This window comes from Altericroceibacterium endophyticum (assembly GCF_009827595.1).
GTDB classification, from domain to species: domain Bacteria; phylum Pseudomonadota; class Alphaproteobacteria; order Sphingomonadales; family Sphingomonadaceae; genus Altericroceibacterium; species Altericroceibacterium endophyticum.
In genome coordinates this window covers 1-115,343 of the sequence record NZ_WTYT01000006.1, presented here as the reverse complement: position 1 = coordinate 115,343, position 115,343 = coordinate 1, and the positions used below count along the sequence as shown (strand labels likewise).

The window sequence follows — 115,343 nt, the reverse complement described above, 5'->3', positions numbered from 1 at the left end:
TCACGGACAATGGCGTGGTCTTGCTCGGTCAAGGTAACCATTACCAGCTCCCCCCGGCGCCGCCGCCATTGAAGCCGCCTCCGCCGCCGCCAAAGCCGCCGAAGCCGCCACCAAAACCTCCGCCGCTTCCCATGCCGCCGCCGAAGCCGCTATGGCCACCGGAATGGCGACCGAGTTCACTGGCGCCCCAGATCATGATCGGCAGTTCGGCACCGCCCAATCCGCCCCGTCTGCGATAGCGCCGACCGCGTCCGCCGCGTCCGAAGGCAAGCATGAACATGCCAATCATGAAGATCCAGAAGATCGCGCTGGCAATGGTCCCGCCATCTGCGTTGCCTGCCTTTTTCTTCGCAGCCGCTTCCGCTTCGGCAATGGCGGCAGCATCTGCCGGGTCCATGTTCAGCACCTGAATGATGCCGCTTACGCCGGCCATAATTCCGCCAGCCATGTCGCCCTGTTTGAAGCGGGGAACCACATCATTGCGGATGATGCGCCCGGCCATCACATCGGTCAGCGTGGTCTGTACGCCGCGCGCCGTGGTGATCCACAATTCGCGTTCCTTGGGGGCAATCAGGAACAGCACGCCCTGTTCAGTTTCTGCGCCGCCGATGCCCCAGTTTTCCGCCAATTGGCGGGTATAGGTATCGATGGGTTCACCGCCGAGGTCGGGCACGGTTGCGACAATAACAGCGCGGCCAGTCTGCGCATTATAGGCGCGCAATTGCTGGTCGAGTTGTTGCTCCTGCGCAGGCGCGAGGACATTGGCCGCATCCAGCACCGGCCCTTCAGGACGTGCCGGGAAGTCCTGAGCATGGGCCGGCAACGCGCTCAGCGCCAGCAGCAAAATTGCCAGCAGACAGAGGAGTGGTGCGGCAAAAGGCCGCGCGAAATGTTGGCGATCAATCACTATGCTGGCGATCAATTGGCTGCTGCGGGGGTATTCGCGGGCGCCGCTTCAGATCCGAAATCGAAATTCACATCCGGCGCGACCTGCGCCCCGGCTTCGGCAGCAAAAGGCTCCATCGGCTCTGCGCCATGGATCAGTTTGGCCCCGATGATTGAGGGGAATGTACGAATTTCAGTATTATAGTCTTGCACGGCTTCGTTATATTTCGTGCGGGCATTGTCGATCCGGTTTTCGCTGCCCTCGAGCTGGGTCATCAGATCGGCAAAGCGGGCCTGACTTTGCAGTTCGGGATAGTTTTCCACCACTGTACGCAGCTGGCCCAGAGCCTGGGTCAGCTGGTTCTGTGCGTCCTGAAAACGCTGAAATTCTGCGGGATCGGACAGATCATCCGTGGTGACATTGATGGATGTTGCGCGGGCGCGGGCATTGGTCACATTGGTGAGGATCTGCGTTTCGGACTTCGCTGCACCCTGCACTGTCGCCACAAGATTGGGCACCAGATCGGCCCGGCGCTGATAGGCGCTCTGTACATCGGCCCAGCGGGCCTTCGCTTCTTCCTGTGCGGTCGGGACCGAATTGATCCCGCAGGCTGCCAGCGACAGGCTGGCGAGCGCGAGGACGGCATAGCGCGCAAAGGTGGCAAAAGGTGATCGGGCCATGTTTACGGAAATCCTTCTGTCAGGACGGATGCCAAGGGGCATCTCCAAAGTGTGTTATTAAAATAGCACACATATCCCACCATTCAACCATTTGCGGCTGCTACTTGCGCTTGGCGGGAAGGGTGGCAAAGTGCTGTTTTACGGCAGGGTGAAGGCACGCATCAGGAATGTTTCAGGAATTCAAGAAATTCATCGCACGCGGCAATGTGCTCGACCTTGCCGTGGGTGTGATGATTGGCGCCGCATTCGGCAAAATCGTGACGTCGCTGACGCAGAGCATTCTGATGCCGCTGATCGGGTGGATTTTCGGCGATATCGATTTTTCCAACTGGTTTATCCTGCTGGGTGATGTGCCGGCTGATTATTCAGGTGATCCGACCAATTATGCGCAGCTGAAAGAAGCGGGCGCGACGATGATTGGCTATGGCGATTTTCTGACCCAGATGCTGGATTTCCTGATCATCGCCTTTGTCCTGTTCCTGCTCGTCAAAACCGTGAACCGCGTGCTGGATGAAATGCAGGAAAAGCAGAAGGAAACAGAGGACAGCTCGGCCTCCAATGAAGTGCCGACCGACCCGCAACTCGACGTGCTGAAGCAAATTCTGCATGAACTGAAAGAGGGCGGAAATACGCCAAAGGACTGAAGATCGCTGCAAACATCTTCACAATCACGGGATGCACCCCTATATGGGGATAGCCGGTTTAGGCCGGATATGGCGATAAAATGTGGTGTGCAATAGGCACAGCGGACCCGGGGGCAGTACCCGGCGGCTCCACCAGAATTCCCGGTTTTCCGGGTGTCCTGACGGGGCCGAACCAGGATCGACGTGTGTTGAAAGACATCGCTTTCGCCCGGGCTGAGTAACCCGTTCAAGGCTCAAAACACACAAGTGCCAACGATAACGAAGCACTCGCAATCGCTGCGTAATTTGACGTCCTAACGGACTGAATTTACAAAGCTAAAGCGCGGTTGGACCCACCGGGCAACAGAAGGGATACCAGGGGCCCGGGGTGAGCCTGGCAACAGAATCACCCCACTTTCCTCGCTAATGAGGAAGGACGATCGCACCGCGGTCATTCACCCCCAGACAAATATGCGTGAGCCTGGCAACAGGCGTGCCCCATTTTCCCCGCTATCGAGGAAGAGCCACCGCACTGCGGTCACTCACATCCGCTAAAACACACATGCGCGTGAGCTTTGCCAGCGCATGTGATGGCGCGGCAGAAGAGTAATTTGGGGCTGCGGAATATGCGGGTTGCCGGCGCGGGCGGCGGGTTACTCGTCCGCCGTCTCCGCGCGCTTTTCATGTCCGAGGCAGTCGAAAATCTTGGCGCCGGCCATGAAGACGGATCCCATGCAGGCGAGGAACAGCAATTTGCCACCCCAGCCGGGATACTGAGTCAAATAGTGACTACCCCGTTCAACCGCACCCAGGGCCAGCGCATAGATGATCATCATCGCTTCCCAGCGAGTCTTGATGATGAACAGGCGGCCCAGTTTGCGAACCATGCGTTTCCCTCATCTGGCGGGCCTGGCAGTTGATTACCCAGAGGCAAACAACGCAATTCCGATGATTCGAAAAGTTAACGGTTCGGTAACTATAGCGTGCTTGTTGCTTATGCCAATTCCGTTAGGCCGACTGTATCAATCAGGGATGATCTGGCTTGTTCGATCTGTGCGGCAATCTCCTTATCGCCAATCGCTGCCGGGGCAAGCGCCTCGGGCCAGCTTGTCGCGATGATTTCTGCCATCGCATCCGCCTTTTCGGACGTGAGAAGGAAGCGCGGATCAATGGTCGCGGGATCGGCTACGACCCTCAGCCGCAGACATGCAGGTCCGCCGCCATTGGCCATGCTTTGCCTCACATCCACCGGGATCACCTGACGAATGGGGCCATTGCCGGCCAGCATGGCTTCAAGCCATCCTCGGACCGGTGCACTGTCCCAGGCCTCGGTCGGGATGACCAAAGCCATTTCTCCGCCGGGTAGACTCAGCAATTGCGCATTGAAGAGATAGGACTTGATCGCCTCCGCAAGCGAGACGGCGCTGGCGGGGACTTCCACCAGTTCCAGCTCGGGAAACGCCTGACGGATTTCATCATAGGCAGCCTGTGGCTGGGCAAAGGCCTGCTCATGGCAGAACAGCACCTGTTCATTGGCCACGGCTACCACGTCATTATGAAAGGCACCGGCGGCAATGGCATCCGGGTTCTGTTCGATAAATACAGCGCGCTCGGCGCTCAAACCGTGGCGGCGGGCGATGATCCGGCTGGCCTGTTCATGTTGCCGCGCGGGGAAGGGGCCGCCGCTCCGGCCATAGACGAAGATTTCCACCCCGCTCGCGCCGTGTCTGGAACATAGCCGCATGTGATTGGCCGCGCCTTCATCCCCGAAGGAGGGCGGAACCGGCCCATGGACGGCGAAGTGGTCCTGATCGGCAAAAGCCAGTCGCAACTGGCGCAACGTATCGGGCCATTCATGCGCGCGGTGCGGCATCGTGACGAGATTCGCGACCGATAAATGGCACCGCCCATCGGTCGTGTCGGGCGCGGGGGATACAGTTGCCGCATTGGCCGTCCACATAGAAGAGGCGGACCATGCCCCGGCAATCAATCCGCGATCCGTACTCGCATCCGCTGACAGGGCATCGAGATAGGCGCGATTGGGACGCGGCAAGGGCAGGAAGAACCCCTGCACCAATCCGCGCTCCATATTGCCGCGCATTTTCTCCAGCCCCTGCAGCGCTGCAGCGCGCGGATGGGCGGTGTCACCCGCATGGCGCGTGGCGGCCAGATTGCCGAGGCTGAGACCGGCATAATTATGTGACGGACCGATCAGGCCATCGAAATTCACTTCCACAAGGCTCATCGCGCGATGCTCCATACCATGTCACCATCGGTGATATTCAGCGCTTTGGCGGTCATGGGGTCGACGCGGATGCTGTCATCTTCCAGCATCCGATTGCCATAGCAGCAGCGGAAAGAGGCCAGATGACCCGTGGCGATCAGGGCTTTCTCGCCCGTGCCTTCATCCAGAAGGCCGTCCAGCGACATCTCCACCGCATCGCGGATGGATCTGACCTGATCGGTTCGGGCGGTCATGCTCGGGCCGCCGTCGAAAATGTCGACATATTGATGATAGGCGAAGCCTTCATTCTCCAGCATCCGCATCGCCGCGCGGCCATTGGGGTGCGGCAGGCCGATCACCTTGCGCGCGCCATCCTCCAGCATGGAGATATAGACGGGATGCTTGGGCATCAGATCGGCAATGAACTGATTGCCATGAATGGCATTGAATTCGTCGGCTTCCTGAAAACTCATCCCGAAAAAGCGCCCGCCAATGGCATCCCAGAAGGGGGAACCGCCCTTTTCATCAATAATCCCGCGCAGTTCCGCCAGAATTTGGTCGCCAAAGCGCGGGCGATGCGCGGCGATGAACAAATAGCGGCTGCGTGCCAGCAACAGGCCAAGCCCGCCTGCCCGTTCGGAGGGGTGGAGAAACAGGCCGCCCACTTCGCTCGACCCTTCCAGATCATTGACGAGGCTGAGCATATCCGCGCGCATCGTGCGGTTCAGTTCCTTCGAATGCTGGGTCAGCGAGGTGATCCGATAGGAGTAAAACGGCCATTTCTGGCCCACCTGGGTGAATAGCTGTGATGTGCCGCGCACTTCCCCGGTTTCGGTATTCTCCAGAATCAGAACAAAGGTCTCATCTTCCAGCGTATCATCCGTGCGCTCAAAAGCCTTGGTCGAAAGGTCCAGCTTGGCCGTCAGGGAAGGGCGATCGGGCGGCAGATTGGTAAAACCGCCGCCAGTCAGTTTTGCCATTTCATACAGATGTTGCAGATCGTCGCGCGTGGCGGCGCGGATAATGAAGCTCATGCAAGGGCTCCTGAAGCCAGACGATGAAGAGTGATTGCGGACAGGGCCGCACGTTCGGAAAGCGAGGGAACGATCATGAATTCCTGCGGCGAGTGGATCTTGCCGCCGCGCACGCCCATTGTATCGATCACGGGCACACCGCAGGCGGCGACATTATTGCCGTCGCACACGCCGCCCGTATCCTGCCAGTCGATATTTTGTCCCAGCGCGGCGCCGACATCACGCACCAGTGCGAAGAGCTTTTCCGCCTGTGCATCCACGGGCTTGGGCGGGCGGCTGATCCCGCCATGGAGCGACAGGGACACGTCATGTTCGGTCTCTATCGCGGTGATCAGCTGCGCTAGTGTCTTTTCAAATTGCTCCGCTGCGGCGGTTGTCTTGGGGCGGATGTTGAAGCGTAAAACCGCGTGATCGGGCACGACATTATTGGCGCCGCCGCCATCGATCTTGGCAGGGTTGATGCTGATTGAGGCGTGCTGTGCCGCCTTCAGCCGCACGGCGAGGTCGGCTGCCGCGACAATGGCATTGCGCCCATCCTGCGGATTGCGTCCGGCATGTGCGGATTGGCCTGTAACGGTGACCGCGTAATTGCCGCTGCCGCCGCGGGCATGGGCCAGCGTGCCTTCCGGTCTGGCGGATGGTTCATAGGTCAGTGCGGCATATTTGCCCTGTGCCAGTTCGTGGATCAGCGCAGAGGAGGAAAGCGACCCGGTTTCCTCATCCGAATTGATCATCACGTCATAACCGATCTCGGCCGCGTGGGGGCTACGCTCGAAGGCTTTGAGGGCTTCGAGGATGACGGCGATGCCACCTTTCATATCTGCCGTACCGGGGCCGTTGATGGTGTCATCATCCAGCCAGGTGATCGATTGAAAGGGGTGATCGGGCGGATAGACCGTATCCATATGGCCAGTCAGCAAAAAGCGGCGCGGCGCATCGGGTCGCACGCGGCATACCAGATGCTGCCCATTCTCGCGCGGCACTTCCTGACCATCAGCGGCGATGGTGGTGACGGGGGCAGGATCGATCAGAGAGACTTCCCCCGGCAAGGCGGAAAATGCCGTGCTCAATTCCTCAGCCATGCGGGCAAGCCCCGGCAGATGGCCGGTGCCACTGTTGATATCAGCCCATAATTCCACTGCGGCCAGCATGCCCTGCTGGTCGATTTCGGTGATCAGGGCGCGTTCTTCATCGGTAAGCTGTTTCATCCGCAACGAGTCTAGCCCGGCTGCGCTCCGGCTCCAAGCCTGCTTTTGCGAAATGGGGCCGGGAACAGGGAGATAGCCCGGCAGAAACGCAGCGCGCGATCAGGACAGGCTTCGGGCAAGCGCGACGAATTCATCAATGCTGAGCGTTTCTGCGCGTCGCTGAGGATCAATGTCGAGAGCGGGCAGGGCCTCGACAGCGCCGGGCAGGGCTTTCAGGCTCTGGCGAAGCATCTTGCGGCGCTGCCCGAAGGCGGCCTCTGTCACACGTTCCAGCATCCGGGCCGAAACCCCTTCGGGCATGGTGGCCGGTTCTACATGGACCATGGCGCTCATCACCTTCGGCGGCGGGGTGAAGGCGCTGCGATGCACCTTCATCGCCAGTCTGGCGGAGCTGCGCCACTGCGCCAGCACGGCCAGCCGGCCAAATGTGCTACCGCCCGGCTGTGCGACAATGCGCTGTGCCACTTCCTGCTGAAACATCAGCGTCAGCGATGTCCAGCGCGGCGGCCATGCCTGACCGGAAAGCCATTGAGTGAATAGGGCTGTGCCGACATTATAGGGCAGATTGGCAACCACGGCATAAGGCTGATCAAACAGATCATCGCCACGGATTTTCAGCGCGTCACCTTCAATCACGCGCAGCTGGCCAGGGAATGCGTCGCTCAGATCGGCCAGAACGGGCAGGCAGCGGGCATCGCGTTCAATGGCGGTCACTTGCGCCCCGGCGCGCAGCAGTGCGCGCGTCAGCCCGCCGGGGCCGGGGCCGACCTCCAGAACATTGCGTCCGGTCAGATCGCCGGGGATGGCGGCAATCCGGTCCAGCAAGTGCTCGTCGAACAGGAAATTCTGCCCCAGAGCCTTGGATGCGCTCAGCCCGTGGGCGGCGATCACTTCGCGTAAAGGAGGGAGGCTCATACGCTGGCTGCCTGTTTGGCCGAAATCCGGCGCGCAGCTGCTTCGCCCGCCATGCGGATGGCGGCGATGGTTGCGCCCGGATCGGCTTCGCCCTTTCCGGCAATAGCAAAGGCGGTGCCGTGGTCCGGGGATGTGCGGATGATGGGCAGGCCAAGCGTCATATTCACGCCCTTGTCGAAATCCAGCGCTTTCAGCGGGACCAGTGCCTGATCATGATACATTGCGATGGCGACATCATAGGTGGTGCGGGCGCGTGGGGCGAAGAGCGAATCCGCCGGATGCGGCCCGGTCGCGTCGATACCTTCGCTGCGCAACTGCGCAATGGCCGGGCCAATGATGCGCTGTTCCTCATCACCCATGCGGCCATTTTCGCCAGCATGGGGATTGAGCGCGGCAATGGCGATGCGCGGCGCGTCCAGTCCGAAATCCTGCTGCAGAGCTTTCGCCGTGATGCGGGTGCGGGCGCAGATCAGATCAATAGTCAGAAGTTCCGGCACATCACGCAGCGCGCAATGCACGGTCATCGGCACGGTTCTTAAAGTCGGGCCTGCCAGCATCATCACCGCATCTGCCGCAGCAACGCCGCTTTTATGCGCAACGAATTCGGTCTGGCCGGGAAAGCTGAACCCTATTTCAGCCAGCAGCGACTTGGCAATCGGCCCCGTGACCACTCCAGCGGCCTGTCCGGCCACTGCCAGCTGCGCCGCTTGGTCCAAGGACCACAGTGCCAGCCGCGCGCCTTCGGCATCGGGCTCTCCCGGGCGATAGAGGCCATCTGGTCCCTTCAATACCGGCAGAGCGTGGGGGAAAGCGGCGGCGGCCTCCGCCGGATCGTCAATCTCGGCAATCGGAATATCCAGCCCGCGGCTGCGGGCGGCGGCCATCAGCAATTCGGCGCCGCCCACGGCAAAGAAGGGAGGTAGCCCTTCTGCCGATCGCGCGGCCCAGGCCGCCGCAATCAGTTCAGGGCCGATTCCCGCCGGATCACCCAGCGATAGCGCCAGCGGGGGAAAGGATGTGTCCGCCACCCGAATGCGCCCGTCGGTCTCAGTTATATTCGATCACGGCATCACGGCGAAGATCGCGCAAGTAACGCTGAGCGCGCTTATTGACGCGTTCATCCTCGATCTGAGCCATCAGCTGATCGTAATTTGGGCCAGCCTCCACGGCGGGATCATCGCGGCCGCACAGCATGAGAACCCGGATACCCTCTTCCAGCGATCCGAAGGGCGGCGTGGCCTGACCAACGCTGAGTTCCAGCAAGGGGGCCTGCAATGCCTCTGGCAGACTGCGCACGGCAATCTGATCATTATTCACCACCGTGGCACCAATTTTCGCAGCCTCTGCATCGGCCGTGCCGCAGCCTTTCATTTTCTGAACGGCTTTGGTGAACATGTCGACCTGCTGCTTGGCCTTGGCCTGCGATGTACCGGCCGGAAAATCCATGGAAATCTGTTTCAGGCTGAGCAAGGCATCACGCGGATCGGCCATGCCGACCTGTCGTTTGTCGATCATGTAAAGAATGGAATAACCGCCGGGGATTTCGATCGGCCCGACAAGCTGGCCAGGCGACATTTCACGCGCGACATTCTCCAGCGTGGAGTTTTGCAACTGAGCCAGACGGATCCAGCCCAGATCACCGCCGACCGCCGCCGTGGATGCTTCGGAATATTGCCGAGCATAGCCAACGAAGCTGCCGCCTTTTTGAAGCTGTTCGACGATCTGTTTCGCATTGGCTTGCACCTGTGCGCGGTTGGCAGGTGTCGCGGCCAGATAGATTTCGCCAAGGCGATATTCCGCTGTCCCGCGTGACGCCTCCAGACGATCATACAGATCGCGCACTTCCTCTGTCGACACATTGACGAAAGGCTGGACATTGCGCTGCAGCAGACGGTTCCATGAAAGCTCGCCCTTGATTTGCCGCTTCAGCGATGCGGGGGAGGAGCCGATGGAGGTGAGATAGGTCTTCATCTCATCGATCGTGCGGTTAAAGCGCTGCGTCGCCAGGCGGTTATACGTCTGGTCCACTTCCGCATCGGTCACTTCCATTTCAAGAGCATTGGCTTCTTGAATCTGGAGGGTTTCATCAATCAGGTTGCGCAGCACCTGCCGCCGCAGGCGTTGCTGTTCCTCGGGTGATATCTGCTGTTCATTGGCGGCCAGAATCAGGGCCAGACGCTGTTCCACATCGGTGCCGGTCAGGACCGCGCCATTCACCACGGCGGTTGCGCGGCGGACATTGGGGTTGGAGTCCCCCAGCATTTGAATATTTTCGGGCAGGTTCAGGATATTGCTGTCATTACCGCCCTGTTGCTGCGCCTGCGCTGCGCTGGCGCACAGGCCGGCTAGCATGGCAACACGCCCGAATTTCCAGATCCGCTTGGCCATCATCTACCTAGTATTCCCTGTCATCGGCGCAAACCCGTCGCGCCACTTATGCCGGCATCATTCGCAAAATCGGGCTTAACCGTTGCTGAGCAGCAGGCCGATAGCGCTTTTGCGCCAATCTGCCAACTGATGCACGTCAATCAGCGTTGTGGCCAGCTTAGCGGAAGCTGAGATTGCGCAAGGCGAAAAAGAACTGAAAAGTGTTGCCGCGCCGGGCATCGGCCACCTGCACATAATCGCGCCGCCAGGTCACACCGAGTTCCAGGCAGTCATCTGAATAGGCGACGCCAAGCCGTGTCCGCAAAGGTTCAAACCCGTCCGAAGTCAGCGTGGGGTCCTCATCCCGGTCGGTCAGATTGAGGACCGCTGCACCGAAGACAGACCAGTAATTCGCAAAAGAGATACGGGCGGCGGCGCGCAATTCTTCGCGATCCTGCAAATCTTCAAATTCGACATCGATATCGCGGTCGAGCCTGAGGTAGCCCAGTTCCAGATAGGTCTTGTCACTGCCCAGCGTCGCATCCACTTCGTTTCTGCGAACGGCGAGACTGTCCTTGTCCAGACGGAAGCGGTGGGTGAATTTCACGAAATCACGGTAACGAACCTGCACCCGGCCCGCAAAATCGGAGAAGCGATCCTGCAATCCGGTTCCTTCGGGGAAGGGGGCGCTTTCCTTGTTCAGCCGATAAGACTGGCCGATCGTGGCTTCCACTTGCCAGCCCGGACGGCGCAACTGCCAGTCCATGCCATATGTTACGCGCACACCGTCTTCAAACCGGTCATAACCGGGAAAACGATTGAGCGAGAACAGATTGGTGTCCTCCAGCTCGACTGCGCGCGAATCCTCATTCGGGATTTCGAAATTGCGAATATGTGGGCTGGCGACCAGCTGCACCCGCGGTGTCAGAATCTGAGTCCCGCCGAACGCTTCGCCGATCAGCGGCCATTTCATATCAAGTGCCGCCAAGGCGATAGCGCGCCCTTGCCAGCCCTCCAATCCGCGATACAGCGGGGTCGTGGTGCTCACATTCCCGGAAGAATGATAGACATCACCGCGGGCCATGCCGGTCAGGGTGATTTCCTGGCCCATGCTGGTGATGCGCCGCAAATCCCATTGCGCGCGCGCAAAGGCTCGCTGCGTATCCTGTCCGTCGCGGCGCACGATGTTCAGGCTGTTTGCCTGCAATTCCACCGTGCCGCCCGCGACCGGCTGCGCCAGTCTCTTGCGGTAATCGATCAAGGGGAGCGCGACCGGGACCAGTCCCTGATCCTGATCACGGAGCAGAACCTGCGTGGCCCAGCCGCTGATCGAGAAATAGGAATTGTCGTCAATTCGCTCCGCCGACAGGGTGGAGCGCAGGCGGTCATCATTGCTGATGTCATAGCGGCGCAGGAATGTGCGGTCGCTCGCCACGCGGACCGCCCCGGTTATGCTCCACTTTTCGTCCAGCTGGAACTTGCCATTGCCGAAGAAATAACCGCGCCAGTCCTTTTCCTCGGTTCTCGTGTCGGAGCCGAATTGAAGTCTGGTACTGCGGGTCAGATAACCAGTGGTCTGAAATGCGCCAGAGCCGGTCATGGCCCGGTATTGCACAGCCGCCATGGGCGGCGCATCGGCATAGACATAGCCGGTCGCGGTCAGATCCTGATTATCCGCTAGGCGAAGATAATAGCTGCCGCTGACTTCCAGACCATTGGAGGCGGTGATACCCACATTGGGAACCAGCAATCCCGAAACACTGCGATTATCGGTGGTGATGGCCAGGCCGGGCAGGGGCAGAAGACGCGCACCGAACAATTCCAGCATCGCGCCTTTGAAGCGAACCCGCTTTTCATCCTGATCATAGATCACCCGGTCGGCCGTCACCCGCCAGCTGGGCTTTCTGGGGCACCCCTTCGCCGTTTCCACCGCGCAGGCGGAATAGGCGGCATTGGTCAGGATGACATCGCCATTATCCGCGCGCTCACCCTGCTGCGCTGCCAGCCGGCCTCCTTCGCGCAAGGCGAGCAACAGGTTGCTCATCGCACCGGCTTTCAGCTCATCGGTCAGTTCGAGCCGGTCCGTGAACAGCTGATTGCCATGTTCATCGACGAAGCGGATGTTGCCTTCGGCCACGATCTGGCCGCTGTTGCGGTCCCAGCTGACATTGTCGGCGCGCACCGACTGATCGCCCGAACGCATCACCACATTGCCTGATGCGGAGACGATATCGGCCTCCGAATCGAAACTCAGCGAATCAGCTTCAAAGCCGATTTCCCGACCGTCGCCAGACCCGGTATCTCCGGGAATTTCGCCGATTGCCTGCGGCATTCCTTCGTTCTGCGCACCGTCAAATACAGGGTCGCGCGCATCGGGCACTTCCACCGGCGGGTTCGCGGGGGTAATTCCGGGCGCGGCACCGTCCTGCGCATGCAGGGCGGTAGGGCAGGCGGAAAGCGCCAAAATCAGCGGGCTTGCGCCCAGCGAGAGGGTGTGCAAGCGGCGTTTACGGGCTTGCTGCAAGGGCTGCGGCAGGGGGAGCATGGCTTGCCTATCGCACCGCTCGTACCTAACTGCAACGGCATAGCTTTTCCGCGCGGCAGAGACGAGGCGCGGCAGATAGGAATCATCCGGAGACATCATGCTTATAACCTTTACCGACCGCAGCGGACTTGAAAATGCTTCAATAGAGGCGCGGATCGTAAATTCCGGCGATTTCCCCGGCGATCTCGATCGCACCGTGACTGAAGGTGCCAAGGCTGCGCGTTTCGGTGGCAAGGCCGGGCAGACGTATGACACATTCATTGACCGCTCAGGCAAGGTCGTGCGGTTGGCGCTGGTCGGCACGGGTGAAGCCGGGGCAAGTGACCGCCAGGCGGCACTGGAAAAGGCCGGCGGCGCACTGGCGGCGAAATATCTCGCCTCGGGCGAAAAAAGCCTCGCGCTGGACCTTGGCAATTCCGGCCTTTCCGCAGCTGAGACTGTGTCCTTTCTCCTTGGCCTGCGTCTGCGCAGCTGGCGTTTCGATGTCTATCGCACCAAGCTGAAGGCCGAACAGAAGGTCAGCCTTGAAAAGGCGCTGATCGTGGATGCTCCCGCCGGGACAGAGGAATTGTGGGACAGCGAACTGGCGGTTGCCAAGGGCGTGGAGTTCACCCGCGAACTGGTCACCGAGCCGGGTAATATCATCTATCCTGAAAGTTTTGTTGAACGCTGCCGCGACCGGTTCAAGGATCTGGGCGCCGAGATAGGCGTGCTGACCGAGACCGAAATGGAAGCGCTTGGCATGGGGGCATTGCTGGGCGTGTCGCAAGGTTCGGCCAGGAAACCACGCATGTTGGCGATCCGCTGGAATGGCGGCGCCGAAGGCGATGCGCCGACTGTGTTCGTTGGCAAGGGCGTCACCTTCGATTCGGGCGGCATTTCCATCAAGCCGGGTGCCGGCATGCAGGACATGAAATGGGATATGGGCGGTGCCGGGGCCGTTGCCGGCGCGATGCTGGCCATTGCCGGGCGCAAGGCGAAGGCCAATGTCATCGGCGTCTGCGGGCTGGTTGAGAATATGCCTGACGGCAATGCTCAGCGCCCCGGCGACGTGGTCACCACCATGTCAGGTCAGACAGTCGAAATTATCAATACCGACGCCGAAGGGCGGCTGGTGCTGGGTGATGCGCTCACCTGGGCGCAGCGCGAATTCAAACCCGCCCGGATCGTCGATCTGGCGACATTGACCGGTGCGATGCTGGTGGCACTGGGCCATGAACAAGCGGGCATGTTCTCCAACAATGATGAGCTGGCGGGTCAGCTTGATGCGGCGGGTAAATCAAGTGGCGACAAATTGTGGCGGATGCCGCTGTCGCCGGAATATGACCGTCTGATGGACAGTGTCATTGCCGACATGAAGAATGCCGGGCCGCGCGTCGCCGGATCGATTACGGCAGGCCAGTATCTGCAGCGCTTTATCGAAAATGACACGCCCTGGGCGCATCTCGATATTGCCGGAATGGCCTGGATCGACAAGGATGGGCCGACCTGGAACAAGGGTGCAACCGGCTTCGGTGTCCGGTTGCTTGACCAGTTCATCCGCGACATCGCCGAAGGCTGAGCCACGAATAGCGCAGCAGGCGGCAGGGAGTTCTATGATGCGGGTCGATTTTTATCAGCTCAGCCGCGATCCGGCGGAGCTGGTTGTCCCGCTCATCGCCCGAGCCAGCAAGGGGGCGGGCGAAAAGCTGCTGGTGGTCGCGGCCGACGCCGCGCAGCTGGCAGCCATTGACCGCAGCTTGTGGGAAACGCTCCCCGAAGCATTCCTTGCCCATGGATATGCTGACGCTCCGCATGCGGAGCGTCAGCCGCTGCTGCTGTCGCATGATTGCGAGGCTGCAAATGGGGCGAAGTTCATCGCTCTGGCCGATGGGCAGTGGCGTGAAGAGGCGCAGAATTTCGAGCGGGTCTTCCTGATTTTCGGGGATGATCGTCTGGCTGACGCGCGGCAATGCTGGGTCATGCTGGGCAAGCTGGATGGGGTGGAGCGTCGATTCTGGAAACAGGATGGCGGCAAATGGCGCGAGGGGCCGTGACAGCCAAACCCGGTCAACACTCAGACTGAACCCAAATAGCGCCCAAGCCCGCCTAATCTGCCCCGGACAAGCTGAACCTTGGCTCTTCGGCCCGGACCAGCGATTTTGTGCGGCAGGGCTTATTGTTTCGTAACCCACATATGGCACACTCACCTCCATGATCTTCGCACACACTGCGCAGCAGGCGTCCGACGCACTGAGCGGCATTTTCAGCCCGAATAAGCGTGCCCTGCGGCAGGCTGCCCGAGTGATGATCGCCTGCGGCATGACCTATGCCCTCATCCATGTGCTGGCACTGGAGCAGGGGTTCTGGGCGATCGTAACCGTCCTGATCGTGATGCAGGGTGTCTCGGTCGGGGCGACGATTGGCGCGGCGACGGATCGCCTTATCGCCACAATAGCCGGTGCTGTGCTGGGCGGGGCGGCGCTTCTGGTCACGCCTCAGGGAATGGTGGCGACCGGTATTTCTCTGGTTGTGGTCACCGGCCTGTGTGCATTTGCCGCGATGCGAACGTCGCGCTTGCGGGTCGCGGGGATCACTGCCGCGATCGTCATGTTAACCCGTACTCCCGAAATTCCGGTCACGGTGTTTGTCGTCGACCGAATTCTCGAGATTGGGCTTGGCGGCGTGATCGGGGTTATTTGTAGCCGCCTGATCCTGCCAACACGGAGCCGCAAGGAGCTGATCACGCGGCTGAAATCGGTGATCGAGGCAACGCGCGATATGCTGGAAACGCATGCGAAGGCTCTGGAGAGCGGGCAGGCCGGGTCGGCAGTGGAAGCCGGGATCGCTCTGCGCAAATCATTGACGGCGGCAGAGGGGCTGCAGGCCGATGTGCGGCGGGAACGCTCCGCCTTCATGGCCAAGCACGGCGTGTCGGACGCCATTCCGCGTACCCTGTGGCGTATCCGAAACGATATCATGCATATCAACCGTTTGGATGAAACACCCTTCCGTCCCTTCGTCGCCGAAAAGGTTGGCAAGCCCGCCGCCGGGGTTCTGCGCGCCGAGGCGGAATTTATCCGCCGCTGCGGACAGGCGCTGGAGGAAGACCATGCGGTTGATCGCAGCGAAGATGATATCGCGATGAAGCAATTCGAACAGGCATTTGCCGATTTTTCGCAATCGGAGGATGTTCGCGAAATCCCCTTTGAACAAGTCGGGCGTTTGTTCGGCCTGGCATTCGCCTTGCGCAAAATGCGGCAGGACTTTCACGATCTGGCTGACCGTATTGATGAAAGCTACCGCGTCTGACTGTCCCGCCATGGGCATTTTGATCGCAACAGAACTTGCCCGATGGCACAGTCGACTGTATTGGCGCGCAAGATTTCCAAACAACAATTCAATCAAACTATCCCAAGGAACCTGACATGGCGGTTACCCGCACCTTTTCGATCATTAAGCCCGACGCTACCCGCCGCAACCTGACCGGCGCCGTCACTCAGAAGCTCGAAGACGCCGGCCTGCGCGTCGTTGCTTCCAAGCGCATTCAGATGACCAAGGAACAGGCTGAAGGCTTCTACGCCGTGCATAAGGAACGCCCCTTTTACGGCGAACTGGTCGACTTCATGATCAGCGGTCCGGTCGTGGTTCAGGTGCTCGAAGGCGAAGATGCCGTGAAGCGTAACCGCGACGTCATGGGCGCAACCAACCCGGCCGATGCCGATGCCGGCACGATCCGCAAGGAATTCGCTGAAAGCATCGAAGCCAACTCGGTTCACGGTTCGGACAGCGAAGAAAATGCCAAGACCGAAATCGCATTCTTCTTCAATGAAGACGAAATCGTCGGCTGATTTTCGCGTTCATTGCGAAACGATGAGGCCGCCCTTTGGGGCGGCCTTTTTCGTATCAGCGATGCTGACTGACGAATTGTGCCAGCATCCGGGGATAGAGCTGATATTCGGCCAGCAGGACGCGCGCGGCAAGACTGGCCGGCGTATCATCGGCCATGATGCGCACCGGAATCTGGCCCAGAATCGGACCATCATCCAGTTTCGGCGTCACTTCATGCACGGTGCAGCCGCCATGGCTCTCGCCCGCCTCCAGCGCGCGCTGATGCGTGTCGAGTCCCTTGAATTTCGGCAGCAAAGACGGATGCGTGTTGACCATGCGCCCCTGCCAAGGCGCCACGAATGCCTCCGATAAAATACGCATATAGCCGCAGAGGGCGATGTAATCTGGCGCAGCCTCGCGCAGAGCATCCAGCATGATTTCCTCATGCGCTTCGCGGCTCATCCCGCGGTGGCTATGCGCGAAAGTGGCTATGCCTTCCGCTTCGGCAATGGCCAGACCGCGTGCCTCCGGCTTGTTGCTGGCAACCAGCACGATTTCGTAAGGGCAGCCGGGGAGGCGCGAGGCATAAAGCAGCGACGACATGGTCGTGCCGCTGCCAGACAGCATCACGGCAATCCGGGCTTTACGCGCATCAGGCATCGTGGCGCGCTTCCCAATCTGTCATCGCGCTCCAGGAACCAGCGGTGCCTTTGACAGTGCAGCCGCGCGTGCCCTCTTCGATCCGGCCGATGGAGAAGACGGTTTCGCCAGCGGTTTCCAGTTCCGCCGTTACTGCCGCCACATCGTCCGCGTCCACGGCCAGAACCATGCCCAGACCGCAATTGAAGGTGCGGGCCATTTCCTCGGGCGCAATATTGCCCTGATCCTGCAAGAACGCCATCAGACCGGGCTGATCCCAGCTGCCAGCATCGACAACGGCATGCGCGCCATCGGGCAGCACGCGCGGAATATTTTCCAGCAGCCCGCCACCGGTAATATGTGCGAGCGCGGCAATTTTGCCGGAGCGAATCGTGGGCAGCAGGCTGCGCACATAGATCCGCGTCGGTTCCATCAACGTATCGAGCAAGCCGCGGCTGTTATCAAAGGGGGCGGGTTCGTTAAGAGCCCAGTTCTTGTCCGTTGCCAGACGGCGGACCAGAGAGAAGCCGTTGGAATGAACGCCAGAGCTGGCAATGCCGAGCAAGATCTGGCCGGGGGCCACCTTGTCACCGGTCAATTGTTCACCGCGTTCAACCGCACCCACGCAGAAGCCGGCCAGATCATAGTCACCTGCCGCATACATGCCCGGCATCTCGGCCGTTTCGCCGCCGATCAGGGCGCAATTGGCGGTTGAGCAGCCCGTGGCGATTCCGGCGATAACCTGCTCCGCCACACCATTGTCGAGCTTGCCGGTGGCGAAATAGTCGAGGAAGAAAAGGGGCTCTGCGCCCTGTACGATCAGATCGTTGACGCACATCGCGACCAGATCGATTCCCACCCCGTCATGCCGGTTATGGTCGATCGCCAGTTTCAGCTTGGTCCCCACGCCATCATTGCCAGCGACCAGCAGGGGATCTTTGTAGCCCGCCGCCTTGGGATCGAAAAAGCCACCAAAACCGCCAATTTCACCATCGGCGCCGGGCCTTCGGGTCGCTTTCACCAGCGGTCCGATCGCCTTGACGAGCGCATTGCCAGCATCGATCGAAACGCCGGCCTGGGCATAGGTATAGGGTGAGGAATTTGAATTATCAGAAGCCATGTCCACCGCCTTTAGTCTTTCGCGCTTGGATTTCCACTCGCCTTTGGGCAAAAGGCCATCGGTTTTCCCCGATGACAACATTCAACACACCTCTCCCCCCTCGCTCTCGTCACTGGTTGACGATCCTGTTCCTGCTGGGCGCACTGGCTTTCGCTCTGGTCGCTGTTCAGGCCTTGATCGCGCAGGTTTCCGGGGATCGCGGCATCGCTCCGGTCGCCAAAACCACCGATATTCAGGTGAACGGTGTGACTGTGGATGTGACCGCAGACTCACCCGAAGAAGCCCGTGAAAAAGGTTGGCGCGAGGCACAGCGCAAGGCGTGGGAAAAGGTCGATGGGCCGGATATTTCCGATTCGCGCATCGAATCGATGGTCGCCGCGATCATCGTCGAGAAAGAACAATTGGGGCCTAAACGCTATATCGCGACCTTGGGCGTCATTTTTGACCGGACCAAGGCAGGGGCGCTGCTGGGCGGCGGCGGTGAGCGCTCACGGTCGGCTCCCTTGCTGACTTTGCCGGTGCTGTTCGAAGGCGGTCATCCGATCATGTTCGAAACACGCAATCCATGGCAGCGCGCCTGGGCTGAATATCAGGCCGGTGCCAGTGCGGTGGATTATGTTCGCCCTTCCGGTGCGGGGGGCGAATCGTTGCTGCTTACCTATGGCCAGCTTGGACGCCGCAGCCGTCTGTGGTGGGGCAATATTCTCGATCAATTCGGCGCGGCCGATGTGATTTCGCCCATTGCCAAGCTTGAACGGCAATGGCCGGGCGGCCCGGTGAAGGGCACATTCACCGCGCGTTATGGCCCGGATAGTCAATATCTCGGTGAATTCACGCTGACCGCAGACAATGAAGAACAGATTCCGGCCATGCTGGGGCAGGCGGTGCGCCGCTTTGACGAGATGTTCACGCAGGCCGTGAATGCGGGCAAGCTTCGCCCGGACCCGACGCTGGAGAGCGAGCGGATTGAAATCAGTCCGTTGGTTCAGCGATTAATTGATGCGGCCAGAGCCGATGAAGCGGCCATGGAGGCGAATGCCGCACTGGAACCTGATGCAGCTGCGCAATCTGTGAACCCCAGCACGGACGGCCCCGATGACGCGGCTGAAGTGACGGTCAACAGCTATGTCATTCAGTTCGTGACGCCTGATGCCTCGGCAGTCGATGCCACGCTGGGGGCCATCCGGGGGACGCCGGGTGTTCGCAGCGCCTCGACCAGCTCGATTGCGATTGGCGGAACCTCGGTCATGCGGGTGAGCTATGCCGGGGAACTTGCCGCGCTGGCAGCCGCATTGGAAGGCCGCGGCTGGCAGGTTACCCAGGGCAGCAACGCATTATCCATATCGCGGTAAGGCGATGCAGCAAATTGCCCTGCCACTGCGCCGCAATAATGGTGACGGACCCGAACGTATCGTTATCGGCGATGCCAATGCGTCGACGGCCGAAGCCCTGTGCGAGCCCAAGGGTTGGCCCTATGGAACCGCGATTCTGAAAGGGCCGCCCCGATCAGGAAAATCGCTGTTTCTACGCTGGTTTTCCGAAAGCGGTCTCGGTGAAGTCATCGATAATGCACCCTTGATGGATGAAGACGCGCTGTTTCACCGCTGGAACCGCGCGCAGGAAAGCGGCACATTGCTGCTGCTGGCGGCATGGGATGGCGACTGGAAAATCCATCTGCCTGATTTGCGGTCGCGGCTCAGCGCCGCCATGCAATTGCATATCGGGCCGCCGGATGACCGCATGGCCGGTGAGTTGATCCTGTCGCTGGCGCAGCAACGCGGCCTGCCATTGCATCCCGAAGCGGCAGCCTATCTGGTACCACGCGTGGAGCGTTCCTATATCGCTCTGGAACGGCTGGTGGCGGCGATTGACCGGATCAGCATGGAACGGAAGGCCCCGCCGACGCTTGCGATCTGGCGGGCTGCGCTGGACTGGATGGCGGATAGGCAGCCCAGCCGCTTGCCATAAGGCGCCATTGGTGGAAGACTGTAAGAGCGATGTTCAACTCTCTGATCAGCTATCTCGACTCCATTAGGGAGCGCGATCCTGCACCGCGGTCCCGGTGGGAAATCTTGCTATATCCGGGTGTGTGGGCACTGTTCTTTCACCGGATCGCGCATTGGCTGTTCGGCGGAAGGCTGTTTTTTCTCGCCCGGCTGGTGAACCACATGTCTCGCTGGATTACCGCGATCGACATCCATCCCGGTGCGACGATCGGGCGAAATTTCTTTCTCGATCATGGCTTTACCGTCATTGGTGAAACGGCGCATATTGGTGATAATGTTACCATCTATCAATGTGTTACGCTGGGGGGCACCAATCCCACCAATGGTGTTGCCGGCAAACGGCATCCGACATTGGAAGACAATGTGATCATTGGTTCAGGCGCGCAGATTATCGGCCCGATCACGGTGGGTGAACGGGCGCGGGTGGGGGCCAATGCAGTGGTGACCGATGATGTGCCGGAAGGCGCAACCATGATCGGTCTGAAAGCACGCTCCACGCTCGTTCCGGCTGAAACCTGGCTGCGCGAATTCATCCCCTATGGCACGCCCTGTGATGAACCGTGCGAACCCAATAGCGGCGACAGGGCCGAATCACTGGAACGGCAAATTGCCGAATTGCGTGCGGAAGTAGAAGCGCTGAAGGCGGAACGTCGCGGTGATCAGCCCCACAAGATGAGCGGTACAAACTGCTGATGAGCCTGGGGCCAAATGCCGGCAATGTGTTGTCCTTCCCCGGGCGAAAGCCGGAGCAAGTGGGGTTTGAGCGGCAGGAATTGCAACGTATTCTCGATCTGTATGGGCGTATGGTCGCCGCGGGGGAATGGCGTGATTACGCGATGGATTTCACCCGTGACTGCGCGATCTTTGCCGCTTTTCGCCGCACGGCGGATGTGCCGCAGGCGCGGCTCGAAAAACGCCCCGCCTTGCGCAACCGACAGGGTATGTGGGCCTTGTTCGGTGAACAGGGGCAGGTGCTGAAACGTGGTCATGATCTCAGCAATGTGCTGGCCCCGATGGAGCGCAGGCTGATGAAGGCCGTTGACGAATAAGCGGAACCGCTGAGCAGCTTTCACCGTTGAAATGCCAAGAGTCACCCGATCAGGATGAATGGCATGACAGACAACACACAGCGCGATGAAAATGTAGCGGGCGATCTTGTCGCTGGCCTTGTTGCCGGTGTCGCCGCGACGGTGGCGATCACGCTGTTCATGCCTCTGGCGGCCAAAGTCGTAGGTTTCGATCCGTCTAAACGCGATGAGGAAGGCAAACCCCAGATCGGCACGCCGCGCGCCGCGACGCGAAGCGTCGATATTGCCGCGGTTGAAACCACTGGCGAAAAGGTGCCGCAAGGCAAAAAGGGGCTGGCGACATCGCTTCTCCAATTTGCTTTCGGCACTGCGCTTGGCACGGGCTATGGTGTGCTTGCGCGGAAAATGCCTGTGCTGAAGGCCGGGCAGGGCTCTGTCTTTGGCACGGCAGTTTTTGCGGTGGCGGATGAATTCATTGTCCCGGCGCTTGGCCTGTCAGGTCGCCCGCGCAACAGCGGTGCCAAGGCGCATGGTCTGGCGCTGGCCAATCACCTTGTTTACGGATTGGTGGCAGAGAGCGTGCGCCGTGCCGTCCGCCGGCGGATTACCTGACCCTAACTGCGGTTATTCCGAATGCTGCTTCAGCGCTTTGAGGATAAGTGCGCTTTGCTCCGGCCCGGATTCGGGAAAGCAGAGCGGTTCGCGCTGTGCAATTGAATCCCATTTTTCGGCGAAACCTTCCACGCTCATGGCATCGTCATCCAGCACGACCGGCTGGTTCATGGCAATCCATGCGGAATGGAATGCGCCCGCACCCGCGCCAATAATCGCCCCATTCGGTGCGTCATCACTCACCAGATAGAGCGCGGCGGGCACGACTTTTTCAGGCGCAAATTTGGCGAAACTGTCTTCGGGCAGAATATCTTCCGTCATGCGGGTCGCCGCGAGCGGCGCCAATGCATTGATACGGATGCGATATTTCGCCCCTTCCAGCTGGAGCGTCCGGGCCAGGCCGATAAGCCCCATCTTGGCGGCGCCATAATTGGCCTGTCCGAAATTGCCGAACAGGCCGCTGGTGCTGGAGGTGAAGAGGATGCGGCCATAATTCTGTTCCCGCATATGCGGCCAGACGGCGCGTGTTGCATTTGCCGAACCCATCAGATGGGTTTCCAGCACGCAGTCAAAATCCTCCGCGGGCATTTTGGCGAATGTCCGATCACGCAATATGCCCGCGCTGTTGATCAGAACGTCGATCCTGCCCCAGCGCTCGACCGCGTCCTGTGCCATGGCGTGCATGGCGTCCGTATCGGTCACGGAGGCATCGCAGGCCATTGCTTCGCCGCCGGCATCGCATATTTCCTGCACCACCGCAGCGGCGGCATTGGATGTGCCGGTGCCCTGCAGATCGCCGCCCAAATCGTTCACGACCAGCTTTGCGCCGCGGCGCGCCAGTTCGAGAGCATATGCGCGCCCCAGTCCGTTGCCGGCCCCGGTAATCACGGCCACGCGGTTGTGAAAGGAAATCGCCATAAGGACTACTTAGCCGCTCTGATCCCGCTGCGCACGGGCAAAGATCTGCTGTCATGACAAAGAAGTGACACAAAAGAGTCACGTTCTTGCCTTAGGGGCGCAATCAAATAGTAATATTTGAGCGTTTGAGGGGAAAATTGTGAAGAGTTTCAGGCGTTTTGCCAGTTCAACAGCCCTGGGGGCCAGTCTTTATCTTGCGAGCATGGCTCCGGCGCAGGCGCAGGATTCGGGCAATGATGCAATGCGGGCAGAGCTTGACCGGATGCGCGCGCAGATGAATGCGATGGCGGGCCGGATTGCAGAACTGGAAGAGCGGCTCGAGGACGAACAAGCGAGCGCTCCAGAACATTCGTTGCCTTCCAATGCGGTGCCAGCGAATGCGTCAGCTTCCACATCCGCCGCAGTTTCGGCTGAAAGCGCAGCTGCACGCACCTCCGCAGCGGCCCCGGTCGCGACGTTGCAACGCGATGATGGCTGGAGTTTCAAGCCATTCGGACGGTTGCAGGTTGATGCGGGTTCTGTGTCTGCCCCCAAGGGAATCGATGAGGAAGGGCTGGGCTTCTCCAGCGAAATTCGCCGTGTCCGGATGGGAATGAAGGGCGATGCGCCGGGCGGTTTTGGCTATAAGGTCGAGGTCGATTTTGCCGGGCTGGACGTGCAGCTGGCCGATGCTGTGCTGACTTATGAAGATGGTGATCTGACCGTGTCGGCCGGCCATCACAACACGTTTCAGGGGCTGGAGGAGCTTTCCAGCTCGCTGCATACCTCCTTTGTCGAAAGGGCCGCCTTCACCGATGCTTTCGGGTTTGAACGGCGGGTCGGCTTGTCGGCGCAATATACTCCCGGCCCGTTTGTGCTGCAGGCGGGTATATTTACCGATAATGTTGATGATCTGGCCGATGACGCCGATAATAGCTGGAGCGTGGATGGGCGGATGGTATTTTCGCCGCGTCTGGACAATATTCAGCTGCATCTGGGCGGTTCCTTTCACTACCGCGAATTCAACGATTCCGCGGCGACGATCCGCTATCGGCAGCGGCCTTTCATCCACACGACAGATGTTCGGTTTCTTGATACCGGTAGCTTCAGTGCCACGGGTGAAACGGGATACGGTCTGGAAGGCGCGGTCATCGCCGGTGCTTTCCACATGGCCGCCGAAACCTATTGGCAGCGGGTGGCACGCCCCGGTGCGTTGGCGGACCCGAATTTCTTTGGTGGCTATATTGAAACCGGCTTATTCCTGACGCCAGGAGACCATCGCGGATATAAGGGCGGACGGTTTGACCGGGTGAAGCCTGCCCATCCGGTGGGTGAGGGCGGTCTGGGCGCGGTGCAGATCAATCTGCGTTACGATTATCTGGATCTGGACGATAGCGGGATCAATGGCGGAATACAGAACGGCTACGAAGCTTCTCTGATCTGGGCGCTTACCGATTTTACACGCTTGATGGCCAATTATGGTCGCATGGAATATGACCGGGCCCCTCTCCCTGCCGCAGGCGATCAATCCTATGGGGTCGATACATTCGCGGTGCGGGCCCAGGTCGATTTCTGAAGGCTAATCCCCCTTTAATCAGCCTTCCAACAGTGTGAGCCCTTTCCCTCCGATCGGGGCGAGGGCTCACATCCGTTCGGCTTAGAGCTGTTCCAGCGCGGGGATAAGTTGATCATAATGGTCGATCAGCCGATCGGCGCCCAGCTCCTCCGCCGGACGGTCGCGATAGCCGAAGGTTACGGCGACGCAGGGCACGCCCGCGGCATGGGCGGCCTCCACATCAAAGCGCGAATCGCCCACCATCACGAAATTGCTGTGCCCGCCGCATCGCCCGATTGCTTCGCGCACCATATCGGGGGCCGGTTTTGCGCGGCCGGGACCCAGAGTGTCGCCGCCGATCACGCAATCGAAATAATGGATCATATCCAGAGCCTCGACCAATTTGCGGGCGAAGCGTTCGATCTTATTCGTCACCAGCGCCAGTCGGACACCGCGCTCTCGCAAATTATCAAGAGTGGCAAGCACACCGTCAAAGGGGACAGTATTGTCCGCCAGATGCGCTTCGTAATAGGTGAAGTGCTGCTCCAGCAAAGCATCCATCTCCGTCTCGGCAATCGGTCCGCCGGTGTGAAGCAGCGCGCGTTGCAACATCTCCCGCGTTCCGCCGCCGATAATCCGCTTTGATTGTTCGTAATCGAGCGGCGAGCGGCCCGCCAGCTCCAGCGTGTGATTCATGGCCGGCAGCAAGTCCAGGTTGCTGTCGACAAGCGTGCCGTCGAGATCGAAACCGATCGTGGCAAAGGGGAAATTTGTCATGTTTGCAGCTGATGGCGGAGAGATATGGAATCCTCAAGCGTTTGGTGGCATGTGCTTTAATCATGAGCGATCACAGCACCCCCATTGCCACCATCATCCTTGCCGCAGGCAAGGGCACCCGCATGAAGAGCAGCCGCCACAAGGTGCTGCATCCGGTGGCCGGGCGGCCGATGATCGAACATTTGCTGGCCTCGGTCGCGGATCTTGCTCCGCAAAAGCAGGTCGTGGTCGTGGGGGACGGGCGTGACCAGCTTGAGGCACAGCTCGGCGACCGTGCGCAAACCGTTTTGCAGGAACCGCAATTGGGCACCGGCCATGCGGTGCAACAGGCAGAAGATGCTCTGCGGGATTTCACTGGCCATGTGCTGATCCTCTATGGTGACGTGCCTTTCGTTTCCACCGATACGATGCGTGCGATGATTGAGCGGCTTAAGGAAGACGATGCGGCCGATGTGGCGGTGCTTGGCTTTCAGCCGGAGGACCCGCTGCAATATGGCCGGGTGATTGCCGAGAATGGCCGCGTGACGCGGATGGTCGAATATAAGGATGCAAGCGAAGCCGAGCGGGCCTGCAACTTGTGCAATTCGGGTATCATGGCTGTGCGCGGACCGGCCTTGTTCGATTTGCTGGGCAAGGTGGGCAAGGAGAATGCGCAGGGCGAATATTACCTGACTGACATCGTCAATATCGCCAATGACGAAGGGCGCAGCTGTGCGGTGCTGACCGCCGCCACGCCGGATGAGGTCGCGGGGATCAATTCACGCGCTGAACTGGCCGCGGCGGAAGCACGCTGGCAGCAGGCGCGCCGGACGCAGGCCATGGCTGATGGGGCCACGCTGGTGGCCCCGGACACTGTGTTTTTCGCGTGGGATACGGTTCTTGGCCGTGATGTGACGGTGGAGCCCAATGTCGTGTTTGGTCCCGGTGTTTCCCTGGCCGATAATGTGACGATCCGCGCCTTTTCCCACCTTGAAGGGGCCAGCCTTGCCGAAGGGGTGGAGATAGGGCCCTATGCCCGGCTTCGCCCGGGGGCTGTGCTGGAAGAAGGTGCCAAGGTTGGCAATTTCGTCGAAATCAAGAAGGCCACGCTTGGCAAGGGGGCCAAGGCCAACCATCTGAGCTATCTTGGTGATGCGACAATTGGTGCCGGTGCCAATATCGGCGCCGGGACTATTACCTGCAATTATGATGGCTATTTCAAACATCAGACAGTGATTGGTGAGCGGGCCTTCATTGGTTCCAACAGCGCCCTGATAGCGCCTATCAATATTGGTGCAGATGCGATTGTTGGCGCGGGCAGCGCTGTCAGCCGAGATGTTGCCGATGGTGAATTACGCATGGTGCGGGCAGAACAGCTGGTTAAGCCGGGCTGGGCCGATCGGTTTCACGATGCAATGAAGAAGAAAAAATCCATGGGTGACAAATGATGCGCAATATTCTGTTTGCAGCGACGGCAGTGCTGGCTCTGGCCGGGTGCTCCGGCAATGGCGAGAGCGCGCCGGCTGACGAAAATGGCGCGACCGTTTCCCCGGATAGGGCAGACAATCCGGCGGCGGATGGTGACACGGGATCAGGGAACGACACCGCAGCAAAAGATGCGCCGCAGGTTGCCGGTGTGCAGCCTGAATGCGGTGCGCAGGAAAAGACGTTTTTCTCTTGTTCGCTTGAGAACGGCAAAGCGATTGCCGTGTGCCTGACAGATGGCGCCGAAGGAAAGGATTTCGCCCAATATCGCTATGGCAGCAAGGGCAAAGCATCGGAAATGGTCTGGCCCAAGAAGGCAGGTGATCGATCGCTGACCTTTGCTTCTGTCCCCTATTCCGGTGGCGGCGAGGCGCAGCTTTCCTTCCGCAAGGGTGATTTCCGCTATGTGGTTTATAGCCGCGTCCGGCGCACCAACTTCACCGCTGGTGAGGGAAATGACCCCGAGTTTTCCGATGGTGTCCTGGTCATGAAAAATGACAAGATCATCGCGAACCACGCCTGTGAAGGAGGCGGCAGCACAGGAACATCGGTCAATTACGATCTGTCGAAAGAATATCTGCCGCGTGATGATGACGCGATGGTCTATGACGACCATTAATCGGCAATTGCCCAATTAAGAAGAGATAAGTGCATGTGCGGAATTATTGGCATTGTCGGCAGTGAACCCGTCGCGGAGCGTTTAACGGACGGTCTGCGCCGGATGGAATATCGCGGTTATGACAGTGCGGGTATCTGCACACTGCATGATGGCCAGCTGATCCGCAGACGGGCGGAAGGCAAGCTCAACCATCTGGTCAGCGAAGTTGCGGCCAATCCCGCTCCGGGCACATCGGGCATCGCCCATACGCGCTGGGCGACCCACGGGGCGCCGACGCATAATAATGCGCACCCGCATGCAACGGGCGAAGTCGCACTGGTGCATAATGGCATTATCGAAAATTTCCGCAGCCTGCGCAAAGAACTGTCGGCGCGGGGGCGGGTGTTTGAAAGCGACACCGACACGGAAGTGGTCGCACATCTGATCTCCGAACAGGTGGAGGCGGGTAAGTCACCCGAGGACGCAGTCAGTATCGTCTTGCCGCAATTGCGCGGGGCCTTCGCACTGGCCATAGCGTTCCGCCAGCATCCTGAACTGCTGATCGGCGCACGGCTCGGCTCGCCTCTGGTGCTGGGTTACGGTGATGGCGAAATGTATCTGGGGTCTGATGCACTGGCACTCGCGCCGCTGACGCAGCAGATATCCTATCTGGAGGAAGGCGACTGGGTCACCATCACACGGAACAGCGCCACCATCCGGGACAAGGACGGGGCTCAGGTCAGCCGAGAAATCACGGCCTCGGGCGCATCTGCCGCTGCAATTGAAAAGGGCAATTATCGCCATTTCATGCAGAAGGAGATTTTCGAACAGCCGACCGTGGTCGCCCAGACACTGCAATCCTATATCAGGCCGCTGGAACAGGCCGTGGCTTTGCCGCAGATCGACTTTGATATTTCTGCCGTAAACCGCGTCACCATCGTGGCCTGCGGAACCAGCTATTATGCCGGGATGGTCGCGAAATACTGGTTTGAACAATTCGCGCGCGTGCCGGTCGATATCGATTTTGCCAGCGAGTTTCGGTATCGGGAGCCGGTGCTGGAAAAAGGCGGGCTGGCGCTGTTCATCTCACAAAGCGGTGAAACGGCGGATACGCTCGCGGCGCTACGTCATTGCAAGGCCGAGGGGCAGACCATCGCGGCGGTGGTCAATGTCCCCACCAGCAGCATGGCGCGTGAGGCGGATCTGTTGTTGCCCACCCATGCGGGGCCGGAGATTGGCGTGGCGTCGACCAAGGCATTTACCTGCCAATTGGCGGTGCTGGCCGCGCTGGCCGCCCATTTCGCAGTGCGCAAGGGGCGGCTTAATTCTGCGGAAGAAGCGGAAATCGTGCGCCATCTGCTGGAGGCACCGGCCTGCCTTAACGCGGCGCTCGATCATGATGAGGAAATCGCCAATATGGCGCATCTGATCGCCCCGGCGCGCGATGTGCTTTATCTTGGGCGCGGGTCTGATTTTCCTCTCGCACTGGAAGGTGCGCTGAAGCTGAAGGAAATCAGCTACATTCACGCTGAAGGCTATGCGGCTGGCGAAATGAAACATGGCCCGATCGCGCTGATTGATGAAGCTGTGCCGGTTATCGTGCTGGCACCTTCCGGGCCGCTGTTTGAAAAAACCGTCTCCAATATGCAGGAAGTGCGCGCCAGAGGCGGGCAGATCGTGCTGATCTCCGATGCAGCTGGTCTGGAGGAAGCGGGTGAAGGTTGCATCGCAACCATTGAAATGCCGAAGGTCCACCCACTGATCGCACCGCTCGTCTATGCCGTGCCGGTCCAGTTGCTGGCCTATCACACCGCTTGTGTGAAAGGGACTGATGTGGATCAGCCACGCAACCTCGCCAAAAGTGTGACAGTGGAATAGCTGCAGTCTGATTGTTGGGCGATGTTCCTGCCAAATGCACTGCCAATTTCCGGGTTTAATATCACCACCTGCCGTGTAGCAGCTGATCAACAAGCAATGGCGTGCGCGTATCGCGAGCGCCCTTAGTAATGTGCACGTGGATCTGAATCGATAGGGTGGCATATGCCGATTCCGGCTGCAAACCGCCAAATATCGGCCGAAGCGGATTGTCTGGTCTGTCCTTTCGCCCTTGCGATGTATTGCGTCGATCGGGGTGAGCATTCTTTGTCTGGCACCACCCCTGTGGATTTCTCAGCAGCACCATATTCGGATGCTTCGTGCTGTGAATGGTGGTTTTTCTGTGTTGCCATTATACCACAAATTTTTCTTGCGTCCGGCGGCAAGCGGGGTTGGTGGTGGTTATCTGCGGATCCCTTCTCTAACGAGAGCTCACCCCGCGCTCGAAGCTGAACAGTTCGTGACCGATAGTCATGAGACATTCGCTTTTTTCTGAGCGCCGATGCCGCACTGGCATCATCTCCAAATGTGGACTGAAAAAACAAGGGAACGCAGAATGATTAAGCATATTACCGGTGCATCTATTGGTGCGCTGGCAGTGGCAATTGCTACGCCTGCCGCAGCCCAGACACAGGAAAGCGCACCCGCAGTCGCGCGCACTGGAATTCAGCCGATCATCGTGACGGCAACCAAGCGCAGCGAAGATCTGCAGGATGTGCCGCTCTCGGTGCAGGCAATCGGCGAAGAAGGCCTTAATCAGCTGGGCGTGGAAACGTTTGACGATTATCTGGACCAGCTTCCCAACGTAACCGCTGGCGGCAGCGGCCCCGGGCAGAGCACGATTTACATTCGCGGCCTGGCATCCACCACGCCGAACCTGACCACGGCCGGTGTGGCCGGTCTTGCCCCCAACGTTGCATTTTATCTCGACGAGCAGCCGCTGGCGCAGCCGGGCCGTAACCTCGACGTGTATGCCGCCGATATGGAACGTATCGAAGTTCTCGCAGGCCCGCAGGGCACGCTGTTTGGCGCCAGTTCGCAGGCCGGTGTTGTCCGTCTGATCACGAACAAGCCCAGCCTGGCCGGGTTCGATGCCAAGGCAAAGGCTGGCGTATCCTTCACCAAGGGCGGTGAAACCAGCTACAAGACCGAAGTCATGTTGAACGTGCCGGTGACGAATAATTTCGCACTGCGCGGCGTGGCCTTCCTTGATGATCAGGGCGGCTATATCGACAATGTCCATGGTCAGCGCACGATGCGTGGCAGCGCTCGCTTCCGTCCCGAAGGCACGGAACGCTACAATGGTGTACCGGTGAACAGTGATCGTGCCGGCTTCCAGTCCGACCCTGAATCACTGGCTTATATCGACAATGACGTCACCTTCCAGGCTGCGGATAATGCGCGTCTGGTTGAGGACAACTTCAATGACACGCAATATTCCGGCTTCCGGGCCAGCGCCTTGTGGGAAATGGGGCCGGACTGGCGCCTGACTGTCGCCCATGCGCGTCAAAGCGTTGAATCGGACGGCGTGTTCTTTGCCGATCCGGAACTTGATCTCGATAATCTCGAGATTCAGCGTTATTCCGACGATCGTCTGGAAGATGATTTCTCGAACACCAGCTGGACCCTTGAAGGTCGTCTGGCGATGCTCGATATCGTTTATACCGGCGCCTATACCGATCGTGAAACGCATCAGAATGTCGGTTATTCCGATTATCTCTTCGTTGGTCAGTACATTCCCTATTACATGTGCGATACGGCCGTTGTGTATCCCGGTGACGTGGCCAACGCTCCGGCTGACCCGACCTGCTATGCCCCGAATCTGGCGGTTACGTCGGATACGGACACCACTGTGTTCACGCAGGAACTGCGCGTGAATACGCCGCAGGAAGAACGCATTCGGGCAACTGTCGGCGGGTTCTATTCCAGCCTCGTTCTGAAGGAGCGTAACGATTATTATTACGCATCCGAACAGGTTCGCGGTTACGATGGCGTGACGCGCGGGTTCTCGGATATCTATCCCTTCACCAACACTGAAGTAACCGGCACGGTTGGTAATGCAGCGCCGGGCTATTTCAGCGATGCAGGCCCGCTGCCTGACAATGTCGGCTTCCGCAACGATGTGAAGCGTACTGACAAGCAGTTCGGTATTTTCGGCGAAGTAGCCTTTGATATCGTCCCTGACATGCTGACCATCACTGGTGGTGCACGGTATTATGACGTGGAAGTTGACCTTGAAGGCGCAGCAACCTCGGCATTCTGTAAGCTCAATTCGCCGATCTTCGGTGCCAATAAGGGCGTTCCGGTTGAAGACCAGGTCAACATTCCGGGCTGCGGCGGTACCAACCTGTCGGACAAATACGGTGCTGACAATCCTTACGGAAACCCGGACAAGGCGACGACCGACGGTGTTATCTTCAAGGGTACGCTGACCTTCACGCCGACCGAAGATCTGCTGTTCTACGGCACCTATTCGGAAGGTTTCCGTCCTGGCCTGCTTAACCGTCCCGGCGGTGCAGATGGCCCGGGCGATTACAAGGTTCCCTTCGCGCTCGACACGGATGAAGTGAAGAATTACGAATTTGGCTGGAAAACGAGCCTGTTTGATCGTCAGCTTCGCTTCAACGGCAGTGCCTTCTATGTCGATGTGAGCCGTTTGCAGACGACGATTTTCGATCCTTCGATCACCAATCTGTTCTTCTCGGACAATGCGGCGAATGCGGAAATCAAGGGCGTTGAAGGTGATCTGACCTTCCAGCCTTATGCCGTCCCGGGCCTCACCGTTGCTGGTGCGTTCTCTTTCCTTGATACGGAAATCACGGAAGTTCTGACGCCGACCGACGATGTGGTGAAGGGTTCGCCCCTCGCATATGCTCCTGAATTCCAGGGCAATCTGCGGGTGCGTTATGAATGGGATCTGTCGAATGATCTGCGTGCGCACATCATGCCGCAGGTCGTTCATTCGGGCTCCAAATACACCGACATTATCGAAATCAATAAGCTGAAGCTCGATAGCTACACCACGTTCAGCCTGACTGCAGGTGTTGAGAAGGATCAGTGGTCTTTCGAAGTCTATGGTGAAAACCTCACCGACAAGCGGGCCCAGGTGGCCGGCAGCTTCAACTTCGATGTTCCGCGCATCACCGTAAACCGTCCGCTGACGGTTGGTATGCGTGTTTCCTTCGATTATTGATCGAAACAGGGCCGGGGGCGGGCGAGTGGCTTGCCCCCGGCACTCTTTTCTTGGCAAAGGGCGCATATGAACAGCCCCGAAACCAACGTATCATTGCAAGACGCGCAGCAGGCCCTGAAAGAGGGCAAGTTCGAAACCGGATTGCACACCGCCGAAGCTATTATCGCTTCGCAGCCAGAAAACAGCGAAGCGCTGTATCTTGGTGCGGTCGCCGCGCGCTTTCTCAAAAATTACGACAAGGCTGAACAGCTCCTTGCGGAGCTGCATCATGCTGCGCCCGAATATGGCCGGGCATGGCAGGAAAGCGGCCATCTGGCGCGTGATCGCGGCCACCGGGATGCGGCGATCGCGGCCTATGCGCGTGCTTGTCAGTTCAACCCGGCCTTGCTGGCCAGTTGGAAAGGGCAGATCGACCTGCTGCGTCAGGCAGGCTTGCTGCCGCAGGCTGAAGCTGCTGCGGAACAGGCAAAGCGTGTTCAGCAACTCCCGCGGGAATTGCTCGCGGCGCTCAACCATCTGCATGAAGGGCGGCTGGCCAAGGCGGAGGATCTGTGCCGCTATTATTTGCAGCAGCATCCGCGCGATGTGGAAGGGATGCGGTTGCTGGCTGAAATCGGCTCCCGCTTTGGCGTGCTGGATGATGCCGAATTCCTGCTGGAAAGCGCCTTGACCTTCAAGCCGGACGATCTGCGTCTGCGGCTCGATTATATCCAGGTCCTGCGCAGCCGGCAGAAATTCGCTGAAGCCTATGATCAGGCCGCACAGCTTTATGAAGCGCAGCCCGATAATGTGACCTTTCAATCGCAATTGGCGATCGAGAGTATGCAGACGGGTAAATATGAGCGAGCCTTCGAATTGTTCGATGCCGTGCTGGAGCGTCTGCCCAATGATCCGGCAACGCTGACTTCGCGCGGACATGCGCTCAAAACATATGGCAAACAGGCGGACGCCGTGGCGTCCTATCAGGCTGCAATTGCGGCGCGCCCGGCGGCGGGTGAAGCTTATTATTCACTGGCCAATCTCAAGACCTATCGTTTCAGCGACGCCGAAATCGAGGCGATGCATGCCCAGCTCGATCACGGCGATTTGTCCTTCATGGACCGGGTTCATCTCAATTTTGCGTTGGGCAAAGCGCATGAAGACGCGGGGGAGTATGAGCGCAGCTTCCGCTATTATGACGAAGGGAACGCGCTGAAACGCCGCCAATCACGCTATGATGCGGATCAGATGCGGGCGGAATTCGACGCACAGATGCGGGTCTGCACCAGTGACCTGTTTGCCGCACAGGCGGGCAAGGGGCATGATGCCGCCGATCCGATTTTTGTGTTGGGCCTGCCGCGCGCGGGATCGACCCTGATCGAACAGATATTGGCATCTCACAGCCAGGTGGATGGTACGATGGAATTGCCGGATATTCTGGCAATGGCACACCGTTTGCGTGGGCGCAGCAAGGCATCCGCCAATTCCCGCTATCCCGGCGTGCTGGCTGGACTCTCTGCAGATCAGCTGCAGGCTATGGGCCGCCAATATATCGAAAACACCCGCATCCACCGGCAGGGCGCGCCCTTCTTCATCGACAAAATGCCCAACAATTTCCGGCATATCGGGCTGATCCAGCTGATCCTGCCCAATGCGAGGATTATCGATGCGCGGCGCGCGCCCATGGATTGTTGCTTCTCCGGGTTCAAACAGCTTTTCGCGCAAGGTCAGGAATTTACCTACGGTCTGACAGAAATAGGCCGTTATTACAGCGATTATGTGGATCTGATGGATCATTGGGACCGTGCTTTGCCGCAGGGGCGGATTCTGCGGGTTCAGCATGAGGATGTGCTGGATGATCTGGAGGGGCAGGTTCGCCGCATCCTGGATTATTGCGGGCTACCTTTTGAAGAAAGCTGCGTTGAATTTCACAAGACGGATCGCGCCGTACGTACAGCCAGTTCAGAGCAGGTACGGCAGCCGATTAATCGGTCAGGCGTTGCCGCATGGAAACCCTTTGATGCATGGCTGGCGCCGCTCAAGCAGGAATTGGGCGTAAATTTCCAGGAAACCGCGCCGAAATAAATATCAAGTCTAAGATTGTATAGTTACGAGATAATTGACTTGTGTTAGTGCTATATAATAAAGATGCTAAAGGTATCGGATGTCGTTTCATTTAAATCCCGCCGCCTGCCTTTTGGGGTTTCCTGATGACTGAAAAAAACCATGCCGACACGCAGCAGGCACTGCTTGATTCCTGTCGCGATGCGATAGTTCAGGAAGGTGTGGAGAATTTATCGCTTCGCCAATTGGCGCAGAATGCCGGAAAGAGCACCTCGCCGATCTTTCAGTATTTTGGCGGCAAAAATCAATTGCTGCTGGCTACTTTGAAAGATGCGGTCGAGACGGAGCGGGTACGGCATAAAGCGTTGCTTGAGTATTATTCCGGCATGGAAATGCGGCCGCATATTCTGTCCTGTGTTGCACAAGCCTATTTGATCCATCAGATCCGCCAGCCCACAATGCTTGTTTGTATGGAGGCGCTGTATAAACCGCGCGAATTCCCTGGTTCCGCGACTTTGCTGGCGGAATGGGTCGATCTGCAGCAGGCTTTCTGGGGGGAATTGCTCGGTTCGGAACGGTCCCATCTGACAGAACCTCTGGTGGCCTATATTCTGGCTGAACAGGCCTATGCCGGGGCCCTGCCCAAGGACCCCTTGTTCACTTTGCTGCTGAATGAAGGATTGAACGGGTTTTTCCTGCCGGAGGACGTGAAGTCCGATCCGGTCGGAGCTTGGGCCATTGAAAAGTTCTGGAAGCCGGAAGATCTGGGCGCGGAGGGGCAAGGCAGGCTCGACAGACTGCCGCCAGCGATGCGCGATTTTGTCGTGCAATTATCTGTGCGCATCATCGAAAAGGGCTTGTGTGGCCTGACCTTGCGTCAAGAAGCCCGCGAGGCGCAGATTTCCCCATCACAAGTGGTCTATCACTTTGGCGATACCTCGGCCTGTATACGCACGGCAATCTGGCATGCATTGCTGACTATCTTGCCACAAAAATTCGCCCGGTCTGACTATGCTGGCTTGTCAAGCTGGCAGGAAATGCTGGTTGGGATGATCAGCCGTGATCCGGTGGAGGCTGGCGGCGGCGGCTACGTTCAGTTCATGCGGATCATGGGCCAATTGGGCATAGCTGCACGGCATGACCCGGAATTTGTGCCGGTACTCAGGGCTTTGCGCATTTACGAAGGACAGGGGCTCCTCAACCGTCTGTCGCGGCATCCGGATTTTCAGGATGACAGCTTTTTCGGAGTGGCGCGGATGACATTGTGTCTAAAAGGTATGGCAATGATCAATGAAGCGCTGGAGCGCGGCGGAGATGGCGCACAGGAGCGGCAACGCGTTCAGAGCGTGATCGATCTGCTCTCTGGCACGAGCGGCCCATCAGCTCCCGCCTGAAATTTCACGCAAAGTGGTGAAAACGGGCCTTGCCCTGCTATCGCGGCGGACGTTAGGGCAGCGTTTTTTACAGCAGGAAACAGCATGCCCGCCAATAGCAGACTGACGGCGCCGTCCCACGCATCATCGCCGGCTGTGTTGATCGATATGGTGTTTCCCGGTGACACCAATCATCACGGAACTCTGTTTGGCGGAATCGCGCTGGCGCATATGGACAAGGTAGCCTTTCTGGCTGCAACCCGGCATGGCCGCGCCCCTTTTGTCACCGCCGCATCGCAAAAGATTGACTTTACTGCCGCAGCTTATGCGGGGGAAATGATCGAGGCGACGTCCACTCTTGTCCGGGTCGGGCGCAGTTCGGTCGAAGTTGAGGTGGAGCTGCTGGCCGAAGCGCTGATCAGCGGAGAACGCCGTCTGTGCACCCGCGGACGTTTTACTTTGGTGGCAGTGAAGGGACCGGACACCACGCTGCCGCTGCCTGCGATAGAGGATAGCCATCGTCCCCCTCAGGATGGAAAATTGCGGACGGTGGATATGGTTTTTCCGCCGCAAACCAACCACTATGGCACGCTCTATGGTGGTGACGCGCTGAAGATGATGGGCAAGGCCGCCTTTATCGCCGCCACCCGGCACAGCCGTGAAATTTTCGTCATGGCCGCCAGTGACGAAATCGCCTTCAAGTCACCGATCCGCGAAGGGCAAATGGTTGAACTCGTTTCGGCTATTATCCATCAGGGCAATGGCTCGCTGGTGGTTAGTGTGGAGATGTGGGGGGAAGATTTGCTGACAGGTGAACGGTGCCACGCGGCAACGGCCAATTTCACGATGGCGGCTGTCGATGCGCAGGGGAATGCCAAGCCAATCGGGTGATTGGCCGTGCCAGCATCCGGTATGCTGCCGGTCGTTAGCTCTCTCCCGCCTTTCTTCCTTCGCGCTTTTGCCATCCTAACGGGCTTTGTCATGTTTCTGACAGGCATCGTGTGTGTGGGTTTGAGCCAATGACCTCCAATGTGCGGCGGTACTTCACGCGCATAGGAGAGTTTGCTCATGAGGATGTTCATTGCATTGCCTGCCGCCGCCGCCCTGATTGCCACCGCACCGATGCCTGCCATGGCGAAGGATAGCGGGGCAGCGCCCCAACTGACGCATTGCGACCAGTCGATTGGCACGATCGCAGTTGTGGAAGGGGACGCCGCCGGCTGGACCGAATGGAATCTCAGCTCCCCGCGTGAATTGATCTATGCGCTGGCCAGAGAATCCGGCTGTTTCACGCCGCATAATCCCTCGGCCAGCACGCCGGCGCGCTTTCTGGTGACAGCCATCGCCGGCAGTCAGGAAGACGTCGATCAGGGTGTCGAAATTGGGAAGTCCGTCGCCACCGAGGCGCTGATCCGCTCCGGCGCGGCGGGTAAGGTGTTGAGCAGTGTTCCCTTCGCCGGTGCGGCCTTGGGAATGTTTGGCGGCCTGGGCGGTAAGAAGAAGACCGTGGCGGCGGGCCTGAAAGTCGTCGACCCCGCTTCTGGCATGGCTGTCGCCGGGGGCACCGGCTCGGTCAAGAAGTCGACGATCAAGTTCAAGAATGACGAGAATGAATGGGCGCGCTCCGCCGCCGGGACTGCGGGTTATGCTGACAGCAAGAAAGGCCAAATGCTGACGGAAGCCTTCGTCCTGGCCTTCAACAATCTGATTGCTCAGCGCAGCGCTCTGGAGGTGAGCCCGGTTGCACAAGGTGGCGCAGCTGCGGGTACGGTTGCGCCTGCATCGAGCGCTGCGGTTGTGGCTATCGATACGGTGATGCGCGCTGAGCCTTCAGTCGATGGTGCTGCGAAGCGTAGCTTGCGCGCAGGAACTGAATTGACTCCTACGGGAAATCGTGAAGGTTTGTTTATCGAAGCTACGGACAATTACGGTACGACGGGCTGGGTTTCGGTTGAAGATCTCGGCTGACATCAGGCAGGGCAGGGGACCGGTTTTGGCCCCCTGCACCCGCATCGGGTGGGGGAAGGGTGGAGACATGGTCCAGACGCGCATCCTCTATATAGAGGACGATAGCCGGGCGGCAGATGATATTCGACAGCTCGCGGCGGAGCGCGGCGACACGATTGTCTGCGAGGAAACCGGTGCTGGAGGATTGCTGCGTGCCGGGATCGAACCTTTCGATGTGATCATTCTCGACCGGATGCTGGGTGACATTGACGGGCTCACGATCCTTCGCCGCCTGCGTGACAGCGGGGTTGGCACACCGGTCCTGATGTTAAGCGCGCTTGGCCGGACCAGCGACCGTGCCGAAGGGCTGGAGGCAGGTGCGGATGACTATCTGGCAAAACCGTATGAAGCCGCCGAATTGCTGGCCCGGATTAAGGCTTTGCATCGCCGTTCTTCCGGGCGGGAGCATAGTGCGGTGATCCTGTTCGGGGCCTTTGAATGCCATGTGAAGGCTCGCACTGCCTTTCGCCAGAACCGCTATCTGCCCCTGTCTCCGCGGGAATTTGAACTGTTTCGCTATTTTATGGAAAATGCAGGAGAAACAGTCACGCGCGAAATGTTGCTGCGTGATGTGTGGAACATGACCTTCGACCCGCAAACCAATGTCGTGGATGTGAATATTGGCCGCTTGCGGCGCAAACTGGAAGAGCGCTTCGCCACGCCTGCGCTCGAAACAATCTGGGGGTCGGGATATCGCCTTCTGGACGGTAAATGATACATCGCGCGCAAAGCTCTATCTTCTCACGGATCGTTGTCCTTTCCATCGGCCTCGCTTTGCTGCTGGTTGCCGCATTGTGGCTGCTGACCGATCGCACGATCCGCAATACGCTGGATGAAAATGCCCGCCAGGCGGTTGATCTGGATCTGGCCGGGCTGGTGGATATCTATGCCAGCGGCGGTGGTGAGGAGTTGCAGCGGCGGATTGCCGACCGGCTGGCGTTGACACCGACTGACGGCACGGTGCCGCATTATCTTCTGCTCGGTCCGGGTGGACAGCGTTTGGCGGGTGATCTCGATCACTGGCCCGCGCTCGACCCGGCTGTGTCGGAAAGTGGGCGGATTGTCATTGGCCGGGCGACTCCGGCTTTTGCGCGCTCTACGCTGCTGGCGCCGGATAAACGGTTGCTGGTTGCGCATGAGGCGGATGACGCCTTGCCTTTGTTGCAGCGGGTTGCACTCTCCTTTGCTGCAGGTGGTTTGCTGTTTGCGCTGGTGGTCGGACTGTTTGCGCGCGTGACGACGCGGAGACTGCAATGCCGGATCGGCGTAATCAACGCGGCGTTCCAGACAGGTGATTCCGGTTTCATGGATGCGTGTGAACAAAAGGCCGCGCCGGATGAAATCGACGAGCTGGCATCCCATTCCGCCGCGGCGCTGGCGCGGGTGCAGCGTTTGATGGAAGCATATCGCGACAGTTCGGATCAGGTCGCGCACGAGATCCGCACGCCGCTTACCCATCTGGATAACAAGCTGGTGAAGGCACTGGCCGCCGATCCGGAGGCAGGCATCGCGCAGGAGCTGCAGGCGGCGCGGGGCGAAATCCGTTCGCTGGTTCACACGCTGGAGAGCCTGCTGGATATTGCATCGAGCAATGCCAGACGCGGGGACCCGCATAGTTTGCGCCCCGTTAATCTGAGCAGATTAAGCTCGCGCATTTGCGAGCTTTACAGCGACAGTGCCGAGGAATCGGGCCATGAATTTTCATGGGATATCCGGCCTGGTGTGGTGATCGATGGGGAGGAGGATCAGCTCGCCCGCCTCATCACAAACCTTCTCGATAATGCTTTCAAATACGTCCCTTCCGGCGGCCGGATCGACATGTCGCTGGAACCTGGCCCCGTGCTGGTGGTGGAGGATGATGGTCCTGGTATTCCCGCCGGTGATCGGGAACGGATTTTCGATCGTTTCTACAGAAGCGCGGATGCCGCTCGTGATTCTCATGGGGCGGGGCTGGGTCTTTCCCTCGCCAAGGCGATAGCTGAGCGACATGGGCTTGCGCTTTCGCTGGAGATGAAGGATCGTGGCACCCGGTTCGTCGTCCGGGGGGAAATGGCGGGATGAAGCATCGATTCTTCAAAGGGATTGCCGCCGTGCTGGGGCCGGTTGTCTTGTCAGCCTGCTCCCATTCGGCAGAAGGTGGAGCGCTTGCCGATAAGGCTTACACTTCCCCGGCCAGCACTCCCTTGAAATCGATTTCTCAGGAACCGCAACAAATCAGCCGGGCGGCATGGGCGGCTGGTCTGCTGGCGCGGGCCGATGGAGCCTATGAAGCGGGCGATGTGCAGCGCCTGTCCGGTATCCTCTCCGCGCTCCGCACAAATGGCGTGTCTCTTCAGGAGGGGGGCGGGGTGGATCCGATGGCGGCGTGGTCAGAGCAAGCCGGTCCGGCGGCTGCGTCGATGCGGGGGCGGTTGCTCGGTCCCGGCTTTCTTCATGGCCGGCTGGCGCCGGGCGAAAGCTGGCACGGCGGGCAGACATTTTTCTCCGGCAAGTCCAGTACGGTCGCCTTGTCGCAGCGCGGCACCGCCTTGCTGCGCCTGCGGATCGTGAACGCCCAAAAGGAGACTGTGTGCGAACGGTCTGCAAACAGGGTGTCCGCAGGCGAGCAGGCCGAGAACGGCCCACAAGATTGCCATTTCACACCGTTATACACCCAAAGATACAATATTGATTTGCGGAATGAGGGGCCCGGGAATGCGATTTACTATCTGGTGTTCGACTAGCATATTTGCTGCCGCTGCTGCGCTGAGCGTGGCCGCTCCGCTCTACGGGCAAAAGGTGCAGCGACCTGACATATATAATCATAGCGTTGAGAAGCGCGAAGAGGCACAGGCCGCGCTTGCCAAGGCCTCACCCACAATCAGCGAGGAGGAGCGTGCCCGGCTGGTATCCAATGCGATTATCGCCCTGGCCGCGGATGAGAAGAATCAGGCGGCATGGGATTTGTATCGCGAATATCAGTCCCTGCCTCTCGATCCAGCCGCTCAGGCCAGCGCAATAGGGGTGGGGTTAAACTCTTTCGCTGCGGCCGAGGAAAAGCCGCAGCTGCGCGCACAACTCCGCCTTTTGTCGGACGGCCCGCCCTTGCCGGGATCACTCGGCCGTCCGTGGGCATCCTATCATCTGGGCATGGATGCCTATCAGCAGGATGACATGCCGGGCGTGGTCGAATGGCTTCGCATCGCCTATGATCAGGCACGCGAAGATCTTGGGCCGGATGATCCGACGCTGGTATATTTCGCCGCCAGATATGCCGAACATGTGACCTATCTTGACCGTGAGAAGGGAGCAGAAGCAGGCCGGGAAGCTGAAACACTCGCATTGCGGCTGCTGGATTTGGACCATCCTGCCTGGATTTCCGTGCTTAGCCTTCAGGCGCAACGCGCCCTTTCAGAAGGTCGTTACGAAGATGCTGTCGCATTCTACGCGCGGAGTACGGATGTCGCTGTGGCAGCCTTTGGCTATGACGATCCGCGACTTTTTCCCTTGCTGCAGTCGCGTGCGGTGGCGCTGTCCGGCGTGGGGCGCGCGGATGACGGCGAACGTTTTGCGAAGCTTGCTTTGCGTAGCGAATGGGCGTCCGCAGCACAGGAAAGGGCGATGCATCGTTCGCTGATTGGTGAGCTGATTTACTCGCAGGGGCGCGTGGAGGATTCAGTCCCCTGGTTCCGCGAAGGGCTGACCCTGATGGCGGAGAACAAGGTTGATCACGGCGATCTGCGCTGGGGCCATCTTCAATCGCGGCTGTCACGCTCGCTCAGCGTCATGGGAGAGCATGAGGAAGCATTACGTCTGACCCGCGAAATTTTGCCGCAATTTCGCGCAAAATTACCGGAAAAACACCCCGCGCGCACTTTCATCGAATCCTTGGCTGCCTTCAATTTTGCGCGTGCTGGCCACCCAGCAGAGGCCATCGACATCTTGTCCGAGACGGTGGCGAATAATGAAGCCCGTTTGCTGGATATATATGCGCAAGGGCAGGATCTGCGACGTCTTGCCTTTGGTAATAACCAGCTGTTTCGCGATTCGGCGATCATCGCCTTGCTGGCCGGTGATCTGGAACGGGGGTGGCGTAGCGCGCAACTGGCGTCTTTGGGTGATCTGGCTGCCAGCGCTGCCAGCCTTTCCTATCCCGGCGATGCGGCGGGATTTGCGCGGGCGCTCGATGCTGCGCGTACCGCCCGCAGCGAGGAAGAGGCCATGCGGTCCACGCTGACCCGGGATGAGGCAGCGCGGGGCGCTCTGGCGGACAAGATCGTGGCGCGAAAGGCGGCAGAAGACCAGTTGGCGCGTGAGTATCCCGACTATGTCGAATTTCTTCGCCCCCGCCCGCTGAACATTGCCGAGGCGAGGGAGGTGCTGGATGATGATCAGGCCTATGTGGTGCCGATCATCTACGAAGACCGGGTCGTGACTCTGGCTCTGACGCGTGAAGGGTTGTCATGGGGGCAGATGCGTGTTCCGCTCAAATCGACGAACGCGCTGATCAAACGCCTGCGCAGCTCGCTTGATCGCGGACTTGGTGAAGAGGGAGAGGATCTGTTCGATGTCGCTGCGTCTCATGAGCTCTACAACCGTATCTTTACAGCTGATATTCAGCAGGCAATTGCGCATAAGACGCATCTGATCTTTCCGGCAGGCGGACTGATGGCGCAGATCCCCCCCTCGGTTCTGCTCGCGGCTCCTGCAAAGGAAGGACAGCCCCGCCACTATTTGCTGCGCGATTATGCCATTTCGGTCAGGCCAACGCTGCGCAGGCAATCGGCCAGCATGGCGCGCGCAAGCCGCGCCTTTGCCGGTATTGGCGCGCCGACGCTGGCTGGCGCGCCAGCCAGCCGTGCAGCGCTGCGCGGCATGGCGGTGGATATTGATAGTATTGCCGACATGCCCTCACTACCCGGCGCTCTGGCTGAACTGGCATCGCTGTCTGCTGCTTTCGCGCCAGAGGATAGCTTGCTGCTCACTGGGGCGCAGGCGACTGAAGCGTCGGTGCGCGCTGCGCCGCTTGATACGTTCCAGGTGATCGCCTTTGCCACACATGGCCTGGTGAACGGCCAGGTGCGGGGGCTTGACGAACCCGCATTGGTCCTCACCCCGGTCAAGGGTGCCGAGGGTAGCGATAATGACGCGCTGCTGACGGCGAGCGAAATTGCGGGCATGCGCCTCACGGCTGATTGGGTGCTGCTCTCGGCCTGCAATACGGCTTCGCCAGATGGCCGGGGCAATCCTGCATTTAGCGGTCTGGCCCGCGCATTTCAGCTTGCTGGAGCGCGTTCCCTGCTGCTGTCGCACTGGCCCGTCCGCGATGACGCCGCGGCGGCAATCAGTGTGGCGACGCTAAAGGCCGCGGCGGCTGGTACGGGCCGGGCGATGGCTTTGCGCAATTCACAGCTCGCCCTGATCGAAGATGAGGACATTCCGGCTGGGGCGGCGCCGGCGATATGGGCGCCCTTCATACTGGTCGATTAACGCTGCTCCATGCCTGTTCTCAGACGAAAGGACGGGGCATTCTCATACGCGAAACAGGCTCAGTCATTATGCACCGCACGCTCCAGCTTGCTGAGGAACCTGTGGCCGTGTTCGACATGGACGCGCATGGCCGCTTCCGCTGCTTCGGGATCTCCTGCCTCGATCGCATCCATGATCAGACGGTGGTCTTCGACTGCTTCGCGCAGGCGATCGCCCTTGTAAAAGGTGCCAAACAGCAAATGATGCACCGGTGTGCTGAGCCGTTTTACCAGATCCTCGATGACCGCATTTCCCGCACCGCGCATTAGCAGTTTGTGCCATTCTGAGTTGAGCCGGCTGAATTTCTCCGGTGAATTGCTGTCGACGCATTCTTCCATTTCGAGCGCGAGCCGGGCCAGTTTCTTCCGGTCCTCGGCCCCGGCCCTGACGGTGAAATCGCGCGCGCACATCCCTTCCAGCAAGGCGCGGGCCTGATAAAGCTGGCGCACTTCATCCTCGCTCGCACCGCGCACCGAAGCGCCGCGAAATTCCTCGATTTCTACGAGCCCTTCCGCAGCCAGTCGCTGAAATGCCTCGCGCACTTTGAAACGGCTGCCCCCCGTTTGCCTTATGATGTCGACTTCGACCAGCCTTTGCCCGGGCACCAGTCTGCTGCTGCGAATCTGCGTTCTGATCCAATCGGCTATGTTGGCGCTTGTTGGCCCGCTGCGGGCTAGCGTGGCTGCTGCGTCGTTCATGACATCCCTCTTTAACAATATCGTCAACAATATTGTCATTCATATTTTGATTGCGCGCTGTCGTCAAATTGCCGAGATCGGCCACTGCAACCGGCCAGCCACGAAGATGGGCGGGCGGATTTGGGGAGGATTACCGATGTTGAAAGGCGATTTGCGCACTGTCCGCACCGCGGCGCTTGCCACCGTGTCTGTGGCGGCTTTGAGCGGTGTTGGCGCCGCACCTGCACTGGCTCAGAATGAAACCGTGGCAGAAGCCGTGGAAACCCAGGACGAAACCATCACCATCGTGGTGACGGGGAGCCGCGTCAGCGTGGGAGCACCCGTTGGCGCCACGGCAACGGTCCTGGGCCGTGATGAGATCGTCGATTCCGGTGCCGTCACAATCGACCGCGTGATCAAAGAGCTTCCGCAGAATTTCGATCTGGGCGTGTCTGAAAATTCGCGTGGTCAGGCCGGCGGTTCCGGTAACATCACTTATGGCAACTCGGTAAACTTGCGCGGCATCGGGCCCTACGCAACACTCGTCCTGATTGACGGCCACCGGGTGGTGAATAACAGCCGCTCCACCGATCCCTCGGTTCTGCCGACACTGGGTGTCGAGCGCGTTGAAGTCGTCGCCAATGGCGCATCCGCCATTTACGGTTCCGACGCCGTTGCCGGGGTTGTGAACCTGATCCCGCGTCGCAATCTGGATGGGGTGGAGGCTTTCGGCCGCTACGGCTTTGCCGAAAATGGCAATTTTGACGAATGGTCAGCTGGTGCCGCGATTGGCAAGACGTTCAGCCGCGGACAGATCATGGTCGCGTATGAACATGTCGAACGCTCCAACCTCAGCGGCGATGACCGGGACTTCTTCGTATCCGACCAGACGCCGTTTGGAGGGGGTGATTATCGGACCAGTCGTTGCTCCCCGGGCACGCTGCTGATTGATGGCACGACCTATGCCCTGCCGGCCGAATATACGCAGGCGAATGCCAATGCGATTACGCCGGGCACCGTCAATCTGTGTGACAATCTGGTCGGTCAGGATCTGGTGCCACAGCAGAAATATGATTCCGTGAATATGACAGGCACATTTGAAGTGTCCGACTGGGCTGAATTCTTTATCGACGGGTTCTATTCCAAGCGGAAATTTCAGCGCAATAGTGCGCAGCCTTCTACCCGTCTGGCTGTCCCGGAAACCAATGCCTTCTTCGTTAGACCAGATGGTTTTGCTGGTTCGAGCTACGACATTGACTACAGCTTTGCGAATGATGTTCCGCTCAGCGGTACGAACGGATATGCGGAGAGCTGGCAGATTTCGCCCGGTCTCCGGATCCAGCTTCCTTTTGAATGGGAGTTGGAAGGGCTGTTTGCCTATGGTGAAACACACGATTTCTCAGGGTCTTACGACGGTGTCGACAATGCTGCTTTAAACGCTGCGCTGGCCAGCAGTGACCCTGATCTGGCGTTCGACCCCTATGGTCTGGGGCGGACATCGCAATCGGTCATCGACGGTATTTTCGACCAGATATTCCTGGCACCGACCGATGGTGAGCTGAAATTCTACGAATTGGGCGCATCAGGCCCGCTGTTTGACCTTCCCGGCGGAGATATTCGTGCGGCTGTGGGGTATGAGCGGCAGGATTTCACGGTTGATCTGGGCGTGGCGCGCGGACAGCCGGATACACCCTTCAGCTATCGCACCTTCGGGCGGACTGTCGATTCCGTCTATGCCGAAGTGCTCCTGCCGGTTTTCGGTTCGGGCAATGCGACGCCTGGCTTTGAAAAGCTCGAATTCACGGCTGCCATTCGCTATGACAGCTACAGCGATGCGGGCGATACGACCAACCCGCAATTCGGCTTTGACTGGACCCCTGTTGATGGCCTGAAACTGCGCGGCAGCTATGGCACATCCTTCCGCGCGCCGACCATTCCAGAAATCTATGGCAATGGTTCCAACCTCTATGTTCAGAACTATCAGAACCCGGCTGGCGGCCCGCCGATCACGGGTGTGGCCTATGGTTCGGGTCCGAACCTCGATCTGAGCCCGGAAACTGCCACGACCTGGTCAATCGGGGCGGATCTGGAGCCAATCGACCGGTTGCGTATTTCGCTGACCTATTTCGATGTCGCTTATGATGATCAGATCACAGGCAATTTGTCGAATTTGGCGATTCTGGGTCAGGAGGAGCAATATCTCGGCACAGGTGTCATCCTGCGCGGCGCAGAGGCCAGCGCCCGGGTTGCCGAACTGATCGCTCAGGGCAAGCGCGTGCTGGGCGCGTTGCCGGGCGGCAGTGTCGAGAATGTAGATCTGTACGTGGATGGTCGTTCGCGCAATCTGGGCAAATCGATCACCCGCGGTATCGATATCACTATCGGCTACAATATGGACCTGGGGGCGAATGATAAGCTGCGCCTCAATGCCTCCAGTACATATCTGACCGATTACAAAGTCGCCATTACACCGACGGCCGAGCTGCGGGATGAGCGCAATGTCATTTTTCAGCCGCTCAAATTCAAAGCGCGGGTGTCGGCGAACTGGGACCACGGCCCCCTAAGCACGCGCCTCGCTGCGACCCATGTGGGCGGGTACACCAATAATCTCGTCACGCCGTCGGAAAAGGTGGATTCCTTTACCCCGGTTGATCTGACCGTGACCTGGCGCGTGGGCGAAAGCTTTGATGGATCGGTGATGGAAGGGCTCGAACTGATTGGCGAAGTGCGCAATCTGTTCGATGCTGATCCGCCTTATGTGAATCTCGCGCCCAGCGGTAATGGCAGTGGCGGCTATGATGCCACCGCGGCCTCCCCCATCGGGCGGATGTTCGCAATCGGCGCGCGCATTCGGTACTGATAGGACATCTGACAGCTGCGATGTGTACTCTTGTGGATATAGCGCTGGCGGGCGATCTGGTTCTGGATGAGCCAGATGCCCGCCACTGGCTTTCAGGAATTGCTCCGCGGCTGCTCGAATCCGATCTGGCCATCGCGCATCTCGAGGTTGCTCATACGAATAGCCTGCATGAAATGGCGGGTGACGTGCCAGCGCCCGGCGCTCCGCCGGAAAATCTCGCCGCACTGGCAGATGCCGGCATCGATATGGTCTCGCTCGCGGGCAATCATATCGCCGATAGCGGGGCACAGGGCATTGCCGATACGATTGCGGGTCTGTCCGAAGCTGGCGTGCTGTATGCCGGTGCAGGGATCGATTTGCCATCGGCGCGGCTTGCGGCAATTACCTGTGTGAAGGGTCTGCGCATCGCACTGCTCAGCTATAATTGCGTGGGGCCGCAGGAAAGCTGGGCCGCCCCAGACCAGGCAGGGTGCAGTTTCCTGCCGCTGGGGACGGCCGACGGTTCGCCGGTTAATCCGCGGGCTGACATTACCGAAGTGCTACCTGCCGCGCTCGATATCTTGCGGGAAGATATCGCAATCGCGCGCAATCAGGCCGATTTTGTTATTGTCGCTCTGCATAAGGGGATTGTGCATACGCCGGTCACTCTGGCGCCCTATGAACGGCCGATTGCCCATGCGGCAGTTGATCTGGGTGCAGATGCGGTTGTGTCCCATCATGCGCATATCGTCCGCGGAGTGGAGTTTCATGGCGGGAAACCGATCTTTCACGGTCTGGGTAACGGCTGCGTGGTGACCTCCGCGCTCTCCCCGGATCAGGACCATGCCGGGCGGGCCGAATGGGCGCAGCGGCGCAAGCAGATGTTCGGTTTCGAACCCGATCCAGCCTATTCGCTCGCGCCGTTTCATCCGGAGGCGGTCAATGCCTTCATCGCGCGTCTGCTGATCACTGATGATGGCGTTGTCCGCGCTGGCGTGACCCCGGTCCATGTCGAACCGCCAGGCCGTCCGGTGCTCGCAGATGGAGAGCGCGCGCGGGAAATAGCCGATTACATCGAACAGATCAGCCGTGAGGCGGGACTGCCCCCGATCTCAATTGACCAGGATTTTATGATTATGGAGGCGGCGTGACCTTCTCTCTTCGGATATTGCTATGGACCGGCGGGCTCGCGCTGCTGGCGGCCACCGCGATTGACACGTTCGCGGTGATCGGACGCCATATCGGCCTGCCGGTACACGGTTCGATCGAAATGATGCAGGCCGTTGTTCTTGTTTCCGGCGTGATTGCGATGATTGTCGCCACGATTGAAAATGCGCATGCGCGGGTGAAACTGGTGGTTGATCGCCTGTCACCGCGCCGCCGGGCCCTGGCGGACAGGCTGTCCGATTTTCTGACCCTCCTGCTCTTTGCCAGCCTGCTGGCCGGATCAAGCTGGATCGCATGGGATCTGCGCGATGCGTATGAACAAAGCGAGCTGCTGGGTATTCCCTGGATGCTGCTGCGCGTCATTGTAGGTCTGGTGCTTCTGGCGACCTGCGGCGTGCTGACCATTCGGGTTTTTCGCGGTGCGAGGGTGCGGCGTGATGAATTATCCGGCGGCACGGCCTCTAACTCGGCGGTGCATGGCGAATGATATACGCAAATCCTGCCACCGGCCTTGTCGGCATCGCCGTGTTGATCGCTTTGTTGCTGCTGGGCGGCCGCATCGGCGTGGTGCTGGGTCTCGTCGGGCTGGGCGGACTCGCGGTGGTTCTCGGGCCGGAAGCAGCACTGATCAAAAGCGGCGTGGTCCTGATCGACGTTCTGACCAAATATGAACTCGGCACGCTGCCGCTATTCCTGTTCATGGCGCATATCTTCTTTTCCATCGATGCAAGTCGTGACTTGTTCGACGCGGCGGCAAAAATGGTTGGCCATCGCCGGGGCGGGCTCGCCTATGCCGGGATTGCCGGTTGCGGCGGATTTGGCGCAATCAACGGGTCGAGCCTCGCCACAACGGCCACCGTCGGGCTCGTGGCCTATCCGGAAATGAAGCGCCGCGGCTATGCCGATACGATTGCCAGTGGCACCATCGCGGCAGGCGGTACTCTGGGGCAGATGATCCCCCCATCAGGCGCGCTGATCGTGTTCGGGATCATCGCTGAAACCAGCATTGGCAGTCTGTTCACGGCAGCTATCATCCCCGGCATCACGCAGGCGCTGCTTTATGCGGCGGTCGTGTTCATCCTCGTGCGCTGGAAGCCCGAAATCGCCCCTGCGGGGGAGCGGGCACCATGGTCCGAGCGCCTCCATTCGCTTGGGCGGATCTGGGAAATCGTTTTGCTGATCGCCTTTGTCATTGGGGGGATCGCTGCTGGCTTCATCAGCCCGCCGGAAGCCGCTGCGATAGGCGCGGCCGGGGCCTTGCTGATCGCGGCAATGCGCCGCAAGCTGACATGGAACAATCTTTTCGGAGCGTTCCATGAAACATTGCGCACCAGCGGGCTGATCTATCTGATCATTATCGGCGCGCTGATCTTCTCGGTCTTTGTGGGAGTGACCGGGCTGGCCGATGGTGCAGGCGCTTTGGTGCAAAGTCTAGGCCTCGGCAAAATCGGCACGCTGATCCTGCTGGGTGTTATTCTGCTGATGCTCGGCTCCGTACTTGATGGGTTGGCGCTGATGCTGCTGACCACGCCGATCCTGCTGCCGATTGTTGAAGCGCAGGGGCTGAGCGCGATCTGGTTCGGCATCTTCATCACCCGAGCGATGGAAATCGGTTTCGTGCATCCTCCACTGGGGATGAACCTCTACATCATTCAGGGCGTGGCGAAGGACCTGTCGATCACCGACATTTTCCGCGGCGTGCTGCCTTTTCTAGCGAGCGATTTCTTGCATATTCTGCTTATCATCCTGTTCCCCGCCATGGTCCTCTGGTTGCCGGAGGTGCTGGCATGATCGCTTCTGCTGGTCCGAACCTGCCTCTCGACGTGCTGCGTGCAACCGGCGCCTATGCCGGGCCGCTGCCCATCGATCTGGACAAGAATGTCACCACTGCGGATGCGTGGATGGAAAGCAAATTTGCGCCTTGGGCGCCGCTCGCGCTGCAGGCATGGGCAGATGGCGATTATGACCATCTCGATTGCGTCATTTTCAGCCGCGCGGATGATACGGCGCAGCGTTTCTATTATTACATCTGCGAACTGCAGCGGCGCGGTCTTGTGGGCGGCCCCAAAGCGTTGATTTTCGATATTGCGATGATTCCGCGGGCGAGCAGTCTGGAGCGTACCACGCAGAAGGTCCGCGAACTGGCCGAGCTGCTCGGTGTCGATGACGTCGCGCTGGAAAATGCGATTACTTCCAGCAAGCAGAGTGCGCCCGCCACATCACCTGATCATCCCGTCTGCCTGATCGCAGGCAGCCCGATGCCTGATCACCGGTTGCATATTGCCGTGCAGGCGGCTGGCTTCGCTCCCATTGGTCAGACACTGGCCGAATATTGGTGCGAAGGCGGGCCAGTGATTGAAGGCGGCACAGGTGATCCCGCAGCGGCCATTGCCTGTCACCTGCACGAAGGGGCCACTGGTCCGCGCAGTTTCGGCGACCGGTCGGCATTGCTGAGGGAGCGGTTGGCGCGCACACAAGCGAGAGCTGCCATTCTGTGGCGGATCGAAGAGGACGAGGCGCAGGTCTGGCACCTGCCCGCCGAACGCCGCGTGCTGGAAGAAAGCGGCCTGCCGCATCTGGTGATGACCCGCCGCGACTGGTTCGCGCGGGACGGCGCGATTGAAGAAATATCCCAATTCCTGACAGGAGCAGACATATGAAGCCGCTCGCCGGACACAAGGTTGCCGTCCTTGGCAACATGGCGGATCGCCCGCTGGCTCGGTATCTGGCTTCGCTCGGCGCGGCGCTGGATGGCGACGTCGCAAATGCCAGCTTCGTGATCGATGATCTGGGGCTGGAAAACACCGCGCATCTGACCATTCCTGAAAGCTGTGTGCATGTTTCCGTCACGCCATTTGGATCGGGTGGCCCACATTCGCATTGGCAGGGCGGCGAACTGGTTGCCTCTGCTATGGGCGGGACCTTGCGGTTGACCGGCGAACCCGGACAGAAGCCGGTTAAGGAAGCGGGTGATGCCTGCACTTTCCATGCCGATATGGTGGGAGCGGCTGGCGCGATGGCGGCGCATTATGCGCGCGGCAGGCACGGGCTGGGCCAACATGTCGATGTGTCGATTCAACAGGTCGCGATGAGCCGAAACGTCAATGGCGTGCTGGTCTGGCAATTTGATCGGCGCAAGCTGGACCGGGCGGGGGGCTGCATCGCCTATGGCAAGGCCAAAGTTCAGGTGGTGTGGAAACTTGCCGATGGTTGGTGCTTCCATGCATTGATGACCGGACGGCTGGGCGCCCCTGCCAATCAGGCATTGTCGGACTGGATGGACGAAGCGGGCATCGACAATCCGATGCGCGGCATCGATTGGCTCGCCTATAATCGCTCCACCCTTGCCGTGGAAACACGCGCCGAGTGGGAGGCGGCCATGGCCAGCTTTTTCGCAATGAAGACCAAGCAGGACATCGCCACCGAGGGGCATCGACGAGGCATCAATGCCTGCGTGGTGAATGAACCTGCAGACGTGCTGGCGGACGAACATCTCAAGGCACGCGGCTTTCTTGAGACGCCGGACGGTCTGCCTGCACGTTTCGCCAACATCCGGCAGAGCACGGATCAGAATGCGGCTGTGGGGGCGAATAGCGGCACAGCCCCGGCCATCCACACGGGCGATCGTCCAGGGCCGCTGTCCGGCGTGAAAGTCCTTGATTTCGCCTGGGCACTGGTCGGTTCTATCACGACCAAGACTCTGGGCGATTTGGGCGCGGAAGTGGTGAAGATCGAAAGCCGCGGACGGCCTGATCTGTCCCGTCTCGACGTGCAGGTTTCAGCCTCCAGCGCGAAGAGTCTGGATGACAAGCCATGGTTTGCGCATCTCAATTCCTCGAAAAAATCGCTGACGCTCAATCTCAAGGCGGATGGCGCACGGGACGTGCTAGACCCGCTGATCGACTGGGCCGATGTCGTGGCAGAGAACTTCTCCCCCGGAACGATGGCGAAGCTGGGCCTTGATTATGACAGTCTGGCTGTCCGCAACCCGGGCATCGTGATGGTGTCAGGCAGCGTCTATGGTCAGACCGGACCGATGGCGAAGGAATGGGGGGTTGATGGCACGGGCGGCGCGCTGTCGGGCCGGACATTCCTCACCGGTTTTCCTGACGGTGATCCGGTCATCCCCGGCGCGGTGCCGTACGGCGATGTGATTGTGCCCTTCGTGATGGCGGGCCATGTCGCCGCCGCGCTGCAAAACCGGCGCGATACAGGGCATGGCTGCCATATTGATGCCAGCATGTATGAGATTTGCGTGCAGCAAATGCGCGATTTTCTCAGCCGGGCGAAAGCAGGAGAACGCCCTCAGCGGCTCGGCAATGCCGATCCCTCGGTCCTGTTTCAGGATGTCTTCCCCGCTGCGGGCGATGATCGCTGGGTGGCGATCAGTGCATTCACGGCGGAACAGAAGGACCGCCTGCTTGCCATTACCGGCCCCGATATTGCGGCATGGACTGCGCAGCGGGAAGACCATGCGATCGCCGCACAATTACAGGAAGCAGGGATTGCTGCAGGTGCCTTGCAGGATTGCGAGGATTTGCTCGAAAAGGACCCGCAAATTGCCGCGCGTGAGGCGCTGGTGATGCTCAACCATGCGGTGCTCGGCCCGTTTGGCCATATCGCCACGCCGCTGCGTTTTTCGCGTGATCCGATGGAGCCCTTCCGCGCCCCAGGCATGGGCGAACATGCGCATGAAGTTGCGCGCAGCATATCGAAATTGTCGGAAACACGCATCGCCGAGCTCGAAAAATCAGGGGTATTTCAATGAGCAGCTCTGCCAATCCGCGTAGCCGCAAGACGCTGCAATGCACCTCCGCAGCGACGACTTTTCAAAAGGCATTTGGCAAGGAATTGCGCCGCCGCGTTGTCGAGGATCGTGAACCCTACGCCATCGTGCAGGCCGATACGCCGCATGAGCTGTTTCACGCGATGGATATCCCCATCATCACCAATCAATGGTGGTCTGCTTATATCTCGGCAAAGCAGCTTTCTTCCCGCTATTTCGATGCGATGGTGGATAAGGGCTATCCAGCCAATAGCTGCAAATATTGCTCGCTCGGCCTGGCTTGCACCCTTGCGAATGAACCGGAAACCGCGCCGTGGGGCGGTCTGCCGACACCCACTATCATGGTGGCGCGGCTCACCTGCGATTGTATCCAGCATGTCTTCGGCCAGTGGTCCGATGCGCTGGGCAGTGAATTTTTCCCGATGGAAGCCCCCGCCTGGACGGAGATGGATCCAAACTGGTTTGCCCATGCCCGATCCGATTGGGAGCGTGTCTATCAGCCTGACCGTATCGCCCATATGGTTCGCGAAATGGGCGATCTCATCGCCGTGCTGGAAAACCGCACAGGGCGTAAATTCGACGAGGCGAAATTCCATCATTTGATGGAGCAGATCAATGTGCAGGAAGGCTATGTCTGGGAAGCTGCGCAGGCGATCGGCAAGGCGCATCCCTGCCCGGTGTCGATTGGTGAGCAGATGACCAACACCATGATCCCGCAATGGCATCGCGGGTCAGACTGGGCAGTTGCCCATGCGCGCAGTTTTCGTGATGAAGTGATGGAGCGGATTGAGGCCGGTCTCGGCGCGTCAAGCAATGAGAAGATGCGGTTGATGTGGATTGGTGCCGGGGTGTGGCACGATCCCGGTTTCTATCAGGCGCTGGAGGAAGACCCTGGCGCGGTTTTCGTCTGGTCGATGTATATGCCGTTTGCCGGGCCTGCCTATATTCGCGATCTCAAAGACAAACCGATGGAAGCGCTCGCCAGCCGGATCGCGAGCATGAATGAAACGCTGCACCTGCCCCCGTGGATGAGCGGCTGGATGGTATCGGAGGCCAAGCGCTGCGACATCGATGCGGCGATCATGCTGTTGCCGCCCGATAACCGCCTGTCCCAATCAGGTAACAAGCTGACCGCCAGCGCTTTGGAAGCTGCCGGCGTGCCGGTGCTGATGGTGGATGCCGATATGGTCGATGCCAAGATCTGGGATCATAACCGGATGGTGGGCATGGTGGCTGAGTTCCTGAAGGAAAAGGAATTGGCATGAGGGTGTTTGCGAAGCCTTTTGCCGCGCTATTGGTGGCCACTGCACTGCTGGCAGGATGCGCGCGTCCGCTTCCCGAAGGGGTGACGGAACTGACCTATGCAACGCCCTATCCGCCGTCCCACCCGTTCAGTCTGGCGGATCAGCGCTGGATGGATTTCGTTGAACGGGAAAGCGGCGGTACGCTAATTATCCGTCCGGTCTGGTCCGGTTCATTGCTATCGGCTGATATGTCGATGGAGGAGCTGCGCCACGGCGTTGCCGACATTGGCCTGATCACGCCGATTTATGTACGTGGCGGCACCCATTTGCTGCGCACGCAGACCGGTTTTTACAGCGGTGCGGATTCGATCGAAAGTCAGACGGCACTGTATCGCTGCATGGCCGCCAGTATCCCCCAATTCGGTGAGGAGCTGAAGGGGCTGGAAGTGCTGGCAGTGCAGGGCGGGCTGCTTCCCGGTATTGTTACGCGGGGCCGTCAGATTACCAGTCTGAACGATCTCAAGGGCCTGCGTATTCGCGCGCCCACAGAATTGCTCGGCGTACTGAGCGAACTGGGAGTCGATCCGGTCAATATGCCAATGGGCGAGGTTTATTCGGCCATGGCCAAGGGCGTCATTGATGGCGTGATCGCTCCGCCGGACACCCTGCGCGCACTCCACCTGACTGAAGTAGCCGGCTATTTTTACGAGCTGAAAGTGCCGCGCGGTGCCTATCCCGCGCGTGCCATGGGAAAGCAGCGCTGGAATTCGCTTAGCGCGCAGCAGCGCGCATTGCTTGAGCGCAGCAAGCCTGTTTGGGAAGCGGCACTGGCTGATGAAATCCGCCAGTCGGAACAGATCGGACGCGAAGCGGGGGAGGGAATCATTACCTGGTCGCCTGCCTCAGCCGCAGATCAGCAACATTTTGACGAGCTGTATCTGAGGGACGGGCAGGCCAATGCCCGTGATCTCGAACGCTTTGGAATTGACGGTATCGAAGCCTATCGCGTGGCGCGAAACAGTATTGCCGCGCGGGATGAGGTTCGATGTGAAGGGGACGACACATGACGCAGCCGCTAACCGGATTCCGGGTAGCCGATTTCAGCCATGTGATGGCGGGACCATTTGCCAGCCACTTGCTGCGCCTGATGGGGGCAGAGGTAATCAAGATCGAATCGAAAAGCGGCGATCAGTTCCGCAATTATGGTTCCAATCGCGATTTTGACGGGATGAGCCCGGCCTTTATTGCGGCCAACATCGGCAAGAAGAGCATTGCGCTCGACCTCAAAGACCCGGACGAGAAGGCCATCGCCCGCAGCATTGTCGAGAAGAGTGACGTGCTGCTGGAAAATTTCCGCCCCGGCGTGATCGGGCGGCTTGGCTTTGGCTATGAAGAGATCCGCGAAATCAATCCCAGTATCATCTTCTGTTCGGTCAGCGGCTATGGGCAGGACAGTCCGCAGCGCGACTGGCCTGCCATCGACAATATCGTGCAGGCGACCAGCGGTATGATGATGCTGAGCGGTGCGGAGGGTGACCCGCCGGTGCGGGTGGGCTTCCCGATGGTCGACACGCTTACCGGACAAACCGCGGCCATGGCTATCCTCGGCGCGCTGCTCCGCCGCGAAAAAAGCGGCGAGGGTGCCTTTATCGATGTGTCGATGCTGGATGCCAGCATGGCCTTCATGACCAGCGCGCTTACGCCTTTCCTCGTTACTGGCGATACGCTGAAACGGCTTGGCAATACGGGCTATAGTGAATTGCCGACTGCTGGCCTGTTCGAAACATCCGACCAGCGGCACATCTCTCTGGGGGTGGTGCAGGAAAATCAGTTTGCGGCGCTGGCCCGTTTCATGGGCACGGAGGAATGGCTCGATGATGAGCGTTTCTGCACACCTGACGCAAGGCGTGCCAATTTCGACGCCATGCATGGCCAGCTCGCCGACATTTTCCGCACCCGCACGGCGGAAGAATGGGAGCGTGAACTCAGCGAAGTGGGCATTCCCTGCGGGATGATCCGCCGGGTGGATGAAGCTGCCGCGCTGAGCGGCCCCGGGGCGCTCCTCGACATCGATATTCCGGGTCTGCCGGTGGAGGGCAAGGTCGCGGTGCCCAATGCTGGTTTTCGCATGACGCCGGACGGGCCGGGCACCGATGTTCCCCCGCCGCGCAAGGACGAAAACCGCGAAGAAATTCTGGCCTGGCTGGCGCGAGAGGATGCGCGGGCTGACGCCTGAGATGAATGACAGACATGTCGTCGGCCGTTTCGCCGGGGACGTTTTCTATGGAAGCAAATGCCGCCCAAAGAAGCATTTGCGCTGGGAGAGAGAATAATGCTGACACGGCCCTTTCGCACCATGAGCGCGGCGCTTGCCTGTACAGTCATGACGGTGCCTGCATTGTCTGTTCCGGCGCTGGCGCAGGATTATCCCGATTATCAGCGGGAATCGCTCTATGTGCCGGTGCGTGACGGCACACGTCTGGCCATGAATGTCTATCGCCCCGCTGATGGGGATGGCGTGGAAACGGACAAGCTGCCGACGATCTTTGTCTTCACCCCCTATCGCGCGCGCTACACCGATGAAGAGGGCAAGGTCCATGAGACCGCTCTCGAGGACGGGCTGGCGCTTCGCAGCTTGCTGCGTGCGGGCTATATTGTGGCGGTTGCGGATATTCGCGGCAAGGGCGCAAGTTTCGGTTCGCGCCGCGGCTTTCAGGACCGGACAGAGGCGCAGGACGGGCATGATCTGGTGGAATGGCTCGCCCGGCAACCATGGTCGAGCGGCAAGGTCGGCATGGTGGGCTGTTCCTATCTTGGCGGAACGACGATGCATACGGCCAGCACGGCACCCCGGGCGCTGAAGGCGATTTTTACTGGCGCCACCGATTGGGACAAATATGAATTCGTGCGCCGGGGCGGGATCACCGCGCAATTCAACACGCGCCCGGATGAACCGCTTTCCGATGATCTGGCCAGCGTACCGGTGGATGCGGACAGCAATGGCGCTCTGCTGCGCGAAGCGGTGGCGATGCATGCCGAAAACACGTCCATGGCCGGGCTGTGGTACGGCATGCCCTACCGCGACAGCATCAGTGCACTGACCGGCAATGCCTTCTGGCAGGAAGCGGCGATCTGGCAATATGCGCAAACCATCAAGCAAGCCGGGATTGCGACCTATTTGTGGAGCAATTGGAAGGATGAGCCGACGAGCCACATCCTCGTCGCTGCGGAAAATCTGGACAGCAAACTGCTCGTCGGCCCGGGCAGCCATTGCCAGACGCCGAAGGATTATGACTTCACCGGACAGATAACCCGCTATTTCGACCATTATCTGAAGGGTGAGGATAATGGCTTCACCGATGAGCCGCGCGTTACCTACTGGCACGATGATGGCGCCGATGGCGGCACCTATATTGAAACGGATACCGTTCCCGGTTCTGCCAGTGACACGCTGACCTATTATCTCGGTCAGCAGGGCGGCAATCTGCTCGCCCCGCGTCCCGTTAATAGTGGCAGCGCCGGTTTTGCGGTTGATTACGACATCGCCGATGATGCGTATTTTCCCTTCTGGCCGCCTTCGCTCGATGATCACGGCGTGACCTTTGACAGCGCACCTGCCAGCGCCGCTCTTGATCTGCTCGGCTATCCCGTCGCCAATATCGCGATCAGCGTGGACCGGCCGGATGCCGATGTGTTCGTCTATCTGGAAGATGTGGGGAGCGATGGCGCGGTGGAAGTCGTGTCGTTCGGGCGGCTCAAGGTTTCGCACCGCAAAACATCCGCCGCCCCGTGGGACACGATGGGGCTGCCCTGGCATTCGGGACGGGAGGCTGATGTCATGCCGCTGGGTGCGGGTGAAACGGCGATGCTTTCGATTGCCATGATGCCGCTCGCGCACCGGGTCTTGCCGGGTCACAGGCTGCGCTTCCTGGTGACTGGAGCCGATCCGCGCCAGCGCAACCTCGCCGACTTGGTGCAGAATCCGCCGCCGAAGATAGCGGTCCATTATGGCTGGGAAACCGGGTCACGCCTTGATCTGCCATTGGCCCGCCCAAGCGACATGAAGGGGCGGGATGAATGAACGCGAAACGCACAGCTTTGCAGCTGCTCGGCCTGCTATGTCTGAGCGGAACTGCCGCCTGCACCATGCCGCCGGCCAGCGCCGATGAAGCCACTGGATTTAACGGTGTGGCAACCGCCCAGACTGCGCTAACCGGTCAGATTGGCTCCCCGGCCGGAACCGGGCGATGGAGCGGCATCGCGCAGGCATTGCCACAAGCGCCCGGCTACACATTCTACCGCCCGCACATCCTGCCAGATCAGCCGCTGCCGGTGGTGCTGTGGGGTAATGGCGGGTGCCGCGATAATGGGCTGAGTGCCAGCCATTTTTTGCGAGAAATTGCCAGTCATGGCTATCTGGTGATCGCCAATGGCCGCCCGGCGAAGGAGCTGCCGACTTCGGGCACACTGCCGTCCATGCGCATGGATATGCGGTCGCAGCCGGACAAACCCCAGCCAGATGAAACCAGCGCGGCGGGTCTGTTGGCAGGCATTGATGTAGCCCATGCGTTGAATACAGATCCCGAAAATGCGCTTTACGGCCATGTCGACACTGATCGCGTGGCGGTGATGGGGCATAGCTGCGGCGGGCTTCAGGCTCTGCAGGCCGGCGCAGATCCACGGATTGGCACTGTGATGGCGTTTGGCAGCGGGGTCTATAATCGCCCGGGCAGCGGCCGGAGCGGTGTGAAGATCGACAAGCAGGACCTCCTTAAACTCCATACTCCGGTGGCCTATGTGCTGGGAGGACCGAGTGATATTGCATGGCCCAATGGCACCGATGATTACCGGCGGATCGAGCATGTTCCGGTTGTGCTGGGCAGCATGCCAGTTGGCCACGGGGGCACGTTTATGATGGAAAATGGCGGCGCATGGGCAGCCTTTGCTGTGGAGTGGCTGGCCTGGCAGCTGAAGGGCAATCAGCAAGCAGCGGCGGCCTTCCTGGCCGAGGATTGCCGCTTTTGTACGGGTGACTGGACGACTGAAACAAAAGGCTGGTGATGGACATTCTGCATTTGGCTTAGCGCTGTGAGACGGCGCCGCTGGAGGCAGTCGCTCGCCCCGCAGGCTAAGCCAAATAGAGAGGGCGCTTAATTCGCCTCCGTCACATTTGCTGTTGCCTCCGCCGCGCGCATGATGCGCAGCACATTGCCGCTTGTCATCTGGCCGATCTGTTCGGGTGTATAGCCAGCTTCCAGCAGGCGGGCGGTCAGCATCGGCAAGGCGGAGATATCCATCATTCCCTTGATCCCGCCGCCGCCATCCCAGTCCGCGCCGAAACAAACGTGATCGACGCCGGCCACTTCAATCAGGTGCAGTGCGGCTTCCATATATCGATCAAAATCGATCGACCACATCGGATCAGTCTGATCCAGCGCGCGCCAGCGGCGGATCAGATCTGCTTGCTCGGCTGCCGAGAGTTCGGCAATCTGTTCATAGCGGTCGAACAATTCGGCGCGTTCATCTGTCAGGTGCATGTCGCTCATATAAATCGTCGACATGCAGATGGCGCCATTGTGCTCCGCCAGTTTTCGGATGCGGGTGTCATCCAGATTGCGGGGATGGTCAAAGGCCCAGCGCGGTGAACTGTGGGACAGGATAATCGGCGCCTGCGACAATTCCAGCATTTGATCAAATGCCGCGTCGGAGGCATGGCTGGCGTCGATCACCATGCCCAGCCGGTTCATTTCTGCCACCCATTTTTGTCCCAGCGGGCTGAGACCGTTCCAGCGGGGCGTGTCGGTGGCGGAATCTGCAAATTGATTATTGGCCGAATGAACCGGCCCGGCCATGCTGACGCCGCGCTGTCTGAATTCCTTCAGCAGTGAGAGATCTTCCCCCAGTGGATAGCTGTTTTCGATGCTCTTCAGGGCAATCAGCTTGCCTGCATCATTCAGCCGCTGCGCTTCTGCTGCGCTGGTGGCGGTGCCGATCATCGCGGGATGACGCGCCATTTCGCGATCGATTGTGTCCGAACGCTCACGCGCGAATTGAAGGGCGTCTTCATAGCCTTGCGGCGTCAACGGTCCCTGCGCGGTATAGATCACGAAGAAGCCGCCATCGAGATTGCCCTGTGCCATCCGGCCCAGATCGACCTGCGCAATATCATTGGCGAGCGTATGCGACGCTGCGAAATCCCACCCCTCTCGCCCGAAATTGATCGGCGTATCGAGATGCGTGTCGAGCACCAGCAAATTGCGATGCACATCCATCGGGCTGTCGACATTATCGGAGGCAAGATGCGTGCAGCCAGCCAGCAAGGCGAGGGGGGCAATCAGGAGGCTTCGTGCGATCATGTGGAATTCCCTTTCAGCGTGGTGGCTGCAGCGATGCGCGCGGCATGTCGTCGTGAGATGTGGGAGCCGCGTTGCGGCGAAAAATTCTCGCACTACCGATCGTCAGCAGCGGCAGGACGAAACTCAGCAGAAATATCAGGGCCATCAGGCGGTATCCTGAGGCAATCAGCGTGACCAGCCCGATGGCATTGGCCACGAACATGCAGGCGGCAAGAACGCAAATCGTGGTTACTGGCCGGAACCAGCGATGCGGCATGGCTGCATCGTGGCGGCGGGCATAGAGATTGGCGGCACGTTCATTCAGAGCGTGAATGACGCCCACGCCGCTTTCCAGCAAAGCGCCCATGACCATCAGCTGGAACACGATGCGGAAGGCCGGGCTGTTTATCCGTTGCAACAGGAAGTCCGATGGCAGCGTTTCGTTCAGGATGATTGGGTAGAACGCCACCATTGCCACCGTAAAGGCGAGCGCCGGAGCCATGGCCAGCGGTCCTGCAATCGCACCCGCGATCACCGCGTTCCGGCGTGATGTAATGTGGCGCAGAACCGGCAGGATCATGATGGCGGTGACGATGTTATAGATGCCGTAGGTTGCCCCCAGAACCGGCCATTGCGGCCCCACAATTCCGGCGGCGAAGGATTCCGCGATCCGATCGCCGAAGCGGCTGATGGCGAGGATCAGGAATATTGCATAAACCGCGTATAGAATGGGTGAGATGAATTTGAACATCATCTCCACCGCGCTTTCACCCAAGCCAGCGATTACCGCGATCAGCGCAGCGAGCGCCAATGTTCCAACCACGTTCGGCAGGCCGAACAGGCTTTGCCCGATTTCCCCGGCTGCGGCGCCGAATACCGCCAGCAGCAAGACGGAAAACAGCACATAGCACAGTTCGAATATGATCGCCCCGCGGCCCAGCAAGCGATCCATGAATGTGCGATAATCATAGGCGCCCACGGCATGCGCAAAGGCGAAGGTCAGCGCTGCGACCACGCTCCACAATATCGTTGCGACCAGCATCGCCAGCAGCCCGCCCACTGGTCCCTGGCTCAGGAAGTATTCGGTCAATTCCCGGCCGGTTGCGTAGCCGCCACCGATAATGACGCCTTTCATGGCGAAGGCAGGCAACAGGAATCGCTGAAACCATGTTCCGCGTTGCTGTGCCTGCGTGCCGCTCATTTCAGGCAATTATTCACAAGTGTTTCAAACGGCGCCCCGCCGCGCACTGGGTCCGCGACTGGCAGGCCCAGACTTGCGGCCTCTGACGCGAACAAGGCCTGGGCTTCATCGAAAGAAAGCCGGGAGGTGTTCAGGCTGACCCCGGCACAGCGAATATCGGGATTGGTGAGACGGCCCAGCTGTACGGTAAGGTCGATCACCTCCGCGATGGAGGGCAGGGCGAAGCCGTCCAGCCCGATGATCTTCTTTCGCGTCGGGTCGTGGCATACGATGAATACGTCCGGCTGACTGCCATGCAGCAGGCCGAGTGATACGGCGGCATAGGAGGGATTGAACAGCGAACCCTGCCCCTCAATCACATCCCAATGGGCGGCCGTATTGTCAGGGCTGAGCATCTCAGCGGCGCCAGATTCGAAATCTGATACAACGGCATCCATCGGTATGCCGCCGCCCGCGATCATGATGCCGGTTTGTCCCGTCGCGCGGAAATCGGCAGCGATGCCCTTGCGCTGAAAGGCGCGATGGATGGCGAGGGCGGTATATTTCTTGCCCAGCGCACAATCGGTGCCGACGGTCAGCAATCGTTTGCCGGTGCGTTTGCGCCCATTGCCCACCGGGATCTCTGCGGGAGGCACGCGAATGTCGATCAATTTGCGGCCGGTTTTTCTGGCGGTCTCGGCCAGGGCGGGCACATCGCCGAGCCGCACATGCAGTCCGCTGACAATGTCGAGCCCGGCCTCCATCGCATCGACCAGCGCGGCTTGCCAGCTTTCGGGCAGCACGCCGCCGAGATTGGCGACACCGATCAACAGCGATTTCGCGCCGGCTGAAGCCGCCTGAGCGGCGCTCAGACGCGGAAGGCCGGTGGATACTCCGGTCTCGCCCAAGGACCATTCACCCACGCACAGTTCGGGTGCCCAATCGGCCAGCCCGAATGCGGTTTTGGCATAATTCTCCTCCGTCACATCGCCCAGAAACAGCAGATAAGGCTGCGGCAGGGCGAGCGATGATGCGGCATCAGGGCTGGCCGCTTCCATTTGCAGGGTCGCCGTCACGATCAGAAATCCGCGCCCACATTTATGCCAAAGGTGCGCGGACGGATCGGCGCCGCAAGAACGGCCGTGCCGGGCCGCGAGCCAAAGCTGCTGGCACTGGTCAGCCCCCGTGAATCGGCCAGGTTCTTGGCATAAAGCGAGATGTCGAAGCGATCGAGACGAACGCCGGCCCGCAGGTCGATCCGGGCATAGCTGTCCAGTGTCAGCCGCTCCCCGAAAGTGGTTTGATAGGCATCGTCAAAGGCGGTGGCCTGCTCGCCGGTGAATTGAAGTGTGCCGCCGACAAAAGCCGTGCTGTCGCCTGTCAAAGTCCATTCGTAATCGGCAGAGACACCGCCCGTCCATTCGGGGGCATAGGGCAGGCGGTCGCCTGCATAACCGCCATTGCCAGCAGGGAGGTCTTCGTCGAGTTTCGCGTCATTATAGGCGAGGTTGAGCGCCACATCAAAGCCGCGAAGAGGGCGCAGCGTTGCGCTGAGTTCTACGCCTTTGCTGGTTGCGCTGTCGCCATTGCCATCGCCGCCAATCGGGCCGACGGCGGTTTCATAAACGACCAGCACCTGAATATCAGACCAGTCGAGATAATAGGCGGAAGCATCGATGGACAGCAGCCCATCCGGGGTGCTGGCGCGCATGCCCGCTTCATAGCTGATCAGCGTGTCTGAATCGAATTGCCGGGGGAAATTCGGGCCTGCTCCGGGTGGCACGACATTCGGGCCGCCGGGACGATATCCCTTGGCGACACGTGCATAGACCATCGCATCGTCAGACAGATCGAAACGCGGAGACACCGACCAGGTGAACACGTCCTCGTTTGAGGCGCCATTCTGCACATCGGGTGCCGGTTCGCCGACAAGGAATTGATACACCCCGTCGAAGACGATGCGGCTGGTCTGCTTGTTATGGCTGTATCGTCCACCCGCCGTGATGTCGAAACGCGGTGTCACGTGGAAGGTGACGCTGCCGAAACCGGCATATTCGTCATATTTCGCCCCGACATCAGCTTTCAGGAAATCGGTGAAGAGAACGCCTTCACCATTTGGCCCGGCGGGCAAGGTCATCGAAGGATCAATGGCTTTGCCAGTGCCGATGTCAAAGGGGAGGTAGGCCTGATCCAGCGACCCGTCCTCCCATGTGTAATAGGCGCCGATCAACCACTCAAAGCGGTTGCCCGGGGCGGATTGCAGGCGCAATTCCTGCGTGAACTTCTCCTGACCGGCCATACCGGGGAAGGTAAAGCCGAGCGGGTCCGTATCCGGTCCGCCATAGATTGAATCCGCCAGCCCGGCGAGCTGGTAGGTGACATCATAGACTTCAGCCTGATCCAGCGTGCTGTAGCTGGTTGCAGATGTCAGCGAGACCGGGCCGAGATCCCAATCGATCGTGGCATTATACAAACGATAGTCGACATTGTTCTTTTCCGGATAGAATTCGGATCGGGTCAGCCGCCCGCCAGTCGAAGCGCCGGTATTGGGATCGATGGCGAGCGGTTCGAGCGTGACGGGATCGGCATCGAATGTCCCGCGGGAATTGGCGCGGATATTTTGCACGATCGCGGTCAGTCTGACCGAAACAGCATCATCGGGTTCAATCAGCAGCGAAGCACGGCCGCCATAGCTGTCATGGTCATTGGCATCTTCGCGATCAATGCCGACGGTATCGATAAAGCCGCCTGTTTTGCGATAATAGCCACTGGCCCGCAATGCGGCGATGTCGCCAAGGGGAAGGTTGATCACGCCATTGGCGTTCCAGCCCATCTCGCCGCCCTTGGTAAATTCAGCGCCGGCCCGCACGCGCCCTTCAAATTCGCCGAGCTTCGGCGCGACCGTGACAAATTTGATCAGTCCGCCCAATGAGTTTGCGCCGTATAATGTGCCTTGCGGCCCGCGCAAAATCTCTATCCGTTCAATATCGAAAGTATCGAAATCGCCGGACATCACAGCCCCGTTGCTTTGACCGGTGCTGGGGCTGAAGGGTGTTTCATCCACATAGACGGCGGCGGTCGGGCTGGCGCCACCGGTGTTGATGCCGCGCAGCACGATACGACTATTGCCGGGATCGGATTGTTCAAGGGTAAGACCGGGGACGAGCGCGGTATAATCGACGAGGCTATTGGCCTGCTGCACTTCCAGAGTGTCGCCGCCGACCACGGAAATTGACTGAGGAATATCATCCAGCGTCTGCGACCGCTTTTGCGCGGTGACGATGATCGTCCGATCGCGCAGGACATCGCGCGGCCCATCTCGGGTGGCAGCGGGATCCTGTGCCATGACTGGGGTCGACGCTGTGGCGGCGACAAGAACGCACGCCGCGATCCGATAGGTGTCGATTGTCATTTTCAAATCCCCTGCTGTCGCCGATTGAATGCTCGCAATGGCTATTGTGACCGTGCGGTAAATTTATTGTCCTAATTAGAAAACTGTCAACCTAATTAGATAAACTAATCTGGATTGCCCCAGATTTCGTCAGCACAATGGATGCGTCCTTGCGCGTAAACGACGCTGGGGGTGCGATCCTGAGCGAGAAAGGTGGGGCCATCGAGATCGACGACATCGCACAGCTGCCCAAGCAGATAGGATGGGGCCATGGACAGGCTGCTGCCCATCATATTGCCAACCATAACCCCCAGCCCCAATGCGCGCGCCCGTTTTGCAATCGCCAGCCCTTCTGTCAGGCCGCCGCATTTATCGAGCTTGATATTCACGATGTCGAACAGGCCGCACAGTGCGTCTGTATCGGCCAGACAAAGGGCGCTTTCATCCGCCGCAAAGGGCAGTGGGCGTGATAGACCCGCAAGGTCACTCTCGTTCCCGCGCGGCAAAGGTTGCTCCAGAAGCGCGATACCGTTATCCTCCAGCACCAGAAGCAATCCGGGCAAAGAGTGGCTGTCATAGCCCTGATTGGCGTCGACCCCGATCCAGGCATCCGGTCGGGCCGCGCGCACCGCGGCAAGCCGCGCGGCATCGAGTTCAGCCTCTCCCGTCAGTTTCAGCTTTATCGGGGCAAGCGGGTCGAGTGAGGCCGCCGCCTTTGCCATCACGTCCGGTGCATCCGCCCCCAGTGTCAGCGTTGAGAGAAGCGGCCGAGGTTGCCGCAGTCCAGCCAATTGCCAGACCGGCGTGCCCTGTTGTTTTGCCTCCAGATCCCAGAACGCGCAGTCAATGGCATTGCGCGCACCTCCCGGCGGAAGGATCGTCTGCAAGTCCTTCCGCTGGGCACCGCGCTTAATCGCAATGCGGGCACCCTCAGCGGCCTCGGCCATATGGGCAATGTCGTCACCCAGATAATAGACGCCGGCCCCTTCACCCCGACCAATGTGGCGACCATCCGACAATTCAGCCAGCAGCACGCTGGTGTGCCCAAACACATGCCCTGAAATGCGGAATGGTTGCTTATAGGGAAAACGTTGGGTCGTCAGGCGCAGCGTCAGGGGCAACGGGCTGGCCATCAATAGACCATCCCGAAGCCGTAAATGTGAAACCGGAAGGTGACCCAGAGGAAGACCAGCCCAGCCAGTAACAGCAGCAGCGCGCCCAGTTTCATCGTCCATGCGCGTCCGTCACGGAAGGACAGGAACAGATGATATGCGGCTGTGATTGTCAGACCGATAGATGCAAGGGGGCACAAGATGCGGACCAGCATGATCATGTCATCAAGCGGGCCACCAATGGCACCAATGTCGCCCATGAATGTGGTGATCAGAATGATCCAGCAGGCCAGAGCGGCCAGGATCAACCACGCAAAGACACGGGTCAGGCGGTAAACGAGGCGGTGGGTCCCCTGCAGTGGGAACTCAGACCCATAATGCCGCCGGACCAGGGCGCGTATCGGCCACGCCAGCGCCGCCAGCAGAACAATAGCCAGTGCCGCGAACAAAGCGGGCAGCAGCCATGCCGGATTTTCACCGAAGGATGCGGGTTGCAGAACGGTGAAAGGCGACATTACATCCATGCTGAGACGCGTGACCTTGCCATCCTTCACTTCGGCGGCAACGCGTTCACCCGTCTCGCGGTCGCGCCAGACATAGGGTTCCACCTCGATCCATTCGCGCGGGCCGGAGGCAATCGCGTCAAGCGCGGGAATGCTGATTGTCCCATCCGGCGTTGCGATCACTTCGGTCGGGCTCAGCAGGTTGAGCACGCTCATGAAATTGGTGAATGCGCCGCGGCTGGATACGTAATGACCGGCGACCAGTGCAGCGTGTTGCCGCGCTGTCTGCTCGTCGATGGGCGTGTAACTATCCTCACCGGGCAAATAGCGATCGGCAAATTTATGCAACAGCGCACCGCGGATGGCATGAGGCGCAGCATTGATGCCATTGCTGTTGAGCGAGACATAGACGCCGACACCTTCCTCAGGAAACAGCCAGAGATCAGAGTGGAACCATTCGGTGTCGCCGCCATGGGCAATAGCGCGGCGGCCATTTACGCGCTGTTCGTAAAATCCCAGCGCCATCGTATTGAGCGGACCGAGTGCTGGCGCCCGGAAATCGTGCATCTGGCGTGTGGTTTCCGCGCTCAGCAACGGGCCACCGCCCTGCAGATGCGCGATCATGAAACGGCCCATATCCGCGCCACTGGATGCCAGTGCACCGGCAGGTCCGGGAATGACGATTTCGTAAGGCTTTGCCGCTTCGGTGGAGGTTGAATAACCTTTGGACATGAAGCGTTCAAAACGCTTGGGCAGCGGCTGGCGGAAGGTGGAGTGGTTCATTTTCAGCGGCGTGAATATCCGCTGGTCGATATAGTCATCAAAGGGCACGCCGCTGACGCGCTGAACGATATAACCGGCGAGCGCAGTGGCATAATTGGAATAGGCCGGCGTGGTGCCGGGGGCGAAGACGCGCTGCGGCAACGCCTCCTTCACCAGATCGCCCAGATCCATTGCGGCTGCGGGATCAGCGCTGATCAGATGGCGCATCGATTCCTCGAAACCGGCACTATGCGTCATGATCTGGCGCAGTGTGATAGGCTTGCCTTCATAGGGCGGAATTTTGAAGTCCAGATAATCATTCACATCGCGGTCAAGGTCGAGCTTGCCGGCCTCAACCTGCTGCATGACGGCAGTCCAGGTCAGCAGTTTGGATACAGAACCGGGGCGAAACATGGTGGTTTGCGGGTCAACTCTGCGCTGGCTTTCTACATCGGAATAACCATAGCCTTTGCTCAGAATGGCCTGATCACCCTGCACGACCACAACGACAGCACCGGCAATGCGCCCGCGTTCCAGTGCATAAGGGAAAAAGCCGTCCAGCCACGCCTCTACATCAGCGGGATCAAGCGGCGCGATGGCGGTGCTGTCTGATGGTGCAGAGTCCGGCGTTTGCGAATTCGAGGGCGCTTGTGTTGCCTCAGCAGGCCCGGAGCCCTGACGCACCGACTGCGCCGGAGCTTGCACGGCAAGCACCATCACACTCAAGAGCGCCAGACATAACATCATGACAAGCATGATTTTGGGCGTAATCTTGCGGATGATAAGCATGATGGATACCCCTGATTGTCCTGAGCTGCGCGCTATTGCTAGTCAGGCGACCCAATTGTAGAATAATCGTATGTAAACCTAATGAGGACATAATGATCCTGATTAGAAAATTGTCAAATGCGGAGTGGCATGGTTGACCAAAGTGCAGGATAATTCGACCACGCTGGGGCAGGTCATGCGCTCAATTCGGGCGCGTAATGGCTGGACACTCAAGGAAATGAGCGCGCAATCGGGCATCCCGGTTTCAACCTTGTCAAAGGTTGAACATGATCGTCTGACGCTGAGCTATGACAAGCTGCAGCAACTGAGTCGCCGGCTGAACATTCGTATGTCCGACCTGTTTGCCGAGAATGCCGGGGAAGAGCCTGCTCCGGTGGTCACCGGCCGGCGCAGCATCGGTTCAATCGATAACGCGGTGCGGGTTACCACCGATAATTACGATTATTTCTATCTCTGCACCGACCTGCGCAAAAAGCGGATGATCCCGATCATTACCCGCATCCGCGCGCATAGCGCCAAGGAATTTGGCGAGTTGGTCCGTCACAATGGCGAGGAATTCGTCTATGTGATCGAAGGCAGCATCGAAGTGCATTCGGAATTTTACGATCCGGTCGTCATCGCCACGGGGGAGGGGATCTATATCGATTCCTCAATGGGCCATGCCTATGTCACCGCCAAGGATTGTGAAGAAGCAGTCGTGCTGGGCGTTTGTTCGAGCGCGGATGAAGGGCTGATGGATTCGCTGATGAATTTGCACGGCTAATCACCCTGCGCGGCATGGCTTTCTGGCGCTGTGAAGGCGCGCAGAAACATTCTTGTCAAAGGCGGCTCCGCTCGGGAACAGTTTCCGATCCGGCCTGCAGATGGGTATCGTCTGCGCTTGCAAACAGACACCCTCAGCACATTCTACCGCCTCATTTCAGCTCCTTTTGCCGAAACCGCCGCCGCCCGGTGTTTCGATGATGATCGTGTCGCCTGCGCCCAATGTTACATCGGCCAGAGCGGGCAGCGCTTCGGTTTCGCCGGTGCTGCGGCGGACCCATTGCCGGCCGACTTCGCCTGCTTCCCCTCCAGCAAGACCGAAGGGCGCAATGCGCCGGCGTGATCCTACCAGCGTGGCCGACATAGGTTCACAGGCGCGGATAGCGCGAATTGCACCATCGCCGCCGCGCCATTCGCCATCGCCGCCGGAGCCCTTGCGCAGCGCAAACTGTTCCAGAATGACGGGATAGCGTGCCTCAAGAATTTCGGGATCGGTAATGCGGGTATTGGTCATATGGGTGTGGACGCAGCTGGCCCCGTCAAAGCCCGGCCCGGCGCCTGCACCACCGCAGATGGTTTCATAATATTGATAATCGCCATTCCCGAAGAGGAAATTGTTCATCGTCCCCTGCGAACTGGACCCGGCACCCAAAGCGCCGAGCAGGGCATTGCATGCGGCCTGGCTGACTTCCGTATTGCCTGCCACCACGGCCGCACCCGGTTTTGGAGCGAGGAAGGAGCCTTCCGGAATGATCAGTTTCAGCGGCCGCAGACATCCCTCGTTCAAGGGAAGATCTTCCTGCGCCAGACAGCGAAAGGCGTAAAGCACGACCGCCACCGTCACCGCGCGCGGGGCGTTCATATTGCCGCGGCGTTGTGCACTGGTGCCGGTGAAATCTACGGTTGCGCTGCGCGTTTCAGGGTCGAGCGATACGGTAACGACGAGGCGTGAACCGTCATCCATTTCGTAATCGAGCGTCCCGCCGGAAAGTGTCTCGATAACCCGGCGAATGCTGTCTTCGCCATTATTCATGGCAAAGCCCATATAGGCGAGCGTGACGTCCCAGTCATAACGTTGGGCAATGCCGTTGATTTCGCTGACCCCGGCATAATTGGCCGCCAGTTGAGCGCGAATATCGGCAATATTGGTATCGGGATCGCGTGCAGGCCAGCGTGCCTCGGTCAGCAAGGTGCGGAAGGCGCTTTCGCGGAAATTCCCATCGCGCACGATCAGGAAATTGTCGATCAGCACGCCTTCTTCTTCAAGTGATTGTGAATTGGCCGGGGTCGACCCCGGCGTGGTGCCGCCAATGTCGGAATGATGCCCTCGATTGGCGACGAAACAGCGCAGCGTGACGCCATCCTCATCGAACACAGGCGTCACGACGGTTACATCGGGCAGATGCGTTCCGCCATTATAGGGATCGTTCAGGATAAAACTGTCGCCCGGACGCAGGTCGCCTTTGCGCCGTTCCAGAATGGTGCGCACGCTTTCACCCATTGCGCCCAGATGCACCGGTACATGGGGCGCATTGGCGATCAGCGATCCCTCTGCATCGAACAGAGCGCAGGAAAAATCCAGCCTTTCCTTGATGTTGACGCTGGTTGATGTGTTGCGCAGCACAGCGCCCATCTGTTCCGGCACGCTGATAAACAGGTTGTTGAACAGCTCCAGCATCACTGGATCGACCGTTTCAATATCGGGTTTCTGCCGGCGGATTTGGGTGATCCGCGTCAGCATGAGCTCGCCGTCAGGCAATACTTTGGCCTGCCAGCCCGGTTCGACCATGGTGGTCGATGTGTTTTCCCGGATCAGGGCCGGGCCGGTCATGGTCTGCCCCACATGCAGATCGCTGCGTTCATAAACGGCGGTGGAGTGGGTTTCTCCTGCGGTCCAGACATCGATATTCTCGACCGGATCGGACCCTTCGCCATGTCCTGAGCGGATTTGCATCGGCGGAATGGGCGGCCCGGGAATGATGGCCTCCACCATCAGATCTGCTGCAATGATTGCGCGATCGGGGGAGCAGAAGCCGAAACGCGCCTCATGCGCGCTTTCAAACTCCGCCTTCATCGCCGCCTGATCAGCCAGAGTGACGGGCAGGCTGGTATCACTCCCCTTGTAACGCAGCCGCAAGCTCCGTGAGATTCCAACCTGATCGGGATGTTTCAGCTCTTCGCGCAGCCGCTCTTCCATTTCGGCAGCGGTTTTGTCGATGGCATCCTGCGACGATGGCGTGAAGGGTTGTTCCAGCGTGGTTTCCGCAGCGGCACTGCTATCGGCCAGGCCAATGCCAAAGGCCGACAACACGCCGGCAAAGGGATGGATCAGGATGCGCTCCATCCCCAGCTCATCGGCAACCATGCAGGCATGCTGCCCACCGGCACCGCCAAAGCAGTTCAGCGTGAATTCGGTTGCATCATGGCCCCGCTCAAGAGCGACACGCTTGATGGTTGCAGCCATATTGGCCGCCGCGATCCGCAGGAAGCCCTCGGCAATTTCGCAGGCAGAGCGTCCGTCACCAATCTCGCCCGCCAGATGTTCGAATTTGCGGGCGACAGCTTCCGCGTCGAGCGGCAAATCGCCATCGGGGCCGAAGATGGTGGGGAAATGGTCCGGACGGACTTTGCCGCACATCACATTGGCATCGGTAATCGTCAGCGGACCGCCGCGGCGATAACAGGCCGGACCGGGATTGGCGCCCGCGCTGTCCGGCCCGACAGTAAAGCGCGATCCGTCAAATTGCAGGACCGAGCCACCGCCCGCGGCGATGGTTTCGATGTCCATCATCGGCACGCGCATGGCGACGCCCGCTACTTCCGTGTCATAGGCACGTTCGAACGCGCCGGCATAGAGCGCGACATCTGTGGATGTGCCCCCCATGTCGAAGCTGATGACCTTGTCTTCGCCAATGGCATGGGCAGTTCTGGCTGCCCCCACGACGCCGCCTGCTGGCCCTGATAGAATGGCATCCTTGCCCTGAAACTCGGCTGCGCCCGTCGTTCCGCCATCGGAGCGCATGAAATAGAGCGGTGTATCGCCCAATTCACGTTCCACGCGCCCCACATAATCACGCAGCACAGGGGACAGGTAGGCGTCGACCACGGTGGTCTGGCCGCGTGCGACAAGGCCGATGAGGGAGCTGACCTGATGGCTGAGCGAAATCTGCGGGAATCCGGCTGCTTCGGCCAGTTGGCCAATGCGTTCTTCAAGCTCAGGATATTTCCACGCATGAGCGAAGGCCACGGCGCAGGAATCATAGCCCTTTGCACGATATTCCGATAGTTTCTCAGCCGTGAAAGCCGCGTCAAAGGGCGTGAGAGTATCACCTTGCGCATTCACCCGGCCGGGAACTTCCACAACCGCTTCATACAGCGGAACAGGGAGCTGGATATCGAGCGCAAACAGGTCTGGCCGGGCCTGATGCCCGATGCGCAGCAAATCGCCGAACCCTTCATTCACGATCAACAGGGTGCGTGCGCCCTTGCGTTCCAGCAGAGCATTGGTCGCCACCGTTGTACCCATCCGGACCGTCTCGATTTCACCGGCGGGCAGGGGGGCGCTGAAATCAAGGCCGAGAAGCTTGCGGATGCCGGCGGTTGCCGCATCCGAATATTGTTCGGGGTTTTCGCTTAGAACCTTGGCGGTGAGCAGCTCACCTGCAGGGTTGCGCCCGACCACATCGGTAAAGGTGCCGCCGCGATCGATCCAGAATTGCCAACCCGCCATGTTCCATCCAATTCTGCTAAAAACCTCTCAGTTCATTGATGAAATATCGATAAATTGTCAACGTGAGCATTGGTTTTACAGTATAAAAGAATTGCAGATGGACGTGCGATTGGGCACAGCATGCTCCCATGCAGACAAAACCACGCACCCCGATATTGGCTTCAGCGCATCTCGCCGAAAGTGAATTGCCGGAGCTTTCCGAAATGGAGTTCGCCATTTCCCTCGTCGCGCAGGCTTATAACCGCTGGATCGTGCGCTGCGCCATTGCTGCCGGGGCGCAATTAACGCCCTTGGAAGTGCTCATTCTTCATACCGTGCGCCATCGCGACAAGCCGAAGCGTTTCATGGATATCCTGCTCATCTTGCAGATCGAGGATGCGCATCTTGCCAATTACGCGGTGGGCAAGCTGCAAAAGGCCAATCTGGTCCACGTTGAAAAGGCCGGAAAAGAGAAGATCGTTGGCATTAGCGAGGAGGGCATCGCGTGGTGCGATGCCTACCGCGATCTTCGCGAGCAGCTCCTCGTCGAAATCATCGGCGAAAGTTCACTTGAACCGGAGCAGCTGTCAGACAGCGCGCGCCAGTTACAGCTGCTGGCCAGCCACTATAATCAGGCGACGAGAGCGGTCGCTACGATGTGATGGTGTGCCTGTCGAGCCATCGGATACCCCTCGCTTTCGAGGTCCGATGGCTCAATGCGGCATAAGGCAGGATGCGGGTTATTTTCTGCTGCTGTTCGATCAGGCGTTTAAAATGCTCCGCCACTACGCCTTTGCAAAATTATAGATCTTGATGTTCGCACAGGCCGCCAGACCCTCGATACCAAATTCCACGCCCATGCTTGAATAGCGGGCACCGCCGAAGGGAATATGCGGTGCCACTTCGCCATGCTTGTTGACGTATATAGTACCGGCGACCAGCCGCTCGGCAATTTCTCGGCCCTGATCGATGTCTTTTGTCCAGACCGAAGCCGCAAGGTCGACATCGAGGCTGTTCGCCTGCCGGATCGCATCGTCGACATCGGTGAAACGGATGATCGGCAGCAGCGGGCCGAATTGCTCCTCGTCCACGCAGGCCATGCCTTCTTTCGCATCGGCGATCAGCGTGATCGGGAAGAAGAACCCTGTCCTGCCGCGCGCGGAACCGCCTGTCAGCACCCGGCCGCCTTCCTCGGGAGCCGCCGCCGCGAGCCGGGAGACTTTCTCGAACTGCATTGCATTCTGCACCGGGCCGAGCACGTTGTTCTCATCAAGGCCTTCCCCCATCGGGACCGCATTCGCGAGTTCGGTCAGCGCCGCGCAAACCTCGTCATAGACATCGTCGTGGACATAAAGCCGCTTGAGCGCAGCGCAGGTCTGGCCGTTGTTGAGGAAAGCACCCCAGAAAATTCCCTCGGCCACGGCCTTCGCATCGACATCGGGCAAAACGATGCCAGCGTCATTGCCGCCCATTTCCAGCGTCAGCTTTTTCAGCGTCGGAGCAGCGGCGGCCATGATCTTCTTGCCGGTCGCGGTGGATCCGGTGAACATGATCTTGTCGATATCGGGATGTGTCGTCATCGCTTCGCCAACGCCCGGGCCATCGGCCACCACGCTGAGCAAGCCATCGGGAAGTTCACGCGCCAGCAGCTCAACCATCCGCAGCGTGGAGAGCGTGGTATAGGGTGAAGGCTTGATGACCACGGCGTTGCCCGCCCGGATCGCGGGGGCAATGTGCCAGATCGCGATCAGGAGCGGCCAGTTCCACGGGGTGATGGAGCCGACCACGCCGACTGGCACATAGTGCTGCTCGACACGCGCCGCTTCGTCATCCTGGATCACCTTGACCGGCAACGACATTTCGGCGGTCGCCCCCAACCATGCCGCGCATCCACTCAGCTCGAATTCGGAACCGATGCCCTTCAGCGGCTTGCCTTGTTCACGGGTCAGAAGGCGTGCAAGTTCGCCGCTGTTCTGGGTGATGACACCGGCCAGCTTGCGGCAGGTCTCGGCGCGAACCTCGTCGGGCTGGCTGCCCCAATCGGCCTGTGCCCGCATTGCGGCGGAGACGGCGCGGTCGACATCGGTTGCCGTGCCCACCGGCGCCAGGCCGATCAGCTCGCCATTTGCGGGATCGTGAACCTCGCGCGTTTCCTTCGCCCCGATAGCTGCGCCATCGATCCACATCGTATATGTTTCTGCCACCATCACACCCAACTCCTTGTTATCAGACATTTTCTGCGGGATTTCCCGTCTTCTGTACCGCGCGCGAGACCTTGCTCTTGTCGAGGACGGCGCTCCACGATCTCCTGTGCGTTGATTGGCCCGTAGAGCCCGACATGGGGCGCGATCGAGCGGGATGTGGTCGAGGCCTGACGCATCGCCCGATCAGGTGAAGCGGCCATAACGGTAAGGGCCCGGGTCAACAATTGGCGGCGCGCCGGTCGCAAGATCAGCCGCCAGCTGTCCGGCCGCGGGGGAAGACCCGAAGCCATGGCCGGAAAAGCCGCTGGCGACCGTAAGACCGGGTACTGCTTCGAGATTGTCGATCACCGGCATCGAGTCCGGTGTCATGTCGATCATGCCTGCCCAGTTTGCCGCTATGGGCGCCCCCGCAAATGCGGGCCAGGCGGCGGCAAGATGGCGCATCGCCTCGGCATTGATGCTTAGGCTAAATTCGGGGTTCTTGGTGCGGGTCTGCTCGAAGGGCGAAACGTCGGAGCCCTGCCAGCGCCGGGGAGTCCTGATATCGGCCAGCAGCTCTTGCCCGAACTCGATCCGCATGGCCTTCCAATAGGCCTTGAGCGACGACAGATATTTCGATCCGAGCAGGAAACTGTCCAACGTGATCGGGGCGACCAGTCCGGCGCGGTGCATGATGGTGTAGCCGCCGGTGTAATCCTTGCGGAAGGAGAAGTTGGCAGCGCCCGTGGCAATGTCCGCAGGGCCTTCCATCGGGGCCGTCCGCAGCACGGAAATCGTCAGGGGCAGCATGTGATAGCTCACGCCGAGATTGGCGAGAAACCTGCGCGACCAGAGCCCGCCTGCGAGGATAACCTGTTCGCAAGCAATCTCGCCGCGTTCGGTCACCACGCCGGAGACCCTGCCGCCGGAGGTTTCCAGCACCCGCGCAGCACAGTTTTCGAGGATAACCGCGCCCTTGGCCATGGCCGACCTGGCAATGGCGCTCGATGCCTTGGTCGGTTCTGCCTTGGCGTCGGAAGCGGTGTAGATGCCCCCCGTCCACTGCTCCTGCCCGCCCGGCACAAGCTCCGCGATCTCGCGGCCGCTGACGATCCGGGAGTCGGTATGATGGCGCCCGACCGCCTCGTGCCAAGCCTCGTAGGGTGCCAGTTCGGCCGCATCGCGTGCGGCGAACAGAATGCCGCATTGGCGAAAGCCAACATCCGCGCCCAGGCGCTGCGGCATTTCAATCCATAGGCGATCGGATTCTATCGAGAGTGGCAGGTCCAGTGCGGCGCGGTTGGTCTTGCGGACCCAGCCGAGGTTGCGTGAAGACTGCTCGCCCGCAAGCCGTCCTTTTTCAAGGACAGTGACGGGCACCCCGCGTTCGGCAAGGGTAAGCGCGGCGGTCAGGCCGACGATACCGCCGCCAATGACCACGACTTTGGTCTCCGCCGGCAATTCAGCAGAAGTTGCGACCGGGTCGACCTGAGGCGGCTGTCCCTCCATCACGCACCAAGCAACAGCCGCGAAACGTCTGCCGCGCCTGCGCCGCGATAGGCCGTCACTTCGATTTCCACCTTGTATTCCTCCAGCCCGAGCGGCGGACAAGTCAGCGTCAGCGCCGGGTCAACACCGCGCATCCGGTTGCCATAGGCAGTGACGACTTCCATGAAGTCTTCGGGCTTTTGAACGAACACCTTGGCCGAGATCACGTCGGCCAGCGAGGCGCCGACCGCTTGCAGCGCCCGTTCGATATTGTCGAGAACCTGATTGGTCTGCTCGGCGAGATCTTCCGGGATTGTCTTCGTCTCTGGATTGCGGCCCGCCGTATTCGACACGAAAATCCAGTCGTCCACCGCAACACAGCGCGAATAGGCCCCGTGCTGTTCGGTTGGTGACCCGGTCGAGAGTTTGGTGATTTCTGTCATTTTTTGTCTTCCTCAGCGCAGGGCCGGAGCGTCCCACAGGTTCAGTTTCGTGCCGATCCCGCGCTCTATGGCATTGCGATAGAGCTTGGTGCCCCAGGCTACGTCCTCGACCGGCATACCGCCGACCGACAGGATGATGATTTCTTCGTCGTTCCTGCGGCCCGGCGTCACGCCGCTGACAATCGCGCCGAGGTCCTCCAGTCCGTCCTTCGACAGCTTGCCCTGGTCGACAAGGTCGAGCCACTGCACGCCCGCAAGGGGAATGATCTCATGGGCAGGGCGCGGCATTTCCTCCATCCACGCTTCGTAGAGCCCGGTGTTGTCGAACACTTTGCGGATCTCCGGGCCATGCAGGCCATCGGTGAAGTTGCTGGCGGCGGGCATCGCGAAGAACGTGCCGGGGCTCACCCACTCGCGCTCGATCTTGGGATAGAGGTCGATATTGCCGGTCTCGCTGGCCTGACAGAAGCTGACGATATCGCAGCCGCGCACCACTTCCTCGTCGGTCGCGACGCGTTCGATCGTGGTGATCTGCGGAAACGTCTCCTCAACCCAGTCAGTGAAGGCATCGAGGCTCTTCGCGCCGCGCCCCTTGACCTTGAGGGTGTCGATCAGCGGGCAGGTCGCCATGAATGCCGACAGCGAGGTGCGTGCCATCACGCCGGGGCCGCAAATGCCGACTACGCGCGAATCCGGGCGCGCAAGATGCCGCGCACCCACTCCCGGAATGGCCCCTGTACGATAGGCCGAAAGCAGATTGGCCGACATGAAAGCCAGCGGCGCGCCGGTTTCCGTGTCGTTCAGGATGAACATCAGGATGGATCGCGGTAAACCCTTGTCTTTATTGGCTATATTTGACCCGTACCATTTAACGCCGGTGGTGCCGAAATTGCCCCCGAGATAGGCAGGCATGGCCATGAAGCGGCGGTCTGCCGTGGGCTTGGGCATGGTCGGAAACGGGCTGTCCTCCGGGAAGACGATCATCGACCCGTGCGAACTGTTATTTGCGCCGGGCATGCGATAGTCGCCTTGGTAAAGCAGTCCGAACATCTCTTCCATTGCATCGACGCAAGCGGCCATGTCGGTCACACCGGCTTCAATCATCTGCTCCTCGTTGAGATAGATGAAATCGATCCGCGTGGACGATGCTTCATTTTCGGGCATAGGACTCTTCTCCAGACCATGCTCAGGGCATGCGATTATGGTAATTCAGGAAGCTATAAGGACACGTGCTCGATGAGCCCGCGCGACGCCGGTGAAAATAGCGAGTGTCAGCGCTGAACAGCCGACCGAAAACATCAAGACATTCTCCAGCCCGCCGAACTGGATGAGACGCCCCCCGATGGCCGGGCCGATCCCCCCGCCGACCGAAAGGGTCGTGGCGGACAGGACCACGAAGCGCCCCGAGGCATCCAGCTCGGCGCTCAGCCCGAACAGGAAAGCGAGGCCGAAATTGATGGTGCTGAGCAGCAGGAAGGTGCCGATCGTGAAGACAGTGATGTCGTGTGACCAGCCGATCAGGGCTAGGCCCGCAGCCTGAAACAGGAAGACGCCCGCCATCGGAACGATCCTGCCAAAGCGCGTGCCGATTGCGGCGGCGATGAAGCCTCCCAGCGCTGCGACCCCAAAACCGATTGAGAGGACCAGTCCGGTCGTCCCGGCCGAAAAGCCCTTCTGGCCCGCGATGAGTTCGAGGAACGACCAGGAGGCTGCGATACCTGCAACAAAGATGATGCTCGCCCCTAAGGCCAGCAGCGATTGCGCCGCGCTGGTCGGCTTGCCGCCGGGCATGGCTGCGGGGGCATCGTGATGGAGTGCCGCTTCCACATCGAGGTCTTCGTCCACTGACAAGGCACGCGCAGGCAGCCATGTGGCGATCAGGCCAAGCACCACGAACAGGACCGCAAAAGTCACGGCAGCCGCCTGCAAGCCGCCAAGCGGCAAGGCGACAGCCGGGATGAAGAACAGCATCAGCACGCTGGGCACTGATTCCATTCCCAGCTTCAGTCCGAAGGCGCGGTCGGCATTGTCACTGTCGCCTGCGATCGTCATGCCGAGGGCGTAGAGCATGCCAGCGGCAATCCCGATCGCTCCGAACAGTGCGGCTACGGAGGCAAAGGACGAAAGCATGGGAAGCACCAGAAAGCCGCCTGCCACCAGCGCGCTCGCTATGAAAGCTGTTCGCCGCCAGTGCAGATGGCGGATGAACAGCAGTGCGGCCACCACCAGCAGCGTAAAGCCGGCATTGTAGGCAAAGATGATATCGCCAAGCTGCGATTGTTCGAACCCGAAGGCACTATCCAGCGCCCCGACGACCACCGGCGCAGCACTCACGATAAGCGCTCCCGAACCCGAAATCGCGCCTATCGCCAAGGCAGCGGAGGGCCGATCTACCGGATTGGATACAGTCGGCTGGGCAGGCTTTCCTGCGGGTTCGGCGGCGTCCGACATTGTCATTTCTCCCACGTTCAATCTACCCGATTTGCCGCTTGCAGCGGCGTTCCGGAATGCGGGGACATGCCCTAAGCCGGAATGTCGCCGCTGCATGGCGCGTCCTCAATCGGCCTGATAGACGACTTCGCCACCGACCATGCTCATGAGCACCTTGGTATCATGGACGCTGGTGATCGGAACTTCGAAGATATTCCGGTCGAGGACGATGATGTCAGCCAGTTTGCCTTCTTCGATCGTGCCCGTCGCATGGCCGAAATTCATCTGCTGGGCGGAATTGCGTGTGAACATGTCCACCGCTTGTTTCAGGGTAATGCGTTCCTGTGCGCCAAGAACTTCGCCCCCGCCGCCGGGCACCTGCCGGGTGACCAGCGTCTCGATGGCCAGCCATGGATTGACCGAAGGGACCACGCTCCAGTCCGAACCGGGGACGACCAGCGCGCCCGCATCAATCGCATCCTTGACCGGGATCCAGCGCTTCATCCGTTCTTCGCCGACAGCCCTGCGAATGTCGCCGATGATCGGGTTGGGATACCAGATGTAGGGCGAGAATTCGAAGGTGGCGAAGATGCCGCGCGCACGTTCGATATCGCTCATCTGGACAAAGCTGTTGTGGCCGACATTATGGTACTGGCCAGAGAAGCCGTTCTGCTGCCGGGCATATTCGATGGCATCAAGCCCAGCGCGCACTGCGGCATCGCCTGCGGCATGGAACTTCACCGTGAAGCCGCGGCGGTCCAGATCGGCGACCAGTGCGTTAACCTCGGCGGGCGGGATCATCAGCAAGCCGCGTTCGCGCGCGGTCTGATCATGATCGGAGTGCCCGGAATCTACATAGGGATCGACCATCGCGGCGGTATGGCCATCGGTTGGCACGCCATCGAGCATCAGCTTGACGCAGGTCGGCGAGAAATTGTCGCGCGCAAATTCCATATGCCGGTCGATCAGCGACATATCGCGGCCCCACAGGCATCCACGCGCCCTGATCGGAAGCCGTCCTGTGTCAGCCAGCAGGTCATAGGCGCGAGCAGACGTCTCGGCGACGCCAGCATCGTCAAAGGCCGTGATCCCGTAAGACATCATTTCGTTCACTGCCCAGGAAAGCGCTTCGCTCGCCTCCTCGACCGTCGCTTCCGGGATACGGACAGAAACGAGCATGGCAGCCGCTTCGCGCAGGACGCCCGTGGGCTCGCCAGAGCTGTCGCGCTCAATGATACCGCCGGCGGGATCGGGGGTGTTGGCATCAATCTCGGCTATGGCCAGCGCGCGGGAGTTCGCCCAGGCGCTGTGGCCGCTGATGTCGCGCAGGATAATCGGATTGTCCGGCGAGACCTCGTCCAGCAACTGCCGCGTCGGCGCAACTCCGAGCGAGTTGTTGTCATAGCCGCCGCCGGTGATCCAGTGCCCTGCCTCCGCCTTGGCGGCGCACTCGCTAATGACGGCCAAGGCCGCATCAAGGGCCGATCCCTGCGGGACCCTGCAGTCCTTCTGCGCCATCCCCGCACCCATCGGGTGGACGTGCATGTCGTGGAGGCCCGGCATCACCATGCGGCCGTTCAGATCGAGCGTCTGGGTCGAGGCGGCCATGTGCGGCGCCACATCCTCTGCATCGCCAACCGCCACGATCACGCCATCAGCCACCGCCATGGTGGAGGCCCAGCCATCAGGGGTGTAGATGCGTGCATCCTCGATCACCAGATCAGCCTCTACCGGCGGATACTCGTTGGGTTCATTGAACTGTGCCGCAGCGGGTGCGGAAAAAGCCGCTAGGGCTATCGTTGATAGGATTGCTGCGCGCATTTCAAATTTCCTCTGTCAGATCTTGAGATTGGCTTTGCCGCTTCGGCGGTGATTATGGGTGAGCGGTCAGGGGCGGGGGATTGTCGGCATCATATACCAGCTCACCCTCGATGTAGGTCCGCGACACCTTGGTGTTGTGTAGCTGGGTGATCGGAACCTCGAACGGGTTGGTTTCGGTGACGATAAAGTCGGCCCGCATTCCCGGTTCGAGCGAGCCCCATTCGGCCCGTTCGCCAAGCTGCGCCGCCCCGTTGGCGGTGAAGATCTGGAACGCCGTTGGCAGGTCTATCCGCTGGCTGGCGCCGAGCATTTCTGCGCTGCCGCCCGGCACTTGCCGTGTCACCATGGTCTCAATCGCCAGCCACGGGTTAACCGAAGGCACCACCGACCAGTCGGAACCGGCCACCACCAGGGCGCCCGTTTCCACCGCATCGCGAATGGGAATCCAGCGCTCCATCCGTTTATCCCCCACAGCGCGGCGAATGTCCTGATCTGCGATCGGCGTGGGATACCAGATGTAGGGCGAGAACTCCCAGGTCATCTGAACATCGCGCACACGCGGAATATCGGCGGGATCGACAAAGCTGTTATGGCCCACGTCATGCATCGGCCCGCCGGCACCGTTGGTCTGCCGGGCGTAGGAAACCGCGTCGATTGCCGAGCGGACTGCGGCATCGCCAGCGGCGTGGAACTTGACCAGCAAGCCCTGCCGATCGAAATCGGCAACCGCCGTGTTCAGAGCGTCCTGCGGAACCATCAGCAGGCCGGTGCTCGGGCCGTCGGCATGGGCGTTCGGATTGTCGATATAGGGCCGCAACATCGCCGCCGTGTGGCTTTCGGTGGGCACGCCATCGAGCACGATCTTCACACAGTCGGAATTGAAGCGCCCTTTTTCGTAGAACGCGCGGTTGTCGATCAGGGCGATGCTCGCGTCATGCCCCTCGATACCCGGTGCCGCCCACCGGATGCACCCGGTGACACGCTGCTTGAGCTCGCCGCGCTGGGCGAGATCGGCGAATATGCCGATGTTCTCGCCGGTAATGCCGGCATCGTTGAACGAGGTGATCCCGTAGGAAAGCATCTGCGTGGTCGACAGACGAAGCGCACGCTCGCGCTCGGCCACGCTCGCTGGCGGCATGCTCGCGGCGAGGAGCTGCTCGGCAGCCTCGCGCAGCAGCCCGGTCGGCTCGCCATTGGCATCGCGATCGATCACGCCATTGGGCGGATTGGGCGTGTTGCGATCCACCCCGGCAAGCTCGAGCGCCATCGAGTTCGCCCACGAACTGTGATGCGATTCATCGACCAGAACAACGGGATTGTTCGGCGCGACAGCATCGAGGAACGCCTTGTTTTGCTGCCCGTCCTCGAACACTGCGGCGACCCAGTTGCCGCCCGTGATCCATGCGCCCGGCTCCGCGTCCGCCGCACACTCGGCGACCCGCGCGGCTATGCGGTCGGGGCTGGCCCCCGGCTCGAACCCGCAGGCAAACTGCTCCATGCCCGCAAAAAGCGCATGGACGTGCGCATCATGAAGGCCCGGAAGCAGCGTCTGGCCATCCATATCCATGCGCCGGGTGGCCGCATTGGCATGCTGCGCCACCTCGTCGTTGGACCCCACCGCGACGATCACACCATCGGCCACGGCCATCGCCTCTTCCCAGCCGCCGGGCGTATAGACCTGCGCGTTGTAATAGAGTTCCGTTGCGGCAGCTGGAGCCAGATCATCGCGATCATGGGCGATGGCCGAACTGGCAATCAACGCAAGAGCAGTTCCGGCGAGATAATGTATATTTTTCATATCGTTCATTCGCTTTCTATGGTCTTGCCACTCAATACCGGGCCGTAAGCGTGATACCTGCCGTGCGCGGCCGCACAGTCGTCGCCCGATAGAGCGGCGATGTCTGGGTATCGTGCTGGCGGAACAGGGTTTTGTGCGTGTTGAAGACGTTGTTCACAAACAGCGAGACGTCGAGGATATCTGTCTTCACGCCGGTTCGCAGCGACAGCAGATGCAATTCCGGGCGGCCGGGTAAAGTCAGGTCAGCACCGCCATTGCGCGGATCGCGCCCGGCCGTGGCATCTGTTTGCTTGCTCTGGAACCGGTAGTCGAAGCGCAGATAGCCTTCTTTATCGGCGATATTGAATTCCTTCTGGCCATACAGACTGACCTGCCAGGGGTTGAGCGCGATTGCGTTGCCGTCGGTCACCAGGTTCAGCGGGGCAGACGGACCTGAACGCACTGTCTCGTCAAAATTCGCATCGACATAACCAACCTGACCACCGAATGTCAGGCCGCCGGTAACTGCAGCGTTAAAGGCCACATCGAAACCCTTGCTCGTGGCTGAGCCGAGGTTGTCGGTGAAAGAAAAGCCGCAGGAGAGCGCCACACTCTGCTGAATATTGTCCCACTTGATCAGGAAAGCGCTCGATTCAATATTGAGGCGATTGCCGAACAGGCTGTTCTTCGAGCCAACCTCATAGCTCCACACCGAATCTGAATCGTACAGTTCGGGGCGGTTGCTGAGGCCGATATTGCCCAGTGGCGTTCCCGGAATGGGGGCACCTGGCGAAACACCGCAAGGCACGCCGACCGCCGCGTTGTATCCCCCGATGCGGAAGCCCTTGGCGGCAGTCGCATAGAGCAGATTATCGTCGTCCGGCTCGAACGTAATGCCGAAACGCGGCGTGACCGGGGTTTCACTTTGCGAGCCCGTATCGTCAACCGGTGGGCCGACGACAGGCCCGACAAATTGCGCCCTTACGTCAAAGTCGGTCTTGCTCACACGAAGGCCGGCGCTGAGGGCAAGCCGATCCGTAATCTGGAAATCGACCTGGCCGAAGCCGGCGATCTGCTCGTCCGTCGAACGCGCATCGTCCAGCACGAAGGAGTATTTGCCATCGATCAGGCCCTGACCGAAGAATTGTTCAACCGTAATTCCGAAATTGTCCTGGATAAGCTGTGGCAGAAACGTGTTCTGCACCAGCTGCGAGGCAACCTGCTTGTTCCTCGAATAGAACGCCCCGATCACCCACTGAAGGCGTGAATCCGGATCGTTCGACTGGAGGCGAAGCTCCTGCGTAAAGTTTTTCTGCTGGTTGTTCTGAAAAGCTGGAGCGTAATAGCCCTCGGGAAAGAAGGGGTTTCCTGCCCAGAGCGAGGCCTCGAAGACGGTGTAATCGTTCACCGCGCTCTGATCACGGTCAAAGTAGGAGGTGTTCGAAAAGACCGAGACATCGCCCAGGTCGAGTTCGATCGCCACTGCCGGGAGCAGCAGACGATCGCTGCTCGTATTGGCAAGCGCGTTGCCATTGCGGAAATCGCCGGCGCTCTGATCGGTCAGTGTTTCCCAAAAGTAGTTCCCATCGGCGATGTCGATATCCTGATAGAAAATCGACGGCCTGATGGTCAGATTCTCGGTCGCCTCAAACGCGAGAGCCGCCTGAATAACGGCCGTGTCGGAGTGATTTGCATTTTTGTCGACCATATTGCCGTTGATGTAGTTTACCCGGTCAATGTAGCCCCCATCGCGGCGGAAATAGCCACTCGCTCGCGCTGCTAGCCGCCCTTCGACAAGCGGCACGCTGACAGCGGCGCCCATTTCATAGGAAGGATCGCCGCCTTCGGTGAAGGCGAGTTCCGTGCGCCCGTATCCTTTGACATAGTTGAGGTCCGGCTGCTGCGTGATGAAGCGCACCGTGCCGCCCTGCGAACCAGCTCCGAAGAGCGTACCTTGCGGTCCGCGCAGAACCTCTACGCGCTGGAGGTCGAAAACCGCAGGAAATGGCGTGAATGCGCTGAAGCCGATATTGCGGATCTGGATCGGCGTATCGTCGATGTAGATGCCGGTCGTGGCCGAACCAGCGGTCGACGAAATGCCGCGAATGGCGATGTTGGCGGCCCCTGCATTGCGCTGGTCACCGCGCGTCAGGGTGACGCCGGGGGTGATGTTCGCAATGTCGTCAACGTTGCGGACGCCCTGTTCGTCCAGCGACTCCTGGCTGTATGCAGCGATACTGATCGGAACATCGGAAACCGTTTCTTCGGTGCGACGCGCCGTAACGATGATCTGCCCCGGCCGATCCTCCTGCATCTCAGTTTCTCTTGCCTGTTGCGCTGCAGCGGGCGTGGTGAATGCGGCGAGGCCGCCGGAAAGAAGGAGTGCGGCTTTTATTGCGTCACGTTTCATTATTTCGTTTCCCCACGTCGCTGTTGCAAGATTTGCATAGAAAGGGGTGAATTCGTGGGGAAAGGCTTGGCAGATTAGGCCAAGTTCGATTTCGAATTCGCAGACCCGCCAGGATGGCTATGCAAAAGAAGAATCCGCTAAAGCGGCGCTGAGTAAGGGGAATGCGATAGAATTTGCCGACCCGACGCAAGATCTCCGGCGTCACAAAAGCACTTCATCTCGCAAAACGTCATCAATTTGCACAATTGACTATGCGATGATTCGTGGCACCCTTGGGGAGGGGAGAGGTTCCAATAATCATCTGGTTGATGGGTAAGGTCGACTTGCCGGAACCGTTTCAATCTCGGGGGGCTCGTGAGTAAATGCTTATTGCGAACGTGCGGTCATCTGCCTTTGACGGATGGACCAAGTGGCTGAAAGCGAATTCGATTTCGCTTGAACAAGTGCCGACGATTCGAACCATTCCACCACGAAGTGAGCGGGCCAGGCCGACCCCGCTCAGCGAGTTTGTCAATTTCTCTGAGGCAATCGTCCGCGAGACCCGCAATGTTGCCATCCCATGGCTGGTGGGATTGAACTACAGCATGTCCTCGATGGGGGAGCTCGGCAAACTTATCCAGACTTCGAAAAGTGTAGGCGGTGCCTTGCGGCATTTTGTGAACTACTTTGAACTCCTGCAAAACTTTACCGACATAAGCCTGGAAGTCGACGAGCAGTTTACCCACCTGAATTACCGCATTCTCGATCCCAATATCTGGCCACGCCATCATGATGCGATGTTCAGCCTCGGGCTTGCCGCAAAGATCATGCGTTCGGGAATTGGCGACGACTGGGAAGGTATCGAATTCATGTTCGAGACCCAGCAAAACGAGATGATCGGGAACATCAACAAGGTCGTCAATGCGCCCTGTTCGTTTGGTGCGGAAAGCAATACGCTGCGTTTCCCCACCGCCTTCATGGATGCAAAACTCATACCTCGCTCCGATAGTCTTTCCCGTAGCGAGATAAATTCCAGCCTGGCGGCGCATCGGCGTTATCAGCCCTTGTCAGAACGTATTGCGACCCTCGTGTTTCGCGACCTTGGCCGTTCGGCTGTCCAGCAAGACGAAGTAGCCAGGCAGGTAGGCTTGTCAGGTCGCAGCATGCGCCGGAAACTATCGATCGAGGGGGCGACATACCAGCAAGTGCTCGATGAGTGCCGCATGCGGCAGGCGGTGTTCGAATTTCGCACCAAACCGGATCTCTCGCTTACCGAGATCGCGCTAAGACTGGGCTATTCCGAGCACAGCACTTTTTCACGCGCCTTCGCACGTTGGAGCGGCATATCGCCCGACGCCTTCCGCAGAAACCTGAACAAATGTATAAATTGATGGTGAGCGAGCCTGGATAGGATCACTCTGCGCAGAGTGGGGGCGTACCGATTTTGGGCCTCGGTACCGAACAGGGCGATATCGCCCAGATGTCTCAACGCAGACATCTGCCAACCAGCACCAACTCCTGGTCGTCGCCACTTTCTCTGGATGATCAGCTGACAATTTGGTGATCACATTCTAAGGCGCATGACAGATGCAACCGCTGCGCGCCTCGATTCGAAACCATCGCAATCTCGCCTTGGCGCTTTTCTTGCTGGCGTTTTTGATCCGGGCGATGATCCCTGCGGGCTTCATGCTCTCATCCTCCTCCGGCGACACGTCATTGACGGTTACGATCTGTTCCGATCCAGCCAATGGCCTGCAGCGGATACAGATGGCCATTCCTGCAAAGGAACCGACCGGCAAGCACACAGATGGCATGAAGAAGGTGGAGCATTGCGCCTTTTCCGGTCTGGCGAAGATTGCCGACAGCGGCGCCGATGCTTTCCTTCTTGTGCTGGCCTTCGTTTTCATAGTCCTGATTGGGCTGGCGCCAGTGCGGCGCGAGCGCTTGACGCACTTCTCTCACCTTCGGCCGCCGCTGCGCGGACCTCCGCTCAGCACCTGACAATCCAAGCCTGATTTGTCGGTCCAGCCGACGCGCGCCAGAGCTGCGCGTGCCGGTCTGTCGGAGTATAGAAAATGCAATTCAAGACGACCCGCCCGCTGGGGCGGAGAATTCACGCGGGCATTGCCGCTGTTGGCACGGCTGCGCTGATCCTTTCGATCGGGGCGTGCAGCTCCGAAACCCAACCCGATAACACGGCAAGCGAAAGCGCCACCAGCGAGATTGCCATCACCGCCTCATGGTCGCGCGAAACCGCCGAGGGGCAGGATGCGGGCGGGGCATTCATGACGATTGCGAACACCGGCCCCGGCTCGGACCGTCTGATCGGCGGATCGACCCCGGTGGCGGGCGACGTACAGGTCCATACGGTCGACATGACCGGTGGCGTGATGCGCATGCGCCAGTTGCAGGACGGGCTGGAAATCCCCGCAGGTGGCACAGTCACGCTGAGGCCCGGCAGCTTTCACATCATGCTGATGGGTCTCAAGCACCCGCTTGAACAGGGCGAGACCGTTCCGCTGACGCTCACCTTCGCGAAAGCCGGTCCGGTCGAGGTGGAACTCGCGGTCGAGCCGGTCGGCTCGCAGGGCCCGAACGAAGCGGGAGGCAGTGATGACTGATCCGTTTCCAGAACTAGAGGAAGAGCAGACGCCGGAGCAGCGTGAAGCGGGCCAGAAAACCTTCCGCATGATCGTCTGGCTGTTCGTGGCACTGGCGGCCGGGATCGGGCTGTTCGCGCTGTTCGGCCCCGGACAGCAGGCCAGCTCCGACCTGCCGGCCAGTTATGCTGACTCGGTCGGCGGGCCGTTCTCGCTCACCGCTGCGGATGGTTCGACTGTCACCGACCAGACGCTGAAGGGAAAGCCTTTTGCAATCTTCTTCGGCTATACCCGCTGCCCCGATGTGTGTCCGACGACGCTGGCCAGCCTCGCCAGGCTGCGTAAGCAGATGGGCGAGGACGGCGACAAGTTCCAGATCGTTTTCGTCTCGGTCGACCCGGGCCATGACAGTCCGGAGGATGTTGGCCGGTATGTCGACCTGTTCGGTACGCCGATCATCGGCCTGACCGGATCGGAAGAAGAGATAATCAGGGCCACCAAGGCCTACCGCGCCTTCTACCAGAAGGTGCCCGTCGAAGGCGACGATTACACCATCGACCACACGGCCTCGGTCTACCTGATGGATGCCGACGGCAAGCTCCAGTCGACCATCGCCTATGACGAAAATCCCGAAACCTCGCTCGCCAAGCTGCGACGCCTGGTCGGCTGATCCTGAAAGACACAGTGTACTGAAACAGGCTCTTATCGCATCGCTTTTTGCCACCAGCATCCTGGCGACACCGGCAAATGCGCAGACCGCGCCGCCGCCCGAGGACGATATCGAACAGCGAACGACAATCATCGTGACCGGCGAGAGCTTCGTCGGCGGTGAGATCGTATCTGCCAATAAGGATGGCGGCGATATTCTGACCACGCCGCAGGCAATCTCCGTGGTGGAGGACGATTTCATCGATGCGCTGAATCTGCGCGCCGTGGCCGAGGCATTGAACTACACCTCCGGCGTGCGCTCGCAGAGTTTCGGTAGCGACACGCGGATCGAATATTATCAGATCCGGGGCTTCAGGAACGAGAATCTGTACAAAGACGGGCTGGTGCTGACCAATTCGGGCGCGTTCCTGTCGTGGACCACTCCGGCGGAGGGCATCGGTCGGCTGGAAGTGCTGAAAGGCCCGTCTTCCGTCCTCTATGGCGGTGGCAGCGCCGGGGGTATCGTCAACATCGTCAGCAAGCAGCCCGATGGGCGCAAGCTCGCGGCGTTCGAGATCGGTGCTGACGAATATGGCAGCGTCTATGGCTCTGCCGATATGGGAGCGCCGCTGTCGGACACGCTGGCTATCCGCGCGAACGGGCTGGTTCGCCGGGGCGACACGCAGGTCGAGCTGGCCGAAGACAACCGCACATTCGGTGCGCTGGCGCTCGGCTGGACACCGCTGCCCGGCACCACTTTGACGCTGCGCGGCAGCTACACCCGCGACCGCTCGCAGCGTCCGACCGGTTTCCTGCCCTATGAGGGTTTCGTAACGCCCTTGCCCGATGGGCGGCGAATACCGACCGACCTGTTCCTCTCCGACCCGAGCGTGGACCGCTACGACCGTGACCAGTACGAGGCGGGCTACACCCTGGAGACGAACCTCTCCGACGCGGTTCGCTTCGTCTCCAACGGGCGCTATGCGGAAATCGACCTGATCTACGCCGGTCTGTACGGCCAGTTCCGCGGCAACCCCGTGATTGAGGGGGGCAATGTGTTCATCACGCGCGGGAATTCGCGGCAGGATGCCCATCTCGACAATGTCACCATCGACAATCACCTCGACGGACGCTTCGCAACCGGTGCGGTGGAACACACCCTGCTTGGCGGTGTGGATTATGCGTGGTCGCAGACCGAGAGCGCGCAAGCCTCGGGCAGCGCACCCCGGCTGGATGTGTTCGCGCCGGTTTACGACATCGCGCTGCCCGCGCTCGGAACGCCAAACGCCACTGCGCAGAAGCTCGACCGAACGGGCGTGTATCTGCAGGATCGGCTGACGCTGGGCGGGCTGACGGGGCTGCTGTCGGTGCGGCATGACTGGATTGGCTCCACCAGCACAAGCAATGGCGGCGCGGCGACGCGCCAGGACAGTGAGAAGACGACCTACCGTGCAGGGATCAGTTACCTCACCGCAGCTGGCCTTGCGCCCTTCGTCAGCTATTCCACCTCGTTCACGCCTGTCTTCGGGATCGATCAGGCAAGCGGGGAGGCCTATAGCCCTGAAACCGGCGAAGCATGGGAAGCGGGCATCAAGTATCAGGCGGACAGCTTCCCGCTGCTCGCGACCGCTTCGCTGTTCTCGATCGAGCGCGACGGGGTTCTCGTTGCCAATCCGGTGCCGGATTTCCCGCGCAACCAGAGCCAGGCTGGGCTTGTCCGCTCGCGCGGGGGCGAGATTGAGGTGCAAGCGCACCCGCTGGAAACGCTGAACATCACGGCCGCGCTGACGGCATTCGATATAGAGAACCGCGAAGGCGATCCGGCCCTGATCGGGCTCGACCCGCCAGCCACTCCCGAGTTCGCCGCTGCGGCCTTTGTTGACTACACGCTGCCTGAAAGCAGCTTCCTGCCGGGGTTCGGCTTCGGCCTGGGGGTCAGGCACACGGGGAGCAGCTACGCCGATGCAGCGAACACGCTGGTGGTGCCTGCCGCGACGGTGTTCGACGCAGCGCTGCATTATGACTTCGCCAATTTCCGGCTTGGGGCCAATTTCTCCAACCTGTTCGACAAGCACTATGTTTCGGCCTGCCCGTCAGCCGGGACGTGTTATGCCGCCAATCTGCGCCGCGCTACGATAAGCCTGGCCTACCGTTTCGGAGACGACCGATGAATCTAGACCGACGCCAGATCCTCGCCCTTGCTGCTCTCGCCGGTGCTGCCGGCACGGTAGGCTCGCCAGCTGCGCTCGCCCATGATGCCACGGGCAAGATGCCGCCCATTCCCGAAGATGCGCCGACAATCGCGATGCTGGTGTTTCCGCGCATGGTCGCGATGGACCTCATCAATCCGATGACCGCCTTCAAGATTGCCCGGGCCAATATCATGCTCGTGGGCAAGAATATGGACCCGGTTGATACCGAGCTTGGCATACCTATTGCTCCAACGCACACGTTTGCCGACGTGCCTGACGACATCGACGTGCTGTTCGTGCCCGGTGGCACGATGGGCACGGTCGATGCGATGCGGGATGCGGAAACGCTCGATTTCGTGCGCCGCACGGGTGAGCGGGCCAAGTGGGTCACGAGCGTATGCACCGGCAGCCTGCTGCTCGGCGCAGCCGGGCTGCTGCGGGGATATGACGCGACGTCGAACTGGACGGTCACGCACCTGCTGCCCAGGCTGGGCGCGAACTACGTGGATGACAGGGTGGTCATCGATCGCAACCGCATGACCGGTGGCGGGGCGACGGCGGGCCTCGATTTTGGCCTCACCCTCGTTGCCAGGCTTGTCGACGAGGAGACCGCCAAGAGGGTGCAACTCGTCCTTGAATATGCACCAGCGCCACCTTTCAACGCGGGAACGCCGGAAGGGGCGGGACCCGAACTCGTGGCAGCATTTCGCGCAGCCACTCCATGGATGCAGGCGCAGACCCTCAGCGCGGTAGAGGAGGCGGCGACCCGGTTAAATCTGGCGGGATAGCTTCCGGACTGGTCCTCGAGGTTTCGCGTCAGCCGGGGGGCGATATCCACTTGTCGCGGACGCGCAATGGGTGTTTGATCATTGCCTCGAGGACAGAGGCATTGAGATGAGAGTGAGACTGGCAGGGTGAAACGTCTTTGATCGATCCGGGGACGTTTCCATGGCTGATTGTCGTAGCGATCCATTTTGCAGTGATCGTCAGGGCAATCCTGCTTGACGGGCGCGATTCCTATTCGCGGGCGGCATGGTTGCTGCTGCTGATCGCCTTGCCCGTATTTGGCGTGATCCTGTACATTCTGTTCGGCGAACCATGGATTTCAAAGGGCTTCCGAAAGCGTTGCCGACGCATCGAAGAGGAACTGCGCCCCTTCGCGCCTGCCCCGGTAGGCGGCGACGATGCGGCGGGCTTGACCGCCAATGCATTCCGGACGTTTGAAGCCGCATCGCGCTGGCCGGTTTCGGTCGGAAACACGGCCAGCCTCGCGCCTGATTCCGACACTGCAATCAAAATGCTCGTGGCGGATATCGATTCCGCAACTACGTCGGTCCACCTGTCATTTTACATCTGGCTCGATGACAACAATGGCACGAAGGTCGTGGAGGCAATCTGCCGCGCCGCCGGGCGCGGGGTGACCTGCCGTGTCGCCGCTGATGCGATCGGGTCGCGGAGCTTGATCCGTTCCGCACATTGGGTCGCGATGCAGAACGCAGGCGCCCATCTTTGCAGCCTGCTCGAAGCGCCGCTTGGCCTGAGTTTCCTCGTGGGGCACCGAACCGATCTGCGCAATCACCGCAAGATTGCCGTTATTGACGGGCGGGTCGCTTATGGCGGAAGTCAGAACTGCGCCGACCCCGCCTTTCTCGTCAAACGACGCTTTGCCCCTTGGGTCGATATCCTGATCCGCTTCGAAGGGCCCGTGGCGCGGCAGGCCGATCTCATCTTCGCATCGGCATGGACACAGGGGACGGGGGAGGATCTGCGTCCCGTCATGGGCAGAAACCCGCCGAAGCCATCAACCGGTGGTTTCCCTGCAATCGCCACCGGAACGGGACCGCTCTCACCACGCGGAACGATGACGGAGATGTTCGTGTCCCTGCTCGCGGCGGCGCAGGCCAATGTGACGATCACGACACCGTATTTCGCACCTGATCCGCCGCTGATCGGCGCGATCATTGCTGCAGCGCGGCGGGGCGTTGCGGTACGGATCATCTTTCCGCGTCGTAACGACAGCCGGATCGTCGGCGCGATCAGCCGTGCCTATTATCCGGTGCTGGCAAGAGCTGGGGTGCGGATCTTCGAATATTGCGGGGGCATGCTTCATGCCAAGACGCTGGTGGCGGACGAGGCTCTGGTATTGATCGGGTCGTCCAATATGGACCGTCGCAGCCTCGACCTCAATTTTGAGAACAGCATCTTGCTCCAATCCGAGAAGCTTGCCGCGCAAGTGCTCGCGCGTCAGGGCGATTGGCTCGCGGACGCGATCGAGATTGACGGCGATGGTGCCGACAGCCGCCCGATTGCACGCCGTTTCACCGACAATCTGTTGACGATAATCGCTGCGGTTTTCTGAATTGGATTTGCAAAGAGCCCGGTTTCCATCCGTCACGCTGCGTGATCACGATCTGAAGGAACGGATCGACCGAATGATGCTCGCCCGGTCCGCAGGATCTACATTTGCTGCTCAGCCAGACAAGGTGGCGGACGCGCGCCTTGCGCTGGACGGTCGCTCCTGATGCGGCTGGAACAATTCCTCGCACAATATGGTCTTTGGGCACTCGGCATAGGCGCAGGCCTTGAGGGGGAGACTGTCACGGTTATTGGCGGAATTATGGTCCATCGCGGGCTGTTTGCTTTCCTGCCGGCCGTTCTCGCAGCATCACTGGGCTCGTTTCGGTCGGAGGCAAAGTTCTTGCCGCAGAGAGGGGAGTGGTTGGCAGCGGGCCTAGGCTACTTCCAGGCGAAGGCATGGTCGGAATTTATGACGACCTGATTGCAGCAGGGGTGAAAGGGGACAACATCACGCCCCACCACATTCCTTCCAATGCCCGGATGCAGCTCGAAGGCGTTTCTAGAGGTGATGGTATTGCAATCAACATGGAGCAGCCATATCATTCGCGCGGGCTATTCTCTGATTTCTCTCCCACATGCCCCTGATGTCCGACGACGCTTCCTGAGGAAGCTCTACCGACGCGGCGATGATCTCCGGCCACTCTCCGGAGTGTCCATATATTTCGCGTAGCTTGGGTGTCATCGCGACCATACGCTCGGCATCATCCGCAGAGATTTCGCCAATCACATGCAGCACATATAGCTCCAGCAATCGGAGTAGCGGCTTTCCATGGTAACGAGGGTTAGTCATGTAGGCAGCTTATGCATCGTTCACGGCATAGTCGATCAATCTTTGGCATGTCATCGCGTTGCCGGGCTGATGCTCTTGCGTGCTAATCCAGCCATCCACCACGTCGTTTGCGATCGCGATCTCCAAAAAATACGATAGCCCCAGCTTAAGGGCTTCCGGCGGAAGTCCTCCTTCATCCGGCTCATAACCAACAAAAGCGAAAGAGGTCGCCGTCCACGGTTCGGCGGCATAAATGGTGTAAGTCTGATCGAACTCACTCAGGCGCGCTGCGACGTTTTCTAGCGTCATCACTTGCCCCATATCGAATATCCTCCCTTGCCATTGGGATGGAGAACTTCTTGGAAAATGCTCCCCGGCTGATGCTGCGTTCTAGGCACCAACTGCATCACTCCAGGCTCTTGGGCGTGGTGCCATGTCCAGTTGCCGGGAGACGTTGTCAGGGCAAGGCCATTTGGCGTTCTTTGGAGATCGATACCCATATCCTTGATGCCTCGCATCTCCTTCCATGGCTCGCAAGAGCACTTCGTTGGATTCTTGGAAATGCCTGCCACGAGATACACCCGGATAAGACGTCGGATTCAGTTTCGTCTCAAATGCGACGCTATAAACCTTGCCGTTCGGAACCGCTATTCTCTCTGCGGCACTACCTCACCTGATCGACCAATTTAGAAAGGCGCTGATACTCGTGAGGCTGGGTTGCGAACGAATCCGTAACACATCTTGAGAACGCGAGAGTGAGTGACCTCACCTCTTGCATATCACCAGATTCCAACTTTTCGATAAGCTGTTCCGTTATAGAAATCAGGCGCTGATAGTCTGCCATGTCCTCAGACTGGAAGGTATTCGCCACCGCATCGCGGTAGCTGGTCAGCGCCAACTTCAGTTCGGTGATAATCTGCAAGTTCATGGCAACTCCTGGAAGATAGCTCGAGGGCCAGCAGCATTGTAGGTTTGTAGACCGCCACCTGTCAGATTGGAGCCATAGCGCAACTGCGGCGCAACGCTGCCCCTAAACACAACCGTGCCTGGCTCCAATGTAGTAGTTGCCGCCCGGGTGGCTTGATTGTTGGGGAGAGCCAAAAGCCGAATGCGGTCGGTCGGATCAGCTATCCATTGAGGAGTCGACCATCGACCTAGCAAACCAGCATCTACGCCATCAAAATAGCGGAACTCTGAAGTTCTCGAAGATAGGGTTTCTATCCTGAACGACGGAAGGTCGAACGCCTTAATTATGCTGTTACGTTCCGCGAGGGCCAACTCTGGCCGTGTCTCTGCAAGGATGCGACGAGCCTGCCAAATGTTAGCAGCAGCCTCCGACCTTAGGGCTGCTGTCTCTGCGGCTTCCTGGCGTTGGTGGCCGACATAGGGCCACGTTTACCTATGGAACCCAGGCTGATATTGCGATGACGCCTCGCGATGCGTTGGCAGCTGGTGTATGGGATGCACGTAGGATCTACCAAGCTGATGGCCTTTACACCCCGCAGATTCGGTCTAGTCTCCAAGACCTTATACAGGTGAACAAGACCAATCATCCGACAATTTTTGTGAAGTGAAGCCGATGGACGCAACCTACGATCATTGCCTTGCTGATTTACGTCGTGAAATTGAGACTGGCGGAGCGCGTCCTGCGGTAATCGATATCGCCGTCAATGATCTTTTGGAAGAACGTCGAGAACGGTTACCGAGTGATCTTTTGTCGTTGCTGACAGATAGTGCGGAATACGATGAAGATATGTTCTCGCTTATCCATACGGCAGAGACATACGATGATATTGCATATGTTCGTGCACTGCTCACCGTCTTCCCTCAGCTCGTGTCATCCTCTCCTCGATGGGCTTCAATCGTCCTCATGAGGGTGCTTAACAATCCGTTAACGCAAGCGGAAATGGTGGTGCAATTACGCACAGCTTCGGCCGCGAGCAAGGATGCGACGCGAGAGATGTGTGACCGTATCAACTCGGTTAGTCCGGAGTTCTTGAGCAAGACCGTTCCAGTGACACTTACTGCGTCAGAGTGAAGCTGGCTTCGCCTCATCTGCACCAAGGACTCCAATCCCTCACTGTTCTCCCCGGCTTGTTCACCGGTCCCCGCTGAGCAACTCGTGAGCGGGTAGGATACCCGGCACACCCTACCCCGCGAGTTCGGGATGTATGGTGTTGATGTGGCAGGAAAATCCATTTTGGGCGAAAGTGACCCGCCTGCGAGTTGAGCGGGTTAGCACTGATCCGTGGGGCACTCGCTTTGGCATAAACTGCTGATTTATCGCTGCAATCATGGCACTTGCCGCGAGTGGTGTGCGATCCGTGGGAAATGGGGTGATCCGGCCCGGTTTGCCGTGCTGCTGGAAATGTAGAAAGAGCGGCAACAGGCTCCGCCCTGGGGCTGTGCGGGTGTGTTCCCGGCCTCCGATATATCCCAGCGCTGCCCTTGCTGCTTTGATGGCGGCTGGGGAGGGGGCAGGGTGCCGTTGCGGCCTCCTGTCCTTGTGTGTGCCCCCAAGGCGTATTGGAGGGCTGGTCTGCCCTTGTCCCAGCGGCGGGCTTGATACTTGATGATGAGGCCTTCCAGTACCTCGCGGACGATGGCTTGTTCGTCCTCCTCGAAAATCAGCATGTCGGAACTGACCGCGAGCGGGATGGCGATGCGGCGGATGACATCGAGCGTGGGCTGCGAGAAGCCTGCAAGGTGGCGGCGAATCTGGAGGACGGCGACGCCGACGCGTGGGCGCGAGGCCCGAATCTCAGCGAAATCACAAAGAAGTCATTGATTTATGGCGGAGCGGGTATCATTCGAACCATCGCAGTTTTGCTTGTGTTTTTCTTGAGCAAGTGGGGGAAATATGAGGGTTTAGGAAAATGCTCGTTCGCTGAGGTCTGTCTAAAACCGCGTGAAGCCCAGTTGAAAGTGGGCATGAGATTGGGCGTCATCGGGAGGTCAAATCGTGGCGCGCGCACTCAATATTCTCACTGTTCGAACGGTCGCTTCGCTCAAAAAGCCGGGTCGCCACTCGGATGGCGGAGGGCTTTATCTCAGGATTACATCGCAAGGCGCCAAGTCTTGGGTCTTCATGACGGCAATTGGCGGAAAACGCTCCGAGATTGGCCTCGGCGCTGCTTCATCGCTATCGCTCGCAGCCGCCAGGAGCCTTGCGGGCGACATGCGTGAGCTGGTCGCTCTGGGCAAGGATCCAAGGATCGCCCTGTCCCGTGAGGAAGAGGCGAAAGAGGAGGTAAAGACCTTCGGTGCCTACGCTGAAGAATATATCAAAAGCGTCGAAGCCGGCTGGAAGAATCCGGTGCATCGGCAGCAATGGAGAAATTCTCTCCGCGATCATGCTGCGGCCATTCAGGATAAAGCGCTTGAGAGTATCGGCACAGACGACATTCTTGAAGTGCTGCAGCCTATCTGGCTCAGCAAGCCGCAGACAGCCAGCCGCGTAAGGGGGCGGATTGAGCGCATTCTGGATGCGGCCAAAGCAAGGGGGCACCTCTCCCGCGATGCGGCGAACCCGGCCCGCTGGAAGGGGCATCTGGACTTTCTGCTTCCGCGCCAGCCCGGTCTCGTGCGCGGCCATCATGCCGCGCTTCCCTATAAGGACGTTCCAGCTTTCTTTAGCTTGCTGCGCCAACGTGCAGCGCTTTCAGCACGGTGCCTCGAATTTACTATTCTAACCGCAGCGCGATCCGGTGAAGCGCTGGGCGCGAGCTGGGGTGAAATCGACTTCAAGGAAAAGCTCTTGCGCGTGCCGGGTGAGCGCATGAAGGCAGGGGTAGATCATTCAGTGCCCCTATCAGATGCAGCCCTCCAGCTCCTCGTGCAGATGAAACCTTCAAAGCTTGTACCTAATGAGCGGATCTTTGCGATCAACGGGGCGAGCCGGAGCAATATGGCGATGGCCATGCTGCTGCGCCGCATGAATTACGGGCATGTCACCACCCATGGATTTCGCTCGACCTTTCGTGACTGGGCCGGGGACTGCACACAATATCCCAGAGAGATCATCGAGACAGCGCTAGCGCATACGATCCAGAACAAGGTCGAAAAGGCCTATCGGCGCGGAACGGCGATCGAAAGGCGCCGTGCGCTGATGCAGGACTGGGCCGATTACCTGACGAAAGACGTTAAAGGCTAGTTTGAGGATCTCGCTTAAAAAGCCGGTTTTTAGGGCTGGATTTCCCGCATAAACCATTGAAACATATAGACTAATTGACTTCATTTTGACGTTATGCTATATGGTAATGGAGCCCAGCACTGGCTGCGCTTATCCATCAGTCCATAGTGAAAATTTATCATGCATCGGCAACCTGCAAGGGTGCTGAGGCCCGAAGACGTGTGCCTGTTATTGGAGCATGTCGAGGGTCAGCGGTACTCTGCGCGCAATCGCGTCATTATCCTCCTCAGCTTCAAGGCCGGCCTTAGAGCCTGCGAGATATCCGGCCTGGAATGGCCGATGGTTCTGGCCAGCGATCACCGGGTGAGCGATGGTCTGACCATCACCCGGTCGATCGCCAAATTGGGTTCGGGCCGGCGCATTCCGGTCCATAAGCAGCTCAAGCGGGCGCTCAGTGACCTGCACAAGCAGGTCGGACGGCCAAAGTCCGGCTTTATCATTTGCTCGCAGCGCGGCGGTAAAATGAGCCCCGACAGCGTGGTGAACTGGTTTACCGCGCTCTACCGCGATTTGGGCCTCAATGGCTGTTCTTCGCATTCGGGCCGGCGAACCTTTATCACGCACTCCGCCCGCCTGCTGGCGAAGACCGGCGGCTCCTTGCGCGATGTGCAGGAGCTCGCTGGCCACAGAGCGCTTACCACCACCGAACGTTATATCGCGGGCGACCGTGAGGCCCAGCGCCGCCTGATCGCGCTGATCTAGGCTCTTCTCTTTTCCCTGACATTTTGACCGAAAGGACGCAGCCCATGACCGGCAGCGAACCATGGAACACGCCTGCAAGAGATGCAGAACGCACCGCCCGCATTCGTCGATTGAACGATCAGCTTCGTACACACTTTACCGGCGTGAGGATTGTCCTCACCCGCGGCCTTCAGGAATTGGCTGGCGAGGAGCTTCCCGCGCTCTTGTTCCGGGTACGGCGGTTCGACCGCTTCGATAGCCGCAGCGATCCCTATCAGGAGCATGATTTTGGCGCCCTCGAATAGAATGGCCAAACCATCTTCTGGAAGATCGATTATTATGATCCCGATCTGATGATGCGCTCTCCCGATCCAAGTGATCCGGCGGTCACTGCCCGGGTGCTGACCATCATGCTGGGGGAGGAATATTGATGGCTATGCCGATCAGCAATTCTCTTCCCATGGCGCGCCAGATCGAGCCCTATCGCCAGGGGCAGCTCTCAAGCCTGTGCGGTCTCTATGCTCTGATCAACGCAGCCCGCCTGATTTGCCACGAGCAGGCGAGTGACCAAACACTCTGGAGCGATATTTACGCTCACGCGATCGATCGGATCGGAAGTAAGCGGCATTTACGGCATGCGCTGCTCCATGGCCTGCCTTACGAAAGTTGGAAGATGCTCCAGCATCCTATCTGTGACGAGCTATCCAGACGGCTGGGGCAGCCGCTTCGGATGCGGGTTCTGGTGCGGCGGAAATGGCGGACGCGCATCAATTCCGCCGACCGCATCCGCGCGGCCATCGATACCGAACGGGCGGTACTGTGTGCGTTATGCGGCACGCATGAACATTATACGGTCATTACGGGATATACGCCCACACGCTGGTATCTCCACGACAGCGCAGGGCTGCGCTGGATACGGCAATCGGTGACCCCGGAGGCACGCGCCACTGGATACCCTATGGCTCGCTGATCATGCTCTATCGGGGATAAGGGGGAATTGCCCGGCGATAGGTAGTAGTTCACCGCTCTGTCGCTCAATCGTCCGGCCCGAACCAATCCGGCGCAAAGCCAATGCCGCCGGTGCAGTGACGCTCGCTCAGCATTTTGCCCTGACGCATCACGCGCAGGCCTGAAGCCTTATAGGCCTCGTCTGTGCCATAATTGTCCGACAGACCTTCGAAGAACAGCACATAGCTGTATTCGCCATTATCGAAGCGCAGTTCCTTGATGCCGTCCAAAGTGCCAAAGTCGTGCGTGGAGGTGAGCTCGTCTGCCTGCCGGATGAGGGTCAGCTCCGGGGCACCGGATTTGCCATAGCGATAAGTGTAGCGGCCATCCGTTTCGCTGACATATACGGCCTCGTCGCCAAGCGAGCAGGCGAAAACGGAGCCAGCATAAGGAGCTGGTGGCGCATCCTCCCCGGGCTGGGCCTCTGGAATGGAAGGCGGCGCAACACCGTTCTTCTCCTGCTCGCATTGGCCTACCAGATCGAGCCCCCGGCGATCCCAGTTGATATCCTTGGCTGTAGCGCCTGTAGCATGGGCTTCGGCATAATCGCTAAACCAGCCTCTCTCTTGCCGAACACGCTGGTAGCACCGGCGCTCCAGCCCATCGACGACATCGCGATAGGCGGCGATCCGCTCTTTGGCTTTTGCGTCATCCAATTGTGCCTGCCGTTCCCAGGCCAGCGTATCGCCGACTGCGCCGGGATTTTTGCGTGCCGACGTTTGATATACCTCCAACTCACGGTCCAATGTCGCTTATCCGCGGCGGATCCAGTCATAGAGAATGGCACCGCTCGCTCTGGGTGCGGCTTTGCCGGTGTGTTTGGCCTTTAGTTCATCAGTCCAGCTGGTTGTGAGACCTAACCCCCGCGCCAGCGGCTTGATCTCCTGGGTCTCACCCGGCTCTGGTGTTTCCTGATCCATTGGCCCGCAGGCCACCAAAAGCGCGGTGACGGCGACAGACGTTAGCCTGACCATGGGCCGCCGGCGTCTTTCAACAACGCCCATCATGAGAAGAGATCCTTGGCCGGATTCCATTCATCGCGGCCATGGCGGATCTTGATGTAGTAATAATAATTGGCGGTGACGCCGTAGATCACCCACAGCACCATCCAATACCAATTGGGGGCAAAATAGAGGAAGGTGTCAAAGCCCCACAGCACCATGGCAATTGCGATGGCAGGCAGAAGCAATCCCAGGCCGCGCCTGGGGATGCCCAAATAGATGAAATAGATGATCCCTAGCGCCAACGCCCAGATATTGAAGAAGATGCCCGCCCGCTCGCCAAAGCCCAACTCGCGCGAAGCAGCGGTCGCCTCCTTGGAAAAGGGCGAGCCATTCGCATCGAAGAAGGCAAAGCGCTTTTCCCACTTGGGATCGAGCGCGACCGTTCGGGTGGGGGCTGCACCAGCTTCACCACCAGCGCTCTTGCCCGCCAGCAATTTGGCTTTCTCCGCCTGAAATTCTTCCCCCGCCAAAGCGCCGCTTTGATGCAGCTTTGCCAGACGCTCCAATTGATCGATACTCACCTGTCGCCCCTCACTTTATTCATGTCGATTGTTGCCGGTCCTGCCCCGGCTCCTCCTGCCCTGGCTCCTAGCCGCCCCAATTAGCTCTCGAGGATCGTGCCGCGCGCTGCCGCATAGGCTGCGCAGTCGAAATCTTCTCCGGCCTCATGCGGATTGTCGGTGTGCCAGGTGCCATTGGCAAAGACGTACCAGCCGATCATGAAGACCGGCGGCATCTCTTCACCCCATTGGTTCTCATAGGTCGCCACGACACAGGCCAGCTTTTCATCGCCGTCCCGGTAGATCACCGGGTCCGAGACCGACGTCACATTACCCAGGCGCTTCTCGGCCATCTCCGTAATCGCCCGATCATCGGCCGACGCGCATCCCGCTACCATTACCGCTCCCAGCACCACCCCCGCTCCAATCCGCATTTGGTTCTCCACTAAACAAAAATATGGAAAAACGGCATATGTAATATTGGCATCTATTGCAACGATTGATGCCCAAGACGATCTTCACCGGCACCAATTTGGTGGTAGTTCAAACTATTAAGGAAGCTCGCCTGCAGTCCGGTTTGAAGCAGACAGACTTGGCTGCGAAAGTCGGCAAAGATCAAAGCTGGTTAAGCTTGATAGAAGGCTCTCAGCGGCGTCTCGATGTTGTTGAATTTATCAACTTGGCAGAAGCAATGGGCCTATCCCCAGAGGATCTTTTTGCGGACGTACTGAGCCGCTTAAACCCTAACCGCGACAAGGAATGAAAGACCAATGCGTTGGGAATTGAATTCCACCGTTGCCGTGTCAGCTTTCGCCCTAATTTCGGTAATCGGAGTGGCGGTCGGAAACTCCTGAAAGCTGCTGTTCGTTCGAGAAGCGGCCAGCGGCAGCTTTGCGTCCAACTCTCCGTCATTGGGGGGGGGCGCAGCGCGAGTGTTAACGCACTCATCAATACGGCGGGAAGGGCGATAGCCTAGCGCACTCGGGTAGCATGATTGGCTTAGCTAAAGCGCATAATCTGCACCCACATCTATTTTTTTGCTGTTATACGGCCCGGTCATGAGTCCAATGGTATTCTTCATAGTCGTTTTAGCGGCCGCCCTTCACGCAGCGTGGAACGCCATGTTGAAAGGTGGCAGAGACAAATATCTAGGGACTGCAGCCGTCGTTATCGGACAGGCCATTTTTGCCGTGCCGACGCTATTTCTCGTTCCTGCACCGGATCCTTCCAGCTTCGTTTTGATCGTAGCCGGAATTGGTCTACATCTTGGCTACCAGTTCTTCTTGATGGCGTCCTACCGTGCGGGTGATTTGACGCAGGTATATCCGTTGGCACGCGGTAGCGCTCCGCTGATCGTCGCTCTGGTTTCGGTAGTGTTTTTGGGTGTCGTTCTTCAAACCATCGAATTGACAGCGGTGTTGATGATAGGCTTGGGCATCATGTCGATCGCACTGGTCGGGAAAAACGACGGTCTGCACCATCGTAAAGCTGCGGTACTTGCGCTCCTTACCGGCTGCTTCATCGCTTCATACTCATTGGTCGATGGGCTTGGAGCCCGGCAAGCGGGCACGGCGCTGGGCTACTATGGATGGCTGACCATTGGGAATGCTGTGGCGTTCTGTGCAATTACCGCGGTCGTGCGACCATCGATACTAAAGCGGATTCCGAAGGAAGGGCTGCGCCTGACGATGTTTGGCGGCGGCGCCTCCTACGTAGCCTACGCCTTGGTAATCTGGTCGTTTACGCAAGCACCAATCGCACTTGTTACAGCGCTGCGCGAAACGTCGATCGTCTTCGCTCTGCTGATCGGTGTATTCGTCCTTCGGGAAAAGCTCAGTTTGGCGAAGGTCGCGTCGACCGTTGTTGTGTCGGCTGGTGTCCTTATGACCCGCTTGAGCAAACCTGCTTAGCGGTAGTCTTTTCCATCGATGGACATCCAGAAAGCCGGCCCTGGGAAAGAATGGTCGGCTCCGATCTTTCATCGAACAGTTTGCTGTCAGTCCACTTTGGGGCCTGTCGGCATAGCGCCCGAGTTAGCGCATCGGGCGACAGCTCCTGAAAGTGGTCATTGTCGCCAAAATCCGTTTATTTCCGCTTTCGGTGCCTCCCGTGCAGCCCGTGAATTTCGCAATTGTGGTGGATAAATAAAGGTCGGCTTTCATCTGGAAGTAGCCACGAATGTCAGTCGGACAGCAGGTAGTGCCGCCCGACCAATTGCTAGGCTATCAAGCGCAGGCGTGCATTTTCGAAGTCGTTGCCATCATCATCAAGAGAACGGCGTGACAGCTCTTGAAAACCGAGCCTAGTGTAGAAAGACATGGCCTGCCGGTTATCTGTATAGACCTCGAGCTCCAGCTCACCTTTAAGGTTCAAAGAGTGAGCGATAAGCTTGCGCCCGATGCCCCGCCCTTGCTGCTCGGGAGAAACAAAGAGCCCGCCGACGAAAGTGTCGAGCAAGCTGATGAAACCGCTGGGCTGATGATCAATGCATGCTACCCATGTTTGGGCGTTCGGCAGATATTGCTCTTCGATCAAGTTACGCCGTTCAAGCAAGCGCTTTTCGCCGATGAAAGGATGAGACAGCAGGGATGCGTCGAGCCAGATCCGTGAAAGTTTCTTAAGGTCCGTTTCCGACGCATAACGCCGGATTACGACTTCCTCGTTCTTCATGAGAACTCCAAAAAAAGATATGCAAAGAGGTGCGGCGACCGCTCCATGGTGCCGAGTGAAACCGCTGTTTGCGATCAGGGTTGCAGGCCTCTGAGCATTAATCTCCTTCTGCTGTATGTCGGCTTTTAGATTGCAGCCGTAAGTTGGTCAATGTCCGCAACGGTGTCGTTAGCGGAACGTCTGCTTAGCAGAAGTGCTGAGACGAAAGCAGTCAGGCCGCTTCCGGCCCAAATTAAGCCGGTCCGCTATGCGCCCTAATACCAGTCAATCCGGCTCGCCTGCCGATCGCCTGAAAGCTTACAAAGCCCCCATTCGCCTTAGATGGCAGGGTACGGGTACAAAGCCGTCATTCCTGACTCACTGCTTGAATGACGGCTTCGGGCGCAGACGGACGTTCCAGCCTTGGAAGATGTAGCTGCCCACTGACTGACTGACGCCTTGCGCAGACGCCGATGGTCGCGGTTGAGAGAAGCTGCTGGGCGTGACGCGCAGCACCGCATCCGGCCTTCAACTTTGACGAGCGGCGAAACGTTGCGTGACGCGACTGACAAACCGATCAATGGCCAACAACATGAGCAGCGACAGACCGAACAAAGGCAGCAGCAGCGCCAGCGAGATCAACGCCGCGATCATCCACGGCTTGCCTGCTCCTGCGCCCGCCGGGGGCGGCGCGCCGAAGCGGCCTTGCGGCTTCCGCTTGAGCCACATCACCACGCCTAGTATGCTGATCGTGACCAGAGCGATGGCCGTGAGCACGCCGATGAGCTGGTTTACCCAGCCGAACAGCTGTCCCTCGTGCCAGGCGACACCCGTGTTCACGACCCGGTCGATCACATGCTGGTCGGCAAAGCCGCGCCGTCCCGTCTCAGCACCAATTACGGGATCATAAGTGACCTGTCGTCCGAGCCAGCGGTTCTGGGCTTCGGACTTGGCGGTCCACTCATCACCTGTCGGCGGACCGAAGCGTTGCGGTGCATGCGGCGGCAGCACCAGCGCAGGAAAAGCGAGGTGTTCTTGCTGTGCCTTTACTACGAACACCGACAGGGGTAGCCCGGCCGCCTGGCTCATTGATGGCATCGCCATCGGCATGTCCGGATGATGCCCGGCATGGCCGCCATCGACTCCAATCTTCCAGTCCTGCGGTCCCTTAACCAGGCCGAACTCGGTCCGCGCCCATTGGAACGCGCTGCCCCAGGCACCGGCCCATGGGAGACCGCTTGCCAGCATCACCAGCACCAACCCTGCAATCCAGAAGCCGGTGACGCGGTGGATCTCCCTGAGTAGCGGCCGGCCCCTGAGCGACAGACGCGGCCATAGCGCGCCCGCTAGCCGGAGAGGCCGCGGCCACCAGATATAAAGGCCGGTCAGGATCATAACGATCGTCCAGCTCGCCGCCAGCTCGACCAGCCAGTCGCCCCAAGTGCCGATCAGCAGCGACCCATGGATACGCGCGATCGTCTCGGAGATCTTGGCGTTCGGATCGCGGCTGCCCAGCACCTTGCCCTGCGGTGAAACGAAGACGTCGCGCTGCGAGCCATCGCGAGCGATCATGTGGATCATCGTAGCGTCGTCCGGACGCGCGGGCAGGCGGTAATAATTGAACCGCATTCCCGGGCTGGCGGCGAGCGCGGCTGCCAGCTGCCGATCGGCCGACACAGCGCCCGACATCGGCTGACCTTGATATTCTCGCTCCTCCCAGCGGTCGATCTGCGGCTTGAACAGATAGATGGCGCCGGTGACGGAGAGGATCAGGATAAACGGCAGAACGAACAGGCCGGCATAGAAATGCCAGCGCCAGATCGTTCCATAGGCCCTGGAGGATGCGGCGGTCGCCATGCCTGTCACCACCGGAACCGCACGCCGCCATAGACGGCGCGGCCCGTGCCCGGATTGAAGATCTCCGATGTCGGGCTGGCGGTGCCGGCGATCGCCACGGTGGAGATGTAGCGCTTGTCGGTGAGGTTGCGGCCCTCGACATAGAGCGACCAGCGCATGCCCAGATCAAACCCGGCCTTCATGTTCAGCAACGCGTAGGGATCGACCGTCAGCGTGTTGGCATTGTCGGCATAATAATGGCCGGGCGCCCATTCAACGTTGGGGCCAGCGTAGAAACCGCTCGGATGCTTGTAGAGCATCTCGGCGCGCAGATAATGCTTGGGCACGCCGGGGATGCGGTTGTCGCCATAGATCGCGTCATCATCGAAGAAGAAGTCGCTATAGGTGTATGCGGCGGTCAACGCGAGACTGCCCCCGGACGCTGACAGCGGAATAGTCGCATCCAGCCCCGCTTCGATCCCCTGATGCACGGTGCGATCGGCATTGGTCGTCGTGCAGGGCGCCCAGGGGAAGAGCGTGAGGCATTGAAGCTCGTTGCGGATCTCGGAACGATAGAGCGAGACATCCCATCCGATGACGCCATTGCGCCCGCGCGTGCCGATTTCATAGGTGGTCGCGCGCTGGGCCTTCATACTCGTCGTCGGCGACGGGAAGATGCCCGCGTCGTAGCTCGGCACTTCTGCACTGCGCGAGACATTGGCGAAGAGCTGGACGTCCGGCTGCACGTCCCACAGCACGCCAACCTTGGGGCTCCACAGGTCGAAGCTCTGGCGGCCAGACCCCGTGCCGATCCGGTCCTGCCGATCTCGGGTGGCGTGCAGATACTGGACGCCCGCGATCAGGGCGAGTTTGGGCTGCACATAGAGCGAGTCCTCGGCATAGATGGAGAGGTTCTTCGACTTGTTGGCCATCGACTGGGTCAGGTCGCCCTTCACAGCGCCCGGCAGATTGACGAACTGCTCGGTATCTGCCGTGCCATTGTGGACGTTGGCTCCGACGATCAGCCGGTTGCGCAGACCACCCAGATTGCGATCATCCACGGCGCGCAGGAGGCCGCCATAATCATCCACGGTGTAGTCGAGATATTGGTAGATCGGGTGATCGACATGGCGCCAGTTGTAAAAGACGCCGAACTCCAGCACCGTCTGGTCGAGCCGGACCGTCGTCTTGTTCGAAATACGGACGGAGTCGACGTTGCGCTGCTGGTCCTGGTCAACCCAGGCAGGGTTCGCCGCACGTGGATTGCTGAGCGCGCTTGCTTTCGAGACCTCGCCCGGAATGCGCTGATTGGTGGAGGCACCGGTCAGATAGAAGCGCGTCTCGACATCGGGCGAGATCCGGTATCCCACATTCATGTTGCCGCGAATGGCATTGCCGTTGCTATGGTCGCGATAGCCGTCGATCCGCTGCGCCGAAACGGTCGCGAAATAGTCGAGCGCGCCCGAAACACCGCCCGTGCTGGCCTGACCCTTCACATAGCCGAAGCTGCCAACGTCGATGCGGCCATCGAGCGGCGAGGCATCGTGGCCGGTCGGTGTGACGAGATTGATTGCGCCGCCCAGTGCATTGGCACCATAGCGGAGGGCGTTGCCGCCCTTGAACACCTCGACATAGCGATAGGCACTGGGATCGATCTCGAAAAAGTCGACCAGGCCATCCGCTGTGTTCATCGGCACGCCGTCCAGCAGCAGGGCAATGCCGCGTGCGCCATAAGCCCGCGAAAGCCCGGAGCCGCGCACCGAAACGCGCGCATCGTCACCCATGCGCGGCTGCGTGATGACGCCCGGGACATAGCCAAGAATGTCCTTGATATGCTGGACTGGCGTGTTCTTGAACGCGGTGTCGGGAACAACTTCGACCCCGCCGGGCGTGCGGTTGATCGCGGCGGTCGCCTGCTGAGTGGTGAGTGTGGCGGTAACGATAATATCGTCGGATCGCGCTGTGTTGGTGTCGGCTGGAGCCTGGTTCTGGGCGATGGCGGGGCTCGCGGCCAGACAGGCGGCTAAAGCGATAATGGATGTCTTCACAGTTCTTCCCTGAATCTCTGGGTGCACGGGGGAAAATTCACCGCCGCGCGACACGTGGCCGCATGCGGCCGCGCCGATGCACATGCGCGGCTACGCGGGCGGTGGCGCCTAGAAGCGCCAACATCCGCCGCCGTCATGCGATACAAAGATCAGTGGAGAGGCGGCCCTCTTAGAGGCGGGCGGAGATAGGGTGGCGTTTTGGAAGCTGGCAGCACCAGCGAGCGCATTCCCAGCGCCAGCACGAACAGGATCGCAGCGGCCAACAGCAACGTATCGGCAGCGGCAAGCGAAGGCGCTGAGAGTCCGGCGAAGGCGCAGGGCTGCTCGGCCTTGTTTCTGTGAGCATCGCTTTCCGATTCATGCTCGAGGCCGGGCATGGTCATGACCGTCTTCGCCGGCCCCATGCCCGAACAGACGCTGATCACGATCTGACCGTTTGACATCGTCGGCATGAAGCCCGTCGGGATGACGATCTTCATCAGCAACGCGAGCACGAGGACTGCGCAGGCGAAGGGCCTATTTGCAAGGACGAGGCGATGCAGCCAATGCACGATGGATGCGGTTAGCGACGGCGGTCGGCGTTGTCATTTCTTTTCGCTCATTTCCTTCGTCTTCATGCGTGCCAAAGCTGATGGCCTCATCCAAATGCCAGTTACGATCAGATGCAGACATTCGGGACGGTTCGGTTAAACTTCTTCGCTTGGTCGAGGGCAGCCATTGCTAAGGGGTTGATCGAACGGCTGCACATGACTGCAATTTCCCCGCAAACCGGCGAGCAGCTTCTGGCCGGTTGTCTGAGATCCTGCCGACGCCGGAGGCGGAAATCGAGCAGCCGTCCGATGCCACGGCAATCCGCCAATTCGCTCTTGCCCGATTGGCGTGTCGGCCAGGCCGAAACAATGTGTGTACCAGCTCAATTCAAAAAGCCAGCCGTGCGTTCGGGGCGATGCCTTAACACTTGACGTAATGAGATATCATCTCCTATAGCTCGCTTTGGGGTCAACGCATTCGATTGGACAGGGGTCAAATGAGAACAACTGCTTTGCTTGCAGCCTGCGCTGCGAGCGCGATTATTGCGTCGCCGCTGGCCGCACAGGACATCACTGATGAGGCGGCGGAGAAAGCAGCGACGATTGTCGTGACAGCAACCCGCTCCAAAGTATCGCTAACCGATGTGCCTGCCGACGTAACTGTGCGCGACGTCGACACGCTTCGCCGTGACGGGTTTACCTATGGCACGGACGAGTTTCGCGGCGTTCCGGGCGTGTCCTTCCGCCGCGGCGAGGGTGGGGGTGATGTGTTCCCGTTTGTGTCCATTCGCGGTTCGACCGGGGTTGAAGGCTATCTCACGCTGATCGATGGCATCCCGTTCGACCTTAACGAGGAGGGGGCCTTGCAGGTCGTTCCCTACCCGGCACTATCGCGGGTGGAGATCGTCAAGGGGCCGGTGTCTACACTTTACGGAGGCGGCGCACTTTATGGCGCCGTCAACTACATCACTGTTGACCCTTCTGCTGACGAGATCGACCTGAGCTTCACCGCAGGCAGCGATAACTACTATCGCGGCGATGTGACCGTGGCCAAGCCCCTCACGGACATGCTCGGGCTAGTCGCAATCGCTTCCTACGAGAACTACGATGGCTGGCGCGAGAATGGCGGGCGGGAAAACCTCAACCTGTTTGCCAAGCTCTCGCTGGTGGCTGGCCCCGACACCGAACTGACCCTTTACGGCAGCTATCAGGATCAGCGCGCCGAGACCCCCAGCGTCATCCCGCTGCTGGAGGACGGGACGCCGGTCGATGTGTTTGGCGGGTGGGAGGCTGACCACACCTTCATGAATCCGGCTGTCGATCTGCAGGGCGGCATCGTCGCTTTGCGCGGCGAACACCGCTTCAGCGATGCGTTCAGCATGACTGCAACGGGGCAATATCGCCGTTTCGACTTCGACAACCGCCTGAACTTCTATGATCCCTTCGGTTTTTCGCCGGAGCGCGGGGTGTTCGGGGTCAACGGCTTCTACGCACAGAGCAAATTCGAAGTCGCTTATGGTGAGGTCACGGCTAATTACAGCGCCGGGCGGCACGAGATCGTGGCCGGTGTTACGGGCCAGATTGGCACCGTGAGGCGGGACGATTTCTGGTCCGGCCAATACGGCTTCACCTTCGAATGCGGATTCAACTACTATCTGGTGGAGATCGACTACGTGAATGGCGGTGTGGCCAATCGAGATGCCCCATGCTTCGTCATCGATAACCCGCAGGCCAGCAATGACCAGCGCACCACGTATCTGTCCGCATTTGTACAGGACGAAATGAAGTTGAGCGACGCTTTCTATCTGACGCTCGGCGCCCGCTATGACAGGTTCTACCGCGAAACCGAGTATTTCCCGATCGAGGGTCAGACCGACGGTGCACTGGGCGATGCCAGAGCCGATGCGGTATCGCCCAAAGCGGCGCTTTCGTGGCGCTATGGCGATGGACAGGTCTATGTGGCCTATGGGCGCGGCTTCAATTCGAACTTCGGCCCGGCCTTCGAGTTCAATCCCGATCAATATGCGCGCCCTGAACAGCGCCCAACCACGCTCGATAGCGTGGAAATCGGCTGGAAGGGTGAGGCGCTGCAAGACCTGCTGAACTTTGCGCTGACCGCGTTCTACTCGGTGCAGAAAAACCGCCGCCAGACCGTGCCCAATCCGGCCGCGGAAACCGACGTCACGGCACCCTCAAGCCTGATCACTTTCGGCGATCGCTATGAAAGCAAGGGCGTAGAAGTAGCGCTCGATTTTCGTCCGCTGGACGGCACGCGGCTGCAGGTCAACTACAGCCATATCGCGCCCGAATGGGATGAATACATATTGCAGCAAAGCTCCGGCCCGCTTGACCTTTCGGGCAAAACGCCGGTCGGTGTGGCCGAGAACGTCGTCTATGTCGCGGGCGAGCAGCGCATTGCGCCATGGCTTTCGGGCCGCGCGATCGTTGAATGGTACGACGACTATCAGGTCACCTCCGACAATTCCGTCAAGGGCGGCAGCTATACTCTGGTGACGCTGAATGCGCGGATCGCGCCCCAGGTCTGGCGTGGGATGTCGCTTGACCTGACGCTGCTCAATGCGCTCGACGAGAAGTACCTCTACCTTTTTGGCGGCACCACCTCTCCGACCTACGGCACGCCGGGCACACCGCGCCAGTTCCGCGCTACGTTGCACGCGAGCTTCTGATGCGCGGGGCGCTTGCAGCTCTTGCTCTGACGGCGCTTGCCGCATGCGGCACACCGCCTGCTGAGGCACCTACTCAGGAAGAGATCAGCGGCGCAACCGAGATACCGATGGACGCGGCGCGAACGTTCCGCGTGTTCGAACGCGACGGCTACCGCATCCTCGACATGCGCGCAGCCGTGGTGAACTGGGGCGGGGAGGCCGTCGGGCAGGAGCAGTTCGATCGGCTGGTGTTGGTGCCGCGCGGGATGGAAGCTCCCCCGCTGAACGGAGATCTCGCCGGTGCCACGCTTATCCGGACACCGGTGATGCGCATCGCCAGCAACTATGCCCATCAGGAGGCGATTACCAAGGCGCTGGGTATCAACGACCGGCTGGTGGCAGTGGGCGGAGCTAAGTCTTACGACGATGAGCTTCGCACCAAGGCCCTGTCGGGCGAAATCGCCCAGATCGGCTATGGCTGGCACTCGCCGCCCGAATTGGACGCGCTGCTCGCCGCCCGTCCCGATGTGCTGCTGATGACGATGGAAGACCTCGCCGCCGCTGGTGCGAAGTCGCGGATCGAGGATCTGGGCATCCCTGTAGTGCCGATCTTCATCGAGAACGAGCCCGATTACATGGGCAAGGTCGACTATGTGCGGTTGATCGGAATACTCGCCGGGAAGGAGGCGGAAGCAGACGCCTATGTGCAGATGGTGCGCCGCAATGTCGCCGAGATAAAGGCGCGGGCAGCACAGTATCCAACCCGCTCCGTCATGATGGCGTGGTATGGCAATGGCGACCGCTGGAATCCCACTGTGCGCAACGCCGATGCCAAGCTGTTGCGCGACGTCAATGGCCGCAACCCCTTCGAGGAACCCGAGGACCGGACGCGTGACAGCTTCACAAAGATATCGACCGAGGAACTGATCGCGCGCGGCACCGACGTCGATTGCTGGATTATCCGCGATACGCATTCCGAGCCTTTCAAGGACGTCGCGACACTGCAACGCTTCAAGGCATATCGGGAGCAGTGCCTCTTCGCGGCCGATGGCATGTACAAGCCGGACGCCGATGCCTTCGACTTTTATGAAACCGCAGTGATCCGCCCGGACCTTCTGCTGGGTGATCTGGCGCGGATGCTTCATCCGGAAATGCGCGATGCGCCGTTCCGCTATTTACGGCCAGACACACAGGCGCCCCGATGAGCGTTGTAACCACTCCCGAATTGCGATCCGCCGTCGGATCAGCGGCATTGCTTGGCATCGTGGTAGCGACCGCAATTTTCGCGCTGAGCTGGGGGATGATCGCGGTACCATGGCGTGATGTGTTTGCCGCGCTTGGCGGGGTAGGGGATCCGCTCAATGCGCAGATCGTCCTGGGCCTGCGCCTGCCGCGCGTTCTCACCGCAATCCTGGCAGGCGGCGCACTGGGAATTGGCGGCGTGCTGATTCAGTCGCTGTTTCGCAATCCGATGGCCGACGCCTGGTCGCTGGGCCTCACCGCCGGGGGGCAGCTTGGGGTCGCGCTGCTGGTGACGGCGGCGGCCTTTTCGGGGCCTGCTGCCATCGCGTTCCTGCGCGGGTTCGAGGGCATTTCCATTACTCTTGGCGCGATGCTGGGTATCGGTCTGTTTGCGCTCGCCATGGCCTCGCTCGCCCGGCGGGTGGGGACGATCACGCTTCTCGTAGTCGGGCTGATGCTGGGCTTCACCGTGCAGGGGATCATTAGCGTCGTGCTCCACTTCGCCAACCGGGTCGGCGGACGCGTGTTCTCGGGGTGGAGCGATGGAAATTTCGCTGGCGTGGTGCTTTCCGACCTTCCGATGATAGCTGTGCCGGTTGCGGTTGGACTGGTGCTGGCGATGTTCATTGCCAAGCCGCTGACAGCGCTGCTGATCGGCGAGACCTATGCCAAGAGCCTGGGCACAGATGTAACCCGCTTGCGCCGCCTGACTCTAGCGTCTGTGGTTCTGTTGGTGGCGCCGATTACCGCTTATTGCGGCCCGGTTACCTTCATCGGCCTTATCGTCCCGCACTTTGCGCGCGCCATCGCGCGAACGGCGCGGATTGCGCCGCTGATGCCGCTTGCCGCGCTGTCTGGTGCGCTGCTGGCTCTGGCTGCCGATATCGTTGTCCACGCACCGTGGGAGCAGCATTTCCTGCATCTCAACGCTGTGCTGGCGCTGGTGGGAGCGCCGGTGGTCATCGCGCTGCTGATCTTCTCGCCCACTATGCGAGGACAGCGCTAATGCTCGAATTGAAGCAGCTGACGGTGGGCTATAGCGGCCCGCGAGGAGCGGTCCTCTCCGATCAGAACCTTGCCGTCTCCCCCGGCAGCTTCATCTGCGTGCTGGGCCGGAACGGCGCGGGAAAGTCAACGCTGATGCGCACGATTTCCGGGTTGCAGCCCGCGCTTGCCGGCGCGGCGTGTCTCAGGGACGATGATATCGCGGCACTGCGCCCGCAGACCCGGGCACAACGCATCGCGGTCGTTCTGACCGAGCGTATCGCCAGCCCGGGTCTGACGGTCGACGATGTAGTTGCCATGGGCCGTACGCCATTCACCGACTGGCGTGGACGCTTGTCCACCGAGGACCGTAAGCTGGTCACTGAAGCGCTCGAACTGGCACGGGCCACGCCGTTCTCCGGCCGTCTGTTCGATGATCTTTCGGATGGCGAGCGCCAGCGCGTGATGATCGCCCGCGCCATCGCACAGACGCCGCAGCTCATGGTACTGGACGAGATCACCGCCTTTCTCGATCTGCCCGGCCGGGTGGAGACGATGGCGCTCCTGCGCGACCACGCGCGATCGAGCGGCTCAATTGTGCTCCTCTCGAGCCACGATCTCGATCTCTCGCTGCAATTGGCTGACAGTGTCTGGCTGCTGGATGGCACGGGCGGCATGCGCGTCGGTAGCGCCAGCGAACTGATCGAAGCCGGAGACATCGGTCGCGCCTTCGATACGCCAGCGGTACACTTCTCGCGGGAGCTTGGACGATTTGAACTGGTCGCATGACTAGCCGCAGACGCGGCGCAGTCTAGCGCAACATCTTGCGCCGGGATTGTTATGTGCACAGGATGTTCCACCATTCGCCAGCATGCTCCGCATTTCTTTTCTGGAAAAGGTGGTGCCGCTATGTGTCTCGAACACGTAACCTGATCCATTTGAAATCAGGGCGACGGTGGGTGCTGGTGGTGAACGGCCGGTCTGTTCGCGACTCCTGTCACGCTTCTTCGACACAGGGAATGTCAGCTTTCCGATGTGCTCCGTCTGGAACCGGCCAGTCACCTTTGGGCCCAGGCGGCGACATCCTGAGCGTTACCTCTTCGGCCATTTGGGCCCAGGAGAAATGCAATGGGATACTCACGTTTTGATGCAGCAATGCGGCACCGTCCGGCTTGGAATGCTGGCAAGAATGTCGGAACCAAGCGACCACTGACACAGAAGCAGATCTGGGCGATCCGCTTTCATCTCGATCGCGAAGGACGATTGAGAGACAGGGCCCTTTTCGATCTCGCGATCGACAGCAAACTGCGCGGATGTGATTTGGTGAAAATCAAGATCGGCGACGTGGTTGCGGGTGCCGAGATCCGCAATCGCGCAACCGTCATTCAGCAAAAGACCAGCCGGCCGGTGCAATTTGAACTGACCGCGGACGTGCGTGCCACATTGCTAGCGTGGCTTAAACGTCGAGGCGGCTCAATCGGCGATTATCTGTTTCCCAGCCATATCGACCTTGCAGGCCACATGAGCACGCGACAGTATGCGCGCCTGGTTGACGAATGGGTAACGGCGTTCGGACTGCGGAAGGCTGAGTATGGCACGCACTCGCTTCGGCGGACGAAGGCAGCGATGATCTATCGTGCAACCGGGAACATCCGTGCGATCCAGATCCTGCTTGGCCACACGAAGATCGAAAACACTGTGCGCTATTTGGGCGTCGACGTCGAAGACGCTTTGCTCTTAGCCGAGCGAACTGAAATCTAACGGAAGAAGCGGTCGGTCTGCAGTTCTGATCGACCGCTTCCAGAGCGGCAAACACATGCGATAATCGGCCGAAACGGGGTGGAAGGCGGACATTGGGTTTTCGGCTAAATCAGCCTAAAATCGGAACGATGATAGCACGCGCTCTTCTTTTTGCTCTCGCCTCCCTGCTTGCAGCTTGTGCGTCTCAGAGACCTTGATGAGATCCGTATCTGCCTCACCGACACCGATGACTTGGCTGGTCGGAAGGAGACTGTGACCCACTTGAGGGGCGACGTAAGCTTGTGAATGGAGCGGCTGGCGGCGTTGGGCACTTCGCGCTCCAGATTGCCAAATGGAAGGGCGCGCATGTTACCGCTGTTGCTTCGGGTCGGCACGAGGAGTTTCTACGCGATCTCGGGGCCGATGCGTTTATTGATTATACGAAGGTCGCTCCGGAGGATGTGGTGCAGGACGTCGACCTCGTGGTTGATGCGATCGGCGGGCCGACAAGCGCTCGCTTCCTGCGCTCGATGAAGCGGGGCGGTGCGCTTTTTCCGATCTTCGGCCTCGGAGCCGCAGGTGGTGACGAAGCGCATGAACGTGGCGTCACTATGTCGACCACGCAGATCCGCGCGAGCAGGGCGCAGCTGGAAGACATCCGCCCGGTGCTCAACGATGCGACGATCCGGGTCGCGATCGACAGTTGCTTCCCGCTCTCCGACGCCAGCATGGTGCACAAGCGCGCTGCCGAAGGCCATATTCAAGGGAAGATCGTTCTCACGGTAGATGAACAACCCGGATATCGGGCGTGAGTATTACTCGCCGGAACCTGCTCGCGTCGCGTCGCCTGCCGCAAAATCGGATCCGCCGTGCTGGAGTTCCTCTCGCAATGTCTGGACCAATCTGGCGGCCGGCATGGCGC

Annotated in this window: 99 protein-coding genes, 1 other RNA gene and 1 pseudogene (1 of these 101 running past the window's edge); 59 read left to right on the top strand and 42 right to left on the bottom strand. The window is 59.7% G+C overall.

Translation table 11 applies throughout. The features are described from left to right. The 3 genes in view from GRI91_RS13590 to GRI91_RS13580 are tightly spaced (each overlapping or abutting the next) and all read right to left on the bottom strand, a layout consistent with a single transcriptional unit that may run on beyond the window. Positions 1–41: the 5' end (the start) of a TPM domain-containing protein gene (locus tag GRI91_RS13590; protein ID WP_202385596.1), read on the bottom strand. Its footprint begins 634 nt before the window's first position; 41 of the gene's 675 nt are visible here — the first part of the coding sequence; the start codon lies at positions 39–41; its stop codon lies beyond the left edge, outside the window. Further along, a complete protein-coding gene (locus GRI91_RS13585; protein ID WP_237437901.1) occupies positions 41–922 on the bottom strand; it encodes a TPM domain-containing protein in 882 nt (293 codons plus the stop codon). The genes GRI91_RS13590 and GRI91_RS13585 overlap by 1 nt, the downstream gene beginning before the upstream one ends. Next, positions 919–1,566, bottom strand: a complete 648-nt coding sequence (locus GRI91_RS13580; protein ID WP_160737238.1) for a LemA family protein — start codon at positions 1,564–1,566, stop codon at positions 919–921. The genes GRI91_RS13585 and GRI91_RS13580 overlap by 4 nt, the downstream gene beginning before the upstream one ends. Before the next feature lie 167 nt (positions 1,567–1,733). Between GRI91_RS13580 and mscL the strand changes: the two genes are divergently transcribed. Together mscL and ssrA are read left to right on the top strand one after the other, a co-directional pair. After that, the gene (gene mscL, locus GRI91_RS13575) at positions 1,734–2,210 is read left to right on the top strand and encodes a large conductance mechanosensitive channel protein MscL (RefSeq protein ID WP_160737237.1); all 477 of its coding nucleotides are present in this window, start codon (positions 1,734–1,736) and stop codon (positions 2,208–2,210) included. 13 nt (positions 2,211–2,223) lie between these two features. Further along, positions 2,224–2,567: a transfer-messenger RNA gene (gene ssrA / locus GRI91_RS13570) on the top strand. Between the two features lie 275 nt (positions 2,568–2,842). Here ssrA and GRI91_RS13565 read toward each other — a convergent pair. The 8 genes from GRI91_RS13565 to GRI91_RS13530 form a co-directional block, all read right to left on the bottom strand. Further along, complete coding sequence (locus tag GRI91_RS13565; protein ID WP_160737236.1) at positions 2,843–3,076, bottom strand: hypothetical protein; 234 nt, start codon at positions 3,074–3,076, stop codon at positions 2,843–2,845. A 107-nt stretch (positions 3,077–3,183) separates the two neighbouring features. Further along, entirely contained in the window at positions 3,184–4,434 is a 1,251-nt protein-coding gene (locus GRI91_RS13560) for an N-succinylarginine dihydrolase (RefSeq protein ID WP_160737235.1), read from the bottom strand. Further along, positions 4,431–5,447: an arginine N-succinyltransferase gene (locus tag GRI91_RS13555; RefSeq protein ID WP_160737234.1), complete on the bottom strand. Its 1,017-nt coding sequence runs from the start codon at positions 5,445–5,447 to the stop codon at positions 4,431–4,433. The genes GRI91_RS13560 and GRI91_RS13555 overlap by 4 nt, the downstream gene beginning before the upstream one ends. Then, positions 5,444–6,655: a hydrolase gene (locus GRI91_RS13550; RefSeq protein ID WP_160737233.1), complete on the bottom strand. Its 1,212-nt coding sequence runs from the start codon at positions 6,653–6,655 to the stop codon at positions 5,444–5,446. The genes GRI91_RS13555 and GRI91_RS13550 overlap by 4 nt, the downstream gene beginning before the upstream one ends. A 99-nt stretch (positions 6,656–6,754) precedes the next feature. Beyond that, positions 6,755–7,570 (bottom strand): 16S rRNA (adenine(1518)-N(6)/adenine(1519)-N(6))-dimethyltransferase RsmA, encoded by an 816-nt coding sequence (gene rsmA, locus GRI91_RS13545; protein WP_160737232.1) that lies wholly within the window; start codon positions 7,568–7,570, stop codon positions 6,755–6,757. Then, a complete protein-coding gene (gene pdxA / locus GRI91_RS13540) occupies positions 7,567–8,598 on the bottom strand; it encodes a 4-hydroxythreonine-4-phosphate dehydrogenase PdxA (RefSeq protein ID WP_160737231.1) in 1,032 nt (343 codons plus the stop codon). Before pdxA ends, rsmA begins: the two co-directional genes overlap by 4 nt. Positions 8,599–8,617: 19 nt before the next feature. Further along, positions 8,618–9,961, bottom strand: coding sequence for a peptidylprolyl isomerase (locus tag GRI91_RS13535; RefSeq protein ID WP_160737230.1), 1,344 nt, complete (start codon positions 9,959–9,961; stop codon positions 8,618–8,620). Positions 9,962–10,115: 154 nt separating this feature from the next. Next, positions 10,116–12,482 (bottom strand): LPS-assembly protein LptD, encoded by a 2,367-nt coding sequence (locus GRI91_RS13530; RefSeq protein WP_160737454.1) that lies wholly within the window; start codon positions 12,480–12,482, stop codon positions 10,116–10,118. Between the two features lie 97 nt (positions 12,483–12,579). Here GRI91_RS13530 and GRI91_RS13525 point away from each other — a divergent pair, with 97 nt between their 5' ends. The 4 genes from GRI91_RS13525 to ndk all read left to right on the top strand — a co-directional run bounded on the left by GRI91_RS13525 (position 12,580) and on the right by ndk (position 16,312). Further along, positions 12,580–14,043, top strand: coding sequence for a leucyl aminopeptidase (locus GRI91_RS13525; RefSeq protein ID WP_160737229.1), 1,464 nt, complete (start codon positions 12,580–12,582; stop codon positions 14,041–14,043). 34 nt (positions 14,044–14,077) lie between these two features. Next, positions 14,078–14,518, top strand: coding sequence for a DNA polymerase III subunit chi (locus GRI91_RS13520; RefSeq protein WP_337190374.1), 441 nt, complete (start codon positions 14,078–14,080; stop codon positions 14,516–14,518). A gap of 157 nt (positions 14,519–14,675) precedes the next feature. Continuing rightward, positions 14,676–15,773: an FUSC family protein gene (locus GRI91_RS13515; RefSeq protein WP_160737228.1), complete on the top strand. Its 1,098-nt coding sequence runs from the start codon at positions 14,676–14,678 to the stop codon at positions 15,771–15,773. A 116-nt stretch (positions 15,774–15,889) separates the two neighbouring features. Further along, a complete protein-coding gene (ndk, locus tag GRI91_RS13510; protein WP_160737227.1) occupies positions 15,890–16,312 on the top strand; it encodes a nucleoside-diphosphate kinase in 423 nt (140 codons plus the stop codon). Between the two features lie 55 nt (positions 16,313–16,367). On the opposite strand, the gene purN is transcribed toward ndk, so the two are convergent. Together purN and purM are read right to left on the bottom strand one after the other, a co-directional pair. Then, positions 16,368–16,952, bottom strand: coding sequence for a phosphoribosylglycinamide formyltransferase (purN, locus tag GRI91_RS13505; protein ID WP_160737226.1), 585 nt, complete (start codon positions 16,950–16,952; stop codon positions 16,368–16,370). Further along, complete coding sequence (purM, locus tag GRI91_RS13500) at positions 16,945–18,051, bottom strand: phosphoribosylformylglycinamidine cyclo-ligase (RefSeq protein WP_160737225.1); 1,107 nt, start codon at positions 18,049–18,051, stop codon at positions 16,945–16,947. Before purM ends, purN begins: the two co-directional genes overlap by 8 nt. 71 nt (positions 18,052–18,122) lie before the next feature. Here purM and GRI91_RS13495 point away from each other — a divergent pair, with 71 nt between their 5' ends. From GRI91_RS13495 to GRI91_RS13475, 5 genes are all read left to right on the top strand, one after another. Then, positions 18,123–19,403 (top strand): heavy-metal-associated domain-containing protein, encoded by a 1,281-nt coding sequence (locus GRI91_RS13495; protein ID WP_160737224.1) that lies wholly within the window; start codon positions 18,123–18,125, stop codon positions 19,401–19,403. A 4-nt stretch (positions 19,404–19,407) separates the two neighbouring features. After that, entirely contained in the window at positions 19,408–20,019 is a 612-nt protein-coding gene (locus tag GRI91_RS13490; RefSeq protein ID WP_160737223.1) for a P-loop NTPase family protein, read from the top strand. Between the two features lie 29 nt (positions 20,020–20,048). Next, positions 20,049–20,750, top strand: coding sequence for a serine O-acetyltransferase EpsC (epsC, locus tag GRI91_RS13485; protein ID WP_160737222.1), 702 nt, complete (start codon positions 20,049–20,051; stop codon positions 20,748–20,750). Then, positions 20,750–21,106 carry a DUF2794 domain-containing protein gene (locus GRI91_RS13480; protein WP_160737221.1) on the top strand — a complete coding sequence of 119 codons (357 nt, stop codon included), beginning with the start codon at positions 20,750–20,752 and terminating at the stop codon, positions 21,104–21,106. The genes epsC and GRI91_RS13480 overlap by 1 nt, the downstream gene beginning before the upstream one ends. 63 nt (positions 21,107–21,169) lie before the next feature. Further along, complete coding sequence (locus tag GRI91_RS13475) at positions 21,170–21,697, top strand: DUF1440 domain-containing protein (protein ID WP_160737220.1); 528 nt, start codon at positions 21,170–21,172, stop codon at positions 21,695–21,697. A 12-nt stretch (positions 21,698–21,709) separates the two neighbouring features. On the opposite strand, the gene GRI91_RS13470 is transcribed toward GRI91_RS13475, so the two are convergent. Further along, positions 21,710–22,615, bottom strand: a complete 906-nt coding sequence (locus tag GRI91_RS13470; protein WP_160737219.1) for an SDR family NAD(P)-dependent oxidoreductase — start codon at positions 22,613–22,615, stop codon at positions 21,710–21,712. Between the two features lie 139 nt (positions 22,616–22,754). Between GRI91_RS13470 and GRI91_RS13465 the strand changes: the two genes are divergently transcribed. Then, the gene (locus GRI91_RS13465; protein ID WP_337190373.1) at positions 22,755–24,170 is read left to right on the top strand and encodes an OprO/OprP family phosphate-selective porin; all 1,416 of its coding nucleotides are present in this window, start codon (positions 22,755–22,757) and stop codon (positions 24,168–24,170) included. A gap of 81 nt (positions 24,171–24,251) precedes the next feature. On the opposite strand, the gene GRI91_RS13460 is transcribed toward GRI91_RS13465, so the two are convergent. Then, positions 24,252–24,926 (bottom strand): HAD-IA family hydrolase, encoded by a 675-nt coding sequence (locus GRI91_RS13460; protein WP_160737218.1) that lies wholly within the window; start codon positions 24,924–24,926, stop codon positions 24,252–24,254. Between the two features lie 62 nt (positions 24,927–24,988). Between GRI91_RS13460 and glmU the strand changes: the two genes are divergently transcribed. The 12 genes from glmU to GRI91_RS13400 all read left to right on the top strand — a co-directional run bounded on the left by glmU (position 24,989) and on the right by GRI91_RS13400 (position 42,948). Continuing rightward, on the top strand, positions 24,989–26,353 hold the full coding sequence (glmU, locus tag GRI91_RS13455) for a bifunctional UDP-N-acetylglucosamine diphosphorylase/glucosamine-1-phosphate N-acetyltransferase GlmU (RefSeq protein ID WP_160737217.1): 1,365 nt from the start codon (positions 24,989–24,991) through the stop codon (positions 26,351–26,353). Then, positions 26,350–27,009 carry a membrane lipoprotein lipid attachment site-containing protein gene (locus tag GRI91_RS13450; protein ID WP_160737216.1) on the top strand — a complete coding sequence of 220 codons (660 nt, stop codon included), beginning with the start codon at positions 26,350–26,352 and terminating at the stop codon, positions 27,007–27,009. Before glmU ends, GRI91_RS13450 begins: the two co-directional genes overlap by 4 nt. Before the next feature lie 33 nt (positions 27,010–27,042). Continuing rightward, positions 27,043–28,866, top strand: coding sequence for a glutamine--fructose-6-phosphate transaminase (isomerizing) (gene glmS / locus GRI91_RS13445; protein WP_160737215.1), 1,824 nt, complete (start codon positions 27,043–27,045; stop codon positions 28,864–28,866). A 553-nt stretch (positions 28,867–29,419) separates the two neighbouring features. Next, positions 29,420–32,056, top strand: coding sequence for a TonB-dependent receptor (locus GRI91_RS13440; protein ID WP_160737214.1), 2,637 nt, complete (start codon positions 29,420–29,422; stop codon positions 32,054–32,056). Positions 32,057–32,122: 66 nt separating this feature from the next. Then, positions 32,123–34,120, top strand: a complete 1,998-nt coding sequence (locus GRI91_RS13435) for a tetratricopeptide repeat-containing sulfotransferase family protein (RefSeq protein ID WP_160737213.1) — start codon at positions 32,123–32,125, stop codon at positions 34,118–34,120. Positions 34,121–34,245: 125 nt separating this feature from the next. After that, positions 34,246–35,493, top strand: a complete 1,248-nt coding sequence (locus GRI91_RS13430; RefSeq protein ID WP_160737212.1) for a TetR family transcriptional regulator — start codon at positions 34,246–34,248, stop codon at positions 35,491–35,493. An 84-nt stretch (positions 35,494–35,577) separates the two neighbouring features. Continuing rightward, the gene (locus tag GRI91_RS13425; protein WP_202385595.1) at positions 35,578–36,363 is read left to right on the top strand and encodes an acyl-CoA thioesterase; all 786 of its coding nucleotides are present in this window, start codon (positions 35,578–35,580) and stop codon (positions 36,361–36,363) included. Between the two features lie 177 nt (positions 36,364–36,540). Beyond that, positions 36,541–37,440 (top strand): SH3 domain-containing protein, encoded by a 900-nt coding sequence (locus GRI91_RS13420; protein ID WP_237437895.1) that lies wholly within the window; start codon positions 36,541–36,543, stop codon positions 37,438–37,440. Between the two features lie 67 nt (positions 37,441–37,507). Beyond that, positions 37,508–38,194, top strand: a complete 687-nt coding sequence (locus GRI91_RS13415) for a response regulator transcription factor (RefSeq protein WP_160737211.1) — start codon at positions 37,508–37,510, stop codon at positions 38,192–38,194. Continuing rightward, entirely contained in the window at positions 38,191–39,540 is a 1,350-nt protein-coding gene (locus GRI91_RS13410) for a sensor histidine kinase (RefSeq protein WP_160737210.1), read from the top strand. Before GRI91_RS13415 ends, GRI91_RS13410 begins: the two co-directional genes overlap by 4 nt. Beyond that, positions 39,537–40,202 carry a hypothetical protein gene (locus GRI91_RS13405; RefSeq protein WP_160737209.1) on the top strand — a complete coding sequence of 222 codons (666 nt, stop codon included), beginning with the start codon at positions 39,537–39,539 and terminating at the stop codon, positions 40,200–40,202. The genes GRI91_RS13410 and GRI91_RS13405 overlap by 4 nt, the downstream gene beginning before the upstream one ends. After that, complete coding sequence (locus GRI91_RS13400; RefSeq protein ID WP_160737208.1) at positions 40,174–42,948, top strand: CHAT domain-containing protein; 2,775 nt, start codon at positions 40,174–40,176, stop codon at positions 42,946–42,948. The genes GRI91_RS13405 and GRI91_RS13400 overlap by 29 nt, the downstream gene beginning before the upstream one ends. Before the next feature lie 59 nt (positions 42,949–43,007). On the opposite strand, the gene GRI91_RS13395 is transcribed toward GRI91_RS13400, so the two are convergent. Next, the gene (locus tag GRI91_RS13395) at positions 43,008–43,685 is read right to left on the bottom strand and encodes a GntR family transcriptional regulator (protein ID WP_160737207.1); all 678 of its coding nucleotides are present in this window, start codon (positions 43,683–43,685) and stop codon (positions 43,008–43,010) included. 136 nt (positions 43,686–43,821) lie between these two features. Between GRI91_RS13395 and GRI91_RS13390 the strand changes: the two genes are divergently transcribed. The 11 genes from GRI91_RS13390 to GRI91_RS13340 all read left to right on the top strand — a co-directional run bounded on the left by GRI91_RS13390 (position 43,822) and on the right by GRI91_RS13340 (position 58,761). After that, entirely contained in the window at positions 43,822–46,524 is a 2,703-nt protein-coding gene (locus tag GRI91_RS13390; RefSeq protein ID WP_160737206.1) for a TonB-dependent receptor plug domain-containing protein, read from the top strand. A 20-nt stretch (positions 46,525–46,544) separates the two neighbouring features. Then, entirely contained in the window at positions 46,545–47,654 is a 1,110-nt protein-coding gene (locus GRI91_RS13385) for a CapA family protein (RefSeq protein ID WP_160737205.1), read from the top strand. Continuing rightward, the gene (locus GRI91_RS13380) at positions 47,651–48,157 is read left to right on the top strand and encodes a TRAP transporter small permease subunit (RefSeq protein ID WP_160737204.1); all 507 of its coding nucleotides are present in this window, start codon (positions 47,651–47,653) and stop codon (positions 48,155–48,157) included. The genes GRI91_RS13385 and GRI91_RS13380 overlap by 4 nt, the downstream gene beginning before the upstream one ends. Beyond that, entirely contained in the window at positions 48,154–49,461 is a 1,308-nt protein-coding gene (locus GRI91_RS13375; RefSeq protein ID WP_160737203.1) for a TRAP transporter large permease, read from the top strand. Before GRI91_RS13380 ends, GRI91_RS13375 begins: the two co-directional genes overlap by 4 nt. After that, positions 49,458–50,330, top strand: a complete 873-nt coding sequence (locus tag GRI91_RS13370; protein WP_160737202.1) for a hypothetical protein — start codon at positions 49,458–49,460, stop codon at positions 50,328–50,330. The genes GRI91_RS13375 and GRI91_RS13370 overlap by 4 nt, the downstream gene beginning before the upstream one ends. Then, complete coding sequence (locus GRI91_RS13365; RefSeq protein ID WP_160737201.1) at positions 50,327–52,438, top strand: CaiB/BaiF CoA-transferase family protein; 2,112 nt, start codon at positions 50,327–50,329, stop codon at positions 52,436–52,438. The genes GRI91_RS13370 and GRI91_RS13365 overlap by 4 nt, the downstream gene beginning before the upstream one ends. After that, positions 52,435–53,721: a 2-hydroxyacyl-CoA dehydratase subunit D gene (locus GRI91_RS13360; RefSeq protein ID WP_160737200.1), complete on the top strand. Its 1,287-nt coding sequence runs from the start codon at positions 52,435–52,437 to the stop codon at positions 53,719–53,721. Before GRI91_RS13365 ends, GRI91_RS13360 begins: the two co-directional genes overlap by 4 nt. Further along, positions 53,718–54,767 carry a TRAP transporter substrate-binding protein DctP gene (dctP, locus tag GRI91_RS13355; protein ID WP_160737199.1) on the top strand — a complete coding sequence of 350 codons (1,050 nt, stop codon included), beginning with the start codon at positions 53,718–53,720 and terminating at the stop codon, positions 54,765–54,767. The genes GRI91_RS13360 and dctP overlap by 4 nt, the downstream gene beginning before the upstream one ends. After that, on the top strand, positions 54,764–55,936 hold the full coding sequence (locus GRI91_RS13350) for a CaiB/BaiF CoA transferase family protein (RefSeq protein WP_160737198.1): 1,173 nt from the start codon (positions 54,764–54,766) through the stop codon (positions 55,934–55,936). Before dctP ends, GRI91_RS13350 begins: the two co-directional genes overlap by 4 nt. A gap of 96 nt (positions 55,937–56,032) precedes the next feature. Beyond that, positions 56,033–57,781, top strand: a complete 1,749-nt coding sequence (locus GRI91_RS13345; RefSeq protein ID WP_160737197.1) for a CocE/NonD family hydrolase — start codon at positions 56,033–56,035, stop codon at positions 57,779–57,781. Further along, positions 57,778–58,761: an alpha/beta hydrolase family protein gene (locus GRI91_RS13340; RefSeq protein WP_160737196.1), complete on the top strand. Its 984-nt coding sequence runs from the start codon at positions 57,778–57,780 to the stop codon at positions 58,759–58,761. The genes GRI91_RS13345 and GRI91_RS13340 overlap by 4 nt, the downstream gene beginning before the upstream one ends. Positions 58,762–58,850: 89 nt before the next feature. Here GRI91_RS13340 and GRI91_RS13335 read toward each other — a convergent pair whose 3' ends face one another. The 6 genes from GRI91_RS13335 to GRI91_RS13310 form a co-directional block, all read right to left on the bottom strand. Continuing rightward, positions 58,851–60,056, bottom strand: a complete 1,206-nt coding sequence (locus GRI91_RS13335; protein WP_160737195.1) for a dipeptidase — start codon at positions 60,054–60,056, stop codon at positions 58,851–58,853. A 13-nt stretch (positions 60,057–60,069) separates the two neighbouring features. After that, positions 60,070–61,236 (bottom strand): YkvI family membrane protein, encoded by a 1,167-nt coding sequence (locus GRI91_RS13330; RefSeq protein WP_160737194.1) that lies wholly within the window; start codon positions 61,234–61,236, stop codon positions 60,070–60,072. Then, positions 61,233–62,273: an N-acetyltransferase DgcN family protein gene (locus GRI91_RS13325; RefSeq protein WP_160737449.1), complete on the bottom strand. Its 1,041-nt coding sequence runs from the start codon at positions 62,271–62,273 to the stop codon at positions 61,233–61,235. The genes GRI91_RS13330 and GRI91_RS13325 overlap by 4 nt, the downstream gene beginning before the upstream one ends. 20 nt (positions 62,274–62,293) lie before the next feature. After that, positions 62,294–64,627, bottom strand: a complete 2,334-nt coding sequence (locus GRI91_RS13320) for a TonB-dependent receptor (protein ID WP_160737193.1) — start codon at positions 64,625–64,627, stop codon at positions 62,294–62,296. A gap of 104 nt (positions 64,628–64,731) precedes the next feature. Continuing rightward, positions 64,732–65,739 carry a dipeptide epimerase gene (locus GRI91_RS13315; protein WP_160737192.1) on the bottom strand — a complete coding sequence of 336 codons (1,008 nt, stop codon included), beginning with the start codon at positions 65,737–65,739 and terminating at the stop codon, positions 64,732–64,734. Next, entirely contained in the window at positions 65,739–67,772 is a 2,034-nt protein-coding gene (locus GRI91_RS13310) for a serine hydrolase domain-containing protein (RefSeq protein WP_237437894.1), read from the bottom strand. The genes GRI91_RS13315 and GRI91_RS13310 overlap by 1 nt, the downstream gene beginning before the upstream one ends. Before the next feature lie 175 nt (positions 67,773–67,947). Here GRI91_RS13310 and GRI91_RS13305 point away from each other — a divergent pair, with 175 nt between their 5' ends. Next, positions 67,948–68,535, top strand: a complete 588-nt coding sequence (locus GRI91_RS13305; RefSeq protein WP_160737447.1) for a helix-turn-helix domain-containing protein — start codon at positions 67,948–67,950, stop codon at positions 68,533–68,535. Between the two features lie 156 nt (positions 68,536–68,691). Here GRI91_RS13305 and GRI91_RS13300 read toward each other — a convergent pair whose 3' ends face one another. After that, positions 68,692–72,264, bottom strand: coding sequence for a hydantoinase B/oxoprolinase family protein (locus GRI91_RS13300; RefSeq protein WP_160737191.1), 3,573 nt, complete (start codon positions 72,262–72,264; stop codon positions 68,692–68,694). 203 nt (positions 72,265–72,467) lie between these two features. Between GRI91_RS13300 and GRI91_RS13295 the strand changes: the two genes are divergently transcribed. Then, complete coding sequence (locus GRI91_RS13295) at positions 72,468–72,905, top strand: winged helix DNA-binding protein (RefSeq protein ID WP_160737190.1); 438 nt, start codon at positions 72,468–72,470, stop codon at positions 72,903–72,905. 123 nt (positions 72,906–73,028) lie between these two features. Here the strand turns inward: GRI91_RS13295 and GRI91_RS13290 are convergent, their stop codons facing one another. The 8 genes from GRI91_RS13290 to GRI91_RS13255 all read right to left on the bottom strand — a co-directional run bounded on the left by GRI91_RS13290 (position 73,029) and on the right by GRI91_RS13255 (position 84,795). Then, the gene (locus GRI91_RS13290) at positions 73,029–74,477 is read right to left on the bottom strand and encodes an aldehyde dehydrogenase family protein (protein ID WP_202385594.1); all 1,449 of its coding nucleotides are present in this window, start codon (positions 74,475–74,477) and stop codon (positions 73,029–73,031) included. A 153-nt stretch (positions 74,478–74,630) separates the two neighbouring features. Continuing rightward, positions 74,631–75,935, bottom strand: a complete 1,305-nt coding sequence (locus tag GRI91_RS13285) for an NAD(P)/FAD-dependent oxidoreductase (protein ID WP_160737189.1) — start codon at positions 75,933–75,935, stop codon at positions 74,631–74,633. Beyond that, positions 75,935–76,357 carry a RidA family protein gene (locus GRI91_RS13280; RefSeq protein WP_160737188.1) on the bottom strand — a complete coding sequence of 141 codons (423 nt, stop codon included), beginning with the start codon at positions 76,355–76,357 and terminating at the stop codon, positions 75,935–75,937. Before GRI91_RS13280 ends, GRI91_RS13285 begins: the two co-directional genes overlap by 1 nt. A gap of 12 nt (positions 76,358–76,369) precedes the next feature. After that, complete coding sequence (locus GRI91_RS13275; RefSeq protein WP_160737187.1) at positions 76,370–77,521, bottom strand: ornithine cyclodeaminase family protein; 1,152 nt, start codon at positions 77,519–77,521, stop codon at positions 76,370–76,372. Between the two features lie 45 nt (positions 77,522–77,566). Then, positions 77,567–78,808, bottom strand: a complete 1,242-nt coding sequence (locus GRI91_RS13270) for an MFS transporter (RefSeq protein WP_160737186.1) — start codon at positions 78,806–78,808, stop codon at positions 77,567–77,569. A 105-nt stretch (positions 78,809–78,913) separates the two neighbouring features. Beyond that, entirely contained in the window at positions 78,914–80,608 is a 1,695-nt protein-coding gene (locus tag GRI91_RS13265; RefSeq protein WP_160737185.1) for an amidohydrolase, read from the bottom strand. A gap of 52 nt (positions 80,609–80,660) precedes the next feature. Continuing rightward, a complete protein-coding gene (locus GRI91_RS13260) occupies positions 80,661–82,406 on the bottom strand; it encodes an amidohydrolase (protein ID WP_160737184.1) in 1,746 nt (581 codons plus the stop codon). 31 nt (positions 82,407–82,437) lie between these two features. Next, entirely contained in the window at positions 82,438–84,795 is a 2,358-nt protein-coding gene (locus GRI91_RS13255) for a TonB-dependent receptor (RefSeq protein WP_160737183.1), read from the bottom strand. Between the two features lie 362 nt (positions 84,796–85,157). Between GRI91_RS13255 and qhpR the strand changes: the two genes are divergently transcribed. From qhpR to GRI91_RS13210, 9 genes are all read left to right on the top strand, one after another. Beyond that, a complete protein-coding gene (qhpR, locus tag GRI91_RS13250; RefSeq protein WP_160737182.1) occupies positions 85,158–86,165 on the top strand; it encodes an AraC-like transcriptional regulator QhpR in 1,008 nt (335 codons plus the stop codon). Positions 86,166–86,361: 196 nt separating this feature from the next. Then, positions 86,362–86,775 (top strand): DUF2946 family protein, encoded by a 414-nt coding sequence (locus GRI91_RS13245; protein ID WP_160737181.1) that lies wholly within the window; start codon positions 86,362–86,364, stop codon positions 86,773–86,775. Positions 86,776–86,849: 74 nt separating this feature from the next. After that, on the top strand, positions 86,850–87,395 hold the full coding sequence (locus GRI91_RS13240; protein ID WP_160737180.1) for a copper chaperone PCu(A)C: 546 nt from the start codon (positions 86,850–86,852) through the stop codon (positions 87,393–87,395). Then, a complete protein-coding gene (locus GRI91_RS13235; protein ID WP_237437892.1) occupies positions 87,388–88,044 on the top strand; it encodes an SCO family protein in 657 nt (218 codons plus the stop codon). The genes GRI91_RS13240 and GRI91_RS13235 overlap by 8 nt, the downstream gene beginning before the upstream one ends. Beyond that, positions 87,992–90,193 carry a TonB-dependent siderophore receptor gene (locus tag GRI91_RS13230; RefSeq protein ID WP_160737179.1) on the top strand — a complete coding sequence of 734 codons (2,202 nt, stop codon included), beginning with the start codon at positions 87,992–87,994 and terminating at the stop codon, positions 90,191–90,193. The genes GRI91_RS13235 and GRI91_RS13230 overlap by 53 nt, the downstream gene beginning before the upstream one ends. Beyond that, entirely contained in the window at positions 90,190–91,002 is an 813-nt protein-coding gene (locus tag GRI91_RS13225) for a DJ-1/PfpI family protein (protein ID WP_160737178.1), read from the top strand. The genes GRI91_RS13230 and GRI91_RS13225 overlap by 4 nt, the downstream gene beginning before the upstream one ends. 137 nt (positions 91,003–91,139) lie before the next feature. Continuing rightward, the gene (gene cls / locus GRI91_RS13220) at positions 91,140–92,573 is read left to right on the top strand and encodes a cardiolipin synthase (protein WP_160737177.1); all 1,434 of its coding nucleotides are present in this window, start codon (positions 91,140–91,142) and stop codon (positions 92,571–92,573) included. Between the two features lies 1 nt (position 92,574). After that, a complete protein-coding gene (locus GRI91_RS13215; protein ID WP_160737176.1) occupies positions 92,575–92,736 on the top strand; it encodes a hypothetical protein in 162 nt (53 codons plus the stop codon). 232 nt (positions 92,737–92,968) lie between these two features. Next, on the top strand, positions 92,969–93,157 hold the full coding sequence (locus GRI91_RS13210) for a hypothetical protein (RefSeq protein WP_160737175.1): 189 nt from the start codon (positions 92,969–92,971) through the stop codon (positions 93,155–93,157). A gap of 214 nt (positions 93,158–93,371) precedes the next feature. On the opposite strand, the gene GRI91_RS13205 is transcribed toward GRI91_RS13210, so the two are convergent. The 3 genes from GRI91_RS13205 to GRI91_RS13195 all read right to left on the bottom strand — a co-directional run bounded on the left by GRI91_RS13205 (position 93,372) and on the right by GRI91_RS13195 (position 94,269). Beyond that, positions 93,372–93,650: a hypothetical protein gene (locus GRI91_RS13205; protein ID WP_160737174.1), complete on the bottom strand. Its 279-nt coding sequence runs from the start codon at positions 93,648–93,650 to the stop codon at positions 93,372–93,374. Beyond that, entirely contained in the window at positions 93,650–93,841 is a 192-nt protein-coding gene (locus GRI91_RS16400) for an HNH endonuclease (RefSeq protein WP_160737173.1), read from the bottom strand. Before GRI91_RS16400 ends, GRI91_RS13205 begins: the two co-directional genes overlap by 1 nt. 164 nt (positions 93,842–94,005) lie before the next feature. Then, positions 94,006–94,269 carry a hypothetical protein gene (locus tag GRI91_RS13195; RefSeq protein ID WP_160737172.1) on the bottom strand — a complete coding sequence of 88 codons (264 nt, stop codon included), beginning with the start codon at positions 94,267–94,269 and terminating at the stop codon, positions 94,006–94,008. A 651-nt stretch (positions 94,270–94,920) separates the two neighbouring features. On the opposite strand from GRI91_RS13195, the gene GRI91_RS13190 reads away from it, so the two are divergent. The 5 genes and pseudogenes from GRI91_RS13190 (at position 94,921) to GRI91_RS13170 (ending at position 99,184) form a co-directional block, all read left to right on the top strand. Beyond that, positions 94,921–95,379, top strand: a complete 459-nt coding sequence (locus GRI91_RS13190) for an Imm30 family immunity protein (RefSeq protein WP_160737171.1) — start codon at positions 94,921–94,923, stop codon at positions 95,377–95,379. A gap of 924 nt (positions 95,380–96,303) precedes the next feature. Continuing rightward, a complete protein-coding gene (locus tag GRI91_RS13185; protein WP_160737170.1) occupies positions 96,304–97,494 on the top strand; it encodes a phage integrase central domain-containing protein in 1,191 nt (396 codons plus the stop codon). 159 nt (positions 97,495–97,653) lie between these two features. After that, positions 97,654–98,235 (top strand): tyrosine-type recombinase/integrase, encoded by a 582-nt coding sequence (locus GRI91_RS13180; protein WP_160737169.1) that lies wholly within the window; start codon positions 97,654–97,656, stop codon positions 98,233–98,235. A gap of 44 nt (positions 98,236–98,279) precedes the next feature. Beyond that, positions 98,280–98,645, top strand: a pseudogene (locus GRI91_RS13175) (DUF3768 domain-containing protein). Next, entirely contained in the window at positions 98,645–99,184 is a 540-nt protein-coding gene (locus tag GRI91_RS13170; RefSeq protein ID WP_160737168.1) for a hypothetical protein, read from the top strand. Before GRI91_RS13175 ends, GRI91_RS13170 begins: the two are co-directional and overlap by 1 nt. A 64-nt stretch (positions 99,185–99,248) precedes the next feature. On the opposite strand, the gene GRI91_RS13165 is transcribed toward GRI91_RS13170, so the two are convergent. The 4 genes from GRI91_RS13165 to GRI91_RS13150 form a co-directional block, all read right to left on the bottom strand. Beyond that, positions 99,249–99,956, bottom strand: coding sequence for a hypothetical protein (locus tag GRI91_RS13165; protein ID WP_160737167.1), 708 nt, complete (start codon positions 99,954–99,956; stop codon positions 99,249–99,251). An 18-nt stretch (positions 99,957–99,974) separates the two neighbouring features. Next, positions 99,975–100,229 (bottom strand): hypothetical protein, encoded by a 255-nt coding sequence (locus GRI91_RS13160; RefSeq protein WP_160737166.1) that lies wholly within the window; start codon positions 100,227–100,229, stop codon positions 99,975–99,977. Continuing rightward, the gene (locus GRI91_RS13155) at positions 100,226–100,747 is read right to left on the bottom strand and encodes a DUF2628 domain-containing protein (RefSeq protein WP_160737165.1); all 522 of its coding nucleotides are present in this window, start codon (positions 100,745–100,747) and stop codon (positions 100,226–100,228) included. The genes GRI91_RS13160 and GRI91_RS13155 overlap by 4 nt, the downstream gene beginning before the upstream one ends. Positions 100,748–100,827: 80 nt before the next feature. Next, on the bottom strand, positions 100,828–101,160 hold the full coding sequence (locus GRI91_RS13150; RefSeq protein ID WP_160737164.1) for a hypothetical protein: 333 nt from the start codon (positions 101,158–101,160) through the stop codon (positions 100,828–100,830). Positions 101,161–101,228: 68 nt separating this feature from the next. Here GRI91_RS13150 and GRI91_RS13145 point away from each other — a divergent pair, with 68 nt between their 5' ends. After that, positions 101,229–101,489 (top strand): helix-turn-helix domain-containing protein, encoded by a 261-nt coding sequence (locus tag GRI91_RS13145; protein WP_160737163.1) that lies wholly within the window; start codon positions 101,229–101,231, stop codon positions 101,487–101,489. 304 nt (positions 101,490–101,793) lie between these two features. Then, positions 101,794–102,636 carry a DMT family transporter gene (locus GRI91_RS13140; RefSeq protein ID WP_202385593.1) on the top strand — a complete coding sequence of 281 codons (843 nt, stop codon included), beginning with the start codon at positions 101,794–101,796 and terminating at the stop codon, positions 102,634–102,636. A gap of 307 nt (positions 102,637–102,943) precedes the next feature. On the opposite strand, the gene GRI91_RS13135 is transcribed toward GRI91_RS13140, so the two are convergent. The 4 genes from GRI91_RS13135 to GRI91_RS13120 form a co-directional block, all read right to left on the bottom strand. Next, the gene (locus GRI91_RS13135) at positions 102,944–103,396 is read right to left on the bottom strand and encodes a GNAT family N-acetyltransferase (RefSeq protein ID WP_160737161.1); all 453 of its coding nucleotides are present in this window, start codon (positions 103,394–103,396) and stop codon (positions 102,944–102,946) included. A gap of 507 nt (positions 103,397–103,903) precedes the next feature. After that, the gene (locus tag GRI91_RS13130) at positions 103,904–105,232 is read right to left on the bottom strand and encodes a PepSY-associated TM helix domain-containing protein (RefSeq protein WP_160737160.1); all 1,329 of its coding nucleotides are present in this window, start codon (positions 105,230–105,232) and stop codon (positions 103,904–103,906) included. A gap of 5 nt (positions 105,233–105,237) precedes the next feature. Then, positions 105,238–107,259, bottom strand: coding sequence for a TonB-dependent receptor domain-containing protein (locus GRI91_RS13125; RefSeq protein WP_160737159.1), 2,022 nt, complete (start codon positions 107,257–107,259; stop codon positions 105,238–105,240). A gap of 149 nt (positions 107,260–107,408) precedes the next feature. Continuing rightward, entirely contained in the window at positions 107,409–107,738 is a 330-nt protein-coding gene (locus GRI91_RS13120) for a hypothetical protein (RefSeq protein ID WP_160737158.1), read from the bottom strand. A 548-nt stretch (positions 107,739–108,286) separates the two neighbouring features. Here GRI91_RS13120 and GRI91_RS13115 point away from each other — a divergent pair. The 6 genes from GRI91_RS13115 to GRI91_RS13090 all read left to right on the top strand — a co-directional run bounded on the left by GRI91_RS13115 (position 108,287) and on the right by GRI91_RS13090 (position 115,233). Next, positions 108,287–110,476 carry a TonB-dependent receptor gene (locus tag GRI91_RS13115; RefSeq protein WP_160737157.1) on the top strand — a complete coding sequence of 730 codons (2,190 nt, stop codon included), beginning with the start codon at positions 108,287–108,289 and terminating at the stop codon, positions 110,474–110,476. Then, complete coding sequence (locus GRI91_RS13110; protein ID WP_160737156.1) at positions 110,476–111,660, top strand: ABC transporter substrate-binding protein; 1,185 nt, start codon at positions 110,476–110,478, stop codon at positions 111,658–111,660. Before GRI91_RS13115 ends, GRI91_RS13110 begins: the two co-directional genes overlap by 1 nt. Continuing rightward, positions 111,657–112,703, top strand: a complete 1,047-nt coding sequence (locus tag GRI91_RS13105; protein ID WP_160737155.1) for a FecCD family ABC transporter permease — start codon at positions 111,657–111,659, stop codon at positions 112,701–112,703. Before GRI91_RS13110 ends, GRI91_RS13105 begins: the two co-directional genes overlap by 4 nt. Beyond that, complete coding sequence (locus GRI91_RS13100) at positions 112,703–113,470, top strand: ABC transporter ATP-binding protein (RefSeq protein WP_160737154.1); 768 nt, start codon at positions 112,703–112,705, stop codon at positions 113,468–113,470. The genes GRI91_RS13105 and GRI91_RS13100 overlap by 1 nt, the downstream gene beginning before the upstream one ends. 339 nt (positions 113,471–113,809) lie before the next feature. Further along, positions 113,810–114,442 carry a tyrosine-type recombinase/integrase gene (locus GRI91_RS13095; protein WP_160737153.1) on the top strand — a complete coding sequence of 211 codons (633 nt, stop codon included), beginning with the start codon at positions 113,810–113,812 and terminating at the stop codon, positions 114,440–114,442. 281 nt (positions 114,443–114,723) lie between these two features. Beyond that, complete coding sequence (locus tag GRI91_RS13090) at positions 114,724–115,233, top strand: zinc-binding dehydrogenase (protein WP_160737152.1); 510 nt, start codon at positions 114,724–114,726, stop codon at positions 115,231–115,233. Positions 115,234–115,343: the final 110 nt, after the last annotated feature.

Coding starts and splice junctions, on each gene's coding strand:
- GRI91_RS13170 (WP_160737168.1), top strand. CDS start 98,645: ATGGCTATGCCGATCAGCAATTCTCTTCCCATGGCGCGCCAGATCGAG.
- GRI91_RS13340 (WP_160737196.1), top strand. CDS start 57,778: ATGAACGCGAAACGCACAGCTTTGCAGCTGCTCGGCCTGCTATGTCTG.
- ndk (WP_160737227.1), top strand. CDS start 15,890: ATGGCGGTTACCCGCACCTTTTCGATCATTAAGCCCGACGCTACCCGC.
- GRI91_RS13300 (WP_160737191.1), bottom strand. CDS start 72,264: ATGGCGGGTTGGCAATTCTGGATCGATCGCGGCGGCACCTTTACCGAT.
- GRI91_RS13275 (WP_160737187.1), bottom strand. CDS start 77,521: ATGCCCGAAAATGAAGCATCGTCCACGCGGATCGATTTCATCTATCTC.
- GRI91_RS13145 (WP_160737163.1), top strand. CDS start 101,229: ATGCCCAAGACGATCTTCACCGGCACCAATTTGGTGGTAGTTCAAACT.
- GRI91_RS13385 (WP_160737205.1), top strand. CDS start 46,545: ATGTGTACTCTTGTGGATATAGCGCTGGCGGGCGATCTGGTTCTGGAT.
- GRI91_RS13260 (WP_160737184.1), bottom strand. CDS start 82,406: ATGAAAAATATACATTATCTCGCCGGAACTGCTCTTGCGTTGATTGCC.
- GRI91_RS13390 (WP_160737206.1), top strand. CDS start 43,822: ATGTTGAAAGGCGATTTGCGCACTGTCCGCACCGCGGCGCTTGCCACC.
- GRI91_RS13290 (WP_202385594.1), bottom strand. CDS start 74,477: ATGTCTGATAACAAGGAGTTGGGTGTGATGGTGGCAGAAACATATACG.
- GRI91_RS13095 (WP_160737153.1), top strand. CDS start 113,810: ATGGGATACTCACGTTTTGATGCAGCAATGCGGCACCGTCCGGCTTGG.
- GRI91_RS13255 (WP_160737183.1), bottom strand. CDS start 84,795: ATGAAACGTGACGCAATAAAAGCCGCACTCCTTCTTTCCGGCGGCCTC.
- glmU (WP_160737217.1), top strand. CDS start 24,989: ATGAGCGATCACAGCACCCCCATTGCCACCATCATCCTTGCCGCAGGC.
- GRI91_RS13325 (WP_160737449.1), bottom strand. CDS start 62,273: ATGGAAGCGGCCAGCCCTGATGCCGCATCATCGCTCGCCCTGCCGCAG.
- GRI91_RS13150 (WP_160737164.1), bottom strand. CDS start 101,160: ATGCGGATTGGAGCGGGGGTGGTGCTGGGAGCGGTAATGGTAGCGGGA.
- GRI91_RS13370 (WP_160737202.1), top strand. CDS start 49,458: ATGATCGCTTCTGCTGGTCCGAACCTGCCTCTCGACGTGCTGCGTGCA.
- GRI91_RS13350 (WP_160737198.1), top strand. CDS start 54,764: ATGACGCAGCCGCTAACCGGATTCCGGGTAGCCGATTTCAGCCATGTG.
- GRI91_RS13285 (WP_160737189.1), bottom strand. CDS start 75,935: ATGGAGGGACAGCCGCCTCAGGTCGACCCGGTCGCAACTTCTGCTGAA.
- GRI91_RS13360 (WP_160737200.1), top strand. CDS start 52,435: ATGAGCAGCTCTGCCAATCCGCGTAGCCGCAAGACGCTGCAATGCACC.
- GRI91_RS13440 (WP_160737214.1), top strand. CDS start 29,420: ATGATTAAGCATATTACCGGTGCATCTATTGGTGCGCTGGCAGTGGCA.
- GRI91_RS13245 (WP_160737181.1), top strand. CDS start 86,362: ATGCAACCGCTGCGCGCCTCGATTCGAAACCATCGCAATCTCGCCTTG.
- GRI91_RS13345 (WP_160737197.1), top strand. CDS start 56,033: ATGCTGACACGGCCCTTTCGCACCATGAGCGCGGCGCTTGCCTGTACA.
- GRI91_RS13405 (WP_160737209.1), top strand. CDS start 39,537: ATGAAGCATCGATTCTTCAAAGGGATTGCCGCCGTGCTGGGGCCGGTT.
- mscL (WP_160737237.1), top strand. CDS start 1,734: ATGTTTCAGGAATTCAAGAAATTCATCGCACGCGGCAATGTGCTCGAC.
- GRI91_RS13330 (WP_160737194.1), bottom strand. CDS start 61,236: ATGAGCGGCACGCAGGCACAGCAACGCGGAACATGGTTTCAGCGATTC.
- GRI91_RS13315 (WP_160737192.1), bottom strand. CDS start 65,739: ATGGCCAGCCCGTTGCCCCTGACGCTGCGCCTGACGACCCAACGTTTT.
- GRI91_RS13375 (WP_160737203.1), top strand. CDS start 48,154: ATGATATACGCAAATCCTGCCACCGGCCTTGTCGGCATCGCCGTGTTG.
- GRI91_RS13430 (WP_160737212.1), top strand. CDS start 34,246: ATGACTGAAAAAAACCATGCCGACACGCAGCAGGCACTGCTTGATTCC.
- GRI91_RS13460 (WP_160737218.1), bottom strand. CDS start 24,926: ATGACAAATTTCCCCTTTGCCACGATCGGTTTCGATCTCGACGGCACG.
- GRI91_RS13475 (WP_160737220.1), top strand. CDS start 21,170: ATGACAGACAACACACAGCGCGATGAAAATGTAGCGGGCGATCTTGTC.
- purN (WP_160737226.1), bottom strand. CDS start 16,952: ATGCCTGATGCGCGTAAAGCCCGGATTGCCGTGATGCTGTCTGGCAGC.
- GRI91_RS13550 (WP_160737233.1), bottom strand. CDS start 6,655: ATGAAACAGCTTACCGATGAAGAACGCGCCCTGATCACCGAAATCGAC.
- GRI91_RS13235 (WP_237437892.1), top strand. CDS start 87,388: ATGACTGATCCGTTTCCAGAACTAGAGGAAGAGCAGACGCCGGAGCAG.
- GRI91_RS13310 (WP_237437894.1), bottom strand. CDS start 67,772: ATGCTTATCATCCGCAAGATTACGCCCAAAATCATGCTTGTCATGATG.
- GRI91_RS13180 (WP_160737169.1), top strand. CDS start 97,654: ATGCATCGGCAACCTGCAAGGGTGCTGAGGCCCGAAGACGTGTGCCTG.
- GRI91_RS13420 (WP_237437895.1), top strand. CDS start 36,541: ATGAGGATGTTCATTGCATTGCCTGCCGCCGCCGCCCTGATTGCCACC.
- GRI91_RS13100 (WP_160737154.1), top strand. CDS start 112,703: ATGCTCGAATTGAAGCAGCTGACGGTGGGCTATAGCGGCCCGCGAGGA.
- GRI91_RS13230 (WP_160737179.1), top strand. CDS start 87,992: ATGACGAAAATCCCGAAACCTCGCTCGCCAAGCTGCGACGCCTGGTCG.
- GRI91_RS13525 (WP_160737229.1), top strand. CDS start 12,580: ATGCTTATAACCTTTACCGACCGCAGCGGACTTGAAAATGCTTCAATA.
- GRI91_RS13160 (WP_160737166.1), bottom strand. CDS start 100,229: ATGATGGGCGTTGTTGAAAGACGCCGGCGGCCCATGGTCAGGCTAACG.
- GRI91_RS13425 (WP_202385595.1), top strand. CDS start 35,578: ATGCCCGCCAATAGCAGACTGACGGCGCCGTCCCACGCATCATCGCCG.
- GRI91_RS13480 (WP_160737221.1), top strand. CDS start 20,750: ATGAGCCTGGGGCCAAATGCCGGCAATGTGTTGTCCTTCCCCGGGCGA.
- GRI91_RS13470 (WP_160737219.1), bottom strand. CDS start 22,615: ATGGCGATTTCCTTTCACAACCGCGTGGCCGTGATTACCGGGGCCGGC.
- GRI91_RS13320 (WP_160737193.1), bottom strand. CDS start 64,627: ATGACAATCGACACCTATCGGATCGCGGCGTGCGTTCTTGTCGCCGCC.
- GRI91_RS13490 (WP_160737223.1), top strand. CDS start 19,408: ATGCAGCAAATTGCCCTGCCACTGCGCCGCAATAATGGTGACGGACCC.
- GRI91_RS13415 (WP_160737211.1), top strand. CDS start 37,508: ATGGTCCAGACGCGCATCCTCTATATAGAGGACGATAGCCGGGCGGCA.
- GRI91_RS13305 (WP_160737447.1), top strand. CDS start 67,948: ATGCGCTCAATTCGGGCGCGTAATGGCTGGACACTCAAGGAAATGAGC.
- GRI91_RS13560 (WP_160737235.1), bottom strand. CDS start 4,434: ATGAGCCTTGTGGAAGTGAATTTCGATGGCCTGATCGGTCCGTCACAT.
- GRI91_RS13195 (WP_160737172.1), bottom strand. CDS start 94,269: ATGAACTTGCAGATTATCACCGAACTGAAGTTGGCGCTGACCAGCTAC.
- qhpR (WP_160737182.1), top strand. CDS start 85,158: ATGCTTATTGCGAACGTGCGGTCATCTGCCTTTGACGGATGGACCAAG.
- epsC (WP_160737222.1), top strand. CDS start 20,049: ATGTTCAACTCTCTGATCAGCTATCTCGACTCCATTAGGGAGCGCGAT.
- GRI91_RS13140 (WP_202385593.1), top strand. CDS start 101,794: ATGGTATTCTTCATAGTCGTTTTAGCGGCCGCCCTTCACGCAGCGTGG.
- GRI91_RS13535 (WP_160737230.1), bottom strand. CDS start 9,961: ATGATGGCCAAGCGGATCTGGAAATTCGGGCGTGTTGCCATGCTAGCC.
- GRI91_RS13270 (WP_160737186.1), bottom strand. CDS start 78,808: ATGTCGGACGCCGCCGAACCCGCAGGAAAGCCTGCCCAGCCGACTGTA.
- purM (WP_160737225.1), bottom strand. CDS start 18,051: ATGGCTTCTGATAATTCAAATTCCTCACCCTATACCTATGCCCAGGCC.
- GRI91_RS13365 (WP_160737201.1), top strand. CDS start 50,327: ATGAAGCCGCTCGCCGGACACAAGGTTGCCGTCCTTGGCAACATGGCG.
- GRI91_RS13190 (WP_160737171.1), top strand. CDS start 94,921: ATGGACGCAACCTACGATCATTGCCTTGCTGATTTACGTCGTGAAATT.
- GRI91_RS13395 (WP_160737207.1), bottom strand. CDS start 43,685: ATGAACGACGCAGCAGCCACGCTAGCCCGCAGCGGGCCAACAAGCGCC.
- GRI91_RS13495 (WP_160737224.1), top strand. CDS start 18,123: ATGACAACATTCAACACACCTCTCCCCCCTCGCTCTCGTCACTGGTTG.
- GRI91_RS13400 (WP_160737208.1), top strand. CDS start 40,174: ATGCGATTTACTATCTGGTGTTCGACTAGCATATTTGCTGCCGCTGCT.
- GRI91_RS13225 (WP_160737178.1), top strand. CDS start 90,190: ATGAATCTAGACCGACGCCAGATCCTCGCCCTTGCTGCTCTCGCCGGT.
- GRI91_RS13530 (WP_160737454.1), bottom strand. CDS start 12,482: ATGCTCCCCCTGCCGCAGCCCTTGCAGCAAGCCCGTAAACGCCGCTTG.
- GRI91_RS13130 (WP_160737160.1), bottom strand. CDS start 105,232: ATGGCGACCGCCGCATCCTCCAGGGCCTATGGAACGATCTGGCGCTGG.
- GRI91_RS13515 (WP_160737228.1), top strand. CDS start 14,676: ATGATCTTCGCACACACTGCGCAGCAGGCGTCCGACGCACTGAGCGGC.
- rsmA (WP_160737232.1), bottom strand. CDS start 7,570: ATGAGCCTCCCTCCTTTACGCGAAGTGATCGCCGCCCACGGGCTGAGC.
- GRI91_RS13565 (WP_160737236.1), bottom strand. CDS start 3,076: ATGGTTCGCAAACTGGGCCGCCTGTTCATCATCAAGACTCGCTGGGAA.
- glmS (WP_160737215.1), top strand. CDS start 27,043: ATGTGCGGAATTATTGGCATTGTCGGCAGTGAACCCGTCGCGGAGCGT.
- GRI91_RS13110 (WP_160737156.1), top strand. CDS start 110,476: ATGCGCGGGGCGCTTGCAGCTCTTGCTCTGACGGCGCTTGCCGCATGC.
- dctP (WP_160737199.1), top strand. CDS start 53,718: ATGAGGGTGTTTGCGAAGCCTTTTGCCGCGCTATTGGTGGCCACTGCA.
- GRI91_RS13555 (WP_160737234.1), bottom strand. CDS start 5,447: ATGAGCTTCATTATCCGCGCCGCCACGCGCGACGATCTGCAACATCTG.
- GRI91_RS16400 (WP_160737173.1), bottom strand. CDS start 93,841: ATGGGTATCGATCTCCAAAGAACGCCAAATGGCCTTGCCCTGACAACG.
- GRI91_RS13450 (WP_160737216.1), top strand. CDS start 26,350: ATGATGCGCAATATTCTGTTTGCAGCGACGGCAGTGCTGGCTCTGGCC.
- GRI91_RS13410 (WP_160737210.1), top strand. CDS start 38,191: ATGATACATCGCGCGCAAAGCTCTATCTTCTCACGGATCGTTGTCCTT.
- GRI91_RS13265 (WP_160737185.1), bottom strand. CDS start 80,608: ATGCGCGCAGCAATCCTATCAACGATAGCCCTAGCGGCTTTTTCCGCA.
- GRI91_RS13115 (WP_160737157.1), top strand. CDS start 108,287: ATGAGAACAACTGCTTTGCTTGCAGCCTGCGCTGCGAGCGCGATTATT.
- GRI91_RS13580 (WP_160737238.1), bottom strand. CDS start 1,566: ATGGCCCGATCACCTTTTGCCACCTTTGCGCGCTATGCCGTCCTCGCG.
- GRI91_RS13105 (WP_160737155.1), top strand. CDS start 111,657: ATGAGCGTTGTAACCACTCCCGAATTGCGATCCGCCGTCGGATCAGCG.
- GRI91_RS13280 (WP_160737188.1), bottom strand. CDS start 76,357: ATGACAGAAATCACCAAACTCTCGACCGGGTCACCAACCGAACAGCAC.
- GRI91_RS13120 (WP_160737158.1), bottom strand. CDS start 107,738: ATGAAGATCGTCATCCCGACGGGCTTCATGCCGACGATGTCAAACGGT.
- GRI91_RS13295 (WP_160737190.1), top strand. CDS start 72,468: ATGGAGTTCGCCATTTCCCTCGTCGCGCAGGCTTATAACCGCTGGATC.
- GRI91_RS13520 (WP_337190374.1), top strand. CDS start 14,078: ATGATGCGGGTCGATTTTTATCAGCTCAGCCGCGATCCGGCGGAGCTG.
- GRI91_RS13205 (WP_160737174.1), bottom strand. CDS start 93,650: ATGACGCTAGAAAACGTCGCAGCGCGCCTGAGTGAGTTCGATCAGACT.
- GRI91_RS13240 (WP_160737180.1), top strand. CDS start 86,850: ATGCAATTCAAGACGACCCGCCCGCTGGGGCGGAGAATTCACGCGGGC.
- GRI91_RS13135 (WP_160737161.1), bottom strand. CDS start 103,396: ATGAAGAACGAGGAAGTCGTAATCCGGCGTTATGCGTCGGAAACGGAC.
- GRI91_RS13435 (WP_160737213.1), top strand. CDS start 32,123: ATGAACAGCCCCGAAACCAACGTATCATTGCAAGACGCGCAGCAGGCC.
- GRI91_RS13210 (WP_160737175.1), top strand. CDS start 92,969: ATGGTCGGAATTTATGACGACCTGATTGCAGCAGGGGTGAAAGGGGAC.
- GRI91_RS13335 (WP_160737195.1), bottom strand. CDS start 60,056: ATGATCGCACGAAGCCTCCTGATTGCCCCCCTCGCCTTGCTGGCTGGC.